Here is a 114198-nt window from a genome sequence, read left to right on the forward strand (position 1 = left end):
CGGCGGTCTGTCCGCGATGAAGGGCGATATACGTATCGATGATGCCCAACTGCCCGGTGGCAGCTTCGAGTTTCCCTTTATCGGCAGCCTGCAGGCCGACTTGCTCAAGGATAAGGTCGAAACCGGCATTGATGCCGTGCTCAGCGGCAGCAAGCTCAATTTTCGCCTGACGGGTACCGAGCTTGCGGATCCCAAACTGGCATTCGCCTTTAAGGCGGACAAGCTCGATTTCAACACGCTGTTTCCCTCGCCGCCGCCCGCGGCTCCGGCTGCGGGATCGGCGAGCGGCAAGCCAGCCGAGCCCGCCAAGCCGGCACCCAAGGCTGCTCCCAAGCCAGCCAGCAAGGCACCGGCGCCCACGCCCGCGGCGTCCGATATGCCAGATCTTTCTTTTCTCGCGCCGCTGGACCTTACCGGCACCATTGACATTGGCGAACTCAAGTTCAAAGAGCTTGAGGCCAGCGCCGTCAAGGCCGGAGTACGGGTGCTCGCCGGCAAGCTGGTGGTCGACAACATCAATGCCGCGCTTTACGACGGTACGCTGAAGGGGAGCTTGCACGCTGCCGCCGACAATTCGCTGGGAGCCAATCTGACGCTGGCTAACGTGGCCGTCGGCCCGCTGCTGCACGATTACGCCCGCGAAGATCGCCTGACCGGCACGGGCACGGTGTCCATTGATCTGGCCAGCGCCGGCAAGACCGCCGCGGCTGTCGAGGCCGGTATGTCGGGCTCGGTCAAGCTGAAGCTGCGCGACGGCGAAGTGCGCGGCATCGACTTCCACCAAACGCTCGGCGAAGTGAATGACGTGGTGCGCAATGTATTCAGCGGCCAGTTGCCGGCCATCATGTCGCAGGTAGATGCGGCGCGCAGTACCGCATATTCTTCTCTGGATGCCGAAGTGTCTTTCACGCAGGGCCAGGGCACGTTCACCAAGCTTGAGCTGCTGGCGCCAAGGTTGCGCGTCAACGCGGGCAAACCCGCCTCGGTCGACCTCGTCAATGATCAGCTTGATCTGGTGGTGCTGGTAAGGCTGGTGGGCACGGGTGGCGCGGCAGACGATGCACTGAAAGACTTGCGGGGGATCGTGGTGCCGCTGCGTCTATCGGGCCCCTTCGGTAAGTTGTCGTACCAAGTGCAATGGAAGGACATCAACAGCAAGCCCGTCAAGCAGGCAGTTCGCGAGGGCTTGGTCGATCTGCTGTCCGCGCAGCCCGAGCCCCAGCCGGGCAACGCCGCAACCGCGCCCAAGCCCGCCAACTCGGTCAAGAGCATAGGCGACGCTATCAAGGGGCTGCTGGGCCAGTGACATGGCGGTACTCCATATTCTCTACTCGACGCGGGTGGTGCGCGGCCAGGGCGCTGCCGCCCGCCCACGGCATGAAGGAGCAGGACAATGACGCAATATCATCCTATCGCCGGATGCGGCGGTTTGCCAGGCAGCGCGGCCGCCGCATGCGACCGCCGCTGGTTGATTGTGGACCAGGATGGGCAATGGATAGGGCCGGCGCAGTGCGACAGGCTGGACGGGGTACAGGTGGAGCTGCGTTTCGGCTATTTGGTGGTCCGCGCACCGGGCATGTTGCGCCTGGATGTGCCGGTGGACGTGATCGAGGATGATGACAGCGTGCGCACGACGGCCCAGGTTGGTGGCCAGCATGTGGACGTGGTGGACGAAGGTGCGCTTGCCGCGGCCTGGTTCTCGAATTGCCTGGAGCGCCCCTGCAGGTTGGTCAAGGTGCACCCCGACGCGCCCTCGCCGGCCTGGCCGGCTGCCTGAGCATAGCGGTAACAGCGGCGGCACATCGCCTGGCCGCTGTCTATCCAATCAAATTATCAAGGCCTTTACGGTGGTTAGCCCTCCGCCGTGAGGCGGCGGTACTTGGCCATCAGCATCTCGTTGTCTTCGGTATGGTCGGGGTCGATTTCGATACACTCGACCGGGCACACCACCTGACACTGGGGTTCACCGAAGTGGCCCACGCACTCGGTGCAGCGCGAGGGGTCGATCTCGTAGATTTCGGGCCCCATATAAATGGCCGTGTTGGGGCATTGGGGCTCGCATACATCACAATTGATGCATTCATCGGTTATGCGCAGCGCCATATTGGTATTCCTGGATAAAGCGGATTCGATTGCAGGCGCACGGCGGCGTCTCGATCGCAGTGTAATCCTTTGCGTTGGCGCGGGCCGTGATTAACCCTGTTTGTATCGCAGGCCCGCGGCCTTGCAGGGCGGCTTGGTACGCCTGCACTGCGCCATAACGCCCATAGCGCGACCGCAACCGCCGGTATTGGCGCGCCTTATGACGATTGATTCTGTTCTTCGCGGCGTTGGCGTGCCTTTTTGTGCAGCCAGCGTTCGACGGACGGAAACACGAACTTGCTGACGTCGCCGCCGAGGATGGCGATTTCGCGCACGATAGTGCCCGAAATGAACTGATACTGGTCCGACGGCGTCATGAACAACGTTTCGACCTCGGGTAGAAGATGGCGATTCATGCCTGCCATCTGGAATTCATATTCGAAGTCGGACACTGCGCGCAGGCCGCGCACAATGACCCGGCCGTTCTGCTCGCGCACGAAATCCTTGAGCAGGCCGGCAAAACTCTGCACTTCGACATTGGGGTAGTGGCTGAGCACTTCCCTGGCGATTTCGACGCGTTCTTCAACGGTGAAGAACGGTTTCTTGGCCTGGCTGTGGGCGATGCCGACCACCACGTGATCGAACAGGCCGGCAGCCCGGCGCACGAGGTCTTCGTGCCCGCGCGTCATTGGGTCGAAGGTTCCGGGATAGACTGCAGTAATCATGCGAGTGCTTTCTGAGTAGAGGTTGCCGCCATGTTGGCCGCCCGACGTTACTGAGTGGCGGTCCTGGCTTGGTTTCCTGCCAAACCCGAATTATTGACTGTTTCTTGCGTTGCAGCAAATCGCAACAGGTGAAACCAGACTTGCCCCGCCCGCGCTGCGCGCAGTACATGCCAGCCATCGGGTGGAACCAGGCTGGATTCGCTTTCGACATACAGTAGGCCGTCTGCCTTGAGCACGGCCGGCAGCCTGGCCCATAACTTGTCCATCCAACCCTGGTTGAAGGGCGGATCAAGGGCGACCAGATCAAAGGTGGCGCCGTCCAGGCGGTCGAGCACCACCAGCGCGTCGCCGGCATGTATGCGCACCTGGGTGGCCTGGAGCTTGTCGCGCAATGCACGCAAGGCGTTGATGGCGGCGGGGTTGGTTTCGGCCATCTGCACGTGGGCCACGCCGCGCGAAGCGGCCTCGAAACCCAGCGCACCGGTGCCCGCGAACAGATCAAGGACCCGCCGCCCGGCGAACTCGCCCTGCCAGAAATGCCCCAACCAGTTGAACAACGTTTCGCGTACTCGGTCCGGGGTTGGACGCAGCCCCGGCGCGTCGACAACGGGAATCGGGGTCTTGCGGTAAACACCGCCTACAATACGGACTACGTGCTTCTTCATGCGCGTTCTGGACGACATATCTCGTTGTTCGGGGCGCATCGGCGCGCCTGCGCGCGCTTTGGCAGCCAATGGAATAGTGTAAAGCGAATGTTCAATTTCTTTAAAAGAAAGAAGCCGGCGCCGGCCGATGCCGGCATGACCGTCCAACCCGGGGCGGGCGAAACGCCTGTCAACGACAGCCCGGTCAGCAATGATGTGGTCAACGATAGTCCTGCCAGCGAGAGCTCTGCCAGCGGCCGTCCCGTCAGCGAAGACGCCAGGGGCGATGGCGGGCCTTCGGACGGCGTCCCACCCCCGCCCGCCGACAGCGCTGTGCCTGCATCCTCGCCCGCGCCTGTCGCCGCGCCTTCACCTGCCGCGCCGCTCCCCGCTGGCGATGCACCTGAAGGCGATGTACCGCCAGGGATAACGGCTGCCGCTCGTACCGTGCAGCCGGGCAGGCCTGTTGGCGCGCCTGCTGGCGCGGCGGCCGCCCCGTCTGATGCAACCGAGGCGGCTGCTGTCGTGTCCGCATCCACTGCCACGCCTGAGCCCGCCCCCGCTCCTGCCCCCGCCCCCGCCAAAACCGGCTGGCTTGCGCGGCTCAAGCAAGGCTTGGCGCGTACTGGCCAAAGCATCGGCGGCTTGTTCGTGGGCGTCAAGGTCGACGAAAACCTGTTCGGAGAGCTCGAAACCGCGCTTATCATGGCCGATGCCGGCATGGAAGCCACCGAAAAACTGCTTGCGGCCCTGCGGGCTCGGGTACGCAAAGAGCGCATCGATGACGCCGCCAAGGTCAAGGCGGCGCTGCGCGACATTCTCACCGAACACCTCGCGCCGCTCGAAAAACCCTTCCCGCTGGGCAGCGTGGCGCCGTTGGTGGTCATGATCGCGGGCGTAAACGGCGCGGGCAAGACCACGTCCATCGGCAAGTTGGCGTATCACTTCCAGGCCCAGGGCGCACGGGTGCTGTTGGCCGCCGGCGATACGTTCCGGGCGGCGGCGCGCGAGCAGCTCATGGAGTGGGGGGCGCGCAATAACGTCACGGTGATCGCCCAAGAAGGCGGCGATCCGGCCGCGGTGGCGTTCGACGCGGTCAATGCCGGCCGCGCCCGCGAATGCGGCGTCGTCATGGTCGATACGGCGGGGCGTCTGCCCACGCAGTTGCACCTGATGGAAGAACTCAAGAAAATCAAGCGCGTCATCGGTAAAGCCGACGGCCAGGCGCCACATGAAGTCTTGCTGGTGGTCGACGGCAACACGGGCCAGAACGCACTGGCGCAGATACGCGCATTTGATGCCGCCATTGGCCTGACCGGCCTTGTCGTCACCAAACTGGATGGCACGGCCAAGGGCGGCACACTGGCCGCAGTAGCCGCCGGCAGCCAGGGCGTGCGGCCCGTGCCTGTGTACTGGATCGGCGTGGGCGAAGGGCTGAATGACCTGCAACCTTTCGTGGCCCGTGAGTTCGCTGGGGCGCTATTGGGCGATTAAACCGCGACGTCCCTCCTGAGCGTGCCCACCGCCAGAGCACCCATATCAGGCGGCTGGTGCAGGGGGATGCCAGACAGCCGATATCAAGCGGCACATCCGAGGCCTCCAGTCGCTCAGCCTGGCGCGCCCCGCGCCTCGGCTTCCAGGCGGTCCAGCGCCGCCTGCACCTGGCGCTTCAGATGGTCTTGCGACGCCTTGAGCCAGCCCAGCGCGAACAGCGCCGCCGGCTGTTTGCGCGCCGCAGCCTCGTAGTAGACCTGTGCGTTGTACAGGTCGTTCAATTCACCCATGGCATGCTGCAGCGGTTCGAGCAGGGTGCGCACATGGTTGAGTTGGTCGGCGGGCAGCACGGATTCTGAAAACTCGATGCTGTAGCGCAGGCGCTTGAGCTTTTTGCGCAAATCATGTTGCGCCTCTTGGGGCAGTTCGCCGAATCGCCGCCCCTCCCGGCAGAACGTTCGGAGCCATTTCTGCAGGCGCAAGCCGAGCAGCGCGCTCAGGTCGCGCGCGGGCGCTTTGCCGCGCCGGCCCGAAAACTGCACCGGCCGTGTCTGGGTATCCGCATGGGTAGGCCTGGCATGCGCTTCTGTGGCAAGCTGCCGCGCCATCAAAGACAGCAGGCAGGCTTGGAATGCGCGGCTGGCGGCCACGGCGCGCGGGTCATGGCCGGGCGGGTGTTGTGTACGGGCCTTGGGCAGGGGCAGGGGGGGCATGCCGGCCCGCGCCAAGCGTGGGGCAATCTCAAAGCGCAGTACATGGTAGTCGCTGGCAACCCCCAGGCGCCTGAAATACCGGGCCAACCGCCGCGCTTCGGGCGGCGGCTCTACCCATTTGGAGAAGAATTGCCAGCAGGTGCGCAGGCGCCGCAGGCCCAGGCGCAATTGGCGCACGTAACGCCGCTGAAGTGCGTCATCAGCGCCCGCATTGTCAACGCCCGCCAGCAGGGTGGCGTTGCGGATGACGGGGCCCAGGCAGCCCGCTACACAGGCGTTATACGCCTGTTCCGGCGTCATGCCTGCGGTAAGGGCGACAGGCTCGGGCTGCGCGGGCTTAAGCAGGCATTTGGCGGTGGGGTCGATGCTCAGCCCGCTTTCCCCTGGCGGGGGTAGTGTGCCGGCAGACTTGGCGCTTGCGGCGTCCGGGGCCACGGCGCGGCGCGACCTGCCGTTATAGACACCGTCGCCCGCCGCATGCTGCACCAGGCGGTCGCCGCGTTCCGCTTTGCTGCGCAGGTCGAGGATGAGCGCGTATTGCTGCTGCCAGCGTTGCGCCGCCTCGAACACCGCCGAGACAGGCCCCGCCAGCAGCTCGAACTCCAGCTCGCAGACGGCCAGCGCCAGCCCGCCGGCGCGGACGACGCCGTGATCGTAGGCTAGCTCGACAACGCCTTCGGTTGTGTCAGATCCCTGACGCAGCGATAGCCGGACAATGTCGGTTTCAAAACGCACGCGCAGCGGCCGCCTCAACCCTGCCAGGACTGGTTCGAGCACTGTGCCCGCATAAACGGCCAAGTCCAGCGAAGCATTGGGGCGCGGGTGATTAAGTTCGATGCGGGAGATTTCGTCGGGGCCTGGTGCTTTGGCGGTTTGCATCCATTGCCCGCCCTCGCGGCGCAGCCGCAAGGTTACCCCCGCCTGGGCCAGCTCGCGAAACCGCGTATCGAAGTATTGGGCGCGCAGTCGCTCCTCGCGCGCACCCAAGGTGCGCATCGATTTCTCGACGTCTGCGCGGGCGGCGTCGGGAACATGCAGCTTCAGTTCGCGTTCGAGCACAGCAGCTACCTCTACCCGTCACGGGCCCGGGCGCGATCCCGATGTCCGTGGCATGAATCCTTAAGATTTCAAAGATTATTCATCTTAACGGCAGTTGGCCATTTCTGTCACAGTAGTGCGCGCCGGGCTCGTGTGATCAGCACCTCAGCGACGATCACGATGGCAAAGATGAGTAATAGGATCAGGGCCACCTTGTCCCACTGGAACAGGTCCATTGCACTGTTCAGGGCCATGCCGATGCCGCCTGCGCCCACCAGGCCCAGTACAGCCGACTCGCGCACATTGATGTCCCAGCGCAACAGTACGATGGACCAGAACGCGGGGCGGATCTGCGGCCAGTAGCCGTAGCCGATGACGGCGCTGGTGCGTGCGCCAGTGGCCGTCAAGGCTTCGATGGGCCCAGGCTGCGCGTCCTCGACCGCCTCGCCGAGCAGCTTGCCCACGAAGCCGATGGAGCGGAAGGCGATGGCCACCGTGCCCGCCAGCGGCCCTGGACCAAAGACGGCGATGAACAGCAACGCCCAGACCAGCGAGTTGATCGAGCGGCTGGCCACCAGAATGAAGCGGGCCGCAAGGTTGATGGCGCGATTGGGTGTCAGGTTGCCTGCGGCCGCCAGCCCGATCGGAACTGCCATGACGATGGCGAGCAGGGTGCCCAGCGTGGCCATGTGCAGGGTTTCGACCAGCGCTTGCTGGATGGTGCCGGGGAAGCTGCGCCAGTTCACGGGCCACATGCGATTTAGCAGATCGGCCATCTGTGTCGGTGCATCCCATAAAAACTCAGGGATGACGTCGATATGGCGCACCGATTGCACAATTGCCAGGGCAAACAGAAGGTACAGCGCAAAGCGCAGCAGGCGCTGGCCACGGGTATAGCGCGCCCAAGTGCCGGGATATGCCGCAAGCCCGTTCATGCTTCGTCTCCAGCGGTATCGGCGCGGGCGGGGCGGTGCCTGCCACGAAACAAGTCGGCTAGTGTGACGCCATCCAGCAAAATCGCCCGCACGCCGCGCGCCAGCAGCTCGCCCAGCAGGATGATGGCGATGATGGTGCCCAATATCGTACAAACGAAGTCGTAGTCGAAGCGCTGGAAGGCTGAGAAGAGCGTGCCGCCGATGCCGCCTGCCCCCACGATACCGACCATGGTGGAGTTGCGCAGGTTGGAGTCGAGCTGGTAGGTGGCAAAGCCCACAAAACGCGCAAACACTTGAGGCAGCACGGCGAACAGAATGACGTTGGCGAACGACGCCCCGCTCGCGCGCACCGCCTCGACCTGCTTGAGCGAAATTTCTTCAATCGCTTCGGTAAACAGCTTGCCGATAAAGCCTACCGACGCCACAGAAAGCGCCAGTACGCCGGCCAGCGCGCCAAAGCCCACCGCCTTGACGAAGATGATGGCGACAATGACGGGATGCAGGGCACGGCATAGCGATACGATTGTGCGCGCCGGCCACGTTGCCCACAGTGGCATTAGGTTGCGTGCGCCTAGCAGGCTGATGGGCAGCGCCACCAGGATGCCCAGCGTGGACGCCAGTATCGCAATCTCCAGGCTTTCCGCGATCCCCGTCCACAACACGTCCATGCGCGCGAAGCTGGGTGGAAACATGCGGTCCAGAAAGCGTGCGCCATGTCCCAGGCCCGCCGTGAAGCGTTCCCATGAGAAGCCCAATTGCGTGGCCGCAAAAATGGCATACAGGACGATGGCGCCCAAGCCCCAGCGCGTCATGGGTGACAGGGCGAACGGCCGAACCGGCGCACCGTCGGCGTCCCGCGCCGGTATGCGGGCGCGGCCTAGTTCAGCCACGATTCCCCTCCGTAGATGTCCTTGAGCGTGCCGGGGGCCAGGCCTTCGGGTGGGCCGTCGTAGACGATGCGCCCGCCCGACATGCCCACCACGCGCGTAGCATACCGGCGCGCCAGCTCTACGTCGTGGATGTTGACGATCACCGGGATGTTGTTGGCGCTCCCCTGTTCGATGAGCAGTTCCATGATCTCGACGGACGTCTTGGGATCGAGCGACGATGTTGGTTCGTCGGCCAGCAGCAGTTGAGGGCGCTGCATCAGTGCCCGCGCAATGCCGACGCGCTGGCGCTGCCCGCCCGACAGCGCATCGGCGCGCTGATTGGCGAAGCCGCCCAGGCCCACCGTGTCGAGCAGCGAAAACGCGTAGCGGATATCGTCGGGCTCGAAACGGCGGCGCCAGGCATTGATGAAGGAGGTGTAGCCCAGCCGGCCTGTCAGCAGGTTCTCCATGACGGTCAGGCGCTCGACCAAGTTGTACTCCTGGAACACCATGCCGATGCGCCGCCGCGCATGGCGCAGGGCCGATCCGCGCACTTGGGCCAGGTCGAGCTGGCCCGCCTCGTCGCGCAGCAGGATGCTGCCGCGCGTGGGCTCGATCAGCCGGTTGATGCAGCGCAACAGCGTACTCTTGCCAGTGCCTGAAGGACCGATGATAGCCGTCAGCCCTTCGCCGGTGAAATCCAGATCGATATCGCGCAGCACCGGTGTGTTGGCCCGATACGCCTTGTTCAGGCCTTTTATGTGCAGCGAAGCCATAAGCGTTTACTTGCCCTTGGCTGCTGCCTTGTCATAGGCAGAGCGCGTAAAGCTTTCGCCGCCCGCCTTGGCTACGTCGCGCACGATCTTCCAGTCTTTTTGATACGTGACTGGATAAAAACGGTCCGCGCCATCGAAGGCCTCTTTCATCTCTTTGGGAAAGCGGTAGTCATAGAAGCATTTGAGCATCTTGTCGCGGAAGGCTGGTTCCAGGTCGTAGGCATAGGAGAACGAGGAGGTGGGGAACTTCTCGCTGCGATAGATCACGCGAAAATCTTCTTCCTTGATCTGACCGCGCTCGGCCATGCGGTGGAATACATCGGAGGCCACGGCGGCCGCATCGTAGTCGCCCGAATTGACGCCCATGATGGACTGGTCATGCTTGCCGGAGTACAGGAAGGCGTAATCCTTGCCGGGCACCAGACCCTGGTCGGGAAACAGCGCGATGGGCGCCATATTGCCCGAGTTGGACGACGGCGAGGTGTGCGCCACCTTCTTGCCCTTCAGGTCCGACAGCTTCTGGTACGGGCTGTCCTTCTTGACGATCAGAATCAGGTTGTAGCCCTGGAAGCCATCGGCATTGCCCTTTACCGCGAACGGCACCGCGCCGGCCAGGTTAACGGCGAAGTTGGTAGGGCCGGTCGAAAAGCCGCCCACATGCAGCCGGTTTGACCGCATGGCCTCGATTTCCGCGGCATTGCTTTGAACCTGATAAAACACCACCTTGCGATCCATGCACTGCGCCAGGTGCTTGGTGAAGGGAGCGAAAATCTCGGCATACACGGCAGGGTCTTCGACCGGCGTGTAGGTGAACACAATGGTGGAGGGTGTCTTGAGCTTCGCGGGGTCTGTCGGCGTATCGGCCACCAGATCCTTGTTGGCGTCGCAGTACATGGTGTCAAGGTCGCCGCGATTCGGGCAATCGTCGGCGCGCGCCGCCTGTGTGTACCCCAATGCGGCCGCAAGCGCGGCCATGGCAAAGACAATACGTGATTTCATGGTCGAGTCTCCTTGGTATCGTTGTTCTTGGCGTTGTTCTATATGGTGTTTTGTAACGCAAGCCCATGATATCTGAAACAAACCAGAAATAAACCAGGATTACCCTTGTGATGGCGCGCGATCACCCATGGGAAGCAACCGCCGGCGCGCCCCGCGCCGTGTAGCCGAGCTGAGCCGAAATGTCGTCTGCGCACGCGCGCAGAGCGCGGGCTGTCGGGCCGTCCAGGCTGGCATCGAAGAGCGTGCTGGGGCCCAGGCTGGTGAGCGCAAGGCAAATGGCGCCGGCATGGTCGAACACTGGCACCGACAGGGCATCGATGCCCGGCAGCGGGTTGCCCAGCGCACGCGCCAGGCCGTCGTGACGGATGCTGGCCATCAGTGCGCGCCATTCGTCGTCGTCCGGGCGCTGGGCGTCGGTGCTGGTGACGACTGCGGTATCGCCGATCTCGCGATCAATATAGTGTGCGGCGACGCGCGGCGGCAGCCACGCGGCAAATACATGGCCGGTGGCCGTATAGCGCATGGACATGACCGTGCCCGTACGCATGTTCACGTGGACCGGATAGCTGGCCTCGGTGATGTGGATCATGGTTGGGCCATGGGAGCCCAGCACGGCAATGGCCAGCGTATGGCCGATCAGGCCCGCCAGGCGTGCGACATGGGGGAGCGCCACCCGCACGGGGTCGAGCCGCTGCAGGCTCACCAGGCCCATTTGCAGGGCGAAGGGGCCGAGCTCGTAGTGGCCAGTGGCGGCATCCTGTTTGACTGCGCCCACACGAGTCAGGCTGACGAGATAGGGGTGGGCGCGCGAAGAGCTCATGCCCGCGCGCGCGGCAAGGTCGCCCAGCGCCAATGGCACCGCGGCCTCGACCAGCGCCTGCAGCAGGCGAAAGCCTGATTCCACTGACTGGATGCTGCGCCGTCCGTCGGACGCGGTGTCTGGAGATTCTGTCATGGGTGTTCGTTCAAGGCTGTCGGGGGCGGGGGGATAGCGCAGGCGCACCCTGGCGCTGATCGCACACTATATACGCAAATGGCGCCGCCATGCCGCGTGGCGCAGTGCCCCAAATGTGGGGGACTGTATGGGGGACTGTACACGGGGCACATGCACACTGGAGCGCGGCGCGGGTGCCATCGCGCGCTGGTGCCCGGTGGCCGCGCCCCGGAAGTTCGCGCGCGGCGGGGTTAAAATGGGCCAACTTATCCTAGGGCTGACCATGAGCAACGCTTCCATCCTTACCGCAGACGCCGGCCAAGGGGCCGACATATCCCCGGTAACTGAAATCATCGCCGAGCTGCGCGCTGGCCGGCTGGTTATTCTGGTCGACGAAGAAGACCGCGAAAACGAGGGCGACCTGGTCATGGCGGCCGAGTACGTCACCCCCGAGGCCATCAATTTCATGGTCACCCATGCGCGTGGCCTGGTGTGCCTCACCCTCACCGAAGAACGCTGCCGCCAGCTCGAGCTGCCGCTCATGGCCAGCCGCAATGGTACGCGCTTCGGCACCAACTTCACCATGTCCATCGAAGCCGCTGAAGGCGTCGACACCGGCATCTCCGCAGCCGACCGCGCCCGCACCATCCAAGTGGCGGTGGCACGCGATGCCAGGCCATCCGACCTCGTCCAGCCCGGCCATATCTTTCCGGTGCAAGCTGTCAAGGGCGGCGTGCTGGTGCGCGCTGGCCATACCGAGGCGGGGTGCGATCTCACCGCGCTGGCGGGCCTTACGCCCGCCGCGGTCATCTGCGAAATCCTCAAGCCTGATGGCACCATGGCGCGCCTGCCCGATCTCAAGCTGTTCGCGCGCGAGCATGGGCTCAAGATCGGAACCATTGCCGATCTCATCCAGTACCGCAGCGAGCACGAATCCATGGTTGAACGCCTGGCTGCCCGTGATGTGGTCACCCCGTGGGGCGAATTTCGCGCCGTGGCCTACAAAGACCTCGCCTCGGGTGCGCTGCACCTGGCGCTTGCCCATGGCAACATCCAGCCCGATGTCGAAACCCTGGTCCGCGTGCACGAGCCCACCAGCCTGATCGACGTGCTGTTCGAGGGCGCCACCTCGCACAGCTGGAGCATAGGCAGCGCACTGCGCGCCATCGCCGCCGCCCCCAGCGGCGTGCTGATCATGCTCAACTGCCAGGGCGCGCCCGACCTCGTGTACAACTTGGTCGAGGCCTGGAACCAGCCGCCCGCGCAAGATACGCAGTTGTCCGACCGCGAAAGCCGATACGGCCTGCGCACCTATGGCATCGGCGCCCAGATCATGCGCGATCTCAACGTCGGCAAGGCGCGCCTGCTGGCCAAACCCAGAAAAATGCCAAGCATGACGGGTTTTTCGCTCACAATAACAGGTTACGATAGTGTTCCTCCCGCTCCCTGAACCCTTCACGACAGGAAATCCACTATGAATCCCTACACCATGGCTCCCGACTTGAACGGGGAAGGCCTGCACATCGGTATTGTGCGGGCGAGATTCAACGAGGAAATCGGCATGGCCGAGCTCGACGCATGCCTGTCCCAGCTCGGCGAGCTCGGGGTTGACGAACGCGATGTCATGGTTGTGTCGGTACCCGGTGCGCTCGAACTCGGCGTCACGCTGGCCCAAATGGCGGAAACCTTCGAGTTCGACGCGCTCATCGCCCTCGGTGCGGTCATCCGGGGCGAAACCTACCACTTTGAAATCGTCAGCAATGAAAGCGCGGCGGCCATCAGCCGTGTCGCCCTCGAAACCGGCATTCCGGTTGCCAATGGGGTGCTCACCACCGAAACCGACGAGCAGGCGCAGGTGCGCGCCGCTGAAAAAGGCCGCGATTGCGCCCGCACCGCGGTCGAAATGGCCAACCTCGTGGCCGCGCTCGAGCCCGAGGAAGATGAAGACGATTACGACGAAGACGAAGACGACGAAGACGACGACTTCGATGATGAAGACGAGGACGAAGATCTTGACAACAGGTAATACGCAGGGCGCCCAGGGGGGCGCGCCGCGGCCCAATCCACGCAGCGCGCGCCGCAGGGCGCGCGAATTCGCGCTGCAGGGCATTTATGCATGGCTGCTGCGAGGGGCCGATGGCCTGCAAGAGGCCGGCGCGATCGACGCACACATCCGCGACGATGAAGAATTTTCCGAGGCAGACGCCTCGTGGTACAAAACACTGCTGCATGGCGTCATGCGCGAGGCGCCCGCCTTGCGCGAGCGCTTCATGCCGCATGTCGACCGTCCGCTCGACGAGCTCTCGCCCGTCGAGCACGCCATTTTGCTCATCGGCAGCTTCGAGCTCGTCCACCACGTCGAGGTGCCCTACAAGGTGGCCATCAACGAAGCGGTCGAACTGGCCAAGTCGTTCGGTGGCACCGATGGCTTCAAGTTCGTCAATGGCGTGCTCGACAAAATGGCTGCCGATGTGCGTGCCGCCGAAGTCAACGCGGCGGCTGCGCGTCGTTCGGGGCATCAGGCCCGTTGAGCGGCGAATTCGATCTCATCGCCCAGTATTTCACGCGCCCGGCGCCGCCGGGTGTGTTGGGCGTTGGCGACGACTGCGCCCTGTTGCCGGTGGCGCCCGGCCATCTGCTGGCTACCAGCACCGACATGCTGATCGAAGGGCGCCATTTCTTTTCCGATGCCGATCCAGCGGCGTTGGGGCACAAGGCGCTGGCGGTCAATGTTTCCGATCTTGCCGCCATGGGGGCGCAGCCGCTGGGCTGCTTGCTGGGCTTATCGCTGCCACACATCGACCACGGCTGGCTCACAGCGTTTGCGGGCGGCTTTCATGACTTTGCCAAGCAGGCCAGTTGCCCGTTGATCGGCGGTGACACCACTGGCAGTCCACAAGGCATTGCGATTAGCGTCACTGTACTGGGGCAGGTGAAGCCCCATCATGCGCTGCGGCGCGGCGCCGCACGGCAGGGCGACGATATCTGGGTCACAGGGGCGCTGGGCGCGCCGGATGTCGCCCTGCGCCTGCTTCAGGGAAACCTGCCGGCCAATGATGCGCTGCTTGCCGCTACGCGCGGAGCGCTCGAGCGCCCCATGCCGCCTTGGGGTTTTGCACAGAAGCTGGGCGGCGTTGCACACGCAGCCCTGGATATCTCCGATGGTCTGGTGCAAGATCTGGGCCACATCCTCACGGCCAGCCAATGCGGCGCAACCCTGCATGAGGCGCTGCTGCCCGTGGATCCCGCACTGCGAAGCCTGGATGCCGCGGTTGTGCGCGACGCCGTGCTGGCGGGCGGCGATGTCTATCAACTATGCTTTACGGCACCAGAATCCCGGCGCGCAGCCATTGTCTCACTGGCGAAACATGCCGGTGTGCGCGCTACGCGCGTGGGCACGATACACGCTGGCGAAGGGCTGCGGGTGCTTGATTCCCATGGCGCCGCTATCGCCGTCGGGCGTGGCGGCTTCGATCATTTTTCCTGACACGGGCGCTGACCGCCTTTCCGACCATGCCGGCTCCTTCGCCAACCTCAAACGATAAATTCGCCAACCGTCCCGGCGCTTCTTGGGTATTTGCATCTATACCTCGCACGCTTGCCTTCGGCCTGGGTAGCGGCTTGCTGCGTCCAGCGCCGGGCACCTGGGGCACGCTGTGCGGCTGGCTCCTGTGGGTGCTGCTCGTAGCGCGGCTGCCAGACATCGGCATAGGCGTTGCCTTGGCGGTGGCATTCGCGTTGGGTTGCTGGGTATGCCAGCGCACCGGGCAAGAGCTCGGCCAGCCGGATCACGGCGGCATGGTTTGGGATGAAATCGTGGCGTTCTGGCTGGTGTTGTGGCTGGTGCCCGCTACCTGGGACGCCCAACTGGCGGCCTTTGTGCTGTTCAGGGCCTTTGACATCGTCAAACCGCCTCCCATACGCTATTTCGATCGCCGTATCAAAAATGGCTTTGGTGTCATGTTCGACGATCTGATCGCGGCAGCATACGCGCTGCTCGCCATGGCCATATTGGTACGTTTTGGGCTGTTCGCATAATACTCGGGGGCCGACATGCGACTCAACGAAAAAGAACAGGGGCTGGCCGCACTATTGGGCCAGCGGCTGGTCGACAAGGGCTGGATGTTTGCCTGCGCCGAATCGTGCACAGGCGGCCTGCTGGCGGCGGCAATGACAGACACTGCTGGCGCCAGCCAGTGGTTCGATCTCGGTTTCGTCACTTACAGCAACAGGGCCAAGGTCGAGCAGTTGGGCGTCAGCGAAGATACGCTTGAACGCTTTGGTGCCGTCAGCGAGGAAACCGCGATGGAGATGGCTTCGGGTGTGCTCGAGGCGGCGACGCCCGCGCATCTGGCCGTTTCTGTCACCGGCATCGCCGGGCCCGATGGCGGAACGCCTGGCAAGCCGGTGGGCATGGTTTGCTTCGGTTTCGCACAACGCACGCTGGGCGGCGTCACCACGCGTGCCGCCACAAAAATCTTTGAAGGAGATCGCGCCGCCATCCGGCGCGCAGCGGTGGACTTCGCCCTGCGGACTGCGCTCGATTTGCTGCCTGCACCCTTATAGGTCGCGCACCGGCATGGCGGCGCTCGACGCATGCCGTACACATGAGGCATGCACTGCCGCGTCCAACGCTGCCCCTGGGCGATGTTGGGGTTGTGTCAGGCTGTACGCGCCGCGTTGATAGCGTCGCGCGTGGCGCGGGCGGCGCGTGCTGCGGCCTCGCGCCAGTCATCGCCGCCGCTGGCATACAGGATGGTGCGCGACGAGTTGATCATCATTCCGGTGCCATGCCTGTTGCGGCCTGCCGCTACGGTGGCCGGGATATCGCCGCCTTGGGCGCCAATGCCCGGGATCAGCAGCGGCATGTCTCCCACGCGTGCGCGTACCTTCGCAATTTCTTCTGGAAAGGTCGCGCCCACCACCAGCGCGCATTGGCCATTGGTGTTCCAGCGATCCGCCACCAGGCCCGCTACGTGCAGATAGAGTGGCGTGCCGTCTTCCGATTTGATGAATTGGAGGTCTGAACCGCCGCGGTTGGAGGTGCGGCACAGCACGATAATGCCTTTGCTGTTCCAGGCCAGGTAAGGTTCGACGCTGTCAAAACCCATGTAGGGGTTTACCGTGACAGCGTCTGCTTGATAACGCTCGAATGCTTCGCGCGCGTATTGCTCGGCCGTCGAGCCGATATCGCCGCGCTTGGCGTCGAGCACGACGGGCAGGTGAGGATGATACTCGTGCACATAATCGCACAGCGCTTCGAGCTGTTCTTCGGCACGCACCGATGAAAAGTAAGCAATTTGCGGCTTGATTGCACAGGCGTAGGGCGCCGTGACATCCACAATGGCTTTGCAGAACTCGAACACCGCATCGGGGCGGCCGCTGAGTTCGGCGGGAAACCGTTGCGGATCGGGGTCCAGGCCCACCGTGAGCAGCGAGCCGCTGCTGGCCCAGGCGTGTTCGAGTTTTTGAGTGAAAGACATGTTTGGCACGGGGAAATTGATCCGTCGGGTAATCGCTTGATTATAGTGAAGCGGCCCGGGTGGCGCAGACGGCGTGGGTTGCTATGTTGGCGGGCGCAGAATTGCTCCGGCCATGCGCGAAGACCAGCAGGGCGGTTTGCCTACCGGTATTTATACGGCCGAGGCTACGTGCGAAGCGATGATGCCGGCCCATACAATGGCCGCCAGTGCCAGCGACAGCAACACGGCGGCGCTGCCCAAGTCTTTGGCACGGCCGATCAAGGGGTGGTGCTCGGTTGTAATCTTGTCGGCCAGCGCCTCGATGGCCGAATTGATCAGCTCGACAATCAGTACGAAAATCAGCGACGCCACAAGCAGCGCCACTTCCAGCCAAGTATGGCCCAGCCAGAGCGCCAAAGGCAGCAGCGCAACAACCAGCAAAAGCTCCTGGCGAAACGCCGCTTCATGCCGACAGGCCGCCGCCAACCCCTGCATCGAGTAACGTGCCGCGTTAACGAGGCGGGCCAGGCCGCCTTTGCTTTTATAGGAAGAGTGCATGCTGTGCTTTGGTTTCCCCGTACATGGTTCACGCGGAGCCGAAAGTGGCGCGGGTTTGCGCCGCATGCGCACGTCTTCGGAGCCTGCGTGGATTATACGGGGGGCGCCGCGCTCACAGATTCAGTCAAACTACGGCGCGGCGTGACGCATCAATCCGCGGGGGGCCGCCGCGCTTACAACTGCACAGCAAAGGCGCGGCATACAGATGCGCTTATTCCGGCTGGAACTTAGTCTGTTGGATATCCTTGCGCAGGCGCTCGGTATCGTTGGCCACGAATGTGGAGAACTCCGCGACTGATTGTGGTGCGGCTACTTCCACGCCCATCTTGCGGTAGGTCTCGACAATTGCCGGTTCCGCCAGAATCGCGCGCAGCTCGGTGTTCAGGCGCTCCTTGATCGGCGCGGGCGTGCCTTTGGGCGCGAACAGCCCGGTCCAGATGGTGTAGTCGATGCCTTGCAGGCCGGCCGTCTTGGCTGCCACAGGGATGGCCGGATTACCAATGTCCGGTGTGGCGCTCGTTACCGCCAGCGCGTTCAGTTTTTTGGCGGCAATGTGTGGCAGCATGGCCGGCAAGCCGAGCAGCGCCAGGTCGATCTGGCCGCCCATCAAGTCGGTGCTGGCCTGCCCCGCGCCGCGATAAGGGATCGCAGCGATATCGACACCGGCGTCCGCCTTGATCTTTTCCATCACCAGGTGAAAGAGCGAGCCGCTGCCAGGGATGCCGTATGACAGGCTGCCTGGTTTGTCGCGGGCCAGCTTCAGTACGTCAGCGAGCGTGTCGACCTTCAGGTCGGGCCGGGCCAGCAGCACCAGGCCGCTGGTGCCGACTTTGCCGATCGCATCAAGATCGGTGGCTTTGTACGAAGGGGACGCCGCAACCAGGGGTGCCAGGGACACGTTTGACGTAATGCCTACCAGCAGGGTGTAGCCATCGGGCTTTGCGCTGACAACTTTGGCGGTGCCCACCATGCCATTTGCGCCGGTCAGGTTTTCCACCACGACCGGTTGCCCCAGGCGCTGGGCCAGGCGCTCGGATAATACGCGGCCTATCGGATCCAGAGAGCCGCCGGGCGCATAGGGGATGACAAGGCGGATCGGACGGTCGGGATAGGAATCGGCCGCCGCTGCATGGTGAACCGGCGCCAACGCTGCGATGGACAGGGCCAACGCGCCTACTGCACGAGATACTCGGTGATACATCAGACTCTCCTCATGGTGTTCAGGTGAATTCGGAAAAGGCGGCCGCGACAGCGGCGCTGGGGACTATGTCAGTACATCTTCAAGCCAAGCGTGTATTTGGGCGGCGATGTCGGCGCTGTTGTTGTCCATCATCGGCAAATGGGAGTTGCCGCGCACACCGAGCGCGGGGAGGTCAATGCAATGCGTCGTGGCGCCGTTGCGCGCCAGCAGTGCCGTCCAGGCATCTGCCTGTCGTCGGTACTCGCGCCAGCATTCGCTGGTATCAAAGTAATCGCCCCACACCGTGCATACGGGAATGTGGCGCATCGCCGTTGCCGTATGGTCATTTTCCGCAACGCCGCCGGCGGGCTCGACCAGCACCAACGCCTTGATCAGATGGGGCACACGTTGTGCGACCGCCTGCGCCAGACGCGCACCTTCGCTGTGCGCGATCACTACACCGGCGCCGCATTGTTTCAGCAGCGCGCAGTAGGCATCAATCATTAAGTCCCGATGCATGGTCCAGCGCGGCACGAATTGCCGCGCCAACTGCTCAACATGCGCTGTTGGGAACCGCTGCCCAGGGTGCGCCACATACCGTGGCTGGCTGTTTTCTTTTGCGACCGTGCCGATGCGGAACATCGCCCAGGCCTGTTCAATCGTACGGTGCTCGGGGCGGCTGCGGTCCAGCGCGTGCGCCGGCCACGAGGCGCGGCCACGCTCCACGGCGTCGCTGACGAGCACGTCGCAGCCTTGACGCAGGAAATAATCCAGCCAGCCCGGACGGCCATCTGGCGTGTCTTCCCACGTGCACCCGGTCATGCCACCGCCGTGCCACAAATAGATGGGACAGGGCATTGCGGGCTGTGCCTGGGCATACTGCTGCACATACATCTGGCCAGTGATGCACTGGCCGTTCGGATCGGAGATACGAGGCGGCAGCCCCGGTACGGACGCCAGCTTGCCTGATGTGCCGCTGATCAGCGTGGCAGCGCCGCCGACGTGAAAACCCCGTATGGCTTTAAGCGGTGGCAGGGTTGCGGTGGCGGCGTCGGCGGGGTGAGAAATCATGGGGTTGAAACGCTAGGGTGTTGCCTGAGTGGGCACAGTATCCTTCTGCCACCTAAAACTGTAAAATATAGCTTTTATATCCAAGCATAAAAAATAACTATGGCAAGGCGTACGCCCGCGCTTGCGATACCGGAAGCCGAGGTGCGCGAGGCGCGCAAGCTGGATATCCCCAAGCTGCTCACCTTCATCGCGGTTTGCGAAGAAGGCAGCATTTCCGCCGCCGCTCGGCGTCTGCACATCGCGCAGCCAGCTGTCACCACCTCCATCGCCAAGCTCGAGTCATCACTGCAGACCACCCTGCTGGTGCGCTCCTTGCGCGGGGTACATACCACCGCCAGTGGGCGCCTGCTGCTCGAACGTGCCTACCGCATCACGGCGCTGGCACGCGAAACCCTGCAAGAAGTCGTCGGGCTGGCGCATCAGCCAGAAGGCGATGTGTCCATCGGTCTGCCTTCGTCCGTTGCGGCTGTTCTCGCGCAGCCGCTGATCGTGCGCTTGTCCGAGCATTACCCGCGTATACGCCTGCGCCTGGTCGACAGCTTTTCAGGATATTTGTGGTCCTGGCTGATGGAAGGGGAGCTGGATCTTGCGCTCGTGTTTGATCGTACGGCGGAGCCCGCCGTGGCGCTGACGGTGCTGGCTCAGGAAGACATGCATCTGGTTGGGGCGCCTGCTGGCATGCCCGCCGCCAAAGAAATCGGCGTGGCCGATCTGCACCGGTATCCACTGGCCATGCCTTCGCGCAAACACGGTATCCGCTCGGCGCTCGAGAGCCACATCCTGCGCCACGGGGGGCTGCCGGATGTCCAGCTCGAGATTGACGCCGGGATACACCTGATCAGGCTGGTGGAGTCAGGCAAGTGGTACACGTTGCTGGCCCCGTGCGCCGTAGCCCCTGAAATACGTGCCGGCACGTTGCGCGCCGCGCGTCTGACGCCGGTGTTTACGCGCACCATTCACCTCGCCCAGCGACGCTCGACACAGGGTGATGCGGCAACACAATTAGTCGCGGATGAACTCACCGCCCTGGCTCGGCAACTGATGGCCGATGGCAGTTGGCAGGCCCGCTGGTTCGCCGGGCCGTAATGCGCGCCGGCGCGTTTATCGGCGCGTCAGTTGGCGGAGCCTGCATCCGGCCGTTGCTTGCGTACGCGCCGCGCCATCATGTTCAGGCCTTCGACCAGTGCCGAGAACAGCATGGCCGAGTAAATATAGCCCTTGGGCACGTGGACACCAAAGCCTTCGGCGATCAGCGTCATGCCGATCATGAGCAAGAAACCCAGTGCCAGCATCACTATCGTAGGATGGCGGTTGATGAAGCTGGCCAGCGGGTCGGCGGCCAGCAGCATTACCGAAACCGCCACCAAGACCGCAATCACCATCACTGGTATGTGGGGCGTCATGCCCACCGCCGTGATGATGCTGTCCACAGAAAAAACAAGGTCCAGCAGCAAGATCTGCACGATAGCTGTGGAGAAGCTCATCGCGACCTTGTTGGGAGGGCCCTTGGCATGCGCATCCTTGCCCTCGAACATATCGCCGCCAGGGTCAGGGTCTACATTGTGGTGGATTTCCTTTGTCGCCTTCCAGATCAGGAACAATCCGCCGGCAATGAGAATGATGTCTTTCCAGGAAAAACCCTGCGTGAAGATTTCAAACACCGGCTCGGTAAGACGCACGATCCACGCCACCGTACCCAGTAGCGCAAGCCTCAGGATGAGCGCCACACCAATGCCGATACGGCGTGCCTTGGTGCGCTGCTGTTCGGGAAGCTTGTTCGTAAGGATGGAAATGAAGACAAGGTTATCAATGCCGAGAACGACCTCCATCGCAATCAGAGTGGCCAGCGCCAGCCAGATGGTGGGATCGGACAGCAATTGCATTGTGGCGTCCATGCTCTTTTCTTCCTTGTTATCCAGCTGGCCCCGTGCGGAACCGATGCCCATAAACGCGGCTTGGTGCAGTGAGCCGCCCACCGTGGTTGGAGGCCGCCAGCAAGCGTCATACCAGACAGGGTTTGTCGATGCATGCTCCTCCGGCGCTGGCCTGCTGCCGGGCTATGGCAGCGCCGCCTGCGGCAATCGGCCTGATATGACGCCGCGCCCAGGAATCGCCATTTTTCCTGGGCATAGATATGTGTAGAAAACCAACAATTTCGACGTTTTATGCAAATACTAGGGTAAACCCTTGCCAATAGCCTAGGGTTTACCCTAGAATTCAGTTATCCGATCACCAACCTATAGAGGTTCAAAAATGGCAAACGCAGTCAAGAACATGATGGCGGCACTGAACTGGTTTGATCGTGCCGTGACAACCTATATGTCCGACTTGGCAAGCATCCGCGCCAAGGGTGTCCACGCCTACGAGTAAACACATCTCGCCGCGGCATCCGCAGGCGCATCCGGCAACAAGGATACGCCACTGCCGCAGAATTCCCAATGCCTCCGCAGGCCTAACCTGTCGGGGGCATTTTGTTGTTGCGACGGGCGTGCGTCTACCCTGCAAACCATTCAAAGCTTGGCGTAGGGTAAGGTTTTTTCATACCATTCCAAGGCGCTGGGCCAGGCCGGCTCCCAGCCGGACGCGCGCAGCCGCGCATTGGAGAGCCGTTTGCCTGTGGGCGCTTGCAATTGCCTTGCCGCCGCAGGGGCGCCCGCTAGCATGGCCAAAGCGTCATAGAGTTCCGATGTAGGCAAGGGGTGGTTATCTGTTCCTATGTAAAGTTGCTTCGGATTCTCCAAGGCCAACAGGTGTGCACAGGCACTGGCAGCATCATCAATGTGAATACGGTTGGCCCAATGCCCGGGGCCATCAGGCACCGTGATCGTTCCAGCCCGCAACCCCTCTAGCAGCCGCGTCCGCCCTGGGCCATATAAGCCTGTCAATCGCAGTGTGACACCGACGCCTTGCGGTAGCGCCGTCTGCAAAGCTGCTTCGGCCTCCAGCAAGGTGCGCGCGCGGAAACCCGAGCGCTGAACCGGTGAGTCCTCGTTTATCCAATTTTCGGAAGGCGGCCAGACGACAGACGATCCCACCAGAACGCAGCGTTGGAGCCGCTCGACACAATTGGTGGATAGGCTGCCTAGAAGTGCTTTAAGACCGTGTGAATAGACGCTTGCGTAATGAGCGGCTGTCCTGCTGTCTGGCGATGGCGCATAGAGAATATGAGTGATTTCAGAAAAGGCGGCGTCGCTTAGAAAGGAAAGGCTGGTTGGGTTCCCCAGATCGGCTTGGTACCAGGTAATTGGATCTTCGCCCTCTCGATGTACAGGGCTGCGCCGCAGCCCGATACACCTCCAACAACCATGATCCAGAATCTTCGCCGTTCGTATACACAAATCGCCGCCGACCAGTAAAAGCGTATTCATTTCAAGAACCCTTCGTCGAGTGCGCCCCAGAACGCGCCATTAGCTCCTGCACCCGCGTCTGCGCAGCAGGAAGGTGGCGACCAGAAGGCCGCCACCCGGTTTTTGCCATGCGTTGCTGACCGCCTGGTGGCGTCAGCCCGTTTGCACCTCGATCCGGCGTGGCCGGGCTTCGTCGCGACGCGGTATCGTCAGTTTTAGCACGCCGTCCTTCAGGGACGCATCGATTTTCGATGCGTCAAACTCAGCCCCCAGCGAAAAGGCTCGCGTGAAATGTGGCTGACGCAGCTCCGCGTGCTGCAGGCGAAATCCGCCCGGCGTGGGCACGACCGCCTCCGCCTCGATGTACAAGTTTCCATCGTGTACCTTCACATCGAGCCGGTCCTTCGTCACGCCGGGCAAATCAGCCCACAGTGTGACGCCGTGGCTATCCTCAAAGATGTCCACGGGCGGCGTTAATGTGACACGGCGCTGTGATTGGTCATCTTCACGGCGAGCCACCGCCGTTTCGTCTTTCCTGACCAGTTTTGTGGTGTCGTTCATGATGTCCTCCTCGATTCTGCAACGGGTTTCATTGAACAGAGATGGCTCGTGGCTTGGACGATTCCTGCTTACCGATACTGACGGTCAGACAGCCATTGGTGTATTGCGCCCTTACCTTATCGGGGTCTGCGTGCGGCGGCAGCTCGATGACGCGCCGGAAAGCTCCAACGAATCGTTCCTGCGCGTAAGTGCGCAAATCATCGCCAGACCCTTCCGGCTGTGCGCTCTCGCGCTCGCCGCTGATGCTAAGCAGCCCCTTGTCGATCGACACATCGAACTTCGCCGGATCGACACCTGGCGCAAAGGCGACGATCTCGATAGAGTCGTCGGTCGAGCCAATGTTGACCTGAGGGAATGCACCGAAGCGCCCGGAACGGATGCTGGAAGGGAAGCCGCCGAAGAGGCCCGCCATTTGCCGTTGCAGACGATCGAACTCGCTGAATAGGTCGGCGCCGAAGTAGAGATCGCTCATGATCATTTCCTCCTGAGAAAGCAGCAGGAAGACGGATCGGCCTACGCGCTCCAGTCCGTCTGCCGTGCTGCGGGCGAACAAATTGAAACACGCAGCGCGCCGGATTGCGGGCGCGGCTGCCTTGGTGGAATTTAAGATAGGATCCCAGCCCGGAAATTTCAAGGGGGTGTTACAGCTTTTCTCTTGAATTCAAACAGCGACGACTATGTTTGTTACCCCCTCGACGGGGCATGCGGGCACGCCACGGAATCTGCATTGCAATTCGAGCGGATCAGCCAAGGCTTTGCCGATTACAAAAATGTAATTTCATTGTCAGTCTTTCGACAGAGGCCGCCGCGTATATTGATACTCAACCAGCACACTTGGCCATTCTGAGGAGCATGACATGAAAGCATTTCGCACCACGCTAACCGCGCTTATCCTGAGTGGCCTGGCGGGAGGTTCCTGGGCACAATCGACCGAAGAGCATAGTGCCCACCATCCAGGCAACACGGCGGATGTCCCTACGAAAAGTGGTGAGTCTGTAGCGACGGCCCCGGCCGAACAAGCCCAGTTGCTAGGCAAGATGGACACTCAACTGAAGGCAATACAAGATTTCCACGAAAGATTTCAAAAGGCCAACCCTGAGGAGCGCCAGAAGCTTTTCTCCGAACACCGAAAACTTATGCAAGAATCCATGGACATGATGTCGTCGGCATCATCAAGCTCGCAAGGCATGGGGATGATGCAGGGCATGGGCATGGGCATGATGCAGGGCATGGGGTCGATGGAAAAAACGAGCCCATCGGCCCCCTCTGACAAGCAACCGCCAGGAGGCGCCGGATCCCGAGACATGATGATGGGGCAGTCGGGCATGCAAAACATGATGCAGCACCATGACATGATGCTCAAGCGCATGGACATGATGCAGGGAATGATGCAATTAATGATGGACCGGTTGTCCGCTACAGAAGGGCAGTAAACGCTGGCAGGGGCGCATTGCGCTGATGGCGTACGTCAGTTTACTTTTACCTTACCCATCATTCCGGCTTCCAAATGGCCAGGGGCCAAGCAAGCAAAATCGACATTACCGGCTTGAGTAAACTGCCACACCAAGCCGCCAACCTTGCCGGGGCCTAATGTGATCATGTTGGGCTCGGTATGCTTCATCCCCGGCATTTTCTTCATTTCCTCGGCATGCGCTTTCATGTCGGCAAGAGACCCAATCACCATCTCGTGCGGAATCTTCCCTGTGTTCTTGATAAAGAACCGAATGGTCTCGCCGGCCTTGACCTGAATCTCGCTGGGCGTGAAGCGCATGGCGTCGTCCATTTTGACTTCGATCGTACGAACCACTTTCCCTGGATCGCCCGGTTGTCCAATTGGCGAATCCGGGCTCGACATCGTCGACATGTCGTGGCCCGGCATGCCGTGCCCCGGTGCGCTGTGGCCGCCGGTATGGGTGCCCGCCGAAAATGCTACGGTCGGTAATACGCTTAAGGCCAGAATAGAAAGGGTCTTTCTCATCAAAATAGTCTCTTCAAGTTTGTATGGGCAGCGATGTTTTCACGCTCGCAGCAATGTAAATTCAATTTCAAAAGCGAAAACTCACGCCAGCCACGAATCGGGTTTCTTGCTTGTGCTCGCCCTCTGCTCGCGCATAGTCTGCCGTCTTGCCAAATTTACTGGACCACTCGACCCCGACATAAGGCACAAACTGGCGCGTAATTTCGTACTTGAGCCGCAAGCCTGCGGTGCCGTCCGTCAGCCCGCTGCCTATGCCTCGGCGTTCATCATCTTTGCCGTGTAGATTGACCTCCAGGCTCGGCTGCAGGTAGAGCTTCTGTGTCAGCAGGATGTCGTACTCTGCCTGTAGACTCAGTGCGGTGCGCCCGCTGGGGCCCGCGTAGGCTGTCGCATCCACTTCGAACCAGTATGGCGCAAGCCCTTTGATGCCCAGTGCCAGCCATTCACGGTTTGGCATGTGCCGACCATGATCAAAGCGCATGCCCAACTCGGTATCCCAAAATGTTGAAACCGCATGACGCCAAAGCAGTTCTGTCGTCGAATCGTGCAATCTTCCGCTCGCGATCTCGCCTTCGGCCTTGATCACAGCACGATTATAAGTGCTGCCATACCAAGCCTCGCCTTCATAGGCGGCCCATTCCTCGCCTCGAGCCCTGACGTATTCCAGCCGGTCGATGCTCACGGAGCCGAAATGATGCATGTCCGACATAACCAAGACTTGTGACGGCGGCAATGCGTACTTGCCGGCATTACGCACATAGCCTTCGGAATATGCATCTGGATCCCGGGCGTCTGGCGGAGCTGAACCGCCTTGCATCTGCATATCGCCGTGATCCATTTCCCCGCCGCCATGGTTCATTGCACCCATACTGTGGTCAGGGGCTGGGGTATTGCCGGCGACATGATTCATGCCTGACGAAGGTACGCTTGCTTTCGACGATTCCGAGACATGGCCGCTGTGGCCCCCATGTGTCTGTGCGTAGGCGGACGCGGGCACTGCAGCTGCGGTTGCGATCGCAACGACGAGGATCTTCTTTTTCAATTTTTTGTCTTTCATCAGAATATCTGACGGCTTTTTCGTGTTCTTCATGCCACCACCACTTCGCGGAACATCCCCATGTCCATGTGTAGCATCAGGTGGCAGTGCCAGGCCCAACGCCCCAGGGCGTCCGCGGTGACGAGAAAACTGATCCGCTGGGCGGGCTGCACGGGTATTGTGTGTCGACGGCACTGAAATGCTCCGGCGGGCGTTTCAAGTTCACTCCACATACCGTGCAAATGCATGGGGTGCGTCATCATCGTGTCGTTGTGCAGAATGACGCGGACGCGTTCGCCATAACGGAAATGCACGGGCGTCGATTTCCCGAATTCCACACCATCGAACGACCAGGTGTAGCGCTCCATGTTTCCCGTCAGGTGCAACTCGATCTCCCGCTCCGCACCGCGCGGATCCATGGCACCGTCCACGGTATGCAGATCAGCCAGCGTCAGTACCCGTCGCCCATTGTTGCGCAGGCCAATGCCTGGATCATCGAGATTGGTGCGCGGCGTATCAACTCGCATATCAGTACTTGCACCATACTCAGTTCTTGCATGGCGCACATGTGTGCTCGCGCCGCCTGTGGCCATACCTGCGTGACTCATCCCATGCATGCTGCCATGGGGCATTTCCGCCGTACTGCCATGTTGCATCGGAGCGGCGCCCCCGTGCGACATACCAGTACCGTTATTCGTGCCGCCCATTGCGCCCATCATGTCACCCATGCCTAGCCATTGCACAGGATCCAGGGCCGGTACGGGTGCTTCCAAACCGGCATGCGTGGCCAGTGTGCCGCGCGCATAGCCAGTACGATCCATCGCTTGCGCGTAAAGGGTGTAAGCCTCATCTTTGGGCTGCACTAATACATCGTAGGTTTCGCCCGGCCCGAAGCGGAATTCATCGACAGTAACAGGTTCCACATTGACGCCGTCGGCTTGAACAACTGTCAGGCCAAGACCGGGGATCCGCACGTCGTAGAAGGTATTGGCCGCCCCATTGATGAATCGCAGGCGGACTCGCTCGCCGGGGCGAAACAGGCCTGTCCAGTTCCCGGCCGGCGTTGTGCCGTTCATCAAATAAGTAAGGACGTCGGCCGACAGATCTGCGAGATCCGTGGGGCTCATGCGCATTTCATTCCACATCTTGCGCTTGTCCACGGCTGCTTTAAGTCCTAAATCGGAGACATCGCGGAAGAAGTCCACTGCCGTGGGCTGGTTATAGTTGTAATAATCGCCTTGCATCTTCAGCTTGGACAGGACCTTCATAGGGTGTTCATCAGTCCAGTCTGACAGCTGAACGACATACTCCCGGTCGGCGCGAATGGGGTCTGCTTGGGCCGGGTCGATAATAATTGCGCCATAAACCCCAGTGGCTTCCTGCATACCGGAGTGTGAGTGATACCAAAAGGTGCCGCTTTGCTGCACTTGGAATCGATAGGTAAAGGTTGCGCCCGGCGGGATTCCGGCAAAACTGATCCCTGGTACGCCATCCATCTCGAACGGCAGGATGATGCCGTGCCAGTGAATGGACGTAGGCTCCTTGAGGCGGTTCTTTACCCGGATGGTCACCGTATCGCCCTCATGCCAACGTAGAGTCGGCGCGGGAAGCGAGCCATTCACTGTCGTGGCCATGCGCGGGCTGCCCGTAAAGTTCACGGGCGATTCACCAATTTCCAGATTGAACTCGGTTCCTTTCAGGATTTGCGCAGAACCCGTGCTCGTCTGGTTCGATTGCCTCCCCAGCGCTCGAGCATAAGGCGAAAGACCGAGAAGAACGCCGCCCGTAGCTAATCCTTGTACAAAGCGGCGGCGGGGCATGTATGGTAATGGGACAGCCAGCGTAGTGCGGTGTTTCACGCGCAGTATTCCTCTGAGGTCAAGTTTTTATTGGGTGCGTTCTTGGCGGCCTAGCCTAATGCCAAAACAACCGAGCAATTCTTAACTTTAATCAAGTACAACTGTCTGATCCGTGACGCCTGGATTACATTTCTGTAATCAAAGGGCATTGCTTGCTCACGGAATCAAGCCTCCAAGCAATGGATACACAAGCCATTTGGTCGCCGAAATAGGCAGGCCCCAGGTCTTGATGGACCAAGGGCCGTTTTCGAAGAATATCGCCGGCGTCAGGCACACAAGGGCAGGTGCTGCGCTGAGCAGGTTGCGAAGTTATGTGCCAACTGCTATAGCCGTTTCCTATGGAAGTGCGCGATAGGTGATACCGTTGGGCGCCGCGCCCACCTTATAGGTTGCGGCTACGGCCTGGGTACCCGTGTCAATGGCGCTGACTGTGTCGGCCTTGCTGTTTGTAATGAACACCCATTTGCCGTCATCGCTCGCTACCACGCCGTGGGCACCTCTGCCCGTCGTCACGGTAGCGATGACGCGCTGTTTACCCGTATCGATTACGGAAACCGTATTGTCCGGATCGCTATCGCTCCCCTGATTGGCCACATATATTTTGCTGCCATCCGGTGTGGAAAAAAGCTGGATTGGGTTACGCCCCACGTCGATTGTGTTGGAAACCTTCCGGCTTTTGGTATCGACGACAGCGACACGATTCTCATCGCGCAACGATACGTAAACCTGCGCCCCATTTGGCGTAAATGCGACCTGGACCGGCGCTTTGCCCACCGGGATGCGCGCGGACTCCGTGAGTTTCTGCGTATCGATCACTGACACGCTATTGTCCACTACATTGGCCACATATAACTCGCGTCCGTCCGGGCTCAGCCGCAGGCCATGGGGATAGCGGCCCGTGGAAATTTCGGCCGCGACCGCTTTCTGGTTGATATCGACCACTGTTATCCGATTCGCATCAGCATTGGTGATATAAGCATGGTCCCCGCTCCGGCTCGTGACGACGTGGGCGGGATGGTCACCTGAAGGCAAGGTCGCGATCAGCCTATCTGGTTTACTCGCATCCAGGAGCACCAGGGCCGCGCTACGCTCACCCCCATGCATAGTGTCTGCATTCTTGGGCTGGCTTTTCCCCCCGCCATGGCTGCCATGCCCGTCGGAGGAGGTGCCCACCGCCAGGAGTAATTTGCCCTCGGGCGATATCTGAACATTATGCGGCACGACCGGTATATTCACTGTCTGGACTTCACCCGAGCCCAGTGTAATTACGCTGACGGAGCCATCGCCCTCATTAGCGCTATACACGATACCATTGCTTGGCGAGGCTGCATGTGCAATGCCCAGAGCGGTGGCAAGGATAGTTGAAGCCAGACTGATACGGAGCTTACGCATACATAATCTCTAGAATGGAAGCAGCGAGCGCTGAGAAAACGACCGCCACTGCCGTTTTGATGCTACTGAACGATTGTTGAGATGCCAGCGTGAAGAGGCAATGGGATCCACTGTAGCGGGGCGATACTGTCGAACACATTGCTGGTCGATTACATCTTTGTCAGCCATCGCTGAGTGGAGGAAAGGAGATCGACGGGATATCACGGAGGTTAACGACGTGCGGCACTACGGCGCCGTCGCAACACCAAAGAGCAATTCCCAGGCCCCGGCCTTGGCCTGTCGCCCCGTTGATTTCGCCAGTGGCCAGCTTTAGTTCTGTTGAATTTATTGACAATCGACATCAATCCCAATGTAACAAAACGAAACGACCATTTTGCCCCACTTGAAGATTCAGACTTCATCCTTATAATTAGCACTCGTAGGGGTCGAGTGCTAACAACCCTTGCCGCAGCCCCAGGCTCGCGGTGGTTGCGGGCAAAACCGGCCCCTCTGCTTACTTTTCACTCGTTAAACAATATTTTTTGAACAGGAGTTCCTCCATGGCACTGCGTCCTTTGCACGATCGCGTGATCGTCAAGCGTCTGGACAACGAGCGCACCACCGCGTCGGGCATTGTGATCCCTGACAGCGCTGCTGAGAAGCCCGATCAGGGCGAAGTCGTGGCTGTTGGCCCCGGCAAGAAGACAGAAGACGGCAAGGTGCTGCCGGTTGACCTGAAAGTGGGCGACAAGGTCCTGTTCGGCAAGTATGCCGGCCAAGCGGTCAAGGTCGACGGCGAAGAGCTGCTCGTCATCCGCGAAGAAGAAATTCTCGCCGTAGTTTCGTAATCCGCGCGAACGACTCGTATTATTTAAGGAATTCAAGAATGGCTGCTAAGCAAGTTTATTTCGGTGACGATGCACGCGTTCGCATCGTCCGTGGCGTCAACATTCTGGCCAATGCTGTCAAGACCACGCTCGGTCCCAAGGGCCGCAACGTTGTGCTCGACCGCTCCTTCGGCGCCCCCACCGTCACCAAAGACGGCGTTTCGGTTGCCAAGGAAATCGAACTGAAAGACAAGTTCGAGAACATCGGCGCCCAACTGGTCAAGGAAGTCGCTTCCAAGACGTCCGACAACGCCGGTGACGGCACCACCACTGCCACCGTCCTGGCACAAGCCGTGGTTGAGGAAGGCCTGAAGTACGTGGCCGCCGGCATCAACCCGATGGACCTGAAGCGCGGTATCGACAAGGCTGTTGCTGCTGCCGTCGAAGAGCTCAAGAAACTGTCCCGTCCTTGCACCACCAGCAAGGAAATCGCCCAGGTTGGTTCCATCTCGGCCAACAGCGACACCTCGATCGGTGAAATCATCGCCAACGCGATGGACAAGGTCGGCAAGGAAGGCGTCATCACCGTTGAAGACGGCAAGTCGCTGGAAAATGAGCTCGACGTCGTCGAAGGCATGCAGTTCGACCGTGGCTACCTGTCGCCCTACTTCATCAACAACCCCGACAAGCAAGTGTCGGTGCTGGAAGATCCGTACATCCTGATTTTCGACAAGAAAATCAGCAACATCCGCGACCTCCTGCCCGTACTCGAGCAGGTTGCCAAGTCCAGCCGTCCGCTGCTGATCGTGGCTGAAGACGTCGAAGGCGAGGCCCTGGCCACCCTGGTTGTGAACAACATCCGCGGCATCCTCAAGACGACCGCTGTCAAGGCTCCTGGCTTCGGCGACCGCCGCAAGGCCATGCTCGAAGACATCGCCATCCTGTCCGGTGGTACGGTTATCTCCGAAGAAACCGGCATGTCGCTCGAAAAAGCTTCGCTGGACGACCTCGGTCAGGCCAAGCGCATCGAAGTGGGCAAGGAAAACACCATCATCATCGACGGCGCTGGCGACAGCAAGTCGATCGAAGCGCGCGTCAAGCAGATCCGCGTCCAGATCGAAGAAGCCACGTCCGACTACGACCGTGAAAAGCTGCAAGAGCGCGTGGCCAAGCTGGCCGGCGGTGTTGCCGTGATCCGCGTCGGTGCGGCCACCGAAGTCGAAATGAAGGAAAAGAAGGCACGTGTCGAAGACGCCCTGCACGCTACCCGCGCTGCGGTGGAAGAGGGCATCGTCCCCGGCGGCGGTGTTGCACTGATCCGTGCCAAGGCCGCCATCGCCAATGTCAAGGGCGATAACGCTGACCAGGACGCCGGTATCAAGCTGATCCTGCGCGCTGTCGAAGCGCCCCTGCGCACCATCGTTTCCAACGCCGGCGAAGAAGCCAGTGTCGTGGTTAACCAAGTTGCCAGCGGCAAGGGCAACTTCGGCTACAACGCTGCCACCGGCGAGTACGGCGACCTGGTCGAACAGGGCGTGCTGGATCCCACCAAGGTGACTCGCACTGCGCTGCAGAACGCTGCCTCCGTAGCCAGCCTGCTGCTCACGACCGAAGCCGCTGTGGCTGAAATCGTGGAAGACAAGCCCGCGCCCGCTATGCCCGACATGGGTGGCATGGGCGGTATGGGTGGCATGGGCGGCTTCTAAGCCAGCCTGTGCACGAGCCGGAGCCATGATGGCCCCGGCCTTCCGCACCGGCCACCGAGCTTGCCTGGCAAGGCTCGGCGGCCACAAACAAAAACCCCGGTATCTCGCGATGCCGGGGTTTTTGTTTGGTCGGATGCATGCGCCTGAAAGTGCAGGCGCATGGTAGATGGCTACCCGTCCAGCTTTTGCTTGAGCAGGTCGTTGACCTGCTGCGGGTTGGCCTTGCCCTTGGCGGCTTTCATGACCTGGCCCACCAGCGAGTTGAAGGCCTTTTGCTTGCCGGCGCGGTACTCTTCGATGGCAGCGGGGTTGGCGGCCAGGACCGCGTCGATCATGGCGCCGATGGCGCCGGTGTCGCTGATCTGCTTCAGGCCGCGCGCCTCGATGATGGCGTCCGCGCTACCGCCGTGTTCGCCCGCCCACATGGCGGCGAACACTTCACGGCCGATCTTGTTGGAGATCGTGCCGTCGATGATGCGCTCGATGAGGCCGGCCAGTGCAGTAGGCTTGACGGGGCATGCGGAGATCTCGATTTCTTCGCGGTTCAGCGCGGCGGAGACTTCGCCCAGCACCCAGTTGGCCGCCAGCTTGGCCTGGCTGGCGGGCAGGGCGGAGGCGGTATGTTCGAAATACACTGCCGTGTCGCGGCTCATCGTGAGCTGGGCGGCGTCGTAAGGCGTGAGGCCCAATGCCTGCTCGAAGCGTTCGCGCTTGTGGCGGGGCAGTTCGGGCATTGCAGCGCGCACCTGTTCCACCCACTCGGAGGCGATCACAAGCGGCGGCAGGTCTGGGTCGGGGAAGTAGCGGTAATCGTGCGCGTCTTCTTTGCTGCGCATGCTGCGGGTTTCATCGCGGTCGGCGTCATACAGGCGGGTTTCCTGCACCACTGTGCCGCCGTCTTCGATCAGCTCGATCTGGCGGCGCGCTTCGAACAGGATGGCGCGCTCAAGAAAGCGGAAAGAGTTGACGTTTTTGATTTCAGTGCGGGTGCCGAATTCTTTCTGACCCTTGGGGCGCACCGACACGTTGGCATCGCACCGGAATGAGCCTTCCTGCATGTTGCCGTCGCAGATGCCCAGCCAGACCACCAGGCTGTGCAGGGCGCGTGCATAGGCGACAGCCTCGGCGGCCGAGCGCATCTCGGGTTCGGAGACGATCTCGAGCAGCGGCGTACCAGCGCGATTCAGGTCGATGCCGGTGGAGGATTCGCCATGCGGGCCGGTGAAGTCTTCGTGCAGCGACTTGCCGGCGTCTTCTTCGAGATGGGCGCGCGTGAGGTTGACGGTTTTTTCGACGCCGTCCACAAAGAAGGTGACCGTGCCCCCTTGCACGACCGGGATCTCGAACTGGCTGATCTGGTAGTTTTTGGGCAGATCGGGGTAAAAATAGTTTTTACGTGCGAACACCGACAATGGTGCCACATGCGCACCCACGGCCAGACCGAACTGGATGGCGCGCTCGACGGCGCCGCGATTGAGCACAGGCAGGCTGCCCGGCAAAGCCATGTCGACGTCGTTGGCCTGGGTGTTGGGGGCGGCGCCAAAGCGCGTGCTGCTGTCAGAGAATATTTTGGATTGCGTGGAAAGCTGCGTGTGGGTTTCCAGCCCGATGACGATTTCCCATTCCATTATGCGTATTCCGGTTTGCGTTGATGCCAGTCGGTTGCTTGCTGGAAGCGATCGGCGATGGCCAGCAGGCGGCCTTCGCTGAAGTAATTGCCGATGATTTGCAGGCCCACAGGCAGGGGCTTGCCGGCGGGGCCGCCAAAGCCGCAGGGCACCGACATGGCAGGCAGGCCCGCCAGGCTGACGCCCAGGGTGTAGATATCGGCAAGCCAGTCGGCGACCGGGTCTTCGCGGTTGTCGCCGATGTGCTTGGCCACGGTGGGTGTGACAGGCCCCATGATGACGTCGCATTGGCCGGCGAAGGCCTGTTGGAAGTCGTTGACAATCATGCGTCGCACGCGTTGCGCCTGCAGGTAGTAGGCGTCGTAGTACCCGTGAGACAGCACATAAGTGCCCACCATGATGCGCCGCAGCACCTCGGGGCCGAAGCCTTCGGTGCGCGAGCGGCTGGTCATCTCGGCCAGGTCGCCGTACTGCGCGGCGCGGTGGCCGTAGCGCACACCGTCATAGCGCGATAGATTGCTGGACGCTTCGGCCGGCGCGATCACGTAGTAAGTGGGGATGGACAGCTCGGTGCGCGGCAGCGAGATGGACACGCGTTCGGCGCCCAGCGACTCAAAGGTTGCCAGTGCGGCTTCGACCGCTGCGGCAACGTCGGGTGCCAGGCCGGCGCCGAAGAACTCGGCCGGTACACCAATGCGCAGGCCCTTCAGGGGCTGGCTGCCGGCGGCGTCGAAGCCGCCTGAAGCAGCATCGAATTGGGTGCGGATGCGGCCCGGCTCGTTTTTGGCGCCGTCGCAGGTTTCGAGGCTGGTGGCGTCGCGCGGATCGAAGCCACTCATTGGGTCAAGCAACTCGAGCAGATCCTGGGCGTGGCGGGCAATGGGGCCGGCCTGATCCAGGCTGGAACCATAGGCAATCATGCCGTAGCGCGACACCGTGCCATAGGTGGGCTTGATGCCGCTGACGCCGCACAGCGCCGCAGGCTGACGCACCGAGCCGCCGGTGTCGGTGCCCGTGGCACCCATGGCCAGGCCCGCCGCTACCGCGGCTGCACTGCCGCCCGAGGAGCCACCGGGCACGACGCTGTGATCCCAGGGGTTGAGGGCGGGGCCGAAGGCCGAGTTTTCGTTGCCCGAGCCCATGGCGAATTCGTCGCAGTTAAGCTTGCCCAGGGACACTGCGCCGGCGCCTTGCAGGCGGCTGACTACCGTGGCATCGAAGGGGCTTGTGTAATGCGCGAGCATCTTGCTGGCGGCGGTAGTGCGCCAGCCTTGCGTGACGAACAGATCTTTGTGGGCGATGGGAATGCCGGCCAGGCTGGGGGGCGAAGGCTCCACCAGCAGGCGGTCGGCGACGTCGGCTTCGGCCAGGGTAAGGGCTGGGTCGACATGCAGGAAGGCATTAAGCTTGCTGCGGGCCTGGATGGCGTCGAGGGCGCTGGTGGCCAACTCGCGGGCGCTGACGCGGCGTTCGCGCAGGGCGGCCCGCAAGGCGGCGATGCTGTCGAATTCGGTGTGCAATGGCATTCTGGATATCGTTTGTGGAGGTTGCGGGTTGCCTGCCGGGCGGCGCGGTGGCCGGGCGCGTGGGCCGCTATTCGATGACGGTGGGCACCAGGAACAGGCCATCGTGCTGCGCCGGTGCATTGGCCATCAGCGCCTGGCGCTGTTGTACAGTGCTGGTGGGCCAGGCCACATCGGGGCGCAGCCGCAGGTGGATGTCTTGGTGTGCGGCCAGCGGGTGGGCCATGGGGACGATGCCCGCCGTGTCCACAGCCTGCAATTGGGCGATGAGGTCCAGGATGCCGTTCAGTTCGTGTTGTGCCCGGGTATTCTGGGCCGGGGAAAGTTCGATGCGGGCGAGCCGCGCGATGCGGTCCACGTCTTGCTCGGTGATGGCCATGGCTTTGCGTGCAGGAGAGTGAGGCGAAGGGCGCTGATTATGGCGCCAGGAAGCATACGTGAGCGGCAAGTAACATTAGATAACATGCCGCTTTTCATGCGAATCAGAAGCCAATTATAAGTTATCATTGCTGGTTTGATTCGTTGGTCAAATTATGGCGCCTTTCCCTGCTGCGCCTATCGGTTGCGCGCGCTGACGGATTCCTTTCTTCACCTATACATCACTGAGCGCCCATGTTCGGATTCCTTCGCAGTTACTTTTCCAGCGACATGGCGATCGACCTCGGCACCGCCAATACCCTTATCTACGTTCGCGGCAAGGGTATCGTGCTGGATGAGCCGTCCGTCGTCGCCATTCGCCACGATGGCGGCCCCAGCGGCAAGAAAATCATCCAGGCCGTAGGCCGCGAAGCCAAGCAAATGCTGGGCCGTGTTCCCGGTAACATCGAGGCCATCCGCCCCATGAAAGACGGCGTCATCGCCGACTTCACGGTTACCGAGCAGATGCTCAAGCAGTTCATCCGCATGGTGCACCCGCGCAGCATGTTCGCACCCAGTCCGCGCATCATCGTCTGCGTGCCTTGCGGTTCCACGCAGGTCGAGCGCCGCGCGATCCGCGAATCTGCCCTGGGCGCGGGCGCCAGCCAGGTGTTCCTCATCGAAGAGCCCATGGCGGCGGCCATCGGCGCCGGCCTGGCCGTATCCGATGCCAGTGGTTCAATGGTGGTCGATATCGGTGGTGGCACCACAGAAGTGGCCATCATCTCGCTGGGCGGCATGGTGTACAAGGGTTCGGTGCGCGTCGGGGGCGATAAGTTCGACGAAGCCATCATCAACTACATCCGCCGCAACTATGGCATGCTGATCGGCGAACCCACCGCCGAACTCATCAAGAAACAAATCGGTTCCGCCTTCCCGGGTTCCGAAATCAAAGAAATCGAAGTCAAAGGCCGAAACCTGTCCGAAGGCGTGCCGCGCAGCTTCACGGTGTCGTCCAACGAGATCCTCGAGTCCCTCACCGATCCGCTCAATCAGATCGTCTCCGCCGTCAAAACCGCGCTTGAACAAACACCGCCCGAGCTGGGCGCCGACATCACCGACAAGGGCATCGCCCTTACCGGCGGTGGCGCGCTGTTGCACGATCTCGACCGCCTGCTGCAAGAGGAAACCGGCCTGCCGGTGGTGGTCGCTGAAGACCCACTTACCTGCGTGGTGCGCGGCTGCGGTGAAGCGCTCGAACACCTCGAACGCTTAGGCACAGTCTTCATCTACGACTGATTCACGCACGACCAGGCCCCGCCCTTGAGCGGGGTTCTTTCCCTGGAAGGCGCTTTTTCCATGCAAGAAACCGGCACGATCAGACTGTTCAAGCGTGGGCCCACCGCGGAGCTGAGGCTGTTCGTCTTCGCGCTGCTGGCGCTTTCGCTGCTGGTTGTTGACGCCCGCTGGAAGGTCCTCGATCCGGCCCGCCAAGTCATTTCCGTGGCGCTTTACCCATTTCAGCGCCTGATGCTTGCGCCGCGCGACGCCGTCGAGCACTTCAACGACTGGAAAAACGCCGCTTCTCTGGCCCGTTCCGAAAAAGAAGCCCTGCAGCGCCAGCGCATCGAACTGGCGCAACTCTCCACCCACGCCGCCCAGCTTGCGACTGAAAACGAGCAGTTGCGGCGCCTGCTCAACGTATCTGGCGAAGTTACCCAGCCGTCCGTCGCGGTCGAGGTGTTCTACGAGCCGCCCAATGCGTTCTCCCATCACCTCATTTTCAACAAGGGCTCATCCAGCGGCATCCGTCCGGGCATGCCAGTCATGGACGAGGGCGGCATCGTCGGGCAGATCGTGCGCGTCACGCCTTTTACGGCTGAAGCCGCGCTGCTTACCGACGACAAAGTCTCGATCCCGGTGCAGGTGCTGCGCAACGGGCTGAGGCTGATCGCGTTTGGCGGCAATGTATCCGGCAAGGTCGAGGTTCGCTACCTCACCGCCAACGTCGATCTCGTGCCCGGTGATGTGCTCATTACCAGTGGCATCGGAGGCTTGTTTCCCGCTGGTTTGTCGGTTGCGCGTGTCGACAGCGTGTCGCGCGATCCGGCCACGGGTTTTGCGCTGGCCGAGGCCACGCCGCTGTCTCATCCCGAGCGCCATCGCCATTTCCTCGTGCTGCTGGTCGATGTATCCGATCAAGGCATGAGCACCGAAGGAGGCAGCGATGGCGCGCAGGCCGGATAATCACGCGCCCGTTCCGCAACGCCGGGTGTCTTCCCTGGCGCGCCTCGAGCCCATCGACACCTCGCCGTTCAAGCGGCCTTCCAGCGTGCTGTTTGTCTGGTTCACGCTGCTGCTGGTCTGGCTTATCTCCCTGCTGCCCTGGCGCGAATGGCAGCCGGCGCCAGATCTGCTGCTGCTTGTCATCGCCTTCTGGTGCGTGAACGAACCGCGCCGCGTGTCCATGCTGGCCGCGTTTGTATTCGGGCTGCTGGTTGATGTACACGCAGGCACGATGCTGGGCGGGCAGGCACTGGTCTACACCCTGGCGGCCTATGGCGCCACGGCGCTGCAGCGTCGGCTGCAGCATTTCAATGCGGTCGTTCAGGCGATACACATGCTGCCGGTCTTCGTACTCGCGCAGTTCATCGGCCGGGTGATCTACGCCTGGCTCAGTGGCGAATGGGCCGGCTGGGCATGGCTGTGGTCGGCGGTGTTTATGGCGGTGTTATGGCCTCTGGCCGATCTGCTTCTGCTTCTGCCGCAGCGCCGCCTGGACGACAACGACGCTGGTTCGGTCTAGGCGCCCGCCTATGTTCGAGTTCAAGAAAACAACTCAGCTCCAGCGGCGCCGCCTGCAAACGCGCGTGCTTGTGGCGGCTGTGTTCATCATTGTGTGCTTCTTGCTGCTGGCCGGCCGCCTGTGGTATTTGCAGGTCGTACGCTACGAGGGCCTGGCGGCCCGGGCCGACCGCAACCGGGTCTCGGTGGTGCCGGTTGCGCCGCGGCGCGGCGAGATCCTCGACCGCAGTGGTGTGGTGCTGGCGCGAAATTACCGCGACTACATTCTGTCGATTACGCCCGCCAACGTCGAGCGCAATATGGATGATCTGCTCGACGACCTCGGGCGGCTGGTGTATCTGAGCCAGGGCGATCGGCGGCGTTTCATGCAGAACGTCAGGCAGAACAGCCGTTATTCGCCCGTACTGCTGCGCAACAATCTCAACGAGATCGAGGCATCGTGGTTTTCAGCGCATGCGTTCAAGTTTCCCGGCGTCGAGCTGAGCGCCCGCTGGGTGCGTGAGTATCCCGAAGGCGAGCATGCTGCGCATGTTATTGGCTATGTAGGCCGGCTGTCCGAGCAGGATCTCGATATGCTCGAAGAAACCGGCCAAACGGGCAATTACCGGGGCACCTCGCAGATCGGCAAGAAGGGTATCGAGAAAACCTGGGAAAAGGCCCTGCATGGGCGCACGGGCATCGAAGAGGTCGAAGTTACCGCTACCGGGCGGCCGGTGCGTACACTCAGCCGGGTTGACCCTGTGCCGGGGGCAGACCTGCACCTGTCGCTGGACATCGGCCTGCAGAAGGTCGCCGAGGCCGAATTTCAGGGGCGGCGCGGCGCCCTGGTCGCCATAGAACCACGCACGGGTGAGGTGCTGGCGTTTGTCTCCGCGCCATCCTTCAACCCCAATTTGTTCATTGACGGCATCGATGTCGAGAATTGGCGCGCCCTTAATGATTCGCCCGATCATCCGCTGGTCAATCGGCCGCTGAACGGCACGTATCCGATCGGGTCCACCTATAAGCCGTTCGTGGCACTGGCGGCGCTGGAGCTCGGTGTACGCTCGGCGGGCGAACGCATTTCCGATCCAGGCTACTACGAGTTCGGCGGGCAGCGCTTCCGCAACGCCGGCGGTGCGGCCTACGGGCCTACCGATATGCATCGGGCCATTGTCAAATCTTCAGATACCTACTTCTATTCACTGGGCCCAGAAATCGGTGTGGACCGGCTGCATGACTTTGCCGCGCAGTTCGGCTTCGGCCAGCTCACCGGTATCGACCTCGATGGCGAGCGTCGCGGCATCCTGCCGTCCACAGAATGGAAGCGCAATGCCTACAAGAAGCCCGAGCAAAAGCGATGGTACGCCGGCGAGTCCGTATCGGTGGCTGTGGGGCAGGGGTACAACTCGTTTACATTGTTGCAGTTGGCCCAGGCCACCGCAGTGCTGGCCAACGGTGGCAAGTACATGACGCCGCATCTGGTCGCAGGTATCGAGGATGCGCGTACTGGTCAAATTGCGCCCACCATCAAGGCGCCGGATCACACCATTGCGATCAAGCCGGAGAACCTGGCGGTCGTGCGCAATGCCATGGCCGACGTTCTGCGCTCCGGCACCGCGCGTGCGGCTTTTGTGGGGGCCAAGTACCAGGCGGCGGGCAAGACCGGCACAGCGCAGGTATTCAGCCTGCGCGGCGCAAAGTACCGGGCGTCGGCGATCGACGAGCGGTTGCGCGATCATTCGCTTTTCATGGCCTACGCGCCGCTCGACAATCCCCAGATCGCGGTGGCGTTGATCGTCGAGAACGGCGGCTGGGGGTCCACAGTGGCCGCGCCTATTGCGCGCAAAGTCTTCGACTACTGGCTCGATCCGGCGTACCGCAATGCCGCCGCGCCCACGACGGCCAGTGCCAGCCAGGCTGATCGGGCGCCTCCTGTGCCGGCTGACGGCAGCCGAAGCGCCATGGCGCGCGGCCCGGCCGGCCGGGCACCCGCCACACAGCTGGAGTCTTCTCGATGAAACGTATTCTGTATTGGCTGCAGCGTTCCGCCTTGGCGTTCGATCCTCCGTTGCTGCTGCTGCTGGTCATTCTCGCGACGCTGGGGCTTGTCGTCATGCATTCCGCAGTGGGTGGCACTGACTGGCGTTTTGCGGATCAGTCCCGCAATTTTTTGATTGCGTTGGCGGTGATGTGGGCGGTGGCGATGACGCCGCCGCCGCTGCTAATGAAAGTGGCGCCTTATTTTTATGCGCTGGGCGTGATTCTGCTGCTGGGTGTGGAGTTTTTCGGTGAAACCAGCAAGGGTGCGACGCGTTGGCTCGACTTGGGCATTGTGCGTATTCAGCCGTCTGAAATGCTGAAGATTTCTGTGCCGATGATGCTGGCCTGGTATTTCCATCGCAATCAGGGCAAGCTGCGCGTGCTTGATTTTTTTGTGGCGGGCTTGTTGCTTGCCGTGCCCTTCGTGCTGATCGTAATGCAGCCCGATCTGGGTACCGCGCTGCTGGTTTTTGTCACGGGCTTCTTTGTCATCTATTTTGGCGGTCTGTCGTTCAAGCTGCTGGTCCCGCTGGCCGTGGTTGGCGTTGTTGGCCTCGGTACGCTGGTCTACTACGAACGCGACATCTGCCAGCCCGAGGTCGACTGGGTGGTGCTGCACGATTATCAGAAATACCGTGTCTGCACGCTGCTGGACCCAAGTTCCGATCCTTTGGGCAAAGGGTTTCATACTATCCAGTCGATGATCGCGGTGGGCTCTGGTGGGCTGTACGGCAAGGGGTATATGAAAGGCACGCAAACGCATTTGGACTTTATCCCCGAACGCACGACTGATTTCGTCTTTGCGGTGTATGCGGAGGAGTTCGGGCTGTACGGCGGGATAATGATGCTGGTGCTATATCTGCTGTTGATTGCACGCGGGCTGGCGATTGCGCTGCGTGCGCATACCCAGTTTGGCCGGCTGCTGGCGGGGGCGATGGCACTGATGTTTTTTGCGTATGTATTTGTGAATGTAGGGATGGTGACGGGCATCCTGCCTGTGGTGGGCGTGCCGTTGCCGTTCATGAGCTACGGCGGCACGGCGCTGCTGACGTTGGGGATTGCCAGCGGCTTGCTGATGAGCATCAGCCATTATCGGCCGGTGCGGCATTAGGTTTCTTTGCCGCGTACGGGTTCTCGGGCTCGCTTTCGTTTGCGTTCCAAACTCATCGCTGTCGCCGTGTGTGGGCTCTTGGGAGCAGCCACGCAACAGATAGGCTGTCCAGCCCCCCAGCGCCCTCAGTGTGGTACTAAAGGCGCAAAAAAAACTATACAAGCTCCGTTGCCCCGCAGGGGCAAAAGGGCGAGTTCGCACACGCCGCTGAAAGCACGCGAATTTGACGGGAACCCCCAAGGGGCGAGCGATCGAAGCGACCAGCCTGCCCTGCCACGGCGCGCCGGCTAAAGAACACCCAAACTGCCCGCCGCTTCAAATACCCCGCGTACAGCCCAGAAAGCACCCCTAAACCGCTGAAGAACGAAAACATTCAGAACATTTCAAGTTGACATCAAAAAAACATAATAACTAGAATACAAATAGTTCGCATCTGCATTAATAAAATTAAGGGGAAGCACCATGCAAACAAAACCCGCGTGCTCTTGTACGCGCTGTAACACAGAGTGCACGGCATGACCGCCGCCGCATCGCTCAAATCGTGGTATTGGGTTCATAAATGGTCCAGCCTCGTCTGCACACTATTCCTGCTCGTCATCTGCGTCACCGGCCTGCCGCTCGTTTTTCACGAAGAACTCGAGCACCTGCTGGATGACGGCAAGCCCTACGCGGTCGTGGCTGAAGGCACACCACGCACCGGCCTGGACACCATCGTCCAGAGCGCCCGCCGGCAATATCCCGGCGAAGTCGTCGAATACGTGTACATGGACGACCACGAGCCAGTCGTGTACGTAGGCATGTCACCCTCGCACGCCTCCGATCCAAAATCCCACCATTACATGCGCTTCGACGCCCACACCGGCGCCTTGCTCAAAGACGGCGCCACCCTGGCCCAGGAACAATTCACCTTTCTTGGCTTGATGCTGGCACTCCACGTCGATATGTTCGCCGGCCTGCCCGGTCAACTCTTCCTGGGCCTGATGGGCCTGCTCTTTGTCATCGCCATTGTGTCGGGCGTGGTGCTGTACGGCCCCTTCATGAAAAAACTACAGTTTGGCACGGTGCGCAAACAGCGTTCCACACGGCTCAAATGGCTCGATCTGCACAACCTGCTCGGCATCGTCACCTTGGTCTGGGCCACCGTGGTAGGCGTTACCGGCGTCATCAACGAACTCGCCACTCCGCTGTTCGGCCTGTGGCAGTCTACAGAAGTGGCCGAGCTCATCGCCCCGTACCGCAACGACGCGCCGCCCACGCGGCATACCTCTATGGATGCCGCCGTGCAGGCCGCCGGGGCGGCGGTACCGGGCAATGAAGTGGTCAGCATCAGCTACCCCGGCAATCGCTATGCAACGCCACACCATTACGTCATCTGGACCAAAGGCGCCACGCCACTGACCGGGCACCTGTTCACCCCAGTGCTGGTGGATGCGGGCACGGGTGCGGTGACCGCAGTGGCGCATCCGCCCTGGTACCTGAACCTGCTCGAACTGTCGCGGCCGCTGCATTTTGGCGACTACGGCGGCATGCCGTTGAAGGTGATCTGGGCGCTGCTCGACGTACTCACCATTGTCGTGCTGGGTAGCGGTCTGTACTTGTGGATCGCACGCCGCAAAGCCAACGACGCCCGCATCGAGCACCTGGCACGTCGGTTCGACACCAGCCTCAAGCCCGCGAGGTCGTGATGGCACAAAAAGGCTTGGCCGCGCTTTGGCGGCTGTGGGGCGCGCCGACAACCCTTGGTGTGTTCACCTGTTTTGGCCTGCTGGCGGCGCTGCTGGGGGTGGATATTTGGCACTGGCTGGCCTGGGCCGCATTGTCCTTGCCGGTAGCCGCGGGTATCTGGTTCTGGCTGTTCCCCCGTTCCTGACATCAGGCGGCCGCTGGCCGCCCGCCAAGCGACCGTATACCGACCACGCGAGGGTGCGACATACGGCGTCGCGTCTGTCACCGCCCACATTGCAGGACGCAAGGCTGCATCCGCGCCCGCAATCGAAGGCTGTGCCACGTCGTCCATGCAGGCCCGTCACTTTGAATCAACGCAATCTGGAGAGGATCACCATGTCATCCATGACATTGACAAGACCGGTCGTGCGCGCGCTAGCGGCGGCGGGGTGCCTGTCATACGTTTTCACAGGGGGTATGCACGCCGCCTTGGCGCAGGCCGTGTCGCCGGGCCGATCAGGCGATACGCGCACCCTTGCGCCCATTACCGTCACAGCGCAGCCTGAGCAAGAATCGCCCTTCAAGCCGCTGGACGGCTATACCGCGCGACGCTCCATCTCCGCCTCAAAGACCAATACGCCTTTGAGTGAAACGCCGCAGGCCGTCACCGTGGTGGGCAGCGAGCAGATCCAGGATCAAGGCGCCACGGGTGTGCAGGACGCACTCAACTACGCGGCGGGTGTGCGCTCAGATGCCTATGGCCTGGATTCACGCTCCGACAACGTCCGCATTCGCGGCTCAGACCCGGCTATGTTCCTGGACGGCCTGCGCACCAACTACAACTGGTACACCAGCACCACGCGCACCGAGCCGTATACCCTCGAGCGCATCGAAGTGCTGCGCGGCCCATCGTCCATGCTCTATGGGCAAGGCAGCACCGCCGGCATCATCAATATGGTTACCAAGCGGCCCCTAGCCGAGCCCATGCGGGAGATTGGCATTTCGTATGGTTCCCACAATCGACGCCAATTGCAGGCCGACCTCACCGGCCCCATCGACGAGAGTGGCGAATGGCTATACCGTCTGGTTGCGCTGGGGCGTCTTGCCGATACCCAGGTCAATCATGTGCCAGACGACCGCTGGGTGCTCGCGCCATCGTTGACGTGGAAGCCAACGGCCCGCACCTCGCTGACGCTGCGCGCGCTGCTGCAGGAAGACAAATCGGGCTCGACGTCGCAGTTTCTCCCATGGGAAGGGTTGTTGCTGTCCAACCCTAATGGCCGCATCCCCACCGACACTTTTGTAGGCGACCCGGACTGGGACCGCTACAACTCGCGCCGGCGCGCAATCGGCTGGAGCTTCGAACACGCCTTTAATGACAACTGGACCGTACGCCAGAATACGCGCTGGTCATACAACCAAGTGGATTATCGCAGCCTGTACAGCGATTATGGAGACAGATCGGGCGGCGGCGCTGGCTGGCCGGCCGATCCCATCAACAAGCGCCTGATTGGCCGTTATGCATACGGTGATATCACGACTGTCAGGATGCTGACAGCCGACCAGCATCTGGAGGGTCGCTTTGACACAGGTGAGCTACGGCATCAGATGTTGTTGGGTTTCGATTTTGCCTATGCGACGGAAGATAAGCTGAACGCCTTTGACAACCCGGTAAATCGCGGTGGCACAGTGCCGCTGATCGACGCCTACAACCCGGTGTACCCCGCTTTCACACCCCCCGTTTTCGATGACCACAAGCCGACGGCGCGCCAGCGCGACACGGGCGTTTATCTGCAGGATCAACTGCGCTACGGCAACTGGATCGCCGTAGCTGGTCTGCGCCGCGACAGCTCCCGCAATGCGGTGGAGGGGCGCGCGAAACAGGTGAGTCGGGCGACCTCAAAACGCCTTGGGCTCATGTACGCCGCTGACAACGGATTGTCTCCGTATATCAGCTACAGCGAATCCTTCTCCCCCGTGCTGGGGCGCGATAAACAGGGTACGTCTTTTGTGCCGCTGCGCGGAAAGCAATTAGAAGCGGGCCTGAAGTACGAGTCGGCCGACGGTGGGTTTGTGGCCAGCGGCGCGGTGTATACGCTGAGCGAGGAGAACCGCTTGGTCAACGACCCGAGCAGCCCCACGGAGCAAACCCAGGTGGGCAAGACACGCAACCGCGGTCTTGATCTGGAGTTCAGCGCCAAGGTCGGCCGCCAGTTTGATCTGCTCGGCAGCTACAACTACATCGATCTTGATGAGCAGCTTGAAGGCCTGCCCAAGCACCAGGCATCGATCTGGGGCAAGTATCGTTTTTCGATTGGCAGCGTCAGCGGCCTGTCGGCGGGTGCGGGCGTACGGTGGCTCGGTGGCTTCAGGGATGGCAAAGCGCCCCGCACGCCTAGCGTCACACTGGTCGATGCGATGTTGGCTTACGATACGCCGTCCTGGCGCTATGCGCTCAACGTCAACAATCTGCTCGACAAGACCTACGTGAGCACGTGCCTGAACCGCGGCGACTGCTGGTACGGTTCGCGCCGGTCCATCGTTGCCAGCGCAACCTATCGGTTCTAAGCAGTATTGAATCCGCCGGGCGGGTTGCGGGTGCCGGCTGTTTCATGTCAATGCACGTCTACATGCTCTTTGATGGGCGTGTCGTCTTGCACGGGGACGGTCTGCCGCTCGATCATCCGGCGCACCCGTGGCGGGCCTTCGCCTTGGTGCAGGGCCCGCAGGTTCTCGTAGTTGTCGGCGTCTGCTTTGGTGCGGCGCCGATTATGCCGCACGTATTCTACCCAGGTGGCGACGTGGTATGTTTCGATCCAGCGCGTGGGCAGTTCCAGGTCGCGCAACAAGGCCCATTGCCGGGCACCGTCGCGGATCCGGATGCGTCGCCGCTGCGCCATGATGCGCAGAAAGGCAGTGACATTCTTTTGCGCGATGTCGTACTCCACCGTGACCATAATTGGCCCGCTGCGCGGACGCAGATCGAGATGGAGCACAGGCTCGTTGAAACGGTCGAGCGGGTCCAGGTCGAGTTTGCTGAACTCGGGCAAGGTATAGCGCAGGCCAATGATTGCGCCCGCCAGCAACACAACCGCCGCGGCTGTAAGCCCGCCCGCCACGCCATGTGCTTCCGCCAACAGGCCCCAGATCCAGCTGCCGATTGCCATGCCGCCGAAGGTGGCCGTCTGGTACAGCGCCAATGCACGGCCCACCACCCAGCGTGGGGTGGAAAGCTGAACCGTGACGTTGAACAGCGACAGCGTCATCACCCAACAGGCCCCGGCAGGCAGCAACACCAGGCAACTGAGCCAGAGCTGATTGCTTTGGGCCAGCAACGCGGCGCTTACCGCCGACAGGACGAAATTACCCCGCACGATGGCTTCGTTCTGCCATTTTTCGCGTACACGATTGTTGAGCAGCGCGCCGGCAATGGCGCCTGCGCCGAAACAGCCCAGCACCACACCGTAAGAGAATGCGCCGCCCTGGATGAGATCGCGCGTGACCAGCGGCAGCAGCGCCAGCACCGATACCGCCGCCAGGCCAAACACGAATGACCGGAACATTACCTTGAGCAGGTTGGGTGACATGACGGTGTATCGTAGGCCCGCCCCCATGGCACTGCCGAAGGTTTCGCGCGGCAGCGTGCTGGGCGCGTGCTCGGGTTGCCAGCGCCAAAGGGCCCTGATGAGGGGGATGTAGCTCAGGGCATTGGTGGCGAAGGCCGCCGCTGCGCCGGCCGTGGCCACGATCATGCCGCCCACCGCCGGCCCGATGCTGCGCATGAGGTTGTAGCTCATGCTGTTGAGAGAGACCGCGCCCGGAAGGTCGTCGCGCGGGACCAGGTCGCCCATGGAGGCCTGCCATGACGGGTTGTGTAGTGCCGTGCCACAGCCGATCAGAAAGGTGAACGCCAGTAGCAGCCACGGCGTGAGCATGCCCGCGAAGCCGAAGATGGCAAGCGCAATCGAGACGCCCATCATCAGCGATTGCGCCACCAGCATAATGTTGCGACGATTGAAGTTGTCTGCCAATGCACCGGCGGCCAGCGAGAAGATCATGATGGGCAGCGTGGTGGCTGCCTGCACCAGTGCGACCAGGTCGGCCGAGGTGGTGAGCGTTGTCATGAGCCAGCCCGCTGCCACTGCCTGTATCAGGCCGCCAAGGTTGGATGCGAGCGTTGCAGTCCAGAGTGCGCGAAACGCGGGATGGCGGAACGAGGCGAGGGGCGATGCGCTCATAGGGGTGCGGGAAAAGTCCGGAGGCGGCGGGTGGCCGACAAGAGGGCTTCGATGTTACGAATGCGGTTAAATCAGAGGATACACGAGTCGTGCGGCTCGCGCGCGCTGAGCGGGCACCCTGCCGCAACCGCGCCACAAACGGGCAGCGGAGCCGTGCAGCCCCGGCGGGCTGAGCGCCGCGTGCTGGGGCTACTCTGGTAGCATGCCTCGGATATCAACCTTCCACACAGGAACTACGCATGAGCATGAACATCATCTTCGCGCATGGCAAAGAATCGGCATCGGACACGAGCAAATGGCTTGAACGGTTCAGCCAGTCGCTGCCCGACGCCACGTTCCATCACTGGTCGCGCGGCGGCCCCGGTGTCGGTGCGGAGGTGGCTATTGTATGGAATCCACCACCAGACCTGCTGCGCCAGGAGCCTGGCATCAAGATTATTTTCAACCTCGGGGCGGGGGTGGATGCCTTGTTCAGGCTTGACGGCCTTCACGAAGGGATCCAGTTGGTGCGAATCGAGGACGGCGGCATGGCGGTGCAGATGGCCGAGTACGCCGCCTATGCGTTGTTGCGTGCATCCCGCCAGTTTGATGCCTACGAAGAGCGGCAGCGGGCGGGCAAGTGGGAGTGTTTGCCCGATATCCGGCGCAGCGACTGGCCGGTAGGTGTGATGGGGCAAGGGGTAATGGGGGCACGGGTGGCGCAAGTGCTGGCGGGGCTGGATTACCCCGTTGCCGCTTGGTCCCGAGGCGGTAAAGCCATGGAGCATGTCGAGGTATATGCGGGGCCCGCGCAATTGCCAGCATTTCTGGCCCGTACCCGGGTGCTGGTCAATACCCTGCCGCTTACCGACGAAACCCGCAACATCCTTTGCCGCGATACGCTTGGGCGCCTTCTGCCCGGCGCTTATCTGGTCAACATCGCGCGCGGTGAGCATTTGGTGGAAGAAGACCTGCTGGCACTGCTGGATACCGGCCACCTGCATGGGGCGACGCTGGATGTATTCAGGACTGAGCCCCTGCCGGCCGATCATCCATTCTGGCGCCATCCGCGCATTACAGTAACCCCCCATGTGGCGGCGGCCAGCCTGCTCGATGAAACCGTCGAACAGGTCTCGGGCAAAATCCGCCAGTATCAACAGGGCGAGCCCCTGTCCGGCGTCGTGGTCTGGAACAGGGGCTATTGAAGTGTAAGCGGTGGCGGCCATGCGGCCGCCGGCTTCAGATGGGCGCCGACCGAGCGGCGCGGGATAGTGCCGGTGGTGATGGCACGGGCCGCCTTAGCGGTGATAGTGCCGGTGATGATGGCGGGGGCCGTGACGGTAATACCGCGCCTCTTTCCAATGGTGCTTCTTCCAGCCGGGGTGGCCGTAGTAGCGCGGGCCGTGGTGGCGTGAGCCGTAATACCGCGGGCCATGGTAGCGCGGCCTATCCCAATCGCGGTAGCCGCTGCGGTAGTGGCGATGGCGGTCATAATGGCGATGGCGGTCGTAATGGCGGTCGCTGGTCAGCACATTTCCCAGCACGCCGCCCGCCGCGGCGCCGCCCAGCGCCATCATTGGATCGCCATTCGATAGCACTGCGCCGGCAGCTGCGCCCAAACCCGCGCCGATCATCGTGTTGGCGGTGCGGTCCCCTGCGGCCGCTGTGCTCGCAAGACCCAAAGCCAGAGCACCGGCCAGCGCAAATCGTGCGATTTTTTGATTGAGCGTCATCTTATGTGCTCCTTGAACAAAAAGTCTTCAAAAGAGGGCGATCCGTCATTACTGTACAAGCGGCTGCGCCCTGGGCATGCGGGCTTGCGCCTTGGCACCCGTCAAGTTGGATTCAGCGTATCGTCAACCGGCGAGGGTGGGCAAGCACAAAAGCCGGTTCTGCAGCCGATTGAAATAAATGATCTGTACGCAAGATTTTTGCTTACATAGTTGTGTCGAGGCGGCTGAGGACCGGAGGCGATTGTTACAGATTGTGTGTTGCCGTTTTGCCTCGGTTGCGCGGCTTTATGAGCCAGTGCATGACGGCTGCACTGCTTGGTGCGTGGCGTCGTGGCGCGCCTGGCATTGCGCGCTTGGCCTGGTCTTCAGGCGTAATTGCGCGCCAACCGTACCACGGTGACGCCGGGCCGAAGTTGGCGCAGCGACGGCATGATCAATGTGCAGTTGTCGTAGGGGGTAATAATGGGCTCGTTGTCGGCCCAGCCGATGACGTCGCCAGCGTGGGACAGCGTTTCGAGCCCCTGCCAATCTTGTGCGAACCGGACGTCCATGGATGGCGCCACGATTGCGTGCGTGACTTCAAGGATCCGCTGTGGCTCGTTGGCGGGCAGCAGCCAGCCGGCGGGAAGGTCGATCGCATCGATGACATCGGCCTGCCGCAACATGCGGGCCACTATGTCGCGGGCTACGCTTCGAGAGGCGGGATCGCCATGAAAGCCGCATTCGATCAGCAGCGCACACGCGTCCTGCGCGGCGGGGTCGCCGAAGCGACCGTAGTCGCGCAGCCGCACGCCGTCTTTGTGGCCGGCATCCACGATAACGTGGCGTGGTGCACCCAGCGCGCGCGCCAGCATGATATTGCGCGGCAGGACGCCGGTGAGCAGCAGTGGCGCGCCCGGCTCGTGCATGGAGTGCATATCGAGCAGCCAGTCGGCCTGCCGCGCCCACGGCCGTAGCGCAACCGCGCGCCGGCGTTCTCGATTGTTGGGCTCCGCAAGGCGCGCATCATCCCAGACGCGGTTCAGGTCTTCATCCAGATAGCGGCTGGCATCGTGGTGCGCCCGATCAAAGGTATCGAAGCTGTCCAGGTTGCAGAATGCCATGATGAGCCGCCCACGCCGCGGGCGCAGGCCCGCGGCGAGAAGGTCTTTCAGCGCCCATGCGCCACACAGCTCATTGCCATGGACGAGTGCGGTGATCATCAGCGTGCGCCCCGGCTTGCCGGAATCAAACAGCCAGACGCCCGGCGTATCGGTATTGCCCTGGCGCTCTGCGGCGAGATCGGGATAGGGAAGGTCGAATTGCATGGGCGGCCTCGTTTGCCGGTTATGGCGCGTGTCAGTTGCGTTGATCAATGCCGGCAAGCTTTACAAGATGCGCGTACTTGCTGGTTTCGTTCTGTTGGAACTGTAGCGCATCGACGCCTGGGGCAAAAAGCGTTGCACCGCTAGCTGCGAGCTTGTCGCGCAGCGCTTTGGTGGTGAGCGCCTTGGACAGCGCCGTATGCAGCTTGCCTGTGACGTCGGCGGGCAGCCCGGCGGGGCCGTACAACCCAAACCATACACTGATGTCCACTTTCTCGAAGCCGGGTGTTTCGCTGAGCGAGGGAATGGAGGGGGCTACGGATGATCGCTGCGCGGTGGTGACGCCCAGGGCTGTGATCTTGCCGGCTTGTATCTGCGGCAGGCCCGATGACATGACCAGCAGGCCGAAGTTGAGCTGGCCGCTGACCAGGTCGGTAACCAAAGGCGATACCCCGCGGTAAGGTACGTGCTGGGCCTGGATGCCGGCGGATTCGTTGATCATTTCGCCGGCCAGATGGAGCGTGGTGCCGATACCCGAGGAGCCGTAATTGTATTCTTCGGGCTGCCCGGCCTTGAGTTTTTGGATGTACTGGCCGGCGGTAGTAACGCCGGCCACCTTCGAGGCGGCCAGAACCATGGGTTGCGAGGCGATCATGCCAAGCGACGAGAAATCTTTCAGGCCGTCGTACTTGACTGCCTTGTTGATCATGCCCGCAATCACCATTTCGTTGGTGGACCCGAGCAGCAAGGTATAACCGTCGGCCTCCGCGCGGGCCACACGCTGGGCGCCAATGGTGCCGCCAGCGCCGCCCATGTTCTCGACAACGACATGCTGGCCCAGGTGGGGTGCAAGTTGCTCGGCCAGGAGACGTGCGGTGAGATCGACGCTGCCGCCGGCTGGGTAGCCGACAACGATGGTGATTGGCCGGGCCGGATAGGGATCGGCCTGGGCGGGTAGTGTGCCGATGAGGGAGACCGTGGCGAGCAGGGCGGTGAGGATGCCGCGTTGGCGGAGGTGCGTCATGGTGATCGCTCCTTGAGTTGTGCATTGTGGGAGTGCGAGACGGCCAGCCAGCGGGTTGGCGCGGCAGCCGCCGCAACGGTGTGCAGCCATGAACCGAGGCGTTGTGCGCCGCGAGTCGAGCGGTATTCTGACTTTCCCAAGCCGCTTTGATGTGCTGAATCGGCACATCAAGGTGCTTATTGCGTGGAGGTCGTACGCGCTGTTGCGTCCCATACAGCCTCGGCGTTGCCGGACAGGCGGCCGCGGGGGCGGTAGAGGCGCACTTCGAATGCGATCTCATCGTTCCGGCCTCCCAGCGCGGCAAGGACGCCGCGCCGGCAGTCGCCAGCCACCATAGACCAAGGCAGCCAAGCGACGCCCAGCCCATTCAGCATGGCGCCAAATGCCGCGTCGAGGGAGTCGCAGCGCACCGCCGGCACCAGCGGGTACGGCATGCTTTCGAGCCTGTCGCCCAGAATGCGGGCCATGGCCAGGCCGCCGGTGTAGGAAATGAGGGGCAGGGATGCGCCGGAAGGCGGCAGGGTGAAACGGGGTTCGCCGTTGCGTAGGGCCTGACACACGGGGACGAGCTTGTCGGTGGCCAGTGTCATGTACTGGTAGCTGCCTGGCTGAAGTTGGTGAGACAGTGCGGGATGCTCATAGCAGCAGAGCAGGTCGGCCCTGCCCTTGGCAAGCAGGGCCGACATATCGGCCATCATCCCGGTGGCGATTTCAATCTGTGTGGAGGGCCCCAGCACGGGGCGACGGCCCTTGCGCAGGCGGGCGATCCAGTCGGCCACAAGCGTGCGGGCCAGGCTGCGCCCCGTGGCGATGCGTACGCAGCCTTCGGTATCGCCGCACTGTGTGGAGATCTGGCTGCGCACCCGATCCAGTTGCTCGACCACCTGGCAGGCCGTCTTGAGCAGCGACTCACCTTGCGGTGTGAGCGAAACCGGGACGGTGCCATGGTTGACCAGCGGGGCGCCGGCCCACGACTCAAGCGCGCGGATGCGCCGGCCGAAGGCGGGGTGCGTGACATGGCGCTGCTGCGCCGCGCGCACAAAGCTGCTCGTACGGGCCAGTGCGATGAAGTCTTCAAGAAGTTTGAGTTGAGACATGGCGGACGGGGCGGATCAAAGCGGCCATTCTACGGTTTGTGCGCCGTACAGGCACTGGCGCCGCAATGCGCATCGGCGTGGAGTCGCCGCCAAAACGCTGGCATCCTGCCGGCATTGATGTTTGCTTGATTTTTTATTGATGCTTTCTTGTTGAGCGCATCCATAAGATCGCCACATTGTTCATTCTTGGACGGAGAGGTGTTTGTTCATGAACGCGCTTGTGGAAAGCTGGCAGCCTGGGGCCTACGATGGTCAGCGCCTGGATGTTTCTGTGGTTGTTCCACTTTATAACGAGATTGAAGTCATTGGCCTGATGTACGAGCGCCTGACCGCTGTGCTGGTTCGGCTGGGCATGGCCTATGAGCTGGTGCTGGTCGATGACGGCAGCGGCGACGGTACGCCGGCCGCCATGCAGGGGCTGACAGAGCAGGACGCGCGGGTGACGGCGGTGTTCCTGAGCCGCAACTTTGGCAAAGAGGCGGCGTTGACGGCGGGGATTGCGCATGCCCGCGGTGATGCGGTGATCGTGATCGATGCCGATCTGCAGGATCCGCCCGAGCTGATACCCGACATGATCAAGGCATGGCGCAAGGGCGCTGACGTGGTCTGTATGCGGCGCCGCTCGCGGGCTGGTGAAACCTGGTTCAAGCGCCTGAGCGCCCATCAGTTCTACCGCCTGCTCAATGCCATCAGCGATGTGGAGATCCCTCCGGATACGGGCGATTTTCGTCTGATGAGCCGGCGCGCGGTGGATGCGCTGAACCGTCTGGGCGAACGCAACCGTTATATGAAGGGCCTGTTCTCGTGGATAGGGATGCCGACTGTAATCATCGACTATGATCGCGCGCCCCGCGCGGCTGGTACGACCAAATGGGACTATTTGGCCTTGCTCCACTTGGCGTTTGAAGGCATTACCTCGTTTTCGATTGCGCCATTGCGGATGGCGATGGGGCTGGGGCTGTTGACCGCACTGGTAGGTGTTCTGTTCACACTGTGGATCGTTGCCAAGGCTATCCTGCTGGGCGACCCCGTGCGGGGCTACCCGTCGCTGATCTGCCTGATCTCGGTGCTGGGCGGTGCTCAGTTGTTGTCGATAGGCCTGCTTGGTGAGTATGTGGGCAAGACGTATTACGAAGCCAAGCGCCGGCCGGTTTATCTGGTGCGGGAAGTAATCCGCAGCCATGGGCGAGCGGCGCAGCGCGTATCGCGCGCGGACGCCAGGAGGCACATCAATGCAGCGTAATAGCGAACGAGCCTGGTGGATTGCGGCGGCCGTCCTGCTGCTGCCTTTGCTTTCTATGGCGATATTGCCGCTTTCGGATACGAGCGAACCTCGCTACGCGGAGATCGCGCGGGTGATGGCAGTAACGGGTGACTGGATCACCCCATGGTTCAGCCCTGGCGTGCCTTTCTGGGGTAAGCCGCCGCTGTCGTTCTGGGCCGAGGCGGCGTCTATGCGGCTGCTGGGCGTGGGTGAGTTCACCGTACGGCTGCCGTCGTGGCTATGCATGCTTGCCAGTGTAGCCACATTGTATGCGGGCTTGCGGCGCCTGCGCGGCTCACGGCTGGCGCTGTGGTCGGTGATTGTCTATGCAAGCGGCGCGTTGGTCTATATCAGCTCTGGCGCGGTTCTCACTGACCCTTTTCTGGCGCTGGGCACGACATTGTCGATGATATCGTTTGCGGTTGTCGTGGCGAGCCAGGCAGTGCCCAGTCGCATCGCTGCCGGCCCTGAGTGGGTGGCGGCGCAGTGCTATGCGGTCCCCGGCGAGCCCGCACCCTGGTACTGGCGCTACGGCTTTTTTCTGGGTCTGGCGATTGGCCTGCTTGCCAAAGGCCCGCTTGCGGCGGTCTTGATTGCCACGCCGGTGGCGGCATGGCTGGTGTTGCATCGCCGACGAGCGGGAGCGGCCAGGCGCCTGCCATGGGCTGGCGGTCTTTTGTTGATGCTGTTGATCAGCGTACCGTGGTATATCCTGGCCGAGCTGAAAACACCCGGTTTTCTGGATTACTTCATTGTCGGCGAGCATATCCGACGCTTTCTTGATCCCGGCTGGGCGGGCGACTTATATGGTTCTGCGCACCGGGAGCGCTTTGGCATGATCTGGGTGTACTGGCTCCAGGCATCCTTCCCGTGGGGGGTACTGGTGGTGGCTACGCTGGCGGCAGCGCCATTCAGCCACCGCGTCCGTACGGCGGTTTCTCGCGTCGCCGCCGACCCGCTCGCAGGCTACTGGCTGGCATGGGCCGTATTCACCCCGATCTTTTTTACCCTGTCGGCAAACATACTCTGGACCTATGTACTGCCGGCGCTGGCGGCTTTCAGCATCCTGGCGGCCATGCTGATACAGGCGGCCAGCCCTGTGTTTCCGCGAATGGCATCTCGCGCCGTTTTGTTGGCGGCGTTGGTGCCGGCGGTGGTGCTGGTATGGAGTGTGTGGAGCGCGCTGGAGCCCAACACCCTCAAGTCTGAGCGTAACCTGGTGCGTTTCGTGGCAGGCCAGAATCAGCCCGGCACCCCTTTGGTGTATCTTGGCAAAACGCCTTTCTCGGCAACGTTTTACTCCGCGGGCAAGGCCGGCGCTGTGACAGCCGCGGCCCTGGCGGCTCATTCGGCATGCACGGAGGCCTGTTTTCTGGCTGTATCGAAGGACAATGAGGCGCAAGTGGCCCGGATGCTGGGCCACCCCCTCGCGCCGCTGTATCAGAACAAGCGCTATGTGTTGATTAAAATAGATAACAACCACGCACCGCGGGCGCTGGCCCGCTTCGAAGGCGTGAAGGCCCCCCCGGGCACCGGAGACCAACCCCGACAATGATACCGTCCTCACATAACGTGCGCATGTTGGTTGTCGAAGACCACGCAGGCCTGGCCGCCAACCTGCTCGAGTTTTTCGACAGCGAACGCTATGTGCTCGATTTTGCCAGCGATGGCATGACGGCCATGCACCTGGCGGCGATCAATGAATACGACGTGATCGTCATGGACGTCATGCTGCCGGGTATTTCGGGCTTCGAGATTTGCCGCCGTTTGCGCGCCGACCTGCACTGTACGACCCCAGTCATCATCATGACGTCCAAAGATCAGTTGAGCGACAAGGAGCAGGGCTTTCAGGTGGGCGCCGACGATTACCTGGTCAAACCTTTCAATCTGCGTGAATTGCAGCTGCGTGTGGATGCGCTTTATCGGCGCAAGGCGGGCTTTGCGCGTACGCCCACGATACAGGCGCCGGGCGTCAGCTATGATCCGGGCACATTTACAGTGCATGCCGCCGATGGCACCGCGCTCGAGCTCACGGGCACCGCGGCGCGCATCTTCGAGGAGTTGATCAAGGCCTATCCAGGCTTTCTTTCGTATCAGCAGATACAGGAGCGCGTTTGGGGCGAGCGGGAAGTCGATATGAATACATTACGCACGCATGTGTATTCGTTGCGTAAACTGTTGCAGGACACCTTTCATGTTCCCATGATCAAGACCCTGCACGGGCGCGGCTATCGGTTGCTCGCGCCCGATCACACATGAGCAAGCTGAAATCCATCGCGCGGCGCATGTATCGCGCCATCTTGGCGGTGAGCCTGCTGAGCATGGGCGCCATGGTGGTCACAGTGTTGCTGGTCAATGAAGATCTCGAAGAGACGATGATGCGGATCGAATACAGCGAGGAACGCGACTTCATCCTGCAAAATCGTCCTCCCGACGAGATGCTGGTGTGGGACACCCAGGATATTGCCATTGTCTATATACCCAAGGGGCACGACAGGCCTGCCGCCATGCCTGCAGTGCTGCGCGGTCTGCCTGCAAAAGACTTTTCCAAAGAGCTGGTTTTCGAAGGCCGCACGTATATCGTCAATGTGCAAGTGATGGGCGCCGGCATCCTTTATATGGCCAAGAACATCACCCACTTTGAAGACCGGGAGACACTGTTTCAGATCGCGCTGGTAATCATGACCCTTGTGATTGTGGCCTTGAGCTTGCTGCTGGCGCTGCTGGGGGCCAGGCGCATCGTGATGCCGCTCAGGCTATTGGCCCAGCATATCAGCCGGGTGCCTGTGGGCGCCAATATGCCGCGCATCAATGAAGACTACGCTGAAGCCGAATTGCATACCATCGCCACGACGTTCAATCGTTTTCTTGATGAGCTCGAATCGTACGTCAAACGGGAGCAATCGCTGCTGGGCCTGGCAAGCCATGAGCTGCGCACACCGATTGCCGTGATGTCCGGCGCGCTGGATATTATTGAAGCGCGCGGTCAACTGAACGCGAATGACAGAACCACGCTGGCGAGAATGCGGCGAGCCTGCGATGAGATGCGCGCCAACGTCGATGTGCTGCTGAAGCTGGCGCGGCGCGATGGCGGCACGACAACGCTTCAGCATATCGACATGGGCGAGGTCGCGCGCCAGGTGATCGACGATCTCGCCGTCAGCCACGCTGCCGGTGAGCGCGTGATGCTGGCAGTGCGCGGTACCGCGGTTGCCCAAGCTGATCCGACGCTGGTCACGATGTTGTTGCGAAATCTGATCCAGAACGCTTTGCAGCATACGCAGCAATCTGTACATGTTGTTCTGGCGCCGGGGCTGATCGAAGTGGGCGACGAGGGCGGCGGGCTTGGCGCCGAGCAGCAGGCCATTTTACGCGGCGAGAAGCGCCTGTCCTCGGACGGCACCGCGCTGAGCGGCCTTGGGTTGTATATTGTTACGCTGACGTGCGAACGTCTGGGTTGGCGGCTGGAAGTTGGGCGTGGCGCTGAGGGCGGGACGTTGATACGTGTGTATACCCTGTGCGCGGCGCAGGCAGCGGTATAAGGGCGGTGCCGCTGGGCTGCGTACCCGGATGTTTGCCGCAGCCCCGGTGCGCGGTGTGCCGCCATGCGGGCAATCAACATAAGGGTGTAGCGTGAATTTCGTATTTCGAGGCGATGAACTGTTGGTGCGCGACGGCATGCCGGCAAACGGGGTGGCGGGCGATGAGGCAAGCAGGGCAGACTGTAGGCTGGCGCTGCCAGACGCGGCAGCCTGCGCGCTGGCTGGCGCGATGGATCTTCAACCAGTGTGGCTGAATGGCGGGCCTGACCATCTCACCTGCCACGTGCGGCGCGATGCCCAGGCGCCGGCCGGCTATGCCTTCCGCAAGCTCAGGGCGCTGCTGTCCGAACTGGGCCAGACGGCCGCCTTGGCCAGCCGAGCTTTTCAGGTGTCGGAATGGGTGCGCACGCATCGCTATTGCGGCGTGTGCGCCACGCCTATGCAAAAGTCTGGCAAAGAATTGTGTTTCCATTGTCCCAACTGTGGCTTCTCGGCCTACCCCCGCATTTCACCGGCGATGATGGTGCTGATCCGGCGCGGCGACCACATCCTGCTGGCGCGCCATGCCACCTATGCCACTGCGCGCTATACCGCCTTGGCTGGGTTTGTCGAGGCGGGTGAAAACCTCGAAGAAGCCATTCACCGCGAAGTGCTCGAAGAAGTTGGCCTGAAGGTCGCTGATCTACGCTATTTCGGCAGCCAGTCCTGGCCGTTTCCCCATTCGCTGATGGTGGCTTATACCGCCGAGTACGCGGGGGGCGAACTGCGCATCCAGGAAGATGAAATTGCCGACGCACGCTGGTTCGGCCCGGATGACGTCATCCCCGATATACCCATGACGGAATCGATTGCCGGCAGGCTGGTGCGATCCAACCTGCCGCCCGGCGCCAAGGCCGGTTAGGCCTCGTGGCAGGCCGTACGCACGCCGGGCGCGATTTCCCGCATCACGGGGCGTTCACGCTTGCAGCGTGCCGTCGCCAGTGGGCAGCGAGGGTGGAAGCTGCATCCCGAGGGGGCGTTGATCGGGTTGGGTATTTCGCCTGTGCTCGCTTCGCGGGTGCGGTTCGGCGCCGCAAGATTGGGGATCGTGTCGAGCAGCAGCCTGGTGTACGGGTGGCGCGGTTGGCTGAATAGCGCCTCGGTAGGGCCTTCTTCGACGATGCGGCCCAGGTACATGACAGCGATTCGATCCGACATATGGCGCACGACGCTCAGGTCGTGGCTGATGAACAGATACGTTAGTTTGAGCCGGTCTTGCAGATCGCGCATCAGATTCAGGATCTGCGCTTGAACCGATACGTCCAGCGCTGAAGTCGGCTCGTCGCATACCAGAAATGCCGGCTCGGCGGCCAGGGCGCGCGCGATCGAGATGCGCTGGCGTTGGCCGCCCGAGAACTCATGCGGAAACTTGCGACCGTCGCTGGCGGTGAGGCCTACGGTGGTCAGGAGTTCCGCCACACGTTCACGCACCTGGGTTTCGCTGCTGCGCAGCTTCAGTTCGCGGATGGGCTCCGCGATAATATCGGCGATGCGCCAGCGCGGATTGAGACTGGCGTGCGGATCCTGGAAAATCATCTGAATCGACAACGGCTTGCCTGTGTCGTCCGCACTGAAGCGGATGTCGCCGGATGATGGCGGGAAAAGCCCTACGACCAGCCTTGCCAGGGTGGACTTGCCGCAGCCCGATTCACCCACGAGGCTCAGGCAGCCGCCGGCGGGCACCTCGAACGACACGTCGTCCACCGCGGTCAGCAGCCTGCGCGGCTTGCGCTCGACAATTCGGTTGAGCAGCGGCGGCGAGACGTCGAAAATACGGCTCACGCTGCTTACCTTCAAGGCGGGAGGCGGATACACCGCCGGCGATGGGGATACGGTGGGTTGCTGCATCATCAATTCACACCTTTGGAATAAAGCCAGCAGGCGACGCTGGAGGCGTCGATATCGGTCAAAGAGGGACGTTCAGTGCGGCATCGCGATCCGGCCTCTTTGCAGCGCGGGTTGAATGCGCAGCCCGCTGGTATCGCATCCAGGCGCGGCATGGCGCCGTCGATCTGCGTCAAACGCGGCACGCGTGCGCCCAGCGCGGGGATGGACTGCATCAAACCCGAGGTGTACGGATGCCGCGCCTGGCGTATGACGGTTTCCACTGGGGCGAGTTCGACCATGCGGCCGGCGTACATCACCGCGACGCGATCCGCTGTTTCGGCAATCACGCCCAGGTCGTGCGTGACCAGCATGATGGCGGTGCCATGGTCGCGACAGAGGCGGCGCAGCAGCGCGGTAATCTGCGCCTGGATCGAGACGTCCAGCGCCGTCGTGGGTTCGTCAGCGATGATCAGTTCCGGCTCGGCTGACAGCGCCAATGCGATCACGACACGTTGGCGCATACCGCCCGAGAACTGGTGCGGATGGTGGTCGATGCGTTCTTCGGGTGCTGGGATCCCCACTTCGCGAAGCAGGTCGATGGCGCGGGTGCGCGCCTGGGCGCGCGTCAGGCCAAGATGCAGGCAGATGGTCTCTACGAGCTGCTCACCCACGGTAAACAGCGGATTCAGGCTGGTGAGCGGGTCCTGGAATATGGCGCCAATGCGCCGCCCGCGCACCTTTTCCATTTCGCGGTCAGCGAGGTTGTCGATGCGGACGCCGTTAAGCAGTATTTGGCCGTGCGCGATACGGCCCGGCGGTTCCAGCAAGCCGAGGATGGCCTGTCCGGTCATGGATTTGCCGGCGCCCGATTCTCCTACGACGCCCAGGATCTCGCCACGGCGTATCGAAAACGAGATGTCGGACACCGCGTTCAGCACGCCAAAGCGGGTTGGGAACTCGACCCGCAGATCGCGTACCTCCAGCACGGTGTCCGTACGAGGCGGCGATGCGTGCTGCTTGTCGCTATGGTGTGCGTCAGGCGCGGCGTGCATCGTGTGCGCCGGGTTCGTAAATGCGGTAACTGCTGGAAAAAATTTCTTGAACAGTGGGATGTCCATATGTACGCTCCGGGTATTTCTGAATGAGGCCGTCAAACTGTGCCTGCGCCTGGCGCTGCGCCTGGTGCATGTCCATCCCCGCCACCTGTCCGTCTCGCATCGAGAGACGGCCGTCAACGAACACGGCGCTGACCAGCGAGCCCTGGCCGCTGATCATCAAGGTTTGCACCGGGTCGATGGCGGGGCCGGTGCGCATGCTGGCAAGATCGAATACTGCAATGTCGGCCTTGCAGCCCTGCGCAAGTCGGCCGATATCGTTGCGGTGCAGCGCCTTGGCGCCGCCGAGGGTGGCGGCGTCATAGAATTCTTCGGCGCGGCAGGCATCGGCGCTGCCTTCCACCACGCGGCATAGCATCATGCCCGCGGCCAGGTTGGCCAGCATGTCGGGCGGCGCCGTATCTGTGCCCATGGCAATGTTGATGCCCATGTCGCGACACAGGCGGAATGAGCGCAGCACACTGCCGCCGCGCGCCGAAACCAGCGGGCAGTGGACGATGGTCACGCCGTGATCCCGGTACAGTTCAAGTTCTTCGGGTTTGGCGCGGGTTGCGTGGGGCGCGATGAGGCGGTCGGACAGCAGGCCCAGGCTGTGCAGCCAGCGGGGCGCGGTTGTGCCGTGCAGCCCTTGCATGATCTCTTCCTCCATCGCACCTTGCGCCATGTGCAGGCGCACAGGCAGGTCGCGCTCCTGCGCGGCGCGCATCGTGGCGTGCAGAAGTTTGGCGGTACAGGTTTCAATGCGGTCGGGCGCCAGCAGTGTCCGCACCAGGCCGCCGCGGCTGTTGTCATGGTGTTCATGGAACGCAAGCGCATCCTGCAGCCCACGCATGCCGCGTGCCTCGTCGAAGCGAGGCTGCATGCGGCCGTCCGCTGTCACGACCACGCCGCCGGAGCGATAGGCCGGGCTCAGATACACGCGCAAACCCAGCTCGGCGGCGATGTCGGCGGCCGATGCGAATTCTTCCGGGGTTTCTCCCCATTCGCGATAGAACAGCGATGCGATGGGCGCTGCGGTGGTAATGCCGTTGCAGAGCAGTTGCGCAAAGGCGTAGCGCTTCTGGAATGCCAACTGCTGCTCGGTGTACATTTCGTAGGGGCCGCTAGCCACATAGGTTTCGGGCCATACCCGGCCTTTCTTCCAGGCTGGCTGGTTGTCATAGCCGAGCACGGTGGTGTCCAGATCGGATAAGGCGTCCAGATCCACAAAGCCGGGGCCCACCAGCGCCGGGCCGAGGTCGATGCGGCGCGCGGCGTGGCCCGCGTAGCGATGGCCGACGTAAGTAACGCGGTCTTCGTCGAAGACGAGCTGGCCGTTGCGGTACAGAACGTGTTTGCCGTTCTCGTGCCCCATTACCCACTGTGCCTGAAGCAGGGTGGGCCCATCCGGGCGTTGGCCCAGCGCAAGGGTGGCCAGGGAGTCGGTCGACTGATTCATGGTGTCTCCATGAGCGCTTGGCCCTCGCGGGCTACTACGCGCCCGCGCTTGAGCACGAGCGCGCGCGGTGCATGCAGCACCACGGCTTCGGAGAGTGTGCGGCCTTCAGTGAGGAACAGATCAGCCCGGCAGCCCGGCTGCAAGCCGTAGTCGGGCAGCGCCATGATTTGCGCACCGCCGCGGGTACAGACATCCAGTGCGATTTCTACTTCATCGTCGCGGCGGAAGTTGTTGCGTAGGCCTATCATCATCGCGCGCTCGAGCATGTCGCCGTTGCCGTAAGGCCCCCATGTGTCGCGGAAGCCGTCGTTGCCGCCGCCGACCAGGATGCCCGCCTCCCGCAGCCGCGCGACCGGCGGCGTGGGGCGCGCCGCAGGGCCAGTGGTAAGAATGTGGATGTGCAGGTCGGCGAGGGCGGCGATCAGGCGCTCGGTCATGGCGCTGTCGGGCGCGCCCAGGCAGAACGCATGGCTGACAGCGACCTTGCCTTGCATGCCGTGAGCCCGTGTGCGCTCAATGATCAGCTCCATGGAGAATGCGCCCAGCTCGCCCGTTTCGTGCAGGTGGATGTCGAGGGGTCGGCCGAAACGCTCGGCCAGGCCGAACAGGGCGTCCAGGTGGCCCTTGGGATCACGGTCCATGCCGCAGGGATCGATGCCGCCTATGACTTCAACACCCATTTCCAGGGCGCGCGCCATCATATCCAGCGTCCCGTCGCGCAGCAGCAGCCCGCTTTGCGGAAAGGCAACCAGCTCGATGTCGACGATATCGCGCAAGGCTTCACGCGCCTGCATTACCCCTTCAACGCCCGCCAGGCCATATAGCGTATCGACGTCGACGTGGCTGCGGATGTGGCTGGTGCCATACGCCACGGACGCAATGGATTGGCGTATTGCCTGGCGTTTCGGATCGATGCCGAGTTCGGCTTTGGCTGTGCGTTCGTTTTCGATCTTGTCGATCAGGGCCGGGCCCACTTCATTTCGGTACCAGTCCATGCCCAGCAGGGACTTGTCCAGGTGCGTGTGTGCGTCGACAAGCCCCGGCAAAGCGATCCGGCCGCCGCCGTCTTCGACCAGCGTGCCCGCTGGTGTTTGCAGCGCGGCGCCGATGGCGCTGATGCGGCCGTTCTCAATCAGAATATCCGTCGAGGCCCCGCCCATCGGGCGCACGTTCTTGATCAATAGAGAAGCAGTCATGGTGAGCAATGGTTTCCTATCGCAATTTTGGGTTCAAGGCGTCGCGCAGCCAGTCACCCAGCACATTGACGGCCAGGACAAGCAGGCAGAGCTGGGCGGCGGGAAAGACTACGGTCCACCACAGGCCCGAGAACAGGTACTCGTTGCCCAGCCGGATCAGTGTGCCCAGCGAAGGTTCGGTGGGCGGCATGCCGACGCCAAGAAAGCTGAGTGTGGCTTCGATCAGGATGGCCAGGCCAAAATTGAGCGTCGCCGCCACCATGATAGACGTTAGCGTGTTGGGCAGAATATGCTTGAACATGATCTTGAAGGGATGCACGCGTGTCAGGATGGCGGCATGCACATAGTCTTTGTTGCGTTCGAGCATGGCCAGCGCCCGCACCGTGCGCGCATACTGCACCCACGATGTCAGTGATATCGCCAAGACCAATATCAAAGCGGCGAAGCTGTCTCGCATGCTTTCGGGCAGCAACTCGCGAAACACGGCGCTCACGAGAATAGCGATCAGGATATTGGGAATCGACAGCAGGATATCGCCGGCCCGCATCAGCAGGCTGTCCACCCATCCGCCGAAGTAGCCCGCCAGCAGGCCGATTGTGACGCCTATGGCGAGCGACAGCGCCACCGAGGCGATGCCGATGATGATCGAGACGCGCGAGCCATACAGGATCGCGGACAGCACGTCGCGCCCTTGCACGTCGGAGCCCAGCAGGAAAGGCCATTGCCCTTCGCTGTTCCAGATCGGCGGGATCTCCGCATTCATCAGATCGAGCGACGCGATATCGTAGGGGTTCTGAACGGTAACCCAGGAGGCCAGGAACGCGGCGGCGATAAGCAGCGCGAGGACGACGGCTGCGCCAACTGCGAGCGGCTTGTGGGTGAACGACCACCACAGATCGCTTTGCCGCATACGGCGCCAGAATGATGTGCGAGGTGCGGGTGCGCGCTGCGCCATTGCTGGCGCTGCGGATTTGGTATCAATAGCCATTGTGTCGCAGCCTGGGGTCGATGAGCGCATAAGTGATATCTACGAGGGTATTGATGGTGACGAATATGAACGAAACAATGCACAGATAGGCGGCCATGACGGGCAAGTCGACGAATGTCACGGCCTGGATGAACAGCAGCCCCATGCCCGGCCACTGAAATACAGTCTCGGTAATGATGGCGAACGCGATCAGGTTGCCGACCTGCATACCTGTGATGGTGATGACGGGCATCAGGCAGTTGCGCAAGGCATGCTTGAAGTAAACCGTCTTGAGTGGAATGCCGCGCGCCCGGGAAAACTTGATGAAGTCGGTGCGCAGGGTTTCCAGCATTTCCGCGCGCACCAGCCGCATTACCAGCGTGATCTGGAACAGTGCCAGCGAAATAGCAGGCAAAATCAGTGCGGCGCGCCCAGAAGCTGTGAGCAGGCCAGTGCGCCACCAACCCAGATCCACCACCTCGCCCCGGCCAAAAGCGGGTGCCCATCCCAACGCCACCGAGAAAACCAGAATCAGAAGTATGCCCACGACAAAGGAGGGCAGTGATACGCCCATGATCGAGGCGAACTGTAGGCACTCCGCATGCCATTTTCCTTTGTGGATGGCTGTCAGAACGCCTAGCGGTATGCCGATGACCAGCGACAGAAGCGTTGCCACCAGCACAAGTTCCAAGGTGGCGGGGAAGCGCTCCGCGATCAGCCCCGACACTTCCTGTTGGTTGCGGTAGGAAATACCGAAATCACCTTGTGCTCCGCGCGTCACGAAGCGGGCAAACTGCGCGGGTGCACTATCGTTCAGCCCCAGGCGCTCGCGCAGATGCTCGCGGTCCGCCTGTGTGGCCTGCTCATTGAGCATCAGCTCAACAGGGTCGCCGATATAGCGGAAAATCATGAAAGCAAGGCCGGCGACCACCAGCATGACCAGCGCGGCATTGAACAGCCGCTTTATCAGAAACACCAACATGCGTCACTCCTGCTGCGTGTGCGGCATACCTGCCCGCCGGCCGGTATGCCGAGGGTAGACTCCGGCGCTTACTTGACGTACCAGAGGCGGGGTTTGTTGTCGGCGGTTTGCGGAAAGTCTTTGAATTTGGTCGACACGGCCCACGCGATGGGCTGCTGGTGCAGAGGGATCATCAGCACTTCATCTTTGGCCAGCTTGAGTGCTTCCGTCTCTAGTGCGACGCGTTTGGCGGCATCCATTTCTTTGCCGGCCTGGTTAATGATGGCGTCCAGCTTGGGGTAAGACCAACCGCCCCAGTTGAATACGCCCGCGGTATCGTTTTTGGTGTGCAGTACCTGCACAAGGATGCTGTAGGAATCCAGCATGGGTTCATTGGCCCAGCCCAGCGTGTACATATCCGTCTTGCCACTGATCCGCTTGGGAAGCTGGATGGCGCGCGGTGCGACATCAAGCTTGGGTTTGACGCCGATGCGCGAGAACATCGACGCGACGGCCTGACAGATTTGTTCTTCGTTCACATACGATGTCGAGAAGCAGTTGAGCGTAAAGTCGAAGCCATCGGGATAGCCTGCCTTGGCCAGCAGCTTCTTTGCCAACTCGGGGTCATAGGCGGCGGGTGTATCGAGCGCGCGGTCATAGCCCGGGATCTCGGGCGCCACCAGCGTGCCGGCGACGCGTGATTTGTCGCGCATGACGCGTTTCTTAAGCAGGTTCAGGTCGATGGCATGCTGCAATGCCTGACGCACCTCGAGCTTGTTGAATGGATTGGGGCGCCCATCTTCGAGGGTGGGCTTGCGGTTCATGCCGAACATGATGGTGCGCAGATCAGTGCGCTCCAGCACGCGAACATTGGACGCAGCTTTCAGGCGCGGCAGATCCTGTATGGGCGTGTCTTCGACGAAGTCGATTTCGCCCGACAACAGCGCCGCCACGCGCGTGGCGGGCGAGGAAATGGGGGTGAACTCGATGCGATCCAGATTGTGCTGCGGCGTATCCCACCAGTTTGTGTTTTTTACGAAGACGGTTTTGGCGTCGGGCTGCCGCGATTCAAGTTTGAACGGGCCTGTGCCGTTAGCGTTGTAAGTGGGGTAACCGTCGACCTTGGCGCCGATGTCGGTGGGCTTGAGCGCGTTGTGCTCAGTCAGCCATTCCTTGTCGAAAATGAGGATATTGGTCAGATCGTTGAGCAGCAGCGGGTAGGTGCCGGTGAGCGTGATGTCGACTGTGTGGTCGTCGATTTTTTGGACGCTCTTGTAGGCGGGCAGGTTGCCCTTGAGCGGTGAAGCCGGGTCGCTGACACGATCGAGCGAGGCGATGACATCGTCGGCGGTGAAGGGGTTACCGTTGTGAAACTTGACCCCCTTGCGCAGTTTAAATCGCCAGGTGTCGGGCGAAACGACTTCCCAGGATGCAGCCAAAGCGGGCTCGATCTTCAAGTCGCGGTTATAACGAACCAAGCCCTCGTATACATTGCTTAGTACGTTGATGGCGAAGCTATCGCCGTAGGCATAAGGATCCATCGAACCGATGTCCCGTGCCGGCCCCCAGCGAAGCGTTTCGGCATGGGCCGCAGATAGACAGAGCAGACTCGCCGTCAGGGCGGCAATGAAGTGTTTGGATCGCATCAGCATGTCTCCGGTTTTTGAATGTATGCATAATAAATGCTAAATCGTACACAATCTATGGAAATCATTTGGGTATTTTCCCTAGTGCCCAGGCTCGTAACGGAGTAGGGGGGGGCGCTGCGATTGTTTTGCGTTTCTCTGGGGTATGTGAGCCGTACCCGCGCCTCGCCGCGATCAATCCCCGGCCGTAGTTGCAGCCATGAGTGCCGCCGCCATGGTCCTGGCTGCTCCTGCACCTGCACCTGCACCTGCACCTGCACCTGCAGTTGTTGTTGTTGTTGTGTCCTTTATAGTGTTTGTGTTGTTCGCTTTTTTACGGGATTTTCGAAGTGATCCGTCCTTTTTCGGAAATTGTCGTATACAATTAATTAAACAAATTGAATACAATATGAGCATGTCCAATCAACAAGCAAACCGCAGCGAAGCGATCTACTACTCGCTGCGCCGCGCCATCATCGAGCAGGCATTGCGTCCGGGCGTCAAATTGCCCGAAGACATCATCGGCGAGCAGTTCGGCGTCAGCCGTACCAGCGTACGCAATGCGCTGGTGCGGCTGAGCGCCGAAGGGCTGGTGGATATTCGCCCCAACAAAGGGGCTACCGTTGCCGAGCCTTCACTCGAAGAAGCGCTGGATATTTTTTCGCTGCGCCGCTGTCTTGAGCGCGAAGTAGTCTCGCGTCTGGCGCGGCAAGTCAGCCCGGCAATACTGGATGCGCTGCGCGAGCATGTGCGCAAAGAAGAAGCGGCGCTGGGCAGCAAGGGGCCGTTATCCATGCGGCTAGCGGGGGAGTTTCATACGCTGCTGGCCGAGCTTACGGGCTCGCGCCCGCTGGCCCGCTATGTCAGTGAGATTGTCTCGCGTTGCTCACTCATACTGGCGCTCTACAGCCGTCCGCACTCGGGCGAGTGCGGCATTGATGAGCACATGCAAATTATCGATGCGCTGCAGCGCCGTGACCCCGACAAAGCCATGCACGTCATGGAGCACCATTTAAGCGCCGTTGAAGCGCGCGCCAACATCACCGAACAGGGCTTGGAGCCCGATATTCGGGCCATCTTGAGCGGCTACGTCCATTCAACGTAGGTCGTATTTTTCAATATTGCAAATCAGGAGACGCTGTATGTCTGTGTCGCAAACTCTGGCCGCATGCGCAGGCCGTCACCATGTCAGTGTGGATTTCAGCCAGATTTCTGCCCGGGAGCGATACAAGCTTCTGATCGGCGCTGTCGTGCCGCGGCCTATTGCGCTGGTGACCACGCGCAGCACAGACGGGGTGGCGAATGCAGCACCATACAGTTTTTTCAATTGCCTGTCCGCCGATCCCGCCATTGTCGCGCTCGGCGTCGAAAACCATGAAGACGTGTCGTTCAAAGATACCGCCCGCAATATACGGATGACAGAAGTGTTCACGGTCAATATCGTGGACATGGCGCTGATGGATGCCATGAATACCTGTGCGGTGCCGTTTCCGCCCAATGTAGACGAGCTCGCTGCCGCTGGGCTGACGCCCATGCCGGGCGTGGCCGTCGATTGCCCGTATATTCTCGAGTCGCCGATCGCGCTCGAATGCCGTCGCTATGTCACGCTTAACGTCGGTCGTTCGCGTGAAATCATTATGGGGCAGGTGGTGCGTATGCACATCCGTGAAGACATTCTCGACGCGCAGCGTTTCTATGTGGACCAGGCGGGGCTGGATGCTGTAGGCCGCATGGGCGGCCACGCCTACGCAAGCACACGCGACCTCTTCGATTTGCCCACCATGTCGGTGGCACAGTGGGAAAGCAAGCAATCCGAGCGCCTTCGCATGCCTGCCACGCAAGAGGCCGTGCCGACATGAACGTGCTGATCGTCAATCCCAATGCGTCGTCGACGATGACCGATGCGATCACCGTCGCGGCACAGTGCGCGGGTGCCGAAGATATCAAGGTGCGCGGCGTCACGAATCATATGGGGCCGTCCGCGATTCAGGGCGTGGTCGATGGCGCGCGTGCAGTTCCGGGGCTGCTGGATATAATCGCCGGCGATCACTGCGCCGATGCCTTTATCATTGCGTGCTTTGATGATACCGGGCTGGATGCTGCGCGCAGCATCACGAGTAAACCGGTGGTGGGTATAGGTGAAGCGGCATATTATGCAGCCGCGTGTGTGGCAGAGCAGTTTTCAGTGGTGACAACCCTGCCGTGCTCCACGCCCATACTGCGTGCCAATTTGCAGCGCTACGGCCTTTTGCACCGTTGCGCGTCGGTGCTGGCGGCGAACGTGCCCGTGCTGGATCTGGAGCATCCGTCGGATCAAGCCGTGGGCAAGCTGCGCGCCACGATACGGCGTGCCATTGATGATGACGGCGCCACGGCCATCGTTCTGGGCTGCGCCGGGATGGCTGCCCTGCATCGGCAGCTCGGCAGCGAATTCGGCGTGCCGATTATTGATGGCGTGGCAAGCGCTGTGGGAATGGCTTCTAGTTTGGTGCGGATGGGTGCGCGCACCGCCCGTGCGGGCTTGTACGCGCCGCCGACCGAAATGGCGATATAGGCGCTGGTGGGCGGGGGGCGGCGTTCTTGCGCAAGGTAACGAAACAAAACGTCTGTTTCCGTGCCCCAATCGATGTCACCATGTCCGGCCCCCCAGCGCTTGCCGCAGGTAATCAATCAGTAGCCGTACCTTGGGCGAAACATGCTGTCTGCTCGGGTAGAGCGCGTATACGCCCAGCTCTATCGAACGGTAGTTGGGCATGATTTCTTCGAGCGCGCCGCTGCGCAGGTCATCGCCCACAAGAAACGATGGTTGCAGAATGATACCCATGTGTTGCAGGGCGGCATCGCGGCAGGTGTCGCCGCTATTGGTGCGCATGCGCGGGTTGACATTGACGCTTACCGGCCCGTCGGGCCCCGTGAAGGCCCATTGGTCGCCCATGGAAAACAGGCTGTAGGCCAGGATGGAGTGGCTCGCCAGTTCGGCGGGCTCAGTGGGGCGGCCGTGCTCATCAAGATAGCGCGGCGAGGCGCACAACACCATGCGTGTGCTCGATAACTGACGGCTGATGAGCGATGAGCTGCGCAGCCGCCCGACGCGTATCACCAGATCGTAGCCTTCTTCCACCACATCCACCAGGCGATCGGCCAGTGTAATGTCCAGCATCACGGCTGGGTGCTGGGCCATGAAGCCGCCCCACAACGGTGCCAGATGCAGCAGGCCGAAGGTAACGGGCGCGTTGATCTTAAGCGGGCCGCGCGCCTCGCCGGTGCCGGCGGTGATCTCGGCCTCGGCTTCGTCCACGTCGGCCAACACGGCCTTGCTGCGTATGTGGAAGGTGGCGCCTTCGCCGGTGAGTGAAAGGCGCCGGGTGGTGCGGTTAAGCAAGCGCACACCCAACCGGCTCTCGAGTTCGTTCAGTGTGCGCGACACTGCCGCCTTTGATAAGCCGAGCATATCGGCCGCACCGACAAAACTGCCGCAATCGACGATGGCGACAAACACCTTCATTTCCTGGAAGCGGTCCATACGGTTCGCGTCGTGCCCTCGCTGCAATCATGGGGTGGGCCGCCACGCACAAATTGCGCGGCGGAGATTTCGCCGGATAACGACCCCTCACACGCCTAAGCTCCGTGACGCATCGGTTCACGAAACCAGACATGTGCCTGAACCATGTGATGCATCGGCTTGGAAAACAAGGCGGGGCCTGAACCGGTGTAATGCCCCCGCTCAGGAAAGCTGGCACCCGCGTGCATTTGGTGATGCACCGGTTCCGGAAACCTGGAATGCAGGGAAGAATATCGAATATTGTTTTGTAAAAGTAAACAGTGAGTTTAATACAAATATGTTTATTTCTTGATGTGGAACAAATACAGTGACATCCATGGCTGCCCCGGTATCCCCTTCTATGCTGGTCGGAGCGGGGGCTGAACCACGAAACGTCTGTACCGTTCATGCTTTCATCAAGGAAACCTAATCATGACCACCATCGCTGCAAACACAACTGCCGCCGCACAAGCGTCGACCTCCTCGAGCCTGCTGAGCCTGTTTGGCCGGCTCGCCATCATCGCGCTGTTCCTGCCCGCGGGCCTGAGCAAGATCACCGGCTTTGCCGGCACCGTGGGCTACATTAATTCTATTGGCCTGCCTGCGCCCACGCTGGCCGCCATTGTCGCCATCATTGTTGAGGTAGGCGGCAGCCTGGCGCTTATTGCCGGCTTCCACACGCGTATCGCGGCGTTGGTCATGGCTGTATTCACCGTTGTGGCCACGTTCTCCTTCCATACGTTCTGGTCTGTGCCTGCCGACCAGGTGATGATGCAGCAACTGCTGTTCTACAAGAACATTGCTGTGATTGGTGGCCTGCTGACCTTGGCTGCCCATGGCGCGGGTGCTCTCAGCATGGACGCGCGCCGCGGCCGCTGAGCAGCGCTGCGTATTTCGACATGCGCCGCAGCCGCCCAACGCGGCTTATGTCGATACGCGCTGTGGCGGTAGACCGGCGCTGCGTGCGTCGATACGCGTCGCAGCTGCTGAGCTGTTTCGCGCAATATGTCCCTCCGGCCACCCGGAGGGAACCGTCTTTCCGGAGATCCCATCATGTCTGACCTGTCTATTGCACCCGTATTGTTTATTTCCCACGGGGCGCCGACGTTTGCGCTGGAGCCCGGCCGCCTGGGCCCCCGCTTGACGCGGGCGGGCCGCGGCCTGACAGGTGCCCGCGCCATTCTGGTGGTGTCACCGCACTGGCAGACGCGCGACCTGGAGGTCGCCACTACGGCGGCTCCGGAAACCATCCATGATTTTGGTGGTTTCCCAGCCGCCCTGTATGCCCTGCGCTATCCGGTGGCCGGCGCCCCGGAGGCCGCCGCGAAGGCACTGACCCTCTTGCGTGAAAGCGGCTGGCCCGTTCGCGAGGATACCGAGCGCGGGCTGGACCATGGCGCATGGGTGCCGCTGATGCATTTGCTGCCCGATGCCAACATACCTGCCTTCCAGGTGTCGCTGCCCCATGCGCTGGACACGCACGGCGCGGTAGCGTTGGGGCGGGCACTGGCGCCCCTGCGCCAGCAAGGCATTGCCATCATTGGCTCGGGCAGCATGACGCACAATCTGTATGAGTTCCGCGGCCAGAATACGCGTGTCGAGCCTTATGTCGAGGAATTCAGCGCCTGGGTGGATGCAGCGGTGCGGGCCCCGAACCTACCCTTGTTGGCAGACTACCGCGCTCTGGCGCCCCACGCGCAGCGCGCCCATCCCACCGAGGAGCATTTTCTGCCTCTGCTGGTGGCCATGGCGGCAACCGGCGGCAATGAGGCGCCGGTACTGCTGGACGATGAAGTGACCTACGGCGTGCTTTCCATGGCTTCGTATGCCTGGGGGCTGAAAGAGGCGGCCGCCTGACCTGGCATCGGCCGCCTGATTCGACGGCATCCCGGTGCGGCCCCCAGTATGGATAGCGCCAATCAACCGACGCAGGCGCCGGTGTGGGCAACGCCAATCAACCGGAGCGGATGTATGCGCGGATAGCGTCAAGCAGCCGGTACGGGCGCTTGAGGGCAGCCTCGGTCAGCCGGCCAGTGCGCCGGCATCTTTCTCGCGGGCTGCCGTGCGGTGTTCGAGCACGGCATCGCGCTTGCGCCGCAAATGCTGCTCAAGCAGCTGGCGTGCAGCTGTGCTGTCGCGCTGTTGCAGCGCCGCCAGGATCTGCGCATGCTCATTGAGCGCATGTGCCCATTTCTGTTCGTCTTGGTTTGAACGAAAGCGCAGCGCATGCATGCGGCTGTTCAACTGCTTCCAGGTGTCGCGCAAAACCGGGTTGCGGGCGGCTTCGCTCAGTAGATCGTGGGTGCGTGCGTTGAGCCGGTAATACGTTGGCAAGTCGCGGCGTTCGAAGGCGGCCTGCATTTCGTGTTGCAGCGCGCGCAGCTCGGTGAGCTCCGGCTCGGTAACACGCTGCGCAGCCAGCTCGCCGGCCAGGCCTTCGAGAGACGCCAGCACATCGAATGCATTGGCAATGTCGTCGTCGGTGAGAACCGGCGCGAACGCGCCGCGGCCAGGTTCGAGCACGACCAAGCCTTCGGCGGCGAGCAGGCGGATGGCTTCGCGCAATGGGGTGCGTGAAACCCCGAGAATCTCGCAAAGCTCGCGTTCGTTGAGTTTGCTGCCAGGCTTGAGCGTGCCCTGGACAAGCAGTTCGCGCAGACGCGCAGCCACCCGCTGGTGCAGGGTGTCGCGGACTACGCTCATGTCGGCAGGAGGAGTAGTATTCATTTTTGTATTATATATTCAAAAAAGCACGAAAACATCGGGTAATCCCCGACTAACTTATAGAGTGGGCTTTCTGCTATTGTATTTTGTATAACGTATAACCACACCACTCTCGTTAGGAGATGCCCGCAATGCCTAATCTGAATTTCCACCCTGCTGGACGCCACTATCTTCAGATTCCCGGCCCCAGCCCGGTTCCCGACCGCATTCTGCGGGCCATCAGCTACCCCACGATAGACCATCGCGGCCCCGAGTTTGGGGTGCTGGGTCGTAAAGTGCTGGGTGAAATCGGAAAGATCTTCAAGACCAAACATCCAGTCGTTATCTATCCGGCCTCGGGCACGGGCGCGTGGGAAGCTGCGCTCAGCAATACCATGAGCAAGGGCGATACGGTTCTGATGTATGAAACCGGCCACTTCGCCACGCTCTGGAAGAAGATGGCCGAGCGGCTGGGGCTGAAGCCGGAGTTCTTGGGGCTGCCGGGTATCGAAGGGTGGCGCCGTGGCGTGCAGGCCGACATGGTTGAGGCGCGCCTCAAACAGGACGCCGGCCACACCATCAAGGCGGTATGTGTCGTACACAACGAAACTTCCACTGGTGTCACATCCGACATTGCCGCCGTGCGCCGCGCCATTGACGCCGCCGGGCATCCGGCGCTGCTGATGGTCGATACCATCTCGGGGCTGGCGTCGGCCGATTATCGCCACGATGAATGGGGGGTCGATGTCACGGTCAGCGGTTCCCAAAAAGGTTTGATGCTTCCTCCGGGCATCAGTTTCAATGCGCTTTCGCCCAAGGCGCTGGAAGCCAGCAAGCGTGCCACCCTGGGCCGTTCGTTCTGGGCCTGGGACGAAATCGTCGAAATGAACAAGACAGGCTATTGGCCTTATACGCCCAACACCAACCTGTTGTATGGCTTGTCGGAAGCGCTGGACATGATCCAGGAAGAGGGGCTGGACAACGTGTTTGCCCGTCACCAGCGCCTCGCCGCCGCCTGCCGCGCAGCTGTGAATGCGTGGGGGCTGGAAATTCAGTGCGTTGAGGAGGCCTGCCATTCTCCCGTGCTGACAGGTGTGATGATGCCCAAGGGTGTAGACGCCGATCAGGTGCGCAAACTGATTTACGAGAACTTCAATATGTCGCTGGGCGCAGGCCTGGGCAAGCTGAAGGGTCTGATGTTCCGCATCGGCCACCTGGGCGATGCCAATGATTTGACGCTGATCGCTACGCTCGGTGGCTGTCAGATGGGCCTGAGCATGGCGGGTGTGGCGCTGAAGGGCGATGGCGTGGCCGCCGCGATGGCGCATTTGCAGGCCACCGCCAAGCCGCAGGCGCGCCACCCGAACGAGTCATCCATCACCCAACCTCACGCTAAACAAGGAGCGCAGCAACAGGAAGAAACGCTGGAAGGTACGCTGTAAGGCGCGAATGCGCATATCGTCAGCGCACTGACCAATACCCATACAAGCACCAACATCCTGCACACACGCTACAACAACAACGCCACAATACAGCCTCGAGGAGACAACGATGTCGAAGAACTATCTACGTATCATGGTGGCGGCCGCGCTGGCCGCCGGGCTTTGCGCGGGCGCGTCGGCCGCCGAAGCCCTGAAGCTCCGTGTTATCGGCCAGCCCCTGGCCACAGGTCTGATCCAGGCCAAGAAAGAACAGCCTTTCTTCGAAAAGTTCAAGGAGAGCACCGGTCTGCCGATCGAGATGGATTACAAACCCATCGATACGCTGGGCATCAAAGACACAGAAGAATTGCGGGTGTTGAAGTCCGGGCTGTTTGAAATGGCGTCGCTGCGCTTTCCCCAGAACGCGCGCGATGAACCGACGCTGCTGGGATTTGACCTGGTTGGCCTGAACCCCGACTACCCGACGGCGCGCAAGGTGGTGGATGCGTTCTACAAGCAAGCCGACGAACGGTTGCAGAAGCAGTTCGGCGTCAAGCTGCTGGGCGTATTCCCCTTTGGCCCCCAGATTCTGTTCTGCAACAAACCCATCACCAAGCTGGCCGATATCAAAGGCTTGAAGGTGCGCGTATACGACCAGAATCTCGCCAAGTTCATCGACTCGCTGGGTGGCACGCCCGTACCCATTTCGTTTGCCGACACGCATCAGTCTTTGTCGCTGGGGGTGGTGGATTGCGCCATTACCGGCCCCAGTTCCGCCAACTCGTCGGGCTGGCCTGAAGTGACGACGCACCAATTGCCAATCGGCTTCCAGATGGCAATAAACGGCTACGTCATCACCAAAAGGGCATGGGACAAACTGTCCTCCGAGCAGCAGACCAAGCTGCAGGCGGCGGTGACTGCCATGACGAACGATATCTGGACCTACTCTGAAGCCTTGTTCAAGGATGCCGTAAGCTGTAATGCCGGCAAAGCTTGTGAAACCGGCAAGAAGTTCAAGCTAGTCGATGTGCCCGTCTCCGATGCCGATAGGGCCATGCTCAAGGACGCCGTCACCAAGGTGTCGCTACCCGCATGGTCTGATGTGTGCAACAAGGTCAACAAAGGTTGTGTAGACAACTGGAAAACGGCCGTCGGCCCGGTAGTGGGGATCAAATGATGAGCGCGGCCCCATCCAAGAACCTGCCGCGGTTCGCCGCGGCGAATACAGAAGGTGCGGCGGTGGGGCACGCGAGCAGCGAAACCGGGCCTAAGGCCCGGGCTCGCGGCATGCAGCGTGTCGAAGCCGTGCTGGGCGTTCTGTTTGGCGTTATCTTTCTGGCACTGTCGGCGATTGTCTCGGTCGAGACTATTTGCCGGAAAGTGTTCAACTTTTCGCTGCAAGGGGCGGATGAACTTGGTGGCTACGCACTGGCCGTTGGTTCGACCCTGGCATTCAGCATTGCGCTGATCGGCCGCGCCCATATCCGGGTCGATGTGTTTCATGAGCGCTTCCCGAAACGTATGCAGGCTTGGCTGAACGCGCTGTCGGTGATCAGTCTCTCAGCATTCGGCCTGTTCATCGGGTGGAATGCCGTGCAGGTGCTGATCGATACGCTTTCCTACGGCAGTACAGCGCCCACACCCTGGGCCACACCCTTGATCTATCCTCAATCTGTCTGGTTCATTGCGCTGGGCATATTCGCGGCGATCAGCACGGTATATGGCCTTCGCGCCATCGGGCTGCTCCTGCGCCGGGATGAGTCGTCGCTGCTGCGCGAGTTCTCGCCCAAGAGCGTGAAGGAAGAGGTCAAGGAAGAGCTGGATGACCTGGCCAAGCGCCAGCAAGGAGAGGCGTGATGAGTGTAGCCATGATTTCCGTGGGTTTCTTCGCCATGCTGGCGATGATGCTGGTCGGCCTGCCTATTGTCGTCTCCATGGCGGCAGTAGGCATTGTCGGTGGCATCGCCGCCTATGGCATACCTTTCCTGGACTCCATCGCGCCCGTGGTGTGGGGCGTTCAGAACGATAACCTGTTGACGTGCATACCGCTGTTCGTGCTGTTGGGCGAACTGCTGCTGCGCTCAGGCATTGCCGACCGCATGTACACAACGCTGGCGGCATGGCTGGGCCGCCTGCCCGGCGGCCTGCTGCACACGAACATCGGCAGTAGCGCCTTGTTCGCCGCCACGTCAGGCTCGTCGGTGGCGACGGCTGCCACAGTGGGCACCGTTGCCTTGCCGTCGCTGCGCGCGCGCGGGTATTCAATGCGCTCTTCCCTCGGCTCGCTGGCCGCAGGGGGCACACTGGGCATCCTCATCCCGCCCAGCCTTAACATGATTGTTTATGGTTCGCTCACCAACAACTCCATCGGCAAGCTGTTCATCGCCGGCATCATCCCGGGCATTTTGCTGACGCTTATCTTTATGCTCTATATCGCAGGGGCGGCGCTCTGGAGCAAGGAGACCATGCGCGAAGAGAAAGTGCCGCTGGACGAGCGCATCCGCCTGCTGCGCCACTTCGTTCCGCCCGCAGTGGTGTTCGGCGTGGTGATGGGCAGCCTGTATTTCGGTATTGCCACCACAACTGAAAGCGCTGCGCTGGGTGTTATCGCCGCGCTGTTCTTCGTGTGGAAGTCGGGCAGGATGAGCTGGGAATTGATGCGCAATTGCTTTATTTCCAGCGCGCGCATCAGCGGCATGATCCTGCTGATCATGGTTGCCGCTTTTATCCTGAACCTTACGATCAGTCTGACAGGTGTCGCTGAGTCGATGACCAAATGGGTGGTGAGCCTCGGGTTTTCCGCCACCGGCCTGATCCTGGCGCTGTTGGTGTTTTACCTGATATTGGGCATGTTCATGGATGTGCTGTCCATGCAGGTGGCCACCATTCCCATCACCTATCCTATCGCGATGGCGCTTGGTGTCGATCCCATCTGGTACGGCATCTTCATCGTGCTGGTGTGCGAGTTGGGCATGATTACACCGCCGGTGGGTATGAATCTGTTCGTCGTGCATGGTATCCGGCCGGATAATGGCGGTATCCAGGATGCGATCTGGGGGGCTGTGCCGTATGCCATCATCATGATTCTGTTTACGCTGCTCCTGATGGCAGCACCCGGGCTGGCTACCTGGCTGCCGGCACAAATGTAATGTAGAGAGAACCAGGGATACACAATGATCGAGCAATCTGAAGTGTGGCGCCTGACAGCGGTGCGGCTGCATCAGCAGTATCGCGACGGCGCGCTTACGCCGACTGAGGTGGCGCAGGCTTGCCTGCGCCGGCTGGATGAGGTCAATCCGCAGCTGAACGCGGTGATCGCCCGGCGTGATGCGGCGATGCTTCGCGATGCGCAGGCGTCCACCGAACGTTATGCGGCAGGCCGTCCGCTGTCGGCGCTGGACGGCGTGCCCGTCAGCATCAAAGACAACTTGCAGACTAGCGACCAGCCAACAACGTGGGGGTCTCCCGCGCTGCGCACGCATCAGGCCGCCGCCGATGAGATGCCAGTGGCCCGCCTGCGGGAGGCGGGTGCGCTGTTCATCGGCAAGACCAACCTGCCTGAGTTCGCGCTGGAGGGCTATACCGACAATGTCCTGTTCGGCGCCACGGTCAATCCGTGGGATACGGCGCTTACGCCTGGCGGTTCCAGCGGCGGCGCGGTGGCGAGCGTGGCGGCGGGGGTGACACCGATTGCGCTTGGCACTGACGGTGGCGGTTCGATACGCCGCCCGGCCTCGCATTGCGGGCTGGTGGGGCTTAAACCCTCCATCGGCGCCATCGCACGTGATGAAGGCTTGCCATCGCTGCTGCTCGATTTCGAGGTGGCGGGGCCTTTGGCGCGTACGGTGGCGGATGCTCGGGCCATGTTTGCGGTGTTGCGCGGGCCGCAGGCCCTGGATCGACGATCGCTTTGCGCCGCCGAAGCCAGCCGCCGCTCGGCGGGCCATGAAACCTTGCGCATCCTTTATGTGCCCACGATAGACAGTGCACCGGTCGATTCGGAGATTGCAGGCCATTGCCGCCGGGCGGTGGATGTCTTGAGCGATCTCGGGCATGCGGTAAGCGAAGGCGTCATGCCGCTCAATCTTGCCTTCATGACTGAAGCATGGCCCATCGTGGGGCAGGTGGGCCTTGCGCGCATGTTCGAGCGTTTCCCGCAGTGGCGCGAGGCAGCTTCACCGAAATACCTGGAGATGGCGGAGCAGGGCGCTCGGTATAGCGCTGCGAGACTGTGGGCGGTGATGGATGATGTCGAAGTGCTGCGGCGCGATTGCGTGCACCTGTTCGGCCATTACGATGTATTGATTACGCCCGCGACGGCTGCCTTGCCGTGGCCGGCCACAGAGGCCTACCCACCCAAGATCAATGGGCAGCAGGTCGGGCCCCGTGGCCATGCGATATTCACGGGCTGGGTCAATGCGGCGGGTTTGCCCGCATTGGCTGTGCCGGTGGAGCCATCGGCATCCGGGCTGCCGATGGGTATCCAGATGATCGGGCGTTTCGGCGCCGATGATCAGTTGCTGGCGTTGGGCGAGGCTTACGAGGCGGCCGCGCCTTGGGCGCATCGCTGGCCGGAGCTTTGATGCTTTATCGTTTTAATGCGATGCCATTTTTACACGCGATCGCTTTGCTGCGTTGCCGTTCTGGCGTGTTGATATTTTGATGCCTCGCCGGCGCGCCCAGTGCCGGCGTCAACCGTGACTCTTCTCATACAGGAACTCATATTCATGTCATCCGTAATGCGTGCAGCGTCTCCAACCGATACCCAGCAGGTTGCTGACGCACTCATCGGCGCCCGCCGGGAAGGCAAGGTGCTGTCTGCGGCGCCCTACGACGGCGTGATCGCGACGGCTGAACAGGCATATGTCGTACAGGATGTGGTGGCCGATGCGCTTGGCTGGTTCGACGCCGGTTTTCCTGGGTACTGGAAGTCCGGCGGCCCCAATCGGGACGCCACGCTTACGCACGCATCATTGCCGCCCGCCGGGGTGTGGAACAGCCCGGCCGAGGCGGGGGTGTTCGTTTTTCACCGGCGTGGAATCGAAGCGGAAGTCGCGCTGCGCCTGGGTAGCGATATCGACCAGCACGCCGCCGCCCGTTTAGACGAGGAAAGTGCCCAGGCATTGATCGACGCCATGGCGGTGTCGCTCGAGATTGTGGATTCTCGCTGGCAGGAATGCATGGCAGCGCCTGCACTGCTGCGCCTTGCGGATCTACAGTGCCACGGCGCACTGGTGCTGGGGGATTGGCAGCCCTGGTCGGCACGCGATTGGGCGCAGCAGACCTGTCGTGTGCAGATCGGCGCACAGCCCATCACGGAGCGCCGCGGCACGCACCCGCTCGGCACCCCTACGTGGGGCCTGCCTGTCTGGTTGCGCCACGCCACGCGCAATGGCGCGGTCGTGCCTGCTGGAACGGTCGTTACCACAGGGACTTGGGTCGGCATTCTCGATGCTCAAGCTGGTGATCGCGTGATCGTCACCTTCGACGGCATAGGTTCGGCAGAAGTTCAGCTATAGCCGGCTGCGGCAGCCCATTGCCGCCAGCCACCTGTTCTTGCCCGGTACTCCTCGCTCTGCGCTGCACCCGTCGCCGTTTCGGGTGCTTTGCGCTGTACGCGTATCTTCTGCCTGCCGGCTACTCTCCCAGAGCCAGGTATTCTTCGCAGTGTTAGGCATCGTCGGTTGTGTCGGCCGCCCTTTGCTGTACCTGGCATTACTCTGCCTTGAATCGCCCCCGTACTACAATGGCGGCCTGTCACACCCTCGCCGCGCCGCCGCGATCCCTCAACAGAGAGCCTGAACGTGGATACCCGCCAATCTCTTGACGCCCGCGCTGTTGGGCTCATGCTCGTACTGTGCCTGATCTGGAGCATGCAGCAGATCCTGCTCAAGGCCACCCAGGCTGACATGGCACCAGTCTTGCAGATCGCCATACGGTCGGGCGCAGGTGTGCTGTTAGTCGGCCTGGTAATGTTGAGTCGGCACGAACGCCTAACGGTGGCCGATGGCATATGGAAGCCTGGGGTGGTTACGGGTGTGCTGTTCGGCCTCGAGTTTGTCATGGTCGGCCAGGGGCTGCAATACACCTCGGCTGCCCATAGCATTGTCTTTCTCTACACTGCCCCGATTTTCGCCGCGCTCGGCCTGCAATGGAAACTGCCATCGGAGCGGCTGGCACCCATGCAGTGGCTGGGTATATTGCTTGCGTTCAGTGGCATTGCGGTCGCTTTTTTGCTGCGAGGGCCGAGTGCCCTCGGGCCTGACATGCCAAATATGCTGCTAGGCGATTTTCTGGCCCTGATGGGCGGCCTGGCCTGGGGAGCCACCACTGTCGTGGTGCGCACGACACGGCTGGCTGCACTGCCGCCCACCCAACCGTTGCAGTATCAGTTGCTGGGAGGGCTCGTGATATTGCCTGGCGCCGCCATGCTGCTGGGCCAGACCACGTTTACGCTTACGCCTATGCTGTGGGGCAGCCTGCTGTTCCAGTCCCTTATGGTTTCCTTCGTTAGCTACTTGGCCTGGTATTGGCTGCTGAGTAAATACCTTGCCTCGCCTCTGGGCGTATTCTCGTTCCTGACGCCTATTATTGGCGTCATCCTGGGGGCCTGGCTGCTCAGCGAACCCATCGAGCCCGCCTTTCTCGCGGGTGCGCTGCTGGTACTCGGGGGTGTGGTTTTAGTGAGTGGCTATGGCTGGTGGCTGCAGGTAATGCGGCGAGTGTGAAGGGGGAGGCGCGAGGCGCCAGGTTGCCGCGCGCACAGCCGGCACGCGGCGCGCGGGTCGCCAATCTGTAAACCGCTGCTCCCGCTACGCTCGCATAACAAAGGCATGCAACAATGGCATGCAAAAGCGTGCCAAATAAAAAGGAGGCAGTATGGCAGCGGAAGAGGAGCTTTGTTATCTTAGCGCGACAGACATGGCGCACGCGGTGCGGACGCGAAAAATCGGCGTTCATGAGCTGATCAGCGCGCACATCAGCCGCGCCGAGCGCTTGAATCCGCGGATCAATGCCATTGTCACGTCCACGTTCGAGCAGGCGCTCAACCAGGCTCGTACGGCCGATACCCTGTTGTCCCAGGGCCATGTGCCTGGGCCTTTGTTCGGTTTGCCGGTTGCTCACAAAGACTCTTACCTCACCGAGGGTGTACGCACTACCTTCGGTTCGCTTGCATTCAAAGATTTCCGGCCCACCGTCGACAGCGCCGTGGTGGCGCGGCAGAAGGCGGCCGGTGCGATTTCGCTCGGCAAGACCAATCTGCCAGAGTTTGGCGCGGGCTCGCATACGTTCAATGAAGTCTTCGGGGCAACCCGCAACCCCTATGACACATCTGTATCCGCGGGCGGCAGCAGCGGGGGCAGCGCTGCGGCGTTGGCGGCGGGCCTGGTTGCGCTGGCGGATGGCTCGGACATGGGCGGGTCGCTGCGCAATCCGGCGAGTTTCTGCAATGTCGTGGGTCTGCGGCCATCCAGCGGGAGAGTGCCGCTGGCGCCAAGTGCGAATGCGTTCAATATGCTCACGGTTGGCGGCCCGATGGGTCGTAGCGTGCGCGATGTGGCACTTTTATTCAGCGTGCTGGCAGGGCCGCACGATGCCGATCCGCTCAGCCTGCCGGAGTGCGCTAGCGTATTCCGAGACATCTCGCCCATGGCCTGCGATGGCCTGCCCGTTGCGGTTAGCCCCACACTTGGGGGCCTGCCGGTCGAGCCTGAGGTGGCGCGTGTATTGGGCGAAGGGATCGATGCGCTGCGCGCCATGGGTTGCGCGGTGGATGAGGCCGAGCCCGATTTCAGTGGCGCCGACGAGAGCTTCGAAGTGCTGCGCGCACTCGCCTTTGCGGCCAACTATGGCCAGCTCAGGGCCGAGCGTGGTGAGTTGCTCAAGGACACGGTACGCTGGAACATCGACAAAGGTCTGACACTGACGGGCGCCGAAGTTGCACAGGCCGAGCGCAATCATACGGCGATGTTCCAGCGCATGCAGCGTTTGCTGGAGCAGTATCGTTTTCTGGTGGCGCCGGTTTCACAGGTATTGCCCTTTCCGGTGGATACCGAATATCCGCAACAGATCGCTGGTGTGGCCATGGAGCATTACATCGCCTGGATGCGATCCAGTTATCGCATCACGGTCACCGGCCATCCCTCGATCTCTGTGCCCTGCGGCTTCAGTGCAACCGGCCTGCCTGTCGGCATCCAGATCGTTGGCCGCCTGCGCGGCGAGCGTGAGCTGTTGGCTTTTGCTGCGATGTTTGAAGCGGCAAAGCCTGCGGGTATCAGGCGCCCCGTGCTGTAACCCCGCGTGTAAGACGGCCAGTGTGCGTAGGGGCTGTTTTCGCCACTGTGGCTGCCGGCCGTGTCGACACTGGCGCTGTGCCTGCCGTTTGCTCAAGAGGGCTCGGCAATCAACCGGCCTAACGCAGCGCCAAGCTGCAAGTCGTCCAGTTGGCCGAAATGGTGCAAGCGTATTCGGCCCTGGCGGTCAAGCAGCAGCAGCGTAGGTGTACCTTCCAAACCCAGCATCGCCATCGTTTTTGGTACGCCGCCATGAATTAAAGGCTCGTCGATCCCAACGGGAAACTGGACGCGGAATTCATGCAGGAACGCCTCAAGCGACGGCGCCCGCATGGCCTCATGGTGTTCGAACACAGTGTGCAGGCCAATCACCGCCACATTCTTCTGAGAGAACGCATCCCACACCCGCTTGGCCTGCGGGATGCCATGCAGCACGCATCCGGGGCACAGCATCTGGAAGGTATGCAGCACCACCACCCGCCCGCGCAGATCGTCGACCTGAATTGGCTGGGCCGTGTTGAACCATTGCGTCACATGCCAGGCGGGCATTTGCGGAAAATGGCGCTCCACCGCGTTGTCGTGCGCCGGCGCTTTCGCAACGCCCGGCTGTTCAGCCTCGTCAGGTACTGGGGCCGTGCCGCCGCGAACCGAGTCGTCGTTCATTGCGATCTCCTGCCGGCAACCGGAGTATGCCGACACACAAAGATTGTTCCTATTGGTTCAAGCATACTCCGATGCCTGGTACACCATCATCGTGGCCAAGAAGCCAACAGGTAATCCGTGTGATGGAGCGTTGCATCAATCTACGAACGCCTCAGCTTAAGGCTGAAAGCTGTGTTTCACCATCACGCAGCACCCACGTTCGCAGCTTCAGCTGGGCTGTGATCCGTTTTATGGCGGATTCGTCCATCAGCGAAAATGCAGTGGAGAGTGCGTCGGCGGTGGTTGCGTCGTTGGCCATCACAGATACGCTGCGGTAGCGGGGTTTGGGGTTGCCGGTGTGCGGATCAAACAGGTGCGTAATGGCGCCATCGGCGTCGAATATCGTGCCGTGGCCCGACGAGGTGCTTATCGCACGGTCGCGCAGGTCAATGATACGCAGCGGCTTGCGGTCTTCGCTGTCGCCGGCCAGGCCCACACGCCAGGGACGGTTGCCTGGGCCGCCATTCAGGCCGCGTATTTCCCCCATATCGACCAGCACATGCACCATGCCTGCTTCCTTGAGCAGTTCGGTGACGCGATCTGTGATGTAGCCTTGTGCAATACCGTTCAGCGTAAGCGCCATGCCAGGCCGGGCCAGGCGTACCGAACGGCCATCGATCTCGATGGCGCGATAGTCCACCAGGCTTAGTACCCGCCGGATATCCGCCGCCGAAGGCATGGCCGATCGCCTGCCAAAAACTGTTGATCCAGCGGTAACAGCATCCGCCTCGGCGCGGCCGGGGCCGGTGCGGCCTGCCGCACTGACAGCTTTGCGGCCTGCCACAACGGCATCCGCATAGAGCTTCCAGAGCGGCTGCACTGTCGGGTCGAAGGCGCCCTCCGTCAACCGGCTGAAGCTTTGTGCCTCTTGCAGCAAGCGCAGCAAATCCAGTGGGGCGTCGTCCAGGCGTCCGTCGCGATTCAGGCGCACCAGCGCGCTGTCGTCCTGATAGAGGCTGAACACCTGCTCCAGACGATGTACTTCGGCAATGGACCGGTCGATCAAAGCCTGGGCGAATGCGCGATCAGGGTGATGGATGCGCAGCGTCGCGTCGGCGCCCAGTGCAATGCCGCGCCAGCTGACAACGGCTGGAGGCGGTGCGGCGTAAGCCCGGCGTTTCGGCCAGACGCTGGCCGCGACGGTGCCGGAGGTGACGGCGCCGGCGGCCATAATGCCGATAAACCGGCGGCGGGAGGCTTTGAACGTATTCATGATGCGGCTCCAGCAGGCGTTGTGCCCGGCGATTCAGAGGGGACCGGCACGCTCATGCCGGCGTCGAAAATATAACTTTCAGGCATGGTCTCAAAGCTGATCACTTCGCCGCCGTGCAGGCGTTGGAAGGCCTGCGCGGCATCTTCGGTGCCAAAGGGCAGGGCGTCCTGTGTGCCCATGCCGCCGGTAAAGCGGCTGTGGATCACATAGTGCGCCTTGCGGGCATCTATCCAGGCATCATTCGGAAAATTGCCTTCAGGCGTCATCTTGGCCATGTCTTGTACATAGGCCGCAACAATGGCCTTTGGCTCTTCAGGCAATTGCGTGTACGCGAACAACTCGCGTATGGTGGTGAACCACACAGGCTGCTCGCGGTCGCGCAGCAGGATCTGGCCTTTGGGCCCTTTGTGTTCGTACAGGAACATGCCGCAGTAGTGGCCCACTGCATCTTGCGGAATGGCCGCGTGGGGCGCTGGCGGCGGCGTATCGTCGCTCTGTTTGCTACAGGCGCCCAGCAACAAGCTCAGCGCCAGCAGTGCGCATGCAGTCAGGCCCCGCTTCATATAGGCCTCCGTTTGAATGCGAGTATTGCCAGCGAAAACGGTGCGGCGATCCACAGCAACTGCGCACCGATCAACACTTGAGCGGGGATGCGTGCCTGTTCGCTCAGGCCTGCCATGCCGGAGAACATGGATACGTTCTCATAGCCGGTAAGATTGAGCAGGCGATAGACGTCGGTTGGGTTGAACAGCAGCACCACATTCAGAATGGATGAGGTGATTGTTTTGCCTTGATCCGCAACCAGGATGCCGAGCAGCGCCATGTCGTAGATGACCACCAGGAACAGCCACACACCGATGGCAATGCCTGCCGCAGTGGCGCGTTCTCGCACTACGGCGCTGATCAGGTAGCCCACGGACAGAAAACTGGCGCCCAGCAGGATGCTTGCCGCAATCAGAAGGACGAACGGCATCCAGGCGCTGAAGTCGACGCCGCCATGCGCCATCTGCAGTGTGATTCCGGCCAGGCCATAACCGGCAACCGTTGCCAACCCCAGTATCGCTACATGGCCGAAGAACTTGCCCACCACGACTTGCCAGCGGGAAACGGGGTGGCTGAGCAGCAACGCCATGGTGCCGCGTTCGACTTCGCCCACAATGGCGTCGTAGGACAGCAGCATGGCGATCAGCGGCACCAGGAAGATGGACAGGCTGGACAGACTGACGACCGTCACCGTCAAGGGATCAACCTTGACGCTTCCCGTGGGCGCGCTGCCCAGAAAGCCCAGCGACAGCGCCAAGGCGGCAAGCAGTACGGTGACAGCCAACACCCATTTGTTGCGCAAGCCGTCGCGGAACTCTTTCTCGATAATGATCAGCGTAGGGTTCATGGCTCAAACATCCTCGCGCCGCAGGAAGTGCGCATACATTTCATCCAGGCCGGGGGCCTCCAGCTCAATGTCTACAACGCCGGGTATGGCTTGGGCTTCGCGCAGTGCGGCCAGCTTGTCGTTTTCGGGGCATTGGCGCAGCAGGCGCCGTTCGCCGGCGCGCTGCCACCCCGCGGGCGGCTCAGGCAGGTCGCGGTCGAGCGTTAGCAACAACCGGACGGGTAAGCCGGCATCGCGGCGTAGATCCGACAAGGTCCCGTCGGCAATCTTTTTGCCGCGTTGCATCACAATGACCCTATCGGCTTGGCTTTCAAGTTCGGCAAGCGCATGCGTGCTCAGCAGAATGGCCGCGCCCGCGTTGCGCAGCGCTGCCACAATGTCGTAGAACAGCAGCCGCGAGGCCGGGTCGAGGCCGGTTGTGGGTTCATCCAGCAGAAGCAGGCGCGGCTCACCCAGCAGGGCCTGAGCCAGGGCCAGCCGCTGACGCATGCCTTTGGAATAACCGCCGACGCGTTTCTTGGCCGCTTGTGCGATGCCCACGCGGGCCAGCAAATCGTGATTGCCTGTGGTGGGCAACCCTTTCAGGCGGGCATAGAAGGCGAGCGTTTCCTCGCCCGTCAACGAAGGGTACAGCGCAACGGTTTCGGGCAGATAGCCGATATGCCTGCGCTGTATCGCCGCGCCTCGGCTGTCGGCTTCGTGGCCCAACACATTCACGCGTCCTTCCTCTGCCCGGATCAGGCCCAGGATGAGTTTGATCAGTGTGCTCTTTCCAGCGCCGTTGTGGCCGGCCAGCACGACGCATTGCCCTGGGTATAAGTCAAAGCTGACGGCATCCACCGCGCGCTGCTTGCCGTATTGTTTCGTGACGCCAGAAAGAGAGACCGGCAGGGCAGCCCTGGCGCCTGCCAGGGCATAAGGGGCGGACGCCTGCGTGCCGCCCCTGGTGTGGGACTGGGCGCTAGCCTCGACGCTCATTCAGAACCTCGTATTTCTTCAGGGTGGAGGGAGTGGGGCGAGTCATCAGGGGCGCGCTGTCTATGACGCCGCCCGGCAGTATGGCTGGAAACTGTGTCTGCGCCCAGCGCACGATGGCTACGGCGGGGCTGTTCAACAGCATGCGCGCGGACGGAGCGCGCCAGATCACCTGGTCGATGAGGCCATTGGGCCGGTATGCCGTGTCGCCGATGCCGTCGCCATTCAGATCGAAGGCGCTCATGTCGCTCCAGTAGTTGCCGCGGCCATCGACCGACCATTCCAGGAAGCGTGTGCCAACGTACTTCACTTGGTTCTGGTTGTTTACGAATGCATTGTTCGTAATCTCGTTGCCTTCGGAGCCGGCCGTGTAGTGCACGCCGATCTCCGCGTTCTTGAAAATATTGTCCGCAATGCGATTGAAGTTCGCGTTATAGATGAATACGCCTTTCTCCGCGCCGTCCACAATATTTCCTTCGATAGTGGACTGCTGGGTAGCGTTGAGCATCAGCCCTTGGTGGGTGCTGTCGATGCCGATGTTGTTGCGTACGGTCAGAAACTGCGAAAACATCAATGCATAGGCGATTTCGTTGCCGATGGAAACGTTGTTGCTGACTTCGCTCTTGTTTGTGTACATGTAATGCACGGCGTAGCGCACGTGCGTGAAATGGTTGCCGCTGAAGACGTTCTCGCGGCTTGCATTGGAAAAGATGCCATCCCGGCCGTACGAAATGATGTTGCCTTCGATCCGCGAGCCCGGCGAGTTCCAGATCGTGACGCCGTTGCCGCGTTCGTTCACGCGCAGGCGTTTGTTTCCCTCGATGCGGTTGGCGGTGACCAACGCGTTTTCGGGGCCCCATACATACACCCCGACCAGGTTGTCGATGATGTCGTTTTCTACGATGCGTGCGCGGTGCGCAGTCTTATCCAGAAAGATGCCTGCGTCCATATCGGGCAGGCTTAGGCCCGACTGGCGTACGGTGAGGTGCCGGACTGAAACATCCGGCGCCTTGATCCAGATCGTACGCCCTTCACGTTCGCCGATCAGTGTGGCGGAACGGTCGTCGGGGCCTTGCAGTGCAATCGGTTTGTCGATGACGATGTTGCCGCGATACTCGCCGGAGGCTAGCCGCAGCGTATCGCCGGGCGCAGCCGCGGCGATGGCTGCTTGAAGATCCGCGTGCGCGGGCACGTGCACCGTCGCCGCGCGCACCGTTCCGCCTGCCGCCGAAAGCATCAGCGGCAGGGCAGCCAAAGCTGCCTGAAGCGGGAAACGGTATCGCATGCGGCCTCCGTTACGCCTTCTTGGGCTTGACGTTCATCTGGCCCGACATCTCCATATGCAGTGCGTGGCAGAACCATTGGCAGTAATACCAATGAACGCCCGGCCGCGCCGCGATGAAGGTGACCGATGATGTCTGCTGTGGTCCGATCTCCATGGCGATACCGTAGCCCGAGAGCGTAAAGCCGTGCGTCAGGTCTTCGATCATTTCCATGTTGGTGACCACGACGGTGACCTCGTCGCCCTGGTTGACTTCGAAGTTGGGCACCGTGAAAACGGGCGCCACCGCCGTCATGTACACGCGCACCTTATTGCCGTCGCGCACAACCTTCGAGGCGCCTTCCAGCGTCACGCCGTCCTTCTCGGCCATCTTGCGCACATCGTCCCACCATGGGTCGTCGCGCGTCCAGACGCGCTTCGGGCGTACCTTGTCGCGGCGCACCAGCAGCATATCGTGCGGTTCGGCGAAGCTTGGGCCGTCGTGCACCAGTTTCATCTCGTCACCCGAAATGTCGATCAACTGATCGTTTTCGGGCTTGAGCGGGCCCACGTTAAGGAAGCGGTCTTTGGAGAACTTGTTCAGCGACACCAGCCACTTGCCGTCGGCCTCTTTGGTTTCGCCCATGGTGGTGTGGTTGTGGCCGGGCTGATAATGCACATCCAGTTTCTGGATGATGGGGTCCACTTTCTCGCCGTTGTAGGCCTTGATGGCCTTTTCCATATTCCACTTCACCATCTGGCTGTCGATGAACAGCGTCGTGTAGGCATTGCCGCGGCCGTCGAACGCCGTATGCAGGGGGCCAAGGCCAAGCTGCGGTTCAGCCACGACGGTATCGCGGGGCTTGATCTTGTCGGCGAACAGGTCGTCGAGGCGGCGCACGTCGATCATGGTCACGGTGGGTGAGAGCTTGCCGTTGAAGACCACGTGGATGCCGTCCGGCGCGGCATTGCAGCCGTGTGGCGAGTTGGGTACCGGAATGTAGCGTGTGTACTTGGAGCCCTTGCGGCCGTCCAGCACCTTGACGCCGTTCATCTCCTTGAAATCGCCCTTCTTGACGCCTTCCTCGATGGCCTTGATGCTGAACACGACCGCCCAGTCTTGTTCATTACTGCCCATGTCGTTGACGTTCAGGCCTTTCTCGGAGTTGTAGCACGTGGAGAATGCGTACTTGCCCTGGTAGTCGGCGTCCATGTTGTCCAGGTTGCCATCCACAATCACCTGCCAAGCGATCTTCATCGTATCGCCGTCGATGGCGGTGAAGACAGACCAATAGTTTTCCTTCGGGTTGCCGAATACGGAACCGTCGTTGGGCAGCGGCACGATGTGCTCACCGTTGCAGAACACGTAGCCAGTGCGCGGGTAGCGCTGCGGGCGCAGGCCATGAATGCCGTCCGCATTGGGGATCTCAATGATCTTGTCGCACTTCATTACGTCGCAGCGAACCCGTGCAACACGGTTGTTGGCCTTGTCGTTGATGAAAATGTAGCGGCCGTCATAGGTGCCGTCGGTGAACGACATGTGGGGGTGGTGCGCGTCGCCGTTGGGCAGTACGCCGCCGCGGGTCTTGGCGTATTCAAGTGTTTCGGGCGTCAGGCCCTCGGTCATGATCTTGCGGCTTTCGTTGGTGGTGCCCCAGCCGGTGGCGCTGCAGATGTTGAAAATGGGAATGCGCACGAACTCACGCATGGACGGCAGCCCCATGATGCGGATTTCGCCTGACTGCCCCCCTGAGTTGAATGCATAGTAGGTGTCCAGCTCGCCCGGCTCGACATTGGCACTCTGGTGGCCGTTTTTCTTCTTCTTTTTGTCGTCGTCGGCGAACGCGGACGACATGTGCGTTGCGCCGACCGCCGCGGCGCCGGAAAGTGCCGCGGTACCCAGAAATGCCCGGCGGCTCAGGCCGTGTTTCTCTTTGCTTTGATCGGACATGATGTGATCTCCCTAAGAAGTAGCGTGTGTGGGGTGGCGTGCTTCGCCCGCGTGAAACGGGCTCGGTAGCATCAGGGGGTTGTGGGGTTGGAAACAGGATCGTCGGGCGTGCGCGGCCGAACAGTGGGGCGGCGTACCGTTGTTTCTTTCAGCATGGCGGGGTTGGCCGCCGGTGCGGGCGCCGCGGCTGCCTCGGTTGGCGGCGCCTTGCGTCGCTGCAGCCGCGCATTCTTCTGGATCAGATGCGGGCACTTCTGTTCGTGGTGATACAGCATCTGGCAGTTCAGACATTGAATGCATTCATTGGGGTTGATGGGGCCTTCAGGCTCGATCGCCTGCACCGGACAGTCCGTCGCACAGCGTTGACAGGGGTTGCCGCACATGGGATAGCGGCGCAGCCAGTCGAAGATGCGCAGGCGCGCCGGAATGGCCAGCGCCGCCCCCAGGGCACAGAGGTAACGGCAGTAGAAGCGTTCGATGAACAGCCCCGCCAGCAGCAACAGCACGGCGAAGATCACAAAGGGCCAATCGCGGATGAACTTGAGAATGATGGCTGTCTTGAAGGGCTCGACCTCGGCGAGCTTCTCCGCCAGCGCCATTTCGTACAGCGAGAAGCCGAACAGGAAGATGAAGACAATGTACTTGATCGCAGCCAGCCGGTTATTGGTGCTGTATGAAAGCTTGATCTGCGGAATGCGCAGCTTGCGTGCGACCTTATTGGTGAGTTCTTGCATGGCGCCGAATGGGCAGAGCCAGCCGCAGAAGGCGCCGCGGTTCCAGAACACCAGCGAGATGGCAGTCGCGACCCACAGTATGAACACGACGGGGTCCATCAGGAAGTATTCCCAGCGGAAATCTGTGCGCAGCGCATGCGTGAACGTCAGCACGTTCACCACTGACAACTGGGCCGAGGCGTACCAGCCCAGCCAGAACAGTGTGAAGAGCAGGAAGCCTGTGCGGAAGCGCTTGTAGAAGACTTCGTGTCGCGTGAGCCGGTCTTGGAAAAAGAAAACACAACCCAGGATCAGCAGGGCGGCTACCACAATGGCAATCTGTATCTTCTTCGCAGCCCAGATCTGTTTGTACAACGCGGGAGCCTGGTCGATCTCATGCTCCTCCTCCGCCGCGCTGGCGGCCGGCTGCGGCTGGCCTGCGGACGTTCCGGCGGCACTTGCCGTCTGAGGGGGCGACGCCACCGGCTTGGTGTACGCCTGAGGAAGATCGTAGTTCAGGTTGTAGGTGACAAAAGCCTTTTCCTGTACGTTGATCACGCGCTGCACCATAAGCTGCAGGCGCCAGGGCTGCGTGGGGTCGAACGTCGCCTTTGCGGGCACGGTGAACAGCGCCACCTCTTTGAACTGGGGGGCACCCTCGGCCATGACGTCCGCCAGCCGTTGGTGATCAAGGTCGGTGAAGTGAAAGCTGTTTACATCCTGCACGACCTCAATGCGGTCGAAGATGCCGCCGCGCACGTAGCCCGAGCCCTTGAAGGAATAGATGCCGTTTCCGGCCACGAGGATGGCCTGCTGGCCGGGCTGCAGGCGCTGCTTCAGATAATCGTATTCGGCGTCGCCAAGCAGGCTGCGCCCGATGGACGGCACGCTGACCAGCGCGGCGTACATGTCGATGAAGGTATCGTCGGGATCGCCGCTTTGTGGATGCTCGGCCGCGCCTGCGCGCCCGCTTTCCGCAAAGGTTTTGTTGAGCGCGCCTATGGTGATGTGCAGTCGGCTGATCGCGCCGCTGTCCAGCAAGCTGCTCCAGCTCGCGGTGCCGGTCTGATCCATGTCGATGACGCGCTTTTCGACCTGAGGTGTAGCTGCCGCAGTTGTGGCGCCCGCTGGCCGTCCAATGCCTTGCGCTCGCCCGACCGCTTGGGCCGACCGGGTGATGCTGTCGCCGATCACCATCATAGTGACGGTGGCGCCGCTGATGATATCGACCGGCGGCTGCGCACCGGGTTTGGGCGGATTCTTGACGTAGTTCTGGCCCAGATAGCCGTTGATGAAATGCTCGACCCGTGATTGTGGAATACCGATCAGCACAATTGGCTCGTGATGTTCCATGAGCTTGGCGCTGACAATGGCGCCGTCGGTGGACAGCCCGATCAGTGTGTCGATGGGGAAGCTTGAGTAGCCGCGTGTATTGACGACATCGCTGGTGATGTACACATAGCCGAGCAGCTCGTTGCCCTTAAAGGCTTTTGCCACAGGGGGTTTGCCTTCCACCGGGCCCAGCCGGTCGGCGCCGGGGAACACCTCCGACGCTTTCAGCTTGGGCATGAAATCAGCAATGCGAGGTGCCGCCACGGCTGCCGGTACCAGCAGGCACAGCATCAGTGCAACAATGAATGCAAGCCACGCCGGGCCGTGCTGCGAAGCCGGGCCCAGACGACGAATAAACGTGCGCATCTCAACCTACAGTTGTCAGTTTTAGTGATCTTAGGAAGTTAGCGACCCTCTTCCTTTGCCATATATCAATTACCGCGGCTTATCGCCGGGATCTGGCAGCGACCCGGGCGCAATGTTTGATCCTGATCAAACGCAGGCCCGCGATCGCGTTCCCCGCCACCCGCCACCCGTCATGTAAATTCGCAGCACTGCATGCGCTGGCCTGCGGCTATCAGGATGCGGTTCAAGGAAGGGGGAGGTATTTCCCGATGCATTGATTCGGTTTGTGGAGCGTACGGGGAAAGTCGTCCAGCAACACACGTTCGCATACGTCACGCGCGTCAGCTGGATCATCGTGATATATAGCGATGCCAGCCCTGCGGAGCCAGGTGTGCACGGCTCCGCGTCCCCGCCATCGTGTGCGGTGATGGCCGGGGCGGCTGCGGAGCTGGGTTCGGGGGGAAAGGCGGCGGGCTCCGGCACACAGGCACTGGCCCGCGCGAACTTATGAGGGCTTTAGCGCTACTTTCAGTACGCCGTCGCGCTGATGGCCGAACAGATCATACGCGTCGACAATGTCATCCAGCTTGTAGGTGTGTGTTACCAGCACTCCCAGATCAAGGCGGTTGGAGGCCAGCACATTCATCAGGCGTCGCATCCGCTCTTTGCCGCCCGGGCACAGCGCAGTATTGATTTTGTGATCGCCAAGGCCGGCCGCGAAAGCGGAAACCGGAATCGTCAGATCCTGTGAATACACCCCCAGGCTGGACAGCGTCCCACCGGGCTTGATGACCCGCAGCGCAGATTCGAAGGTGCTTTGCGTGCCCAGCGCTTCGATCGCTGAGTCGGCGCCCCGGCCGCCCGTTATTTTCATCACCTCATCGACAACATCGCATTGCTTGAAGTTCAGGGTGATGTCGGCGCCCAGGCGCTGCGAGATGCCGAGTCGGTGATCATTGCCATCCACCGCAATAATGGTGGTGGCTCCCAACAGGCGGGCGCCTGCGGTCGCGCATAGGCCGATGGGGCCTTGCGCAAAAACCACGACGGTATCGCCGATCCGGATGTTGGCGTTCTCCGCGCCCTTGAAACCGGTTGACATGATATCCGGGCACATCAGCACCTGTTCATCTGTCAGCCCATCGGGAATGGGCGCCAGATTGGCTTGTGCATCCGGCACCAGGATGTACTCCGCCTGTGCGCCGTCGATCATGTTGCCAAAGCGCCAGCCCGCCGTGGCCTTATAGCCATGGCAGCCGCACTTGCCCTGGGGAACCAGGTAGCTGCCATCCTGCGACGGCGCGCCGTCCTGTGCCGCATAGGAGTTGAAGTTCGGGCAGATGGCGCCGGCGATAACGCGCTGACCTTCGGTATAGCCAGTCACCGCGCTGCCCAGCTTCTCGATAATGCCAACGGGCTCGTGACCGACTGTCAGCCCCTTGGATACTGGATACTCGCCTTTCAGAATGTGTATGTCGGTGCCGCAAATGGTGGTCGTCGTGATCCGCAGCAGCGCGTCATTGGGGCCGACATCAGGAATGCGTTTTTCAGTCAGCTCGATGCGGCCGGGCTCCACAAATACGGCCGCTTTCATCATGGTAGTCATAGCAACTCTCCTGGAGGATGAGCGAAACATACAACAGCGGAGATGCCCGGGAATCGGGCGCGGACGTTGGAGGCGGAAAACAGCGGGGCGGCGCCGCAGGCATCCGCGTGCAGCCGTACGACCAATGCGCAAGAGTGGAACTGGTTCATGCGAACCCGGCCCATGCATGGCCGGTTCGTGCGCCGCTGATATGGCAAGCCTCCGCATAAGAATATAGAACAAAGCACAGAAAATCGCTGCAACTATATTCGAGGGGAGAGGCTGGGGAAGATACCCTGCCGGACCCGCCGCTCAGTGAATAATATCCGCCAGAAACTTCTTCGCCCGGTCATGCTGTGGAGCGCAAAAGAACTCCGACGGCGTGCTGGCCTCCAGGATCTCCCCCTGATCCATGAACCAGATGCGATCGGCGACTTCCCGCGCGAAGTGCATCTCATGCGTGACGCACACCATTGTCATGCCATCAGCCGCCAATGCTTTCATGACATGTAATACTTCGCCGACCATCTCCGGATCGAGCGCGCTGGTAGGCTCGTCGAAAAGGATCAGCGTAGGATCCTGGGCCAGCGCGCGCGCGATCGCCACGCGTTGCTGCTGGCCGCCGGAAAGGTTGCCGGGCATCTCATCGAGCTTGGCACGCAGGCCCACCTTTTCAAGCAGGGCCTCGGCAATTTCATATGCTTCTTTACGGGATTTCCCGCCCACTTTTATGGGAGAGAGGGCAATGTTTTCTTTGACGGACAGGTGAGGAAAGAGGTTGAACTGCTGAAATACAAAACCGATACGGGCCCGCAGCCGATTAATGTCGGTCCTGGCGCCGCAGATATTTTCGCCTTGTACCCTGATCGTTCCGCCCTGTATTTCTTCCAGCCTGTTGATGGTGCGGATCATGGTGGATTTTCCCGAACCCGAGGGCCCGCAGACAACCAGCACTTCTCCCGTTTTCACCTCGCCGCAGATATTGTTCAGCGCATGGTATTTCTTGTACCACTTGTTGACGCCTTCGAACTCGATCATCTTTCTCTCCCCGGAATTCAGATAGTCAGGCGATGCCCAGCCGCTTGTTTTGCAGATGCCGTTCCAGAACTCCCGCCAGGCGCGAAAGCAGTGCGCAGATTAGGAAGTAGAACATCGCCAGAATCAGATAGGTGCGCAGCGTGCCGGTCAACGCGATGCTGTTGATCTGCTGCGCCGAAAACGCGGCCTCTTGCACGCCGATGATGTATGCAATGGATGTGGCCTTGATGGTGGATACAAACTGATTGAGCAGTGACGGAATCATGTTGCTCAATGCTTGTGGCAGTTGTATGGAGAACAGCGTCTGGAAGTATCCCAAGCCAACAGCCCGTGCCGCCTCCACCTGCCCCTTGGGCAGTGACTCGAGCCCGGCGCGGATGATCTCAGCGAGAAACGCAGATTCGTATGCGATGATGGCGCATAGCGCGGTCGAGAAGGGTGGAACGTCCACGCCGATCAATACGGGCAGCATGAAGTACGCCCAGAAGATGATCATAATCAGCGGTATGGATCGAAACGTATATACCCACACTGTAGAGGCGAGCTTAAGCGGCCGGTATTGGCTGGTGCGGGAGATACCAATCAACAGGGCAATGGGAAACGCGCCCGCAAGCCCCAGCGCCGCCAATACCAGGGTGCCGGCGAAACCGCCCAGTGGGCCGTTGGGCCAGGAGCCCACCAGAAACATCAAGCCGTAGGTTTCAAGGAAGTCGATCATATTGTGCCCTCCTCATCGCTTGAAGTTCGCGGGGTAGCGGCGCGCCATACTGGCCCCCAGCATCGCGATTGCCAGTGAGATGCACAGATAGATCAGTGTTGAGATCATGAAAATCTGGAGTGTCTGAAACGTGGCGTTTTCGATCTTCTTGACTTGGTAGGTGAGTTCGGTGACGCCTATAACCATTGCCAGGCTTGTATCCTTGAAAAGGATGAGCGAACGATTGATGAGCGGGGGCACTGCATAACGCACAGCCTGCGGCAGTACTACATATCGCAGCGCTTGCACCGCACTCAGGCCAACGGATCTGGCCGCTTCTGTCTGTGTGGCGGCAATCGCTTTGATGCCCGAGCGTATGTCTTCGTAGTAGTAGGCGCTTACGTTGAGCGACAAGGCGATCAGCGCAAACGAAAACTCCGTATTGCCCTGGTTGATCCAGAGCCGCAGCGCCTTGGGCAGCACCTCAGGCATGCCGAAATACCAGACCAGTATCTGGACGACCGTAGGCACGTTGCGGTGGTATTCGACATACAGTGCGACGAGGCAGTGGACGAGGCGGGACGGAATCAGGTTGATCGCCGAGAGCAGCGCAGCAATGGCGAAGCCCAAAACCAGTGCACCCGCGAATAGCCGCAAGGTAACCGTCACACCTGTGTACAGCATGCCCATGATCTCCGGATCGGAGAGCATAGAGAATGAAAATTGCATGGAAACACCGGGACGGCGCGCGTCCCGTCCTGTAAGTGCTTCAGTTGGTTTGCTTGTCTCGTGCAGCCGCTGCGTCGACCGGCTCTACCTTGAATGTGCGGGATAGCTTGTAGATGGAGTCCGGGCCCATCCATTTGTCGTAGATGCGGGTAAGCTCTCCCGATTTGTCCAGCGCGACGATGGCATTGTCGATGGCTTGCTTGAGTTGAGGTTCGCCTTTGTTGACGATGACGCCGATGTGTTCGGTATAGGTGGGCTCGGCAATCAGCTCGGTGGGCGAATCGCCGCTTTTTGAGTCGTTGGCGAATCGCAGCAGCACCAGCTCTCCGGCTGTCATGGCGGCGACCTTGTCATTTTGCAAGCCCAGATAGCACTGAGAAATATTCTGGAAGGTCAGGACATCTGCGCCTTTCAACACCTTCTGCGCGATGGCGGCTGAGCTCGAGCCGGATGACGCACATACCTTTTTGCCCGCGAGATCGGCAAGCGTCTTGATGCCTGAGTCTTTGCGCACCAAAACCTTGATATTGCCTTGCAGGTACTGCTGGCTGAAATCGACCTCTTCTGCCCGCTTGGGCAGCCATGCTACGGCACCTGCGACCATGTCCACGCGGCCCAGTTTAACTTCCGGAATACGCGCCTCGGTCGACAGTGGTTTGTGTTGCAGCTTGAGACCCAATTGCCGGGCGATGGCATGGCACATGTCCACGTCGTAGCCCACATAGTCTCGCGTTTTGGGATCCTGAAAACCATAAGGCGAGCTGGCATTCTGGGTGCCGCAGATCAGCACGCCACGCTGCTTGATGTCTTCCAGCCGGTTGGCGGAGGCTGCGCCCGGCCAGGCCGAAAGTATCAACAGCGTACCGAACGCCAGCGCGCTCGCTTTGCGGACAGATGAAGGTGCATTATTCATAGGTGTCTCCTCGGTTTAGATTGAGTGATCGATGTGCGAATCATCGAGTTGAATTATTTTTTGAATGGCTGAATTGACGTTCCAGCCAAGCGTTTCAGAGAAAAGAGAACGTATCGCGCTCCTGTTGGTCTATTTGGGCCACCAGGCCGGTTTCCCACGCAAGATACTGGCGGGCCGCATCCTTGTTGCCGTCGTGCCTGTCGTGGACGAAAAACAAGTAATCGATACGTACGTCGTCAGAAAGAGGAAAACCGCCTTCCTCCACGGGCAGCCCGCTGGATGCCAGATAGGCTGCGTCGACGACGCATATCTGGATCTCCTTGGCGCCATCGTGTTCCAGATCCTGCGCCAATAACGAAAGTGCGGCATGGTCGGTGCCCAGCAACACGATCGGCTTGTCGAGGCAGCCTGCCGTCTTGGCTCGCAGGGTTGGGCGGATCACCCAATGCGAGCCAGCCAGACGAAGCGCCTGAAAATCTCCGCTTGACCGCGCGTCCAGCAGGCATGCGGCAGGATGCGCGGCCAGATAGGCGGCGAGTGCCTCGCGAGGCAGCACTGCGGTATGCGTGAGTTTGGGCTGATACGCGGGCGGGCGGTGAACGGTTTCCAACGTATGCGGGTTGTCGAGCAGATAGACCTCCCATCCCAATTGCTTGAGCCAGCTCGCGACGACAGGTGCCCGGACGCCATCGGTGTCGCACAGTACCACTCGCGCCTGGCGAACGCCCAGGTACTGATCCGTCGCCTGGATCAACTGGCCGCCCGGCGTGTGGCGGGCAAGCGCCGGCAGGTCTCCTTGCTGATGCTCTTCTTCAGTACGCACATCGCACAGGTAGACAGTGCGTTCTTCGTCGGCCAGCCACTGTGTAAGCTCCTGATGACTGACCCGCTGAAGCCCCAGCCGCGCCGTCAGCTGTGCAGCGCGCGCCTGTTGCGCCGCCAGCGCGTCGGCGCTGACTTCCCGCGGGTACAGCCGGCTGGATTGGTGTTCCAGGGGCAGGTCGGCCAGATACCATCCTTGCGTACCATTCTCCAGCGCATAAATTGTGTTCGGGACACCAAGATTGATCAGCGTTTGTGCGCCGATGATGCTGCGCGTGCGGCCTGCACAGTTGATGACGACAGTCGTTTGCGGATCGGGAGCGAGCGCGCCAATGCGCAGGGCCAATTCGCCGTTGGGGCAGCAGATCGAGCCTGGGATATTCATTTTTCGGTACTCGCTGACAGGCCGTCCGTCGAGCACGATAACGTTCTGGTTTGCGTCATGCAGCAATTCATGCAGCTTGTGCGCGGAAATGCTGGGTGTCTGGTACGCGTGTTCGGCCAGTTCACCGAAGGTTTTGCTTGGCAGGTTGACGCCCGCGAAGGTTGCATAGCCGGCGTTTTTCCACGCTTCTATGCCGCCGCGAAGCAGAAACACATTGGCATAGCCCAGACGTTCCAGTGCGCACGCCGACGCTTCCACAGCATGTTGGGTGGACGCATCGCCGTACAGAACGATGCGTGTCTGTTTGCGAGGAAGCAGCTTGATTGCACCATACTCCAACTGGCTATAAGGGAGCGGGACGGCGAAGAATAAATGGTCTTCGCCGTACTGGCCATGTTCCCGGACGTCGAGTAGCGCAATCTCCTCGCCGTCATGCAGCCAGGCTTTGAGGCGCGTCGCGTCCACATACAGAAAACGGGGTTCTGACATTATCGGTATCACAGATTGGTTGTTTCGATTCAAGCCAGCGTGGCAAGCTGCCGCGCAAGGTCTCTCTTGAGATCCTCGGGTTCTTCCAGGCCTATGTGCAAGCGCAGCAAATAGCCGCATTCCTGTCCGGCGAGTCGTGTCCGTTCGGGGTTTACGGGAAGTGCCAGGCTTTCGTACCCGCCCCAGGATGCCCCGATGCCGAACAGTTCGAGTCCATCCACCGCACGCTCCACCGCATCGCTCGCGAGAGCGGGATCAAACTCGACAGTGAGCAGGCCATTGCTCCCACAGGCGTCGCGGCGCCATAACGCATGGCTGGCGTCACCGGGCATTGCGGGGTGGAACACACTGCGCACCGCCTTCTGCTCCGTCAACCAAACCGCGATATCAAGTGCGCTGGCGGCATGGCGCGCCAGCCGCAGCGCCAGCGTGCGCAAGCCGCGAAGAATCAGGAATGCGTCTTCCGCCGAGACCGTCTGGCCAAGGCTGACACTGGCGTCTTCGATCGCGGCATATGTCCGCTCGTTGGCGGTCACCGCGCCCATCATGACGTCTGAATGACCGCCAAGGTACTTCGTGGCAGCAACGATGGACAGATCGCATCCCAGTTCCAGTGGGCGATAGTTCAGGCTCGACCCCCAGGTGTTGTCGGCGCACAGCAAGATGCCTCGCTCTCTGCAGACCTGCGCCATGGCCGGAAGATCCAGCATGTCGTACAACAGCGAACCCGGCGATTCCGCATATACCATGCGGGTATGCGGGCGCAACGCGTTGACCCAGGCCTCATCATTGGCCTTGAAGAAGCTGTGGGTGATGCCGTAGTTCGCCAGCAGGCCAGAAAAAAGGCGGTGTACCGGCTCATAGACGCCTTCGGAGATCAACACATGATCGCCCGACTTCAGGCAGCCCAGCATCGCTGCAGCAATAGCGGCGAGCCCGGTGGGGAAAAGCTGGCTGCGGTGCCCGCCTTCCAGCGCCGTGACTGCATCCTCAAGGGCATGGACGGTTTCATTGCCGCGCGCGCCATAAGACAGTACGCGTTCATGTTCGCGCCGCGCACGCGCATCACGCCATTGATCAATGCTCTCAAAGATATAGGTGCTGCCCTTCACGATCGGGGTATTCGCCCAGCCTGCATGCGGCCGTCCGAGCCTGGTGAGCGACGTCGAGCGAGCCATCTCCGTCATTGAGCCGTGCTCCGGCGCGTCTGGACGCCCACTGGCATCACCTTGCATGTGCCCGTCTCCATGTCGAAAGCAAGGCGACGATCCAGTTTTTCCAGCGCCAGGCCGTACATGTGTAGATGGCGGATACTGTCATCTTCGATTCGTACGGCATGGATATCATCGGCCAACAGCGCGATGCCAGCGCCGGGGCCGATTTTTTTCATGCCCGTCTCGCGTAAAGTAGCGCACCCGGGCTGGCGTCCGTCATCGGTGCGCTCATACAGGTAATTGCTCTCGGTGCCTTCCACGGCGGCGATACAGGCCCATGTCGTGTGGTTGTGCGGAACGATTTTCTTGCCGGGCTTCATGACGTTCAGATAGAGCGCATAGCTGTTGTCCGGCTCTTCGTGAATGAGATAGCGGGCCTGCAACTCGTCGCCTTCGGGCGACGGGTATTCAGCCGCACTCCACCAGTCCCGGTGCGCGGCAATGCCTTTGAGTGCTTCGAGCACCACATCGAGCGCGGGCCGCGTCACCTTGCCGGCGGTTTGCTGCTTGGCGGTTTCGATAAAGCCCGAAATGGCTTGCCGCTTTTCATCAGGGTTGTGCATGTCGTTGGTCTCCCATAGGTGTACTCACTATAAGAGCGCGTCATACTCGCCACAAATTAATTATTCTTGAAGTTATATTAGCAATGCTAATATTTCAGCCATGAAGCAAGGCTTTTTAAAAGATTGTATTCAGGGTATTCCCTATGCGAAATCTAGACCTTGATTTGCTGCGCACGCTCATAACTATTGAAAAATTTAATACATTTTCGGGGGCGGCCGAGGCGCTTTTCAAAACCCAATCGGCGGTTACGCAGCAGATGCAGCGGCTTGAAACCCAGATGGGCTGTGTACTGTTCCAGAAAAAGGGCAGGCGCAGGGTTCTTACCCAACAGGGGCGGCAGCTCGCCGATTACGGCCGCCGCCTGCTTGCCATCAACGATGAGGCGCTGCGTACGGTAGGGCAGGAACAGATGGCAGGCCAGATACGCTTTGGCGCGCCTTTGGATGTGGCCGATTCAATTCTGCCGCCGGTATTGACGCACATTGCCCGACATGCGCCGAAAGTGCAGTTGGAGATCCGCGTAGACCGCAGCCCCTTCCTGATGGATGCGCTGACGTCGGGTGATATCGATCTGACTATTTCAACCCGCCGGGACGCGGGGCTTAAAGGTTTTGCGCTGCGCACCTCGCCCGTTGCGTGGATCTGTGCGGCTGACTACGTCTACAACAAGCGTGCGCCCTTGCCTCTGATTCTTGCCGACGAGCGCAGCATTTTCCGCAAGATAGCGCTCGACGCGCTGGCATCGACTGCGTTGACCTGGCATATCAATTATCTCGCGCCCACGCTGGTTGGCATCAAGGCCGCCGTGCGGGCAGGGCTGGGTGTTACGGCTCGCAGCGTCGAGTTTCTGGGGGCGGACATGCGCGTATTGGGAGAGTCAGATGGCCTGCCGGCCCTGCCTCCCATGACCTACATGCTATGGACGCGTAATGACACAATCAGCCCGCTGACGCTGCATATCTATGAAATGCTGAAAGCGCATTTCGAGCAAGGGTCTGCCGGCGATTTCGCGGGGCAAGGCGTATTCCCTGGCGCCGACCACCCCGCTTGACCGGGTACGCGGCTATTCGTTTTAGCGGTTTGCCGCGTCGTCAATTACCGCAGGGCCAGCAGCGTCCACATACCCCAGCCAATTAACACCACACCCGCGATCCGGCCGATCCATGGGCCGCCAGGAAACAGTTTTTCTACCAGTACATAGAAGGCCAAGCCCGCAATCCAGTACAGATTCATGATCCCGCCCACAAAGAGCAAAAGCATGATCAGCCAGCAGCAGCCCACACAGTACAGCCCGTGTTGCGCGCCCATGATGAATGCGCCGCCGCTGCCGGGGCGCCAGTATGTCAGCAAAAAGTCCAACGGAGACCGGCAGCGGCGCAGACAGGCGTGTTTCAAGGGCATCCACTGGTAGACGCCCGCCGCGATCAGTAGCGACCCCGCCAGCGCGGTACTGGTTACAGTCATTGCCGGCGAGAGCAGTGTCAGCATTTCCAGCCAGTACTGCAGAACCACGGCAGCGAAACTGCCCAGACCCCAGATCACGGCATAGCCCAATACGAAAAAATAGGCGCCAAGTGTCGGCCTCTCGTCCAGGGCGTGGCGCCGCGAAATTCTGGCATACAGCAATATCATCGGTGCCGCGCTTGGAAGCATCATGGCGGCCATCATCACCAGCCACATCGACACCATCGCGATCCATCGCGCGGGCGCCCATGGTGTCGCGCCGACAGCCATCGCCGTGCCATTGTTCGGCATCGCCCGCATGTCCATGCTATCGCCGGTCATTGGGGCCATGCCGATGCCTTCACCCATCATGGCCGGCATTTCCTGGCCGGGCGCCATGCCGAAAATGAGATACCCCCACGATAAAAGGACGAGCACAGACAGGCTCCCGATCACAACAATGCGATCATGCCGCAATGCTCGCTCAAGCAGCGTGCCGTTCATTGGCGGTGGCCCGTGAATAAGTGGCGCCCCGAATCAGTGAGCGCGGCGCTCCTTGCCATGCTCCAGCCCATGCTGCGTTTGCACAACGTTGGCCAGGGTGCTGTGTGTGCCTTTGGTGCTGAAGGGTATGGCACCCGTGCTTTCAATATTCGACGACGCGACTTCGCCTTCTTCGTGCTCGAACCCTTCCGGCATGACGACGCGGATGCGATGCGGCAGCCCGGTAATGGGATTGCGTATGGGCTCGATATCGGTATCGAGTATTCCGGGTATTGTCATCCGCCCCGTACGGCCGTCTTTATCAAACTGGAATGTAAACGGTGCGAACACAGGGTCGTGCACTTTGGTGACGATCACGCTGAAAATATGGAACAGCGTGCCTTCCGCCGAGTGTTTGCCCGAAAAGATCGCCAGCAGCGCGTCTCGTTGTTCGGGTGACGCCCGCTCGTCGATGATGGGTTGCACCTCGCCGTTTCCTTCGTGCAGTGCACCAGGAAAATGCACCGTGGCGCAAAAATGAAGGCCATCCAGCGACGTATCGTTGAAATGGCCTTTGGTAATCCGCATACCGACCAAGCCGCTGCACTCTCCCAAAGTAGGCCTGGCATTGAAATCACATGGGCAGCCGTATGCACAACTGCAATTCTTGATCCATTCGCCTTCAAGGCGCCAATCTGCATGCTCCATGATTGTGTCTCCCTGCAGTTGCAGAAGAATAATCATTGATTACTCTACGCCGCTTGGAGCGCTCCCGCAAAGCTTTTTTGATGTAAATCATGGGGCTGGTCCAGGCTGGCGGACCCGCGTCGCCAACGTAAGTTGCGCTGGCTTGGCTAAGCGCCGTGGCGGTGGGGGAAGGGGGCGATGCGGGATAAAACCGCCCGGTGGCGGTATCATGGCTATCGCCCTTCGGTTCCGCCGCACTGGTGCTCGGTTCATACCCGCCTGTAACAATGTACTGATGACGCCCCTCCGCCCCTTGATTCTTCGGAGTCTATCCTGCCAGATCCTGGTCTGGTGCCTGCTTTTGGCGCTTGCCGGCGGTGCGCTGGCGGCGTGGGAGTATCGGTCGCTTATTGGGGCGCTGGAGCGCGAAAGCGACGGCTTGCTCCGGCTGGCGTCGCAGCGCGCTGGCCAGCACGATGCGCACCTGACCGCGCTGTCCGCCATCGCTTCGGCGTCCAATCAAGGCGACCATCGGCTTTTTCTCGATGTGGCAGCGACTATTGCACACTTTTATCCGCGCATCGACGAAATACAGCTCGTCCCGCTGGTGCCAGACGCGCCGCCGGTTGGCGTCGGGCCGCTTTCGGCCACATTTGCGCAGCGCATTCGCGCGGCGGCCGGTGGCGCCGATGGCCGCGTGTCTGTGCTGCCCTTTCCGGGCCGCGCCGATCATTATGCCTTGGTCAAACGCAGCCCCAATACGGCGCAGGCGCGCTACGGCCTGATGCTGGGCATCGATGCCGCCAAACTCATCGGCGAGGCCAGCCCATACTGGTCGCGGCCTGAGGCGTTGTTGCGATTGTCCATGCCCGATGGCCTGCCGCTTGTGAACCGCATGCCGTCTTCAGGCGGCGTCGTCCGCTTTTCCAAGGCGCTGGCCAGTGCCTCCCAGCCGCTGATGCTGGAAACGGGCGTGACGATCAGGCCGAGCGATCTTTTTCCGCCTGTGCAGGCCGCGTCGCTTCTTTTGCTGGTCAGCGCGGTATACGCCGCCGGGCTCGCTGCCTGGCGCCAGCGCATCCGCACACGTGCGGCGGTCGAGCAGGCGCGCCTGAGCGCGCTGGAGTCCCGTTTAGCGCACGCTTCGCGCGTGAATGCGTTGGGCGAGATGGCCAGTGGCCTGGCGCATGAGCTGACCCAACCCTTGACCGCCATTCTTGCCCAGACGCAGGCCTGCCGCAGGATACTCGCCAGCGACGCCGCAGGTCATGGGCTGGCGCCGGTTCTCGACGATACGGTCGCACAGGCAAAACGGGCATCAGCCATTCTGGAGCGGTTTCGAAATTGGTCGCGGCCTCAACTCGACTGTGTGGCGGTGGTCGATTTGCGCGATGCGCTGGTCAATGTGCAGTCCTTGCTGGCCTCCCAGGCGGCCGCATGCAATGCCAGGCTGGTGTTCGACATGCCGCCTGTGCCGGTGCTCGTCAGGGCGGATCCCGTCGAAATGGAACAGGTTGTCTTCAATCTCGTGCGTAATGCACTCGAGGCGGTGGCTCAGCGCGACCATGGGTATGTGGCCGTCACGTTGAAACAAACCGCATCGGAGGTGATCATCCTGGTCTCCGATAACGGTCCGGGTGTCGCGCCGATGCTTCGGAGCAGGCTGTTCACACCCTTCACGACAAATCGGCCAGATGGTACAGGCCTTGGCCTCGCGTTAAGCCAGCGCCTCGTAGAGCGCGCGGGCGGGGAAATATTTCTGCTCGATGACGGGCCTGGTGCAACGTTCAAGATCATCCTGAAGCCTCAAGTGCCGTTGAAGGAGCCGACGCAATGATGCACCCGGTCTACCTGGTTGACGACGACGAAGCAGTGTGCCGCGCCCTGAGCCTGCTGCTGTCCACCGTCGGCATACAAGTTGTCGCCTTTACCGATCCTCAGGCATTTTTGGCGCAAATCGTCTTGCTCCAGCCCGGATGCCTGATCCTGGATATCCGCATGCCCAACATGTCGGGCTTGAAGCTCCAGGAGCGTTTGGCCGATGGCGGTGTTGATTGGCCCACTATTGTCATCTCCGGTCACGGGGATGTAGAAGCCTGCCGACGCGCATTTCGCCATGGCGCCATCGATTTTCTGTCCAAACCCATTGATGAGCAGGATCTCATCGATGCCATACAAAAAGCGCAGGACGCGCTTGATCACAGCCTGCGGCAGCAGGCGCAACAGACCGAAACGCGCGAGTTGCTTGCGGCACTCACCCCGCGGGAGCGCCAGGTGCTGGGGCGTGTGGCCGAGGGCTATACAACTCGCCAGATCGCGGATGCATTGAGCCTTTCGCCGCGCACGGTCGATACCCACCGGGCGTCCATCGGCGCAAAACTCGGCACGACATCGCAAGCCGAATTGACGCGCCTGTGGCTGGAAGGCGAGGGTACACCGTAGAACTACGTAGGTCAGCGCGAAGCCTACGAATATTCGAACGATATCGCGCGCAGTAAGCTGTCCTTGTTTACTTGAAAAGGAAACAAAAATGACACGATATCTCTCTATTGCCGCCCTTGTATTCACGCCCGTCATGGCATTCGCCGCGCCGCAACTGCCAAGCACGCCCTACCTGCCGCTTGAGCTGGCTACGCAGGCAGCGCATGCCGCGCTGAAAGCCTGCGCCGAGCAAGGCCACAACGTCAGCGTCGCAATCGTGGCGCGGGATGGTGCGACCAAGGTGCTGCTCAAGGCCGATAATTCTGGCCCTCACACCGCAAACAGTGCACAAGGCAAAGCCTTTACTTCGGCTGCCCTGGGGCGAGACACCGCCGGTCTGGCCGATTTCATCGCCAGCAAACCCGCTAATAACGGTCTACGCGACATGGATGCGCGGATGGTCATTCAGGCCGGTGGCCTGCCGATCAAGTTTGGCAATGCCTTGGTGGCAGGCATAGGGGTGGGCGGCGCGCCCTCGGGCGATATCGACACCGGCTGCGCGGCAGCGGGCCTTAAAGCCATCGGTGCGCAGTAAGATTCTGGCACTTAAAGGCGGTCGTCATCGGCGCCGCCGCAACGAACCATAACAAAGTTTCACTGTGCTGGTTCAGGGCAGCGGCCCACCGCGTAGGCTCACCGCGCGGGTTCACCGGATCGCGTTGCCTGTGCAAGAGGCGTCGATGGCAGGCATACGTTTTGGAGGCTATATGGTTAAGCCGTTTGCGATGATCCTGGGCATGGTACTGACATTCGTGTTCGCACACGCTTTTTCTGGAGAGCCCGTGGATCGCTATCCGCTGCACACCGCCGCCAGGCATGACGATGTCCAGGCAATACAACGGCTCCTCTCGGCGGGCGGCGAGATAGACGCCCGCGATCAGTCCGGCTCCACCGCCTTGCTGCTTGCGACACGCGAGAACAAGGTAGCGGCCGCCAAAGCGCTGATTGACGCCGGGGCGGACGTGAATGCAAAAGACAACATCAACGACAGCGCCTACCTCTATGCCGGCGCCCGCGGCCACCTGGAAATCCTGAACATGACACTGGCGCACGGCGCCGACCTCACGAGTACCAACCGCTATGGCGGCACCGCCCTGATCCCGGCTGCCGAGCGCGGCCACGTCGACACCGTGCGTACGCTCGTGGACGCCGGCGTTGATGTCGATCACATCAATAAACTGGGCTGGACAGCGCTGCTCGAAGCCATCATCCTGGGCAGCGGCGGCGAGCGGCACCAGAAAATCGTCGATATTCTGCTCAAAGCGGGTGCGAATCCCAATCTCGCCGACCGCGATGGCGTCACGCCGCTGCAGCATGCGCGCAAACACGGCTATCACGAGATTGAGCGCTCGCTGCTTGCCGCTGGTGGGCGGTAAGTTGGGGCGCTAGACGCGCTGCCGTTACACATACACGTGGTGCGTCCTCGTCTGGGCCGCGTTATCGCGGGCACTTCACCTGTAACGACCCTCAAGATTTTCTTTCGCGCGCGATGGTGCCAACCACTCCCTCGCCAAACTGATCAACTTCGCGCATCCGCATGTTCCGCTTTCCGCCCAAGCAGGGGTGGGAGATATGACCGGCGCCGCAGGCAAAGGCCATGGCCGCACCGCCCATGCGGGCACGCAGTTTGAGCCACATACAGAACCGCACGCCAAAGAGCGCGCCGTTTTTTCCCGCGAGATCGCCGATTACATCAATGATGCAGTAGCGGCCCGTCGCTGTACGGCGTTGGTGCTCATTGCAACCAGCCCGATTGATCGCCTCTTTCACGTTGATGATTTTGCGGGCGGCACGCTCCGCGCCGCCAAATACTTGCACCCTTCGAGTGCCAGCAGCAGCCCCACCCCCAAGCCGAGAGCCAGGAGCATGTCGTCCCAGGTAATCGACCCGAACTTCAGAAGCGCCTGAGCCTCAGGCAGCAGCAGAACCAGCCCGACCACACAGATCACTGCCGCTGCCACATACCCGAGCGCCGCATTTTTGCGAAGAAAGGCATCGCGCAAGGAGGGCCCGAAAGAGCGATTGACCAGAATCAGTGCAACGATCTGGGCGACCAAGCCGAAAAAGAGCAGTGCCCGCACTTCCGCTTCTGGCGTACCCGCCCACGTTTTTGCAAAAAAAACGGCGCCCAGCATCGCGAAGGCGATGCCACCCTGCATGATGCTCCAAGCCAGCATGCGAAGCGAGAACATACGTTCGGCGGGATCACGTGGCGGCCGCTCCATCACGTCATTTTCCGCACGTTCGGCCTCGAATACAAGCGCACAGACAGGATCTATCACCATCTCAAGCAAGGCAATATGAATAGGCCCCAACAGGATGGGAAGGCCAAAGAACAAGGGCAGGAGCGCCAGCCCGGCAATTGGTACATGGACAGCAAAAATGAACCCCATGGCCTTGCGGATGTTGTCATAGATTCGCCGCCCCAGCCGGGCAGAGTGGACGATCGCCGTAAAATCATCGTCAAGCAGCACCAGTGCTGACGCCTCGCGTGCGACGTCCGTTCCGCGCCCTCCCATGGCAATACCGATATGTGCCGCCTTGAGCGATGGCGCGTCGTTGACGCCATCGCCGGTCATCGCAACGACTTCACCGCATGCCTTGAAGGCCTGGACGATGCGCAGCTTCTGCTGGGGCATGATGCGCGCAAATACCGTAACCGTTTTCAACCGCTCCGCGAGCTGCTTGTCATCCAGGGCTTCCAGATCGCTTCCCGTCAGTACGTCTCCATTTTCGATGCCAGCTTGCACGGCAATCGATTGCGCTGTGGCGGCATAGTCGCCCGTGATCATCACGACGCGGATCCCGGCCCGTTGGCATTCCGCGATTGCGCCCGGAACACTGGCGCGCAGCGGGTCGGCCAATCCTACTAGGCCCGTCAGCGTATAGTGATAATCCAGTTGCGATTCAGCCCACCTGCGGTCGGGTGCGGTTGACGTCGCCACAGCCAGTACGCGTATCCCCTGCGTGGCCATTTCCTCGACGGCTTTGAGCATGCTTTGTGTCGCGTCGGCCGATAGGCGGCAAAGTCGGGCAATTGCTTCCGGCGCACCCTTGGCGCAAATCGCCAGTTCCCGGCCGTCATCCCATATATTTGACATGGCTAACAGGTCGGGGCGCAGCCCGTAGCTATGGATGGGTTGAGCATCGGTGGATTCGGCGGGTGCGAATGTGTTGCGTGCGGCGTGAAGTGCAATCTCCATTGGGTCTGAGGGGTTGGGCGCACTGGCCCGCGCAGCGGTTTCAATGAGCGTGCGACAGGCATCGGAAACTGGTTTTCCGTGCTCAAGCGCCACAGCCCCAGTGGACGGCAGGCAAGCTTGTGCAAGCGCCATCCGGTTCTCTGTGAGTGTGCCCGTTTTGTCGGTGCAGAGCACCGTTGCCGAGCCCAATGTCTCGATGGCTGCTGCACGTCGGGTAAGAACACCGGCCTTACCTATCCGCCATGCACCCATCGCCATGAATACCGCCAGCACAACAGGGAATTCTTCAGGCAGCATCGACATGCCCACAGCAATCCCGGCCAGCATCGCTTCCAGCCATCCGCCGCGATACAACCCGTAAAGTGCCACGACCAGACACGCGACCAACACCCCTCCGACTGCGCACCAAGCCACGATCCGGGCAGTTTCACGCCGCAGGCGCGGTGCTTCGATGTCCAGAGCCTTCAATGATTGGCCGATTTTTCCGATCTCGGTGCGTGCGCCGGTAGCCACCACGCGGGCAATCCCGCTGCCACGTACCACAAGTGAGCCGGAGTAGACATAGGGCTGCCCTTCACCGCGGGGGTGCGGCATGTGCGAGCCCTTGCGGTTTTCAGCCGCCGCGGCATCGGCCTGCTTGCCCACAGGCAAGGATTCACCGGTCAGCAGCGATTCATCAACTTGCAAGTCTGCCGCGTCGATAAGGATCGCGTCAGCGGCGATCCGGTCGCCCTGTTCCAGCACAAGAAGGTCGCCTCGTACAACCTCTCGGCCGGCAATACGCACCCGCGCGCCCTCGCGGATGACGAGTGCGCGCGGCGAAGACAGGTCGCGTAATGCCTCCAGGACGCGTTCGGTACGGGTTTCTTGAATGACCGTGATCGCAACCGAGAAACTGGCAAAGACAAGAAGAATGAGCGCTTCGGCACGGTCGCCCAGCAGCAGATAAACGAGCCCACCGGTCAATAGCAGCACAAGCATCGGCTCGCGCAGAACCTCCAGCGCTATGCGTAAAACCGAGCGCCTGCCAGCCTGCGGCAACTCATTAGGCCCTTCAAGGCGTAGCCGTTCGCTTGCCGTGCCAGCCGTTAGGCCATCGTTCTGAATGCTGCTCACAACCCGCACCCTCGCACCTGATTGAGTATTACGCTTACTGTCGTGGATCGCTGTCTGCGGAGAATGAGGCTGATACTTTATGGCGCCCGCAACAAGTGTGTCAGTGCACCGGAGAGTTCCGGGTACTGCCACTCGTAGCCGCTTTCTTCTGTACGCCGGGCGATCAACCGTTGGCCGCCAAGCAACAGCACGGACATCTCTCCCAGCGCCAAGCGCAATGCCCAGGCGGGCACTGGCAATAGTGCGGGCCGGTGCAGGATGCGAGCAAGCGTTTGAGTGAAGTCGGCGTTGCGTACGAGTTGGGGGGCGCAGGCATTGAAGGGCCCGCTGCAGGCCTCGTGATGCAGCAGATGATTGATAATTGCCACTTGGTCGTGAAGATGGATCCAGGGCATCCAGTGCTCGCCATTGCCCAACCGCCCTCCAAGCCCTAGACGAAAGGCTGGCAACAGCTTCGCCAGCATGCCGCCGCTGGCGGCCAGCACCGGTGCGGTGCGCAGCAGTGCCACACGCACATCCCAGAGGCGCGCGCGCTCAGCCTCTTTTTCCCAAGCCATGCACAGACGGCTGCCGAAGTCTGTGCCGCTGGGTGCACTGTCTTCAGTGAGCCAACGGTCGCCACCGTCCCCATACCAGCCGACGGCTGAGCCCGAAATCAACACGCGGGGTGGTACGGGCTGTCGGCCGAGCCAGTCAACCAGGGTTCGGGTCAGGTCCACGCGGCTGCGCCAGAGCAGTGCGCGCCGCGCTTTGGTCCATCGGCGGTCGGCAATAGGGGCGCCTGCCAGGTTGATCACGGCGTCGAATGGCCCGATGCCTTCCAGTGCTTCCAACTGCCCAATGCCCTTTGCGCCGGCGCAAAGCAGTGGTACTTGCTGCGGATTCCGGCTCCAGACCCACAGTTCATGGCCCTGGGGCTGCCAGTGCTTGCACAGAGCTTGGCCGATTAGGCCGGTACCGCCGGTCAGCAGAATACGCATGGGCATTTCCTTTCGGGCCAGTCTTGCGAAATCATCCGAGTATTCATTGTACGTGGCGCCATCGGGAGACTAAAGAGTGCAGGTCGGACAAATGCCTGGTAGTGTTAACGCCGTCCAGAGATCTCGAATAAAGCGTGGTGCACGCACCACCCACCCAGGGAACAGAATATCGAATACACGTTCATCGGGCCTTCAGGGAACCGAAGTGCGACTTCAGGAGCGTCGAGGCTGCAATGGCAATCTCAGGGCCGATCGAAATTGCGTTCGAAGCATGAGGGATGGTATCGGTGCTGACGATACGCGACAGCCCAGCCTGTTGCAGCTTTTCATAAGCATCGCCAGCAAAAACGGGATGGATGGCTACGAGCACTGCGGGCGGCAGGGTCATGCGTTGCAGATGCGACATTGTCTGCAGGATGGTGCGTCCGGACGAGACGATATCGTCAACCAGCACCGGCGTGTGCCCTCGGGCGGCCGCCGCATCGGGCAGGCTGACGTCGACGTCATAGTCGCCGCGGCGCTGCTTGCTTAACACTTGATAGGGCAGGCCGGCATGCTTTGCGATGCTTGCCACCCATTGCTCGCTTTCGCTGTCAGGTCCGATCAACATTGCATCGGGGACGTTGGCAGCGATCCAGTTCGCGAGCATGGGCGCGGCGCGTACATGCGTACAGGGTATGCCGTAGAGCGCATCCAGCTGCGATGTTCTGTGCAGGTGCGGATCTACAGTCACCAGCCAGTCGAACGACTGTTCCAGAAATTGTGCAAACAGCGGCGCACTCACGGCTTCGCCGCGATGAAAGCGCGTATCTTGCCGCATGTATCCAAGGTACGGGGCGATCAGGCCTACCGTCCGCGCACCGAACTCCCTTGCTGTTTGTGCGGCAAAGCGCAGCGGCAGGGCGATTGGATCAGGATCGTGCAAGCTGGCCAGTATCGCGACATCCGCTCCACGTAATTCATCGTCAAGGGTAATGAGAGACTCACCATCCGGAAAATGGCGCCAGCCGAGGGGGGCGATGCGCGCATGAAGCACAGGGGCAGCCGTGGCAGCCAGGGCGGTGTCCGCAGGGAAGGGGATCAAGATGCGGTTCATGCGGGCTCCACAAAATTATTCGAGTCTACGAAGCCGAAGCGCATTAAAGACGACAGATGTAGAGCTCAGGCTCATCGCCAATGCGGCAACGAGGGGCGAAAGTAAAAGGCCGGTGAAGGGGTACAGCACGCCAGCGGCCAGTGGGACACCAAGCGCGTTGTAAATAAATGCGAAACCAAGGTTCTGCTTCATGTTGGCGACCGTGCGGTCGGATAACTGCCGGGTAATGGAAATGCCACGGAGATCCCCTTTGACCAGCGTAACTTGTGCACTATTCATAGCCACATCGGTGCCGGTGCCCATCGCAATGCCGACATCAGCCTTTGCCAGTGCAGGTGCATCATTAATGCCGTCACCCGCCATGGCCACAATTCGCCCTTCGGCTTGAAGCCTGGCAACCAGATCCAGCTTGTCAGCAGGTTTGACTTCACCATATATCTCAGCGATCCCGAGTTGCTGTGCGACGGTGCGCGCCGTTGCAACACCGTCGCCGGTCGCCATGATGATTCTGATTCCGGCTTCCTGAAGAGCGCGGACAGCCTCTGGTGTGCTTTTCTTGATGGGGTCTGAAACGGCGAGCAAGCCAAGCGGCTGGCCGTCCGCAGCGAGAAACATGACGCTTGCTCCCGTGGCGCGCAACGCCTGCGCTGTATCAGTCAACTCAGTGACATCCACATTTTCCTGCTCCATCAGCGCGGTATTGCCAAGGACAAGCCTCTGTCCATCGACCAGGCCGCGCACGCCGATGCCGCTGCTGGACTCAAATTCGGCCACGGTGTCCAGTGTGAGGCCGCGCTCACGCGCAGCGTCCACAATGGCATGTGCCAGCGGATGTTCGCTGCCTTGATCAAGGCAGCCGGCTAGGCGTAATACTTCCTCAGCGGTTTTGCCGCCAGCCGGAACAGCTTGCTCAAACGTGGGCCGGCCCTCGGTCAACGTGCCTGTTTTATCGACAATCAGTGTGTCTACCTTGCGCAGGTTCTCAATAGCTGCCGCGTCGCGAAAGAGAACACCTTGGGTGGCGCCTTTGCCCGTGGCGACCATAATGGACATGGGGGTCGCCAATCCGAGCGCACAGGGGCAGGCAATGATCAGTACAGCGACGGCGTTGATCAGCCCGTATACCCAGCTGGGCTGAGGGCCAAACAGGCCCCAGACGATCAGTGTGATCACTGCAATGGCAACTACAACGATCACGAAGTAGCCAGCCACGAAATCCGCCATGCGTTGCATCGGTGCGCGAGAGCGTTGTGCCTGGGCGACAAGCTGCACTATTTGCGATAAAACCGTGGCCGAGCCTACTTTCTCGGCACGAATCACGAGGGAACCGGAGGTGTTCATCGTTGCGCCAATAACCTTGTCGCCTGGCCGCTTGCTGACTGGCAGAGGTTCGCCGGTCAGCATCGATTCATCCAGAGAACTGCTGCCTTCTTCCACGGTGCCATCAACGGGCACTTTTTCACCAGGACGCACACGAAGCCGGTCGCCTTCGTGCACATGGGTCAGTGGTACATCCTCTTCAGAACCATCGGGGTTGATGCGCCGCGCAGTTTTTGGGGCCAACCCCAGCAGCGACTTTATCGCGGCTGACGTTTGCGACCGGGCCCGCAATTCCAGGACTTGGCCAAACAGCGTCAAGGAAATGATGACGACCGCGGCTTCGAAGTAGACGTCCACGCGCCCCATGGACATGAACGTCGCAGGAAACACGCCCGGTGCCACAGTGGCTACAACGCTATACGCATATGCTGCCGCTGTACCCAAGCCAATAAGCGTCCACATGTTCGGGCTGCGGTTGACAATTGAT

Annotated in this window: 105 protein-coding genes and 1 pseudogene (2 of these 106 only partly in view); 46 read left to right on the forward strand and 60 right to left on the reverse strand. The window is 61.3% G+C overall.

Going from position 1 to position 114198, the window contains the following annotated elements; all coding sequences use genetic code 11:
* Both LOL23_RS06255 and LOL23_RS06260 read left to right on the forward strand, forming a co-directional pair.
* Positions 1 to 1306, forward strand: partial view of an AsmA family protein gene (locus LOL23_RS06255; RefSeq protein WP_237173288.1) — the end only. It extends 1349 nt beyond the left edge of the window; only the last 1306 of its 2655 coding nucleotides appear in the window; its start codon lies beyond the left edge, outside the window; its stop codon occupies positions 1304 to 1306.
* Positions 1307 to 1393: 87 nt separating this feature from the next.
* A complete protein-coding gene (locus tag LOL23_RS06260; protein ID WP_160978071.1) occupies positions 1394 to 1777 on the forward strand; it encodes an MOSC N-terminal beta barrel domain-containing protein in 384 nt (127 codons plus the stop codon).
* 74 nt (positions 1778 to 1851) lie between these two features.
* On the opposite strand, the gene LOL23_RS06265 is transcribed toward LOL23_RS06260, so the two are convergent.
* The 3 genes from LOL23_RS06265 to LOL23_RS06275 form a co-directional block, all read right to left on the reverse strand.
* On the reverse strand, positions 1852 to 2103 hold the full coding sequence (locus LOL23_RS06265) for a YfhL family 4Fe-4S dicluster ferredoxin (RefSeq protein WP_160978069.1): 252 nt from the start codon (positions 2101 to 2103) through the stop codon (positions 1852 to 1854).
* A gap of 197 nt (positions 2104 to 2300) precedes the next feature.
* Positions 2301 to 2807, reverse strand: a complete 507-nt coding sequence (gene coaD, locus LOL23_RS06270; protein ID WP_160978067.1) for a pantetheine-phosphate adenylyltransferase — start codon at positions 2805 to 2807, stop codon at positions 2301 to 2303.
* A 47-nt stretch (positions 2808 to 2854) separates the two neighbouring features.
* Positions 2855 to 3472, reverse strand: coding sequence for an RsmD family RNA methyltransferase (locus LOL23_RS06275; RefSeq protein ID WP_160978065.1), 618 nt, complete (start codon positions 3470 to 3472; stop codon positions 2855 to 2857).
* 135 nt (positions 3473 to 3607) lie between these two features.
* On the opposite strand from LOL23_RS06275, the gene ftsY reads away from it, so the two are divergent.
* Positions 3608 to 4945, forward strand: a complete 1338-nt coding sequence (gene ftsY / locus LOL23_RS06280; protein ID WP_160978063.1) for a signal recognition particle-docking protein FtsY — start codon at positions 3608 to 3610, stop codon at positions 4943 to 4945.
* A 113-nt stretch (positions 4946 to 5058) separates the two neighbouring features.
* Here ftsY and LOL23_RS06285 read toward each other — a convergent pair whose 3' ends face one another.
* From LOL23_RS06285 to LOL23_RS06310, 6 genes are all read right to left on the reverse strand, one after another.
* The gene (locus LOL23_RS06285) at positions 5059 to 6717 is read right to left on the reverse strand and encodes a CYTH and CHAD domain-containing protein (protein ID WP_160978061.1); all 1659 of its coding nucleotides are present in this window, start codon (positions 6715 to 6717) and stop codon (positions 5059 to 5061) included.
* 107 nt (positions 6718 to 6824) lie between these two features.
* The gene (gene phnE / locus LOL23_RS06290; RefSeq protein WP_160978059.1) at positions 6825 to 7631 is read right to left on the reverse strand and encodes a phosphonate ABC transporter, permease protein PhnE; all 807 of its coding nucleotides are present in this window, start codon (positions 7629 to 7631) and stop codon (positions 6825 to 6827) included.
* Complete coding sequence (gene phnE, locus LOL23_RS06295) at positions 7628 to 8443, reverse strand: phosphonate ABC transporter, permease protein PhnE (protein ID WP_160978622.1); 816 nt, start codon at positions 8441 to 8443, stop codon at positions 7628 to 7630. Before phnE (LOL23_RS06295) ends, phnE (LOL23_RS06290) begins: the two co-directional genes overlap by 4 nt.
* A gap of 65 nt (positions 8444 to 8508) precedes the next feature.
* A complete protein-coding gene (gene phnC / locus LOL23_RS06300; RefSeq protein ID WP_160978057.1) occupies positions 8509 to 9276 on the reverse strand; it encodes a phosphonate ABC transporter ATP-binding protein in 768 nt (255 codons plus the stop codon).
* A 6-nt stretch (positions 9277 to 9282) separates the two neighbouring features.
* The gene (gene phnD / locus LOL23_RS06305) at positions 9283 to 10275 is read right to left on the reverse strand and encodes a phosphate/phosphite/phosphonate ABC transporter substrate-binding protein (RefSeq protein ID WP_160978055.1); all 993 of its coding nucleotides are present in this window, start codon (positions 10273 to 10275) and stop codon (positions 9283 to 9285) included.
* 121 nt (positions 10276 to 10396) lie between these two features.
* Positions 10397 to 11230 carry an IclR family transcriptional regulator gene (locus LOL23_RS06310; RefSeq protein ID WP_237173289.1) on the reverse strand — a complete coding sequence of 278 codons (834 nt, stop codon included), beginning with the start codon at positions 11228 to 11230 and terminating at the stop codon, positions 10397 to 10399.
* A 262-nt stretch (positions 11231 to 11492) separates the two neighbouring features.
* On the opposite strand from LOL23_RS06310, the gene ribBA reads away from it, so the two are divergent.
* From ribBA to LOL23_RS06340, 6 genes are read left to right on the forward strand one after another with little or no spacing between them, the layout of a single operon-like run.
* Positions 11493 to 12659, forward strand: a complete 1167-nt coding sequence (ribBA, locus tag LOL23_RS06315) for a bifunctional 3,4-dihydroxy-2-butanone-4-phosphate synthase/GTP cyclohydrolase II (RefSeq protein WP_160978051.1) — start codon at positions 11493 to 11495, stop codon at positions 12657 to 12659.
* Between the two features lie 24 nt (positions 12660 to 12683).
* Positions 12684 to 13235, forward strand: coding sequence for a 6,7-dimethyl-8-ribityllumazine synthase (ribH, locus tag LOL23_RS06320; protein ID WP_160978049.1), 552 nt, complete (start codon positions 12684 to 12686; stop codon positions 13233 to 13235).
* Positions 13201 to 13740, forward strand: coding sequence for a transcription antitermination factor NusB (gene nusB, locus LOL23_RS06325; protein ID WP_160978620.1), 540 nt, complete (start codon positions 13201 to 13203; stop codon positions 13738 to 13740). The genes ribH and nusB overlap by 35 nt, the downstream gene beginning before the upstream one ends.
* On the forward strand, positions 13737 to 14696 hold the full coding sequence (gene thiL / locus LOL23_RS06330) for a thiamine-phosphate kinase (protein WP_237173291.1): 960 nt from the start codon (positions 13737 to 13739) through the stop codon (positions 14694 to 14696). The genes nusB and thiL overlap by 4 nt, the downstream gene beginning before the upstream one ends.
* 26 nt (positions 14697 to 14722) lie before the next feature.
* On the forward strand, positions 14723 to 15247 hold the full coding sequence (locus tag LOL23_RS06335) for a phosphatidylglycerophosphatase A family protein (protein ID WP_160978045.1): 525 nt from the start codon (positions 14723 to 14725) through the stop codon (positions 15245 to 15247).
* A gap of 15 nt (positions 15248 to 15262) precedes the next feature.
* The gene (locus LOL23_RS06340) at positions 15263 to 15775 is read left to right on the forward strand and encodes a CinA family protein (RefSeq protein WP_160978043.1); all 513 of its coding nucleotides are present in this window, start codon (positions 15263 to 15265) and stop codon (positions 15773 to 15775) included.
* Positions 15776 to 15870: 95 nt separating this feature from the next.
* On the opposite strand, the gene pyrF is transcribed toward LOL23_RS06340, so the two are convergent.
* The 4 genes from pyrF to LOL23_RS06360 all read right to left on the reverse strand — a co-directional run bounded on the left by pyrF (position 15871) and on the right by LOL23_RS06360 (position 19480).
* On the reverse strand, positions 15871 to 16692 hold the full coding sequence (pyrF, locus tag LOL23_RS06345) for an orotidine-5'-phosphate decarboxylase (RefSeq protein ID WP_160978041.1): 822 nt from the start codon (positions 16690 to 16692) through the stop codon (positions 15871 to 15873).
* 150 nt (positions 16693 to 16842) lie between these two features.
* Positions 16843 to 17229 (reverse strand): diacylglycerol kinase, encoded by a 387-nt coding sequence (locus LOL23_RS06350; protein ID WP_160978039.1) that lies wholly within the window; start codon positions 17227 to 17229, stop codon positions 16843 to 16845.
* 211 nt (positions 17230 to 17440) lie between these two features.
* Positions 17441 to 18430 (reverse strand): Bug family tripartite tricarboxylate transporter substrate binding protein, encoded by a 990-nt coding sequence (locus LOL23_RS06355; RefSeq protein WP_160978037.1) that lies wholly within the window; start codon positions 18428 to 18430, stop codon positions 17441 to 17443.
* A gap of 63 nt (positions 18431 to 18493) precedes the next feature.
* Complete coding sequence (locus LOL23_RS06360) at positions 18494 to 19480, reverse strand: alpha/beta hydrolase family protein (protein ID WP_160978035.1); 987 nt, start codon at positions 19478 to 19480, stop codon at positions 18494 to 18496.
* A 99-nt stretch (positions 19481 to 19579) separates the two neighbouring features.
* On the opposite strand from LOL23_RS06360, the gene LOL23_RS06365 reads away from it, so the two are divergent.
* Positions 19580 to 20566: a LysR family transcriptional regulator gene (locus LOL23_RS06365; RefSeq protein ID WP_237173292.1), complete on the forward strand. Its 987-nt coding sequence runs from the start codon at positions 19580 to 19582 to the stop codon at positions 20564 to 20566.
* 26 nt (positions 20567 to 20592) lie between these two features.
* Here the strand turns inward: LOL23_RS06365 and LOL23_RS06370 are convergent, their stop codons facing one another.
* From LOL23_RS06370 to LOL23_RS06385, 4 genes are all read right to left on the reverse strand, one after another.
* Positions 20593 to 21375: a TerC family protein gene (locus tag LOL23_RS06370; protein ID WP_160978031.1), complete on the reverse strand. Its 783-nt coding sequence runs from the start codon at positions 21373 to 21375 to the stop codon at positions 20593 to 20595.
* Between the two features lie 615 nt (positions 21376 to 21990).
* The gene (locus LOL23_RS06375; protein WP_160978029.1) at positions 21991 to 22848 is read right to left on the reverse strand and encodes an NAD-dependent epimerase/dehydratase family protein; all 858 of its coding nucleotides are present in this window, start codon (positions 22846 to 22848) and stop codon (positions 21991 to 21993) included.
* Between the two features lie 132 nt (positions 22849 to 22980).
* Positions 22981 to 23388, reverse strand: a complete 408-nt coding sequence (locus LOL23_RS06380; RefSeq protein ID WP_160978027.1) for an Hsp20/alpha crystallin family protein — start codon at positions 23386 to 23388, stop codon at positions 22981 to 22983.
* A 28-nt stretch (positions 23389 to 23416) separates the two neighbouring features.
* On the reverse strand, positions 23417 to 23860 hold the full coding sequence (locus LOL23_RS06385; RefSeq protein WP_160978025.1) for an Hsp20/alpha crystallin family protein: 444 nt from the start codon (positions 23858 to 23860) through the stop codon (positions 23417 to 23419).
* Between the two features lie 385 nt (positions 23861 to 24245).
* Here LOL23_RS06385 and LOL23_RS06390 point away from each other — a divergent pair, with 385 nt between their 5' ends.
* Positions 24246 to 24821: a hypothetical protein gene (locus tag LOL23_RS06390; RefSeq protein ID WP_160978023.1), complete on the forward strand. Its 576-nt coding sequence runs from the start codon at positions 24246 to 24248 to the stop codon at positions 24819 to 24821.
* A gap of 35 nt (positions 24822 to 24856) precedes the next feature.
* On the opposite strand, the gene LOL23_RS06395 is transcribed toward LOL23_RS06390, so the two are convergent.
* The 4 genes from LOL23_RS06395 to LOL23_RS06410 form a co-directional block, all read right to left on the reverse strand.
* Positions 24857 to 25366 (reverse strand): cupredoxin domain-containing protein, encoded by a 510-nt coding sequence (locus LOL23_RS06395; RefSeq protein ID WP_160978021.1) that lies wholly within the window; start codon positions 25364 to 25366, stop codon positions 24857 to 24859.
* Between the two features lie 67 nt (positions 25367 to 25433).
* On the reverse strand, positions 25434 to 26423 hold the full coding sequence (locus tag LOL23_RS06400; protein ID WP_439652073.1) for a copper resistance protein B: 990 nt from the start codon (positions 26421 to 26423) through the stop codon (positions 25434 to 25436).
* Between the two features lie 29 nt (positions 26424 to 26452).
* On the reverse strand, positions 26453 to 28222 hold the full coding sequence (locus tag LOL23_RS06405; RefSeq protein ID WP_160978616.1) for a copper resistance system multicopper oxidase: 1770 nt from the start codon (positions 28220 to 28222) through the stop codon (positions 26453 to 26455).
* 375 nt (positions 28223 to 28597) lie between these two features.
* Positions 28598 to 29497: a YncE family protein gene (locus LOL23_RS06410; protein ID WP_237173294.1), complete on the reverse strand. Its 900-nt coding sequence runs from the start codon at positions 29495 to 29497 to the stop codon at positions 28598 to 28600.
* 695 nt (positions 29498 to 30192) lie between these two features.
* On the opposite strand from LOL23_RS06410, the gene LOL23_RS06415 reads away from it, so the two are divergent.
* Positions 30193 to 30480: a co-chaperone GroES gene (locus LOL23_RS06415; protein WP_160978017.1), complete on the forward strand. Its 288-nt coding sequence runs from the start codon at positions 30193 to 30195 to the stop codon at positions 30478 to 30480.
* 38 nt (positions 30481 to 30518) lie between these two features.
* Positions 30519 to 32165, forward strand: coding sequence for a chaperonin GroEL (gene groL, locus LOL23_RS06420; protein WP_160978015.1), 1647 nt, complete (start codon positions 30519 to 30521; stop codon positions 32163 to 32165).
* Between the two features lie 170 nt (positions 32166 to 32335).
* On the opposite strand, the gene gatB is transcribed toward groL, so the two are convergent.
* From gatB to gatC, 3 genes are all read right to left on the reverse strand, one after another.
* On the reverse strand, positions 32336 to 33793 hold the full coding sequence (gatB, locus tag LOL23_RS06425) for an Asp-tRNA(Asn)/Glu-tRNA(Gln) amidotransferase subunit GatB (RefSeq protein WP_160978013.1): 1458 nt from the start codon (positions 33791 to 33793) through the stop codon (positions 32336 to 32338).
* The gene (gene gatA / locus LOL23_RS06430; RefSeq protein WP_202411652.1) at positions 33793 to 35319 is read right to left on the reverse strand and encodes an Asp-tRNA(Asn)/Glu-tRNA(Gln) amidotransferase subunit GatA; all 1527 of its coding nucleotides are present in this window, start codon (positions 35317 to 35319) and stop codon (positions 33793 to 33795) included. Before gatA ends, gatB begins: the two co-directional genes overlap by 1 nt.
* Positions 35320 to 35386: 67 nt before the next feature.
* Positions 35387 to 35695: an Asp-tRNA(Asn)/Glu-tRNA(Gln) amidotransferase subunit GatC gene (gene gatC, locus LOL23_RS06435; RefSeq protein WP_160978011.1), complete on the reverse strand. Its 309-nt coding sequence runs from the start codon at positions 35693 to 35695 to the stop codon at positions 35387 to 35389.
* A gap of 233 nt (positions 35696 to 35928) precedes the next feature.
* On the opposite strand from gatC, the gene LOL23_RS06440 reads away from it, so the two are divergent.
* The 8 genes from LOL23_RS06440 (at position 35929) to LOL23_RS06475 (ending at position 45844) form a co-directional block, all read left to right on the forward strand.
* Entirely contained in the window at positions 35929 to 36972 is a 1044-nt protein-coding gene (locus tag LOL23_RS06440; protein WP_160978009.1) for a rod shape-determining protein, read from the forward strand.
* A gap of 60 nt (positions 36973 to 37032) precedes the next feature.
* Positions 37033 to 37920, forward strand: a complete 888-nt coding sequence (mreC, locus tag LOL23_RS06445; protein ID WP_160978612.1) for a rod shape-determining protein MreC — start codon at positions 37033 to 37035, stop codon at positions 37918 to 37920.
* Positions 37901 to 38479 carry a rod shape-determining protein MreD gene (gene mreD, locus LOL23_RS06450; protein WP_237173295.1) on the forward strand — a complete coding sequence of 193 codons (579 nt, stop codon included), beginning with the start codon at positions 37901 to 37903 and terminating at the stop codon, positions 38477 to 38479. The genes mreC and mreD overlap by 20 nt, the downstream gene beginning before the upstream one ends.
* A 10-nt stretch (positions 38480 to 38489) precedes the next feature.
* Entirely contained in the window at positions 38490 to 40478 is a 1989-nt protein-coding gene (mrdA, locus tag LOL23_RS06455; RefSeq protein ID WP_160978005.1) for a penicillin-binding protein 2, read from the forward strand.
* On the forward strand, positions 40475 to 41611 hold the full coding sequence (gene rodA / locus LOL23_RS06460) for a rod shape-determining protein RodA (protein WP_160978003.1): 1137 nt from the start codon (positions 40475 to 40477) through the stop codon (positions 41609 to 41611). Before mrdA ends, rodA begins: the two co-directional genes overlap by 4 nt.
* A gap of 515 nt (positions 41612 to 42126) precedes the next feature.
* A complete protein-coding gene (locus LOL23_RS06465) occupies positions 42127 to 43296 on the forward strand; it encodes a PepSY-associated TM helix domain-containing protein (protein WP_160978001.1) in 1170 nt (389 codons plus the stop codon).
* Complete coding sequence (locus LOL23_RS06470) at positions 43296 to 43481, forward strand: hypothetical protein (protein ID WP_160977999.1); 186 nt, start codon at positions 43296 to 43298, stop codon at positions 43479 to 43481. Before LOL23_RS06465 ends, LOL23_RS06470 begins: the two co-directional genes overlap by 1 nt.
* 191 nt (positions 43482 to 43672) lie before the next feature.
* Positions 43673 to 45844 (forward strand): TonB-dependent siderophore receptor, encoded by a 2172-nt coding sequence (locus LOL23_RS06475; protein WP_237173296.1) that lies wholly within the window; start codon positions 43673 to 43675, stop codon positions 45842 to 45844.
* A 47-nt stretch (positions 45845 to 45891) separates the two neighbouring features.
* On the opposite strand, the gene LOL23_RS06480 is transcribed toward LOL23_RS06475, so the two are convergent.
* Positions 45892 to 47514, reverse strand: a complete 1623-nt coding sequence (locus tag LOL23_RS06480) for an MFS transporter (protein ID WP_160977995.1) — start codon at positions 47512 to 47514, stop codon at positions 45892 to 45894.
* 245 nt (positions 47515 to 47759) lie between these two features.
* On the opposite strand from LOL23_RS06480, the gene LOL23_RS06485 reads away from it, so the two are divergent.
* The gene (locus LOL23_RS06485; RefSeq protein WP_160978610.1) at positions 47760 to 48698 is read left to right on the forward strand and encodes a 2-hydroxyacid dehydrogenase; all 939 of its coding nucleotides are present in this window, start codon (positions 47760 to 47762) and stop codon (positions 48696 to 48698) included.
* Between the two features lie 93 nt (positions 48699 to 48791).
* Here the strand turns inward: LOL23_RS06485 and LOL23_RS06490 are convergent, their stop codons facing one another.
* From LOL23_RS06490 to LOL23_RS06505, 4 genes are all read right to left on the reverse strand, one after another.
* The gene (locus LOL23_RS06490) at positions 48792 to 49226 is read right to left on the reverse strand and encodes a hypothetical protein (protein WP_202411651.1); all 435 of its coding nucleotides are present in this window, start codon (positions 49224 to 49226) and stop codon (positions 48792 to 48794) included.
* Between the two features lie 365 nt (positions 49227 to 49591).
* Positions 49592 to 50533 carry a M14 family metallopeptidase gene (locus LOL23_RS06495; protein ID WP_160977993.1) on the reverse strand — a complete coding sequence of 314 codons (942 nt, stop codon included), beginning with the start codon at positions 50531 to 50533 and terminating at the stop codon, positions 49592 to 49594.
* 31 nt (positions 50534 to 50564) lie between these two features.
* Positions 50565 to 51554, reverse strand: coding sequence for a Bug family tripartite tricarboxylate transporter substrate binding protein (locus LOL23_RS06500; protein ID WP_160977991.1), 990 nt, complete (start codon positions 51552 to 51554; stop codon positions 50565 to 50567).
* A gap of 176 nt (positions 51555 to 51730) precedes the next feature.
* The gene (locus tag LOL23_RS06505) at positions 51731 to 52651 is read right to left on the reverse strand and encodes a LysR family transcriptional regulator (RefSeq protein ID WP_160977989.1); all 921 of its coding nucleotides are present in this window, start codon (positions 52649 to 52651) and stop codon (positions 51731 to 51733) included.
* A gap of 208 nt (positions 52652 to 52859) precedes the next feature.
* Here LOL23_RS06505 and LOL23_RS06510 point away from each other — a divergent pair, with 208 nt between their 5' ends.
* From LOL23_RS06510 to nudC, 5 genes are all read left to right on the forward strand, one after another.
* Positions 52860 to 53894 carry a glycosyltransferase family 2 protein gene (locus LOL23_RS06510; RefSeq protein ID WP_237173298.1) on the forward strand — a complete coding sequence of 345 codons (1035 nt, stop codon included), beginning with the start codon at positions 52860 to 52862 and terminating at the stop codon, positions 53892 to 53894.
* Positions 53884 to 55470 carry an ArnT family glycosyltransferase gene (locus tag LOL23_RS06515; protein WP_160977985.1) on the forward strand — a complete coding sequence of 529 codons (1587 nt, stop codon included), beginning with the start codon at positions 53884 to 53886 and terminating at the stop codon, positions 55468 to 55470. The genes LOL23_RS06510 and LOL23_RS06515 overlap by 11 nt, the downstream gene beginning before the upstream one ends.
* Positions 55467 to 56174 (forward strand): response regulator transcription factor, encoded by a 708-nt coding sequence (locus LOL23_RS06520; protein ID WP_202411650.1) that lies wholly within the window; start codon positions 55467 to 55469, stop codon positions 56172 to 56174. The genes LOL23_RS06515 and LOL23_RS06520 overlap by 4 nt, the downstream gene beginning before the upstream one ends.
* Complete coding sequence (locus LOL23_RS06525) at positions 56171 to 57457, forward strand: sensor histidine kinase (protein ID WP_237173299.1); 1287 nt, start codon at positions 56171 to 56173, stop codon at positions 57455 to 57457. Before LOL23_RS06520 ends, LOL23_RS06525 begins: the two co-directional genes overlap by 4 nt.
* Before the next feature lie 136 nt (positions 57458 to 57593).
* Positions 57594 to 58358, forward strand: a complete 765-nt coding sequence (nudC, locus tag LOL23_RS06530) for an NAD(+) diphosphatase (RefSeq protein ID WP_160978604.1) — start codon at positions 57594 to 57596, stop codon at positions 58356 to 58358.
* Here nudC and LOL23_RS06535 read toward each other — a convergent pair.
* The 7 genes from LOL23_RS06535 to LOL23_RS06565 form a co-directional block, all read right to left on the reverse strand.
* Complete coding sequence (locus LOL23_RS06535; RefSeq protein ID WP_237173301.1) at positions 58355 to 59347, reverse strand: ABC transporter ATP-binding protein; 993 nt, start codon at positions 59345 to 59347, stop codon at positions 58355 to 58357. The two genes, nudC and LOL23_RS06535, sit on opposite strands and share 4 nt — an antisense overlap.
* A complete protein-coding gene (locus tag LOL23_RS06540) occupies positions 59347 to 60375 on the reverse strand; it encodes an ABC transporter ATP-binding protein (protein ID WP_160977983.1) in 1029 nt (342 codons plus the stop codon). The genes LOL23_RS06535 and LOL23_RS06540 overlap by 1 nt, the downstream gene beginning before the upstream one ends.
* Positions 60359 to 61876, reverse strand: coding sequence for an amidohydrolase family protein (locus tag LOL23_RS06545; RefSeq protein WP_237173302.1), 1518 nt, complete (start codon positions 61874 to 61876; stop codon positions 60359 to 60361). The genes LOL23_RS06540 and LOL23_RS06545 overlap by 17 nt, the downstream gene beginning before the upstream one ends.
* Complete coding sequence (locus LOL23_RS06550; protein WP_160977979.1) at positions 61873 to 63072, reverse strand: amidohydrolase family protein; 1200 nt, start codon at positions 63070 to 63072, stop codon at positions 61873 to 61875. The genes LOL23_RS06545 and LOL23_RS06550 overlap by 4 nt, the downstream gene beginning before the upstream one ends.
* Before the next feature lie 16 nt (positions 63073 to 63088).
* On the reverse strand, positions 63089 to 64027 hold the full coding sequence (locus tag LOL23_RS06555) for an ABC transporter permease (protein WP_160978600.1): 939 nt from the start codon (positions 64025 to 64027) through the stop codon (positions 63089 to 63091).
* A gap of 22 nt (positions 64028 to 64049) precedes the next feature.
* Positions 64050 to 65021, reverse strand: a complete 972-nt coding sequence (locus tag LOL23_RS06560; protein ID WP_160977977.1) for an ABC transporter permease — start codon at positions 65019 to 65021, stop codon at positions 64050 to 64052.
* Between the two features lie 68 nt (positions 65022 to 65089).
* The gene (locus LOL23_RS06565) at positions 65090 to 66646 is read right to left on the reverse strand and encodes an ABC transporter substrate-binding protein (protein ID WP_202411649.1); all 1557 of its coding nucleotides are present in this window, start codon (positions 66644 to 66646) and stop codon (positions 65090 to 65092) included.
* A gap of 199 nt (positions 66647 to 66845) precedes the next feature.
* Here LOL23_RS06565 and LOL23_RS06570 point away from each other — a divergent pair, with 199 nt between their 5' ends.
* Genes LOL23_RS06570 through LOL23_RS06580 form a run of 3 tightly spaced genes read left to right on the forward strand, consistent with a single transcriptional unit; the run spans position 66846 to position 69179 of the window.
* On the forward strand, positions 66846 to 67730 hold the full coding sequence (locus LOL23_RS06570) for a GntR family transcriptional regulator (protein WP_237173303.1): 885 nt from the start codon (positions 66846 to 66848) through the stop codon (positions 67728 to 67730).
* Positions 67731 to 67767: 37 nt separating this feature from the next.
* The gene (locus LOL23_RS06575) at positions 67768 to 68484 is read left to right on the forward strand and encodes a flavin reductase family protein (RefSeq protein WP_160977973.1); all 717 of its coding nucleotides are present in this window, start codon (positions 67768 to 67770) and stop codon (positions 68482 to 68484) included.
* Positions 68481 to 69179 (forward strand): aspartate/glutamate racemase family protein, encoded by a 699-nt coding sequence (locus tag LOL23_RS06580; RefSeq protein WP_160977971.1) that lies wholly within the window; start codon positions 68481 to 68483, stop codon positions 69177 to 69179. The genes LOL23_RS06575 and LOL23_RS06580 overlap by 4 nt, the downstream gene beginning before the upstream one ends.
* A gap of 75 nt (positions 69180 to 69254) precedes the next feature.
* Here the strand turns inward: LOL23_RS06580 and LOL23_RS06585 are convergent, their stop codons facing one another.
* Entirely contained in the window at positions 69255 to 70148 is an 894-nt protein-coding gene (locus LOL23_RS06585; RefSeq protein WP_160977969.1) for a LysR family transcriptional regulator, read from the reverse strand.
* Between the two features lie 450 nt (positions 70149 to 70598).
* On the opposite strand from LOL23_RS06585, the gene LOL23_RS06590 reads away from it, so the two are divergent.
* Both LOL23_RS06590 and LOL23_RS06595 read left to right on the forward strand, forming a co-directional pair.
* Positions 70599 to 71045, forward strand: a complete 447-nt coding sequence (locus tag LOL23_RS06590; protein ID WP_160977967.1) for a DoxX family protein — start codon at positions 70599 to 70601, stop codon at positions 71043 to 71045.
* A gap of 174 nt (positions 71046 to 71219) precedes the next feature.
* On the forward strand, positions 71220 to 72023 hold the full coding sequence (locus LOL23_RS06595) for a DODA-type extradiol aromatic ring-opening family dioxygenase (RefSeq protein WP_160977965.1): 804 nt from the start codon (positions 71220 to 71222) through the stop codon (positions 72021 to 72023).
* 165 nt (positions 72024 to 72188) lie between these two features.
* Here LOL23_RS06595 and LOL23_RS06600 read toward each other — a convergent pair whose 3' ends face one another.
* Positions 72189 to 72893, reverse strand: a complete 705-nt coding sequence (locus LOL23_RS06600; protein ID WP_160977963.1) for a GntR family transcriptional regulator — start codon at positions 72891 to 72893, stop codon at positions 72189 to 72191.
* A 128-nt stretch (positions 72894 to 73021) separates the two neighbouring features.
* Between LOL23_RS06600 and LOL23_RS06605 the strand changes: the two genes are divergently transcribed.
* The 8 genes from LOL23_RS06605 (at position 73022) to LOL23_RS06640 (ending at position 82585) form a co-directional block, all read left to right on the forward strand.
* Positions 73022 to 74311: a pyridoxal-phosphate-dependent aminotransferase family protein gene (locus LOL23_RS06605; RefSeq protein ID WP_160977961.1), complete on the forward strand. Its 1290-nt coding sequence runs from the start codon at positions 73022 to 73024 to the stop codon at positions 74309 to 74311.
* A 109-nt stretch (positions 74312 to 74420) separates the two neighbouring features.
* Positions 74421 to 75467 (forward strand): TRAP transporter substrate-binding protein, encoded by a 1047-nt coding sequence (locus tag LOL23_RS06610; protein WP_160977959.1) that lies wholly within the window; start codon positions 74421 to 74423, stop codon positions 75465 to 75467.
* Entirely contained in the window at positions 75467 to 76147 is a 681-nt protein-coding gene (locus LOL23_RS06615; protein WP_237173304.1) for a TRAP transporter small permease subunit, read from the forward strand. The genes LOL23_RS06610 and LOL23_RS06615 overlap by 1 nt, the downstream gene beginning before the upstream one ends.
* Positions 76147 to 77439, forward strand: a complete 1293-nt coding sequence (locus LOL23_RS06620) for a TRAP transporter large permease (RefSeq protein ID WP_160977955.1) — start codon at positions 76147 to 76149, stop codon at positions 77437 to 77439. Before LOL23_RS06615 ends, LOL23_RS06620 begins: the two co-directional genes overlap by 1 nt.
* A gap of 24 nt (positions 77440 to 77463) precedes the next feature.
* A complete protein-coding gene (locus LOL23_RS06625) occupies positions 77464 to 78873 on the forward strand; it encodes an amidase (RefSeq protein WP_237173305.1) in 1410 nt (469 codons plus the stop codon).
* Between the two features lie 144 nt (positions 78874 to 79017).
* Positions 79018 to 79809 carry a fumarylacetoacetate hydrolase family protein gene (locus LOL23_RS06630; RefSeq protein ID WP_160977951.1) on the forward strand — a complete coding sequence of 264 codons (792 nt, stop codon included), beginning with the start codon at positions 79018 to 79020 and terminating at the stop codon, positions 79807 to 79809.
* A gap of 285 nt (positions 79810 to 80094) precedes the next feature.
* The gene (locus tag LOL23_RS06635; protein ID WP_160977949.1) at positions 80095 to 81018 is read left to right on the forward strand and encodes a DMT family transporter; all 924 of its coding nucleotides are present in this window, start codon (positions 80095 to 80097) and stop codon (positions 81016 to 81018) included.
* A 151-nt stretch (positions 81019 to 81169) separates the two neighbouring features.
* The gene (locus LOL23_RS06640; RefSeq protein WP_160977947.1) at positions 81170 to 82585 is read left to right on the forward strand and encodes an amidase; all 1416 of its coding nucleotides are present in this window, start codon (positions 81170 to 81172) and stop codon (positions 82583 to 82585) included.
* A gap of 92 nt (positions 82586 to 82677) precedes the next feature.
* Here LOL23_RS06640 and LOL23_RS06645 read toward each other — a convergent pair whose 3' ends face one another.
* The 16 genes from LOL23_RS06645 to LOL23_RS06720 form a co-directional block, all read right to left on the reverse strand.
* Complete coding sequence (locus LOL23_RS06645) at positions 82678 to 83133, reverse strand: peroxiredoxin family protein (protein ID WP_237173333.1); 456 nt, start codon at positions 83131 to 83133, stop codon at positions 82678 to 82680.
* 265 nt (positions 83134 to 83398) lie between these two features.
* Positions 83399 to 84499, reverse strand: a complete 1101-nt coding sequence (locus LOL23_RS06650; RefSeq protein ID WP_160977945.1) for an FAD:protein FMN transferase — start codon at positions 84497 to 84499, stop codon at positions 83399 to 83401.
* A complete protein-coding gene (locus LOL23_RS06655; RefSeq protein ID WP_160977943.1) occupies positions 84496 to 85062 on the reverse strand; it encodes a nitrous oxide reductase accessory protein NosL in 567 nt (188 codons plus the stop codon). Before LOL23_RS06655 ends, LOL23_RS06650 begins: the two co-directional genes overlap by 4 nt.
* Positions 85059 to 85889 carry an ABC transporter permease gene (locus tag LOL23_RS06660; RefSeq protein WP_237173306.1) on the reverse strand — a complete coding sequence of 277 codons (831 nt, stop codon included), beginning with the start codon at positions 85887 to 85889 and terminating at the stop codon, positions 85059 to 85061. Before LOL23_RS06660 ends, LOL23_RS06655 begins: the two co-directional genes overlap by 4 nt.
* A gap of 3 nt (positions 85890 to 85892) precedes the next feature.
* Complete coding sequence (locus LOL23_RS06665; RefSeq protein WP_160977939.1) at positions 85893 to 86867, reverse strand: ABC transporter ATP-binding protein; 975 nt, start codon at positions 86865 to 86867, stop codon at positions 85893 to 85895.
* A complete protein-coding gene (locus LOL23_RS06670; RefSeq protein ID WP_160977937.1) occupies positions 86851 to 88149 on the reverse strand; it encodes a nitrous oxide reductase family maturation protein NosD in 1299 nt (432 codons plus the stop codon). Before LOL23_RS06670 ends, LOL23_RS06665 begins: the two co-directional genes overlap by 17 nt.
* Before the next feature lie 10 nt (positions 88150 to 88159).
* Positions 88160 to 90076, reverse strand: coding sequence for a TAT-dependent nitrous-oxide reductase (nosZ, locus tag LOL23_RS06675; RefSeq protein WP_160977935.1), 1917 nt, complete (start codon positions 90074 to 90076; stop codon positions 88160 to 88162).
* A 71-nt stretch (positions 90077 to 90147) separates the two neighbouring features.
* Entirely contained in the window at positions 90148 to 92487 is a 2340-nt protein-coding gene (locus LOL23_RS06680; RefSeq protein WP_439652072.1) for a 4Fe-4S binding protein, read from the reverse strand.
* A 484-nt stretch (positions 92488 to 92971) separates the two neighbouring features.
* Entirely contained in the window at positions 92972 to 94072 is a 1101-nt protein-coding gene (locus tag LOL23_RS06685; RefSeq protein WP_160977933.1) for an NAD(P)-dependent alcohol dehydrogenase, read from the reverse strand.
* 291 nt (positions 94073 to 94363) lie between these two features.
* A complete protein-coding gene (locus tag LOL23_RS06690; protein ID WP_160977931.1) occupies positions 94364 to 95089 on the reverse strand; it encodes an amino acid ABC transporter ATP-binding protein in 726 nt (241 codons plus the stop codon).
* 25 nt (positions 95090 to 95114) lie between these two features.
* Complete coding sequence (locus LOL23_RS06695; RefSeq protein WP_160977929.1) at positions 95115 to 95807, reverse strand: amino acid ABC transporter permease; 693 nt, start codon at positions 95805 to 95807, stop codon at positions 95115 to 95117.
* A 12-nt stretch (positions 95808 to 95819) separates the two neighbouring features.
* Positions 95820 to 96515, reverse strand: coding sequence for an amino acid ABC transporter permease (locus tag LOL23_RS06700; RefSeq protein WP_160977927.1), 696 nt, complete (start codon positions 96513 to 96515; stop codon positions 95820 to 95822).
* Positions 96516 to 96555: 40 nt separating this feature from the next.
* Positions 96556 to 97428 (reverse strand): ABC transporter substrate-binding protein, encoded by an 873-nt coding sequence (locus tag LOL23_RS06705; protein ID WP_160977925.1) that lies wholly within the window; start codon positions 97426 to 97428, stop codon positions 96556 to 96558.
* Between the two features lie 94 nt (positions 97429 to 97522).
* On the reverse strand, positions 97523 to 99124 hold the full coding sequence (locus tag LOL23_RS06710) for a rhodanese-like domain-containing protein (RefSeq protein WP_160977923.1): 1602 nt from the start codon (positions 99122 to 99124) through the stop codon (positions 97523 to 97525).
* Between the two features lie 29 nt (positions 99125 to 99153).
* Entirely contained in the window at positions 99154 to 100311 is a 1158-nt protein-coding gene (gene metC / locus LOL23_RS06715; protein ID WP_160977921.1) for a cystathionine beta-lyase, read from the reverse strand.
* Entirely contained in the window at positions 100308 to 100901 is a 594-nt protein-coding gene (locus LOL23_RS06720) for a cysteine dioxygenase family protein (protein ID WP_237173307.1), read from the reverse strand. Before LOL23_RS06720 ends, metC begins: the two co-directional genes overlap by 4 nt.
* A gap of 143 nt (positions 100902 to 101044) precedes the next feature.
* Here LOL23_RS06720 and LOL23_RS06725 point away from each other — a divergent pair, with 143 nt between their 5' ends.
* Positions 101045 to 101953, forward strand: coding sequence for a LysR substrate-binding domain-containing protein (locus LOL23_RS06725; RefSeq protein ID WP_160977917.1), 909 nt, complete (start codon positions 101045 to 101047; stop codon positions 101951 to 101953).
* Between the two features lie 44 nt (positions 101954 to 101997).
* On the opposite strand, the gene LOL23_RS06730 is transcribed toward LOL23_RS06725, so the two are convergent.
* Positions 101998 to 102849 (reverse strand): DUF2182 domain-containing protein, encoded by an 852-nt coding sequence (locus LOL23_RS06730; RefSeq protein WP_160977915.1) that lies wholly within the window; start codon positions 102847 to 102849, stop codon positions 101998 to 102000.
* 33 nt (positions 102850 to 102882) lie between these two features.
* A complete protein-coding gene (locus tag LOL23_RS06735) occupies positions 102883 to 103572 on the reverse strand; it encodes a DUF1326 domain-containing protein (protein WP_237173308.1) in 690 nt (229 codons plus the stop codon).
* 238 nt (positions 103573 to 103810) lie between these two features.
* Here LOL23_RS06735 and LOL23_RS06740 point away from each other — a divergent pair, with 238 nt between their 5' ends.
* The 5 genes and pseudogenes from LOL23_RS06740 to LOL23_RS19060 all read left to right on the forward strand — a co-directional run.
* Positions 103811 to 105352 (forward strand): sensor histidine kinase, encoded by a 1542-nt coding sequence (locus tag LOL23_RS06740; protein ID WP_237173309.1) that lies wholly within the window; start codon positions 103811 to 103813, stop codon positions 105350 to 105352.
* Positions 105349 to 105957: a response regulator transcription factor gene (locus LOL23_RS06745; protein ID WP_160977911.1), complete on the forward strand. Its 609-nt coding sequence runs from the start codon at positions 105349 to 105351 to the stop codon at positions 105955 to 105957. Before LOL23_RS06740 ends, LOL23_RS06745 begins: the two co-directional genes overlap by 4 nt.
* 88 nt (positions 105958 to 106045) lie before the next feature.
* Complete coding sequence (locus LOL23_RS06750) at positions 106046 to 106531, forward strand: GlcG/HbpS family heme-binding protein (RefSeq protein WP_160977909.1); 486 nt, start codon at positions 106046 to 106048, stop codon at positions 106529 to 106531.
* Positions 106532 to 106703: 172 nt separating this feature from the next.
* Positions 106704 to 107372, forward strand: a complete 669-nt coding sequence (locus LOL23_RS06755; protein ID WP_160977907.1) for an ankyrin repeat domain-containing protein — start codon at positions 106704 to 106706, stop codon at positions 107370 to 107372.
* A gap of 142 nt (positions 107373 to 107514) precedes the next feature.
* Positions 107515 to 107688, forward strand: a pseudogene (locus tag LOL23_RS19060) (host attachment protein); the annotation flags it as partial.
* 74 nt (positions 107689 to 107762) lie between these two features.
* Here LOL23_RS19060 and LOL23_RS06765 read toward each other — a convergent pair.
* The 4 genes from LOL23_RS06765 to LOL23_RS06780 all read right to left on the reverse strand — a co-directional run.
* Positions 107763 to 110315, reverse strand: coding sequence for a cation-translocating P-type ATPase (locus LOL23_RS06765; protein WP_237173310.1), 2553 nt, complete (start codon positions 110313 to 110315; stop codon positions 107763 to 107765).
* A 77-nt stretch (positions 110316 to 110392) separates the two neighbouring features.
* Positions 110393 to 111295, reverse strand: coding sequence for a TIGR01777 family oxidoreductase (locus LOL23_RS06770; protein WP_237173311.1), 903 nt, complete (start codon positions 111293 to 111295; stop codon positions 110393 to 110395).
* A 181-nt stretch (positions 111296 to 111476) separates the two neighbouring features.
* Positions 111477 to 112391 (reverse strand): ribose-phosphate diphosphokinase, encoded by a 915-nt coding sequence (locus LOL23_RS06775; protein WP_160977901.1) that lies wholly within the window; start codon positions 112389 to 112391, stop codon positions 111477 to 111479.
* 15 nt (positions 112392 to 112406) lie between these two features.
* Positions 112407 to 114198, reverse strand: the 3' portion of a protein-coding gene (locus tag LOL23_RS06780) for a copper-transporting P-type ATPase (RefSeq protein WP_237173312.1). It continues 404 nt past the right edge of the window; only the last 1792 of its 2196 coding nucleotides appear in the window; its start codon lies beyond the right edge, outside the window — the gene reads right to left on this strand; its stop codon occupies positions 112407 to 112409.

It is taken from the genome of Paracandidimonas lactea, from assembly GCF_021653995.1.
Lineage (GTDB): Bacteria > Pseudomonadota > Gammaproteobacteria > Burkholderiales > Burkholderiaceae_B > Allopusillimonas > Allopusillimonas lactea.

Coding starts and splice junctions, on each gene's coding strand:
- LOL23_RS06260 (WP_160978071.1), top strand. CDS start 1,394: ATGACGCAATATCATCCTATCGCCGGATGCGGCGGTTTGCCAGGCAGC.
- LOL23_RS06265 (WP_160978069.1), bottom strand. CDS start 2,103: ATGGCGCTGCGCATAACCGATGAATGCATCAATTGTGATGTATGCGAG.
- coaD (WP_160978067.1), bottom strand. CDS start 2,807: ATGATTACTGCAGTCTATCCCGGAACCTTCGACCCAATGACGCGCGGG.
- LOL23_RS06275 (WP_160978065.1), bottom strand. CDS start 3,472: ATGAAGAAGCACGTAGTCCGTATTGTAGGCGGTGTTTACCGCAAGACC.
- ftsY (WP_160978063.1), top strand. CDS start 3,608: ATGACCGTCCAACCCGGGGCGGGCGAAACGCCTGTCAACGACAGCCCG.
- phnE (WP_160978059.1), bottom strand. CDS start 7,631: ATGAACGGGCTTGCGGCATATCCCGGCACTTGGGCGCGCTATACCCGT.
- phnE (WP_160978622.1), bottom strand. CDS start 8,443: ATGACGCGCTGGGGCTTGGGCGCCATCGTCCTGTATGCCATTTTTGCG.
- phnC (WP_160978057.1), bottom strand. CDS start 9,276: ATGGCTTCGCTGCACATAAAAGGCCTGAACAAGGCGTATCGGGCCAAC.
- phnD (WP_160978055.1), bottom strand. CDS start 10,275: ATGAAATCACGTATTGTCTTTGCCATGGCCGCGCTTGCGGCCGCATTG.
- LOL23_RS06310 (WP_237173289.1), bottom strand. CDS start 11,230: ATGACAGAATCTCCAGACACCGCGTCCGACGGACGGCGCAGCATCCAG.
- ribBA (WP_160978051.1), top strand. CDS start 11,493: ATGAGCAACGCTTCCATCCTTACCGCAGACGCCGGCCAAGGGGCCGAC.
- ribH (WP_160978049.1), top strand. CDS start 12,684: ATGAATCCCTACACCATGGCTCCCGACTTGAACGGGGAAGGCCTGCAC.
- nusB (WP_160978620.1), top strand. CDS start 13,201: ATGAAGACGAGGACGAAGATCTTGACAACAGGTAATACGCAGGGCGCC.
- LOL23_RS06335 (WP_160978045.1), top strand. CDS start 14,723: ATGCCGGCTCCTTCGCCAACCTCAAACGATAAATTCGCCAACCGTCCC.
- LOL23_RS06340 (WP_160978043.1), top strand. CDS start 15,263: ATGCGACTCAACGAAAAAGAACAGGGGCTGGCCGCACTATTGGGCCAG.
- pyrF (WP_160978041.1), bottom strand. CDS start 16,692: ATGTCTTTCACTCAAAAACTCGAACACGCCTGGGCCAGCAGCGGCTCG.
- LOL23_RS06350 (WP_160978039.1), bottom strand. CDS start 17,229: ATGCACTCTTCCTATAAAAGCAAAGGCGGCCTGGCCCGCCTCGTTAAC.
- LOL23_RS06355 (WP_160978037.1), bottom strand. CDS start 18,430: ATGTATCACCGAGTATCTCGTGCAGTAGGCGCGTTGGCCCTGTCCATC.
- LOL23_RS06360 (WP_160978035.1), bottom strand. CDS start 19,480: ATGATTTCTCACCCCGCCGACGCCGCCACCGCAACCCTGCCACCGCTT.
- LOL23_RS06365 (WP_237173292.1), top strand. CDS start 19,580: ATGGCAAGGCGTACGCCCGCGCTTGCGATACCGGAAGCCGAGGTGCGC.
- LOL23_RS06370 (WP_160978031.1), bottom strand. CDS start 21,375: ATGGACGCCACAATGCAATTGCTGTCCGATCCCACCATCTGGCTGGCG.
- LOL23_RS06375 (WP_160978029.1), bottom strand. CDS start 22,848: ATGAATACGCTTTTACTGGTCGGCGGCGATTTGTGTATACGAACGGCG.
- LOL23_RS06380 (WP_160978027.1), bottom strand. CDS start 23,388: ATGAACGACACCACAAAACTGGTCAGGAAAGACGAAACGGCGGTGGCT.
- LOL23_RS06385 (WP_160978025.1), bottom strand. CDS start 23,860: ATGAGCGATCTCTACTTCGGCGCCGACCTATTCAGCGAGTTCGATCGT.
- LOL23_RS06390 (WP_160978023.1), top strand. CDS start 24,246: ATGAAAGCATTTCGCACCACGCTAACCGCGCTTATCCTGAGTGGCCTG.
- LOL23_RS06395 (WP_160978021.1), bottom strand. CDS start 25,366: ATGAGAAAGACCCTTTCTATTCTGGCCTTAAGCGTATTACCGACCGTA.
- LOL23_RS06400 (WP_439652073.1), bottom strand. CDS start 26,423: ATGAAAGACAAAAAATTGAAAAAGAAGATCCTCGTCGTTGCGATCGCA.
- LOL23_RS06405 (WP_160978616.1), bottom strand. CDS start 28,222: ATGCCCCGCCGCCGCTTTGTACAAGGATTAGCTACGGGCGGCGTTCTT.
- LOL23_RS06415 (WP_160978017.1), top strand. CDS start 30,193: ATGGCACTGCGTCCTTTGCACGATCGCGTGATCGTCAAGCGTCTGGAC.
- groL (WP_160978015.1), top strand. CDS start 30,519: ATGGCTGCTAAGCAAGTTTATTTCGGTGACGATGCACGCGTTCGCATC.
- gatB (WP_160978013.1), bottom strand. CDS start 33,793: ATGGAATGGGAAATCGTCATCGGGCTGGAAACCCACACGCAGCTTTCC.
- gatA (WP_202411652.1), bottom strand. CDS start 35,319: ATGCCATTGCACACCGAATTCGACAGCATCGCCGCCTTGCGGGCCGCC.
- gatC (WP_160978011.1), bottom strand. CDS start 35,695: ATGGCCATCACCGAGCAAGACGTGGACCGCATCGCGCGGCTCGCCCGC.
- LOL23_RS06440 (WP_160978009.1), top strand. CDS start 35,929: ATGTTCGGATTCCTTCGCAGTTACTTTTCCAGCGACATGGCGATCGAC.
- mreC (WP_160978612.1), top strand. CDS start 37,033: ATGCAAGAAACCGGCACGATCAGACTGTTCAAGCGTGGGCCCACCGCG.
- mreD (WP_237173295.1), top strand. CDS start 37,901: ATGGCGCGCAGGCCGGATAATCACGCGCCCGTTCCGCAACGCCGGGTG.
- mrdA (WP_160978005.1), top strand. CDS start 38,490: ATGTTCGAGTTCAAGAAAACAACTCAGCTCCAGCGGCGCCGCCTGCAA.
- rodA (WP_160978003.1), top strand. CDS start 40,475: ATGAAACGTATTCTGTATTGGCTGCAGCGTTCCGCCTTGGCGTTCGAT.
- LOL23_RS06465 (WP_160978001.1), top strand. CDS start 42,127: ATGACCGCCGCCGCATCGCTCAAATCGTGGTATTGGGTTCATAAATGG.
- LOL23_RS06470 (WP_160977999.1), top strand. CDS start 43,296: ATGGCACAAAAAGGCTTGGCCGCGCTTTGGCGGCTGTGGGGCGCGCCG.
- LOL23_RS06475 (WP_237173296.1), top strand. CDS start 43,673: ATGTCATCCATGACATTGACAAGACCGGTCGTGCGCGCGCTAGCGGCG.
- LOL23_RS06480 (WP_160977995.1), bottom strand. CDS start 47,514: ATGAGCGCATCGCCCCTCGCCTCGTTCCGCCATCCCGCGTTTCGCGCA.
- LOL23_RS06485 (WP_160978610.1), top strand. CDS start 47,760: ATGAACATCATCTTCGCGCATGGCAAAGAATCGGCATCGGACACGAGC.
- LOL23_RS06490 (WP_202411651.1), bottom strand. CDS start 49,226: ATGACGCTCAATCAAAAAATCGCACGATTTGCGCTGGCCGGTGCTCTG.
- LOL23_RS06495 (WP_160977993.1), bottom strand. CDS start 50,533: ATGCAATTCGACCTTCCCTATCCCGATCTCGCCGCAGAGCGCCAGGGC.
- LOL23_RS06500 (WP_160977991.1), bottom strand. CDS start 51,554: ATGACGCACCTCCGCCAACGCGGCATCCTCACCGCCCTGCTCGCCACG.
- LOL23_RS06505 (WP_160977989.1), bottom strand. CDS start 52,651: ATGTCTCAACTCAAACTTCTTGAAGACTTCATCGCACTGGCCCGTACG.
- LOL23_RS06510 (WP_237173298.1), top strand. CDS start 52,860: ATGAACGCGCTTGTGGAAAGCTGGCAGCCTGGGGCCTACGATGGTCAG.
- LOL23_RS06515 (WP_160977985.1), top strand. CDS start 53,884: ATGCAGCGTAATAGCGAACGAGCCTGGTGGATTGCGGCGGCCGTCCTG.
- LOL23_RS06520 (WP_202411650.1), top strand. CDS start 55,467: ATGATACCGTCCTCACATAACGTGCGCATGTTGGTTGTCGAAGACCAC.
- LOL23_RS06525 (WP_237173299.1), top strand. CDS start 56,171: ATGAGCAAGCTGAAATCCATCGCGCGGCGCATGTATCGCGCCATCTTG.
- nudC (WP_160978604.1), top strand. CDS start 57,594: ATGCCGGCAAACGGGGTGGCGGGCGATGAGGCAAGCAGGGCAGACTGT.
- LOL23_RS06535 (WP_237173301.1), bottom strand. CDS start 59,347: ATGATGCAGCAACCCACCGTATCCCCATCGCCGGCGGTGTATCCGCCT.
- LOL23_RS06540 (WP_160977983.1), bottom strand. CDS start 60,375: ATGCACGCCGCGCCTGACGCACACCATAGCGACAAGCAGCACGCATCG.
- LOL23_RS06545 (WP_237173302.1), bottom strand. CDS start 61,876: ATGAATCAGTCGACCGACTCCCTGGCCACCCTTGCGCTGGGCCAACGC.
- LOL23_RS06550 (WP_160977979.1), bottom strand. CDS start 63,072: ATGACTGCTTCTCTATTGATCAAGAACGTGCGCCCGATGGGCGGGGCC.
- LOL23_RS06555 (WP_160978600.1), bottom strand. CDS start 64,027: ATGGCGCAGCGCGCACCCGCACCTCGCACATCATTCTGGCGCCGTATG.
- LOL23_RS06560 (WP_160977977.1), bottom strand. CDS start 65,021: ATGTTGGTGTTTCTGATAAAGCGGCTGTTCAATGCCGCGCTGGTCATG.
- LOL23_RS06565 (WP_202411649.1), bottom strand. CDS start 66,646: ATGCGATCCAAACACTTCATTGCCGCCCTGACGGCGAGTCTGCTCTGT.
- LOL23_RS06570 (WP_237173303.1), top strand. CDS start 66,846: ATGAGTGCCGCCGCCATGGTCCTGGCTGCTCCTGCACCTGCACCTGCA.
- LOL23_RS06575 (WP_160977973.1), top strand. CDS start 67,768: ATGTCTGTGTCGCAAACTCTGGCCGCATGCGCAGGCCGTCACCATGTC.
- LOL23_RS06580 (WP_160977971.1), top strand. CDS start 68,481: ATGAACGTGCTGATCGTCAATCCCAATGCGTCGTCGACGATGACCGAT.
- LOL23_RS06585 (WP_160977969.1), bottom strand. CDS start 70,148: ATGGACCGCTTCCAGGAAATGAAGGTGTTTGTCGCCATCGTCGATTGC.
- LOL23_RS06590 (WP_160977967.1), top strand. CDS start 70,599: ATGACCACCATCGCTGCAAACACAACTGCCGCCGCACAAGCGTCGACC.
- LOL23_RS06595 (WP_160977965.1), top strand. CDS start 71,220: ATGTCTGACCTGTCTATTGCACCCGTATTGTTTATTTCCCACGGGGCG.
- LOL23_RS06600 (WP_160977963.1), bottom strand. CDS start 72,893: ATGAATACTACTCCTCCTGCCGACATGAGCGTAGTCCGCGACACCCTG.
- LOL23_RS06605 (WP_160977961.1), top strand. CDS start 73,022: ATGCCTAATCTGAATTTCCACCCTGCTGGACGCCACTATCTTCAGATT.
- LOL23_RS06610 (WP_160977959.1), top strand. CDS start 74,421: ATGTCGAAGAACTATCTACGTATCATGGTGGCGGCCGCGCTGGCCGCC.
- LOL23_RS06615 (WP_237173304.1), top strand. CDS start 75,467: ATGAGCGCGGCCCCATCCAAGAACCTGCCGCGGTTCGCCGCGGCGAAT.
- LOL23_RS06620 (WP_160977955.1), top strand. CDS start 76,147: ATGAGTGTAGCCATGATTTCCGTGGGTTTCTTCGCCATGCTGGCGATG.
- LOL23_RS06625 (WP_237173305.1), top strand. CDS start 77,464: ATGATCGAGCAATCTGAAGTGTGGCGCCTGACAGCGGTGCGGCTGCAT.
- LOL23_RS06630 (WP_160977951.1), top strand. CDS start 79,018: ATGTCATCCGTAATGCGTGCAGCGTCTCCAACCGATACCCAGCAGGTT.
- LOL23_RS06640 (WP_160977947.1), top strand. CDS start 81,170: ATGGCAGCGGAAGAGGAGCTTTGTTATCTTAGCGCGACAGACATGGCG.
- LOL23_RS06645 (WP_237173333.1), bottom strand. CDS start 83,133: ATGCCCGCCTGGCATGTGACGCAATGGTTCAACACGGCCCAGCCAATT.
- LOL23_RS06650 (WP_160977945.1), bottom strand. CDS start 84,499: ATGAATACGTTCAAAGCCTCCCGCCGCCGGTTTATCGGCATTATGGCC.
- LOL23_RS06655 (WP_160977943.1), bottom strand. CDS start 85,062: ATGAAGCGGGGCCTGACTGCATGCGCACTGCTGGCGCTGAGCTTGTTG.
- LOL23_RS06660 (WP_237173306.1), bottom strand. CDS start 85,889: ATGAACCCTACGCTGATCATTATCGAGAAAGAGTTCCGCGACGGCTTG.
- LOL23_RS06665 (WP_160977939.1), bottom strand. CDS start 86,867: ATGAGCGTCGAGGCTAGCGCCCAGTCCCACACCAGGGGCGGCACGCAG.
- LOL23_RS06670 (WP_160977937.1), bottom strand. CDS start 88,149: ATGCGATACCGTTTCCCGCTTCAGGCAGCTTTGGCTGCCCTGCCGCTG.
- nosZ (WP_160977935.1), bottom strand. CDS start 90,076: ATGTCCGATCAAAGCAAAGAGAAACACGGCCTGAGCCGCCGGGCATTT.
- LOL23_RS06680 (WP_439652072.1), bottom strand. CDS start 92,487: ATGCGCACGTTTATTCGTCGTCTGGGCCCGGCTTCGCAGCACGGCCCG.
- LOL23_RS06685 (WP_160977933.1), bottom strand. CDS start 94,072: ATGACTACCATGATGAAAGCGGCCGTATTTGTGGAGCCCGGCCGCATC.
- LOL23_RS06690 (WP_160977931.1), bottom strand. CDS start 95,089: ATGATCGAGTTCGAAGGCGTCAACAAGTGGTACAAGAAATACCATGCG.
- LOL23_RS06695 (WP_160977929.1), bottom strand. CDS start 95,807: ATGATCGACTTCCTTGAAACCTACGGCTTGATGTTTCTGGTGGGCTCC.
- LOL23_RS06700 (WP_160977927.1), bottom strand. CDS start 96,515: ATGCAATTTTCATTCTCTATGCTCTCCGATCCGGAGATCATGGGCATG.
- LOL23_RS06705 (WP_160977925.1), bottom strand. CDS start 97,428: ATGAATAATGCACCTTCATCTGTCCGCAAAGCGAGCGCGCTGGCGTTC.
- LOL23_RS06710 (WP_160977923.1), bottom strand. CDS start 99,124: ATGTCAGAACCCCGTTTTCTGTATGTGGACGCGACGCGCCTCAAAGCC.
- metC (WP_160977921.1), bottom strand. CDS start 100,311: ATGACGGAGATGGCTCGCTCGACGTCGCTCACCAGGCTCGGACGGCCG.
- LOL23_RS06720 (WP_237173307.1), bottom strand. CDS start 100,901: ATGCACAACCCTGATGAAAAGCGGCAAGCCATTTCGGGCTTTATCGAA.
- LOL23_RS06725 (WP_160977917.1), top strand. CDS start 101,045: ATGCGAAATCTAGACCTTGATTTGCTGCGCACGCTCATAACTATTGAA.
- LOL23_RS06730 (WP_160977915.1), bottom strand. CDS start 102,849: ATGAACGGCACGCTGCTTGAGCGAGCATTGCGGCATGATCGCATTGTT.
- LOL23_RS06735 (WP_237173308.1), bottom strand. CDS start 103,572: ATGATTATTCTTCTGCAACTGCAGGGAGACACAATCATGGAGCATGCA.
- LOL23_RS06740 (WP_237173309.1), top strand. CDS start 103,811: ATGACGCCCCTCCGCCCCTTGATTCTTCGGAGTCTATCCTGCCAGATC.
- LOL23_RS06745 (WP_160977911.1), top strand. CDS start 105,349: ATGATGCACCCGGTCTACCTGGTTGACGACGACGAAGCAGTGTGCCGC.
- LOL23_RS06750 (WP_160977909.1), top strand. CDS start 106,046: ATGACACGATATCTCTCTATTGCCGCCCTTGTATTCACGCCCGTCATG.
- LOL23_RS06755 (WP_160977907.1), top strand. CDS start 106,704: ATGGTTAAGCCGTTTGCGATGATCCTGGGCATGGTACTGACATTCGTG.
- LOL23_RS06770 (WP_237173311.1), bottom strand. CDS start 111,295: ATGCGTATTCTGCTGACCGGCGGTACCGGCCTAATCGGCCAAGCTCTG.
- LOL23_RS06775 (WP_160977901.1), bottom strand. CDS start 112,391: ATGAACCGCATCTTGATCCCCTTCCCTGCGGACACCGCCCTGGCTGCC.